At 54.9% G+C, this 115,343-nt stretch carries 102 protein-coding genes and 1 tRNA gene (2 of these 103 cut by a window edge); 29 read left to right on the top strand and 74 right to left on the bottom strand.

Annotated features, from left to right (window positions below; translation table 11 throughout):
• From IPN28_00295 to IPN28_00320, 6 genes are all read right to left on the bottom strand, one after another.
• Positions 1-852: the 5' portion of a hypothetical protein gene (locus tag IPN28_00295; protein ID QQS57295.1), read on the bottom strand. 390 nt of this gene lie to the left of the window's left edge; 852 of the gene's 1,242 nt are visible here — the first part of the coding sequence; it begins with the start codon at positions 850-852; its stop codon lies beyond the left edge, outside the window.
• Between the two features lie 164 nt (positions 853-1,016).
• Entirely contained in the window at positions 1,017-2,546 is a 1,530-nt protein-coding gene (locus IPN28_00300) for a YifB family Mg chelatase-like AAA ATPase (GenBank protein ID QQS57296.1), read from the bottom strand.
• Entirely contained in the window at positions 2,547-3,059 is a 513-nt protein-coding gene (locus IPN28_00305; protein ID QQS57297.1) for a hypothetical protein, read from the bottom strand.
• A gap of 101 nt (positions 3,060-3,160) precedes the next feature.
• The gene (locus tag IPN28_00310; GenBank protein QQS57298.1) at positions 3,161-3,811 is read right to left on the bottom strand and encodes a hypothetical protein; all 651 of its coding nucleotides are present in this window, start codon (positions 3,809-3,811) and stop codon (positions 3,161-3,163) included.
• 10 nt (positions 3,812-3,821) lie between these two features.
• A complete protein-coding gene (locus IPN28_00315) occupies positions 3,822-4,097 on the bottom strand; it encodes a hypothetical protein (protein QQS57299.1) in 276 nt (91 codons plus the stop codon).
• Positions 4,098-4,109: 12 nt separating this feature from the next.
• Positions 4,110-4,559, bottom strand: a complete 450-nt coding sequence (locus tag IPN28_00320; protein ID QQS57300.1) for a GNAT family N-acetyltransferase — start codon at positions 4,557-4,559, stop codon at positions 4,110-4,112.
• A gap of 261 nt (positions 4,560-4,820) precedes the next feature.
• Here IPN28_00320 and IPN28_00325 point away from each other — a divergent pair, with 261 nt between their 5' ends.
• Positions 4,821-5,444, top strand: coding sequence for a hypothetical protein (locus IPN28_00325; GenBank protein QQS57301.1), 624 nt, complete (start codon positions 4,821-4,823; stop codon positions 5,442-5,444).
• 93 nt (positions 5,445-5,537) lie between these two features.
• On the top strand, positions 5,538-6,134 hold the full coding sequence (locus IPN28_00330; protein QQS57302.1) for a hypothetical protein: 597 nt from the start codon (positions 5,538-5,540) through the stop codon (positions 6,132-6,134).
• Between the two features lie 135 nt (positions 6,135-6,269).
• Here the strand turns inward: IPN28_00330 and IPN28_00335 are convergent, their stop codons facing one another.
• Positions 6,270-6,641 carry a histidine triad nucleotide-binding protein gene (locus IPN28_00335; protein ID QQS57303.1) on the bottom strand — a complete coding sequence of 124 codons (372 nt, stop codon included), beginning with the start codon at positions 6,639-6,641 and terminating at the stop codon, positions 6,270-6,272.
• 81 nt (positions 6,642-6,722) lie between these two features.
• On the opposite strand from IPN28_00335, the gene IPN28_00340 reads away from it, so the two are divergent.
• Entirely contained in the window at positions 6,723-7,088 is a 366-nt protein-coding gene (locus tag IPN28_00340) for an aspartate 1-decarboxylase (protein QQS58498.1), read from the top strand.
• An 11-nt stretch (positions 7,089-7,099) separates the two neighbouring features.
• On the opposite strand, the gene IPN28_00345 is transcribed toward IPN28_00340, so the two are convergent.
• Positions 7,100-8,830: a type I secretion C-terminal target domain-containing protein gene (locus IPN28_00345; protein QQS57304.1), complete on the bottom strand. Its 1,731-nt coding sequence runs from the start codon at positions 8,828-8,830 to the stop codon at positions 7,100-7,102.
• A gap of 154 nt (positions 8,831-8,984) precedes the next feature.
• A complete protein-coding gene (locus IPN28_00350; protein ID QQS57305.1) occupies positions 8,985-9,959 on the bottom strand; it encodes a D-alanyl-D-alanine carboxypeptidase in 975 nt (324 codons plus the stop codon).
• A 185-nt stretch (positions 9,960-10,144) separates the two neighbouring features.
• Between IPN28_00350 and trxA the strand changes: the two genes are divergently transcribed.
• Positions 10,145-10,465 (top strand): thioredoxin, encoded by a 321-nt coding sequence (trxA, locus tag IPN28_00355; protein QQS57306.1) that lies wholly within the window; start codon positions 10,145-10,147, stop codon positions 10,463-10,465.
• 70 nt (positions 10,466-10,535) lie between these two features.
• On the opposite strand, the gene addA is transcribed toward trxA, so the two are convergent.
• From addA to tsaE, 4 genes are read right to left on the bottom strand one after another with little or no spacing between them, the layout of a single operon-like run.
• Positions 10,536-14,159 carry a double-strand break repair helicase AddA gene (gene addA / locus IPN28_00360; GenBank protein ID QQS57307.1) on the bottom strand — a complete coding sequence of 1,208 codons (3,624 nt, stop codon included), beginning with the start codon at positions 14,157-14,159 and terminating at the stop codon, positions 10,536-10,538.
• Positions 14,156-17,167: a double-strand break repair protein AddB gene (gene addB / locus IPN28_00365; protein ID QQS57308.1), complete on the bottom strand. Its 3,012-nt coding sequence runs from the start codon at positions 17,165-17,167 to the stop codon at positions 14,156-14,158. Before addB ends, addA begins: the two co-directional genes overlap by 4 nt.
• A complete protein-coding gene (locus IPN28_00370) occupies positions 17,164-17,928 on the bottom strand; it encodes a nucleotidyltransferase family protein (protein QQS57309.1) in 765 nt (254 codons plus the stop codon). The genes addB and IPN28_00370 overlap by 4 nt, the downstream gene beginning before the upstream one ends.
• Positions 17,921-18,373: a tRNA (adenosine(37)-N6)-threonylcarbamoyltransferase complex ATPase subunit type 1 TsaE gene (gene tsaE, locus IPN28_00375; protein ID QQS57310.1), complete on the bottom strand. Its 453-nt coding sequence runs from the start codon at positions 18,371-18,373 to the stop codon at positions 17,921-17,923. The genes IPN28_00370 and tsaE overlap by 8 nt, the downstream gene beginning before the upstream one ends.
• A gap of 46 nt (positions 18,374-18,419) precedes the next feature.
• Between tsaE and IPN28_00380 the strand changes: the two genes are divergently transcribed.
• Complete coding sequence (locus IPN28_00380) at positions 18,420-18,845, top strand: hypothetical protein (GenBank protein ID QQS57311.1); 426 nt, start codon at positions 18,420-18,422, stop codon at positions 18,843-18,845.
• Between the two features lie 7 nt (positions 18,846-18,852).
• Here IPN28_00380 and IPN28_00385 read toward each other — a convergent pair whose 3' ends face one another.
• Complete coding sequence (locus IPN28_00385; GenBank protein QQS57312.1) at positions 18,853-21,177, bottom strand: PAS-domain containing protein; 2,325 nt, start codon at positions 21,175-21,177, stop codon at positions 18,853-18,855.
• Positions 21,178-21,321: 144 nt separating this feature from the next.
• Positions 21,322-22,632 (bottom strand): adenosylhomocysteinase, encoded by a 1,311-nt coding sequence (locus IPN28_00390; GenBank protein QQS57313.1) that lies wholly within the window; start codon positions 22,630-22,632, stop codon positions 21,322-21,324.
• Positions 22,633-22,746: 114 nt separating this feature from the next.
• On the opposite strand from IPN28_00390, the gene IPN28_00395 reads away from it, so the two are divergent.
• Entirely contained in the window at positions 22,747-23,142 is a 396-nt protein-coding gene (locus IPN28_00395) for a hypothetical protein (GenBank protein QQS57314.1), read from the top strand.
• A 249-nt stretch (positions 23,143-23,391) separates the two neighbouring features.
• Entirely contained in the window at positions 23,392-23,538 is a 147-nt protein-coding gene (locus IPN28_00400; protein ID QQS57315.1) for a hypothetical protein, read from the top strand.
• A gap of 86 nt (positions 23,539-23,624) precedes the next feature.
• Here IPN28_00400 and IPN28_00405 read toward each other — a convergent pair whose 3' ends face one another.
• The 15 genes from IPN28_00405 to IPN28_00475 form a co-directional block, all read right to left on the bottom strand.
• A complete protein-coding gene (locus IPN28_00405; protein QQS57316.1) occupies positions 23,625-25,610 on the bottom strand; it encodes a hypothetical protein in 1,986 nt (661 codons plus the stop codon).
• Between the two features lie 109 nt (positions 25,611-25,719).
• On the bottom strand, positions 25,720-26,568 hold the full coding sequence (gene rapZ / locus IPN28_00410; protein ID QQS57317.1) for an RNase adapter RapZ: 849 nt from the start codon (positions 26,566-26,568) through the stop codon (positions 25,720-25,722).
• Positions 26,565-28,316 (bottom strand): stimulus-sensing domain-containing protein, encoded by a 1,752-nt coding sequence (locus IPN28_00415; GenBank protein ID QQS57318.1) that lies wholly within the window; start codon positions 28,314-28,316, stop codon positions 26,565-26,567. The genes rapZ and IPN28_00415 overlap by 4 nt, the downstream gene beginning before the upstream one ends.
• Entirely contained in the window at positions 28,264-28,956 is a 693-nt protein-coding gene (locus IPN28_00420; protein ID QQS57319.1) for a response regulator transcription factor, read from the bottom strand. The genes IPN28_00415 and IPN28_00420 overlap by 53 nt, the downstream gene beginning before the upstream one ends.
• A gap of 51 nt (positions 28,957-29,007) precedes the next feature.
• Positions 29,008-30,375, bottom strand: a complete 1,368-nt coding sequence (locus IPN28_00425) for a bifunctional folylpolyglutamate synthase/dihydrofolate synthase (protein QQS57320.1) — start codon at positions 30,373-30,375, stop codon at positions 29,008-29,010.
• A gap of 20 nt (positions 30,376-30,395) precedes the next feature.
• Positions 30,396-31,538, bottom strand: a complete 1,143-nt coding sequence (locus IPN28_00430) for an acetyl-CoA carboxylase carboxyltransferase subunit beta (protein ID QQS57321.1) — start codon at positions 31,536-31,538, stop codon at positions 30,396-30,398.
• 77 nt (positions 31,539-31,615) lie between these two features.
• On the bottom strand, positions 31,616-32,443 hold the full coding sequence (locus IPN28_00435; GenBank protein QQS57322.1) for a tryptophan synthase subunit alpha: 828 nt from the start codon (positions 32,441-32,443) through the stop codon (positions 31,616-31,618).
• Complete coding sequence (locus IPN28_00440; GenBank protein ID QQS57323.1) at positions 32,440-32,946, bottom strand: effector binding domain-containing protein; 507 nt, start codon at positions 32,944-32,946, stop codon at positions 32,440-32,442. The genes IPN28_00435 and IPN28_00440 overlap by 4 nt, the downstream gene beginning before the upstream one ends.
• The gene (trpB, locus tag IPN28_00445) at positions 32,943-34,166 is read right to left on the bottom strand and encodes a tryptophan synthase subunit beta (protein QQS57324.1); all 1,224 of its coding nucleotides are present in this window, start codon (positions 34,164-34,166) and stop codon (positions 32,943-32,945) included. Before trpB ends, IPN28_00440 begins: the two co-directional genes overlap by 4 nt.
• 90 nt (positions 34,167-34,256) lie before the next feature.
• A complete protein-coding gene (locus IPN28_00450; GenBank protein ID QQS57325.1) occupies positions 34,257-34,919 on the bottom strand; it encodes a phosphoribosylanthranilate isomerase in 663 nt (220 codons plus the stop codon).
• The gene (gene pyrF, locus IPN28_00455; GenBank protein ID QQS57326.1) at positions 34,916-35,626 is read right to left on the bottom strand and encodes an orotidine-5'-phosphate decarboxylase; all 711 of its coding nucleotides are present in this window, start codon (positions 35,624-35,626) and stop codon (positions 34,916-34,918) included. The genes IPN28_00450 and pyrF overlap by 4 nt, the downstream gene beginning before the upstream one ends.
• 29 nt (positions 35,627-35,655) lie before the next feature.
• Complete coding sequence (locus IPN28_00460; GenBank protein ID QQS57327.1) at positions 35,656-36,000, bottom strand: LapA family protein; 345 nt, start codon at positions 35,998-36,000, stop codon at positions 35,656-35,658.
• Between the two features lies 1 nt (position 36,001).
• A complete protein-coding gene (gene ihfB / locus IPN28_00465) occupies positions 36,002-36,283 on the bottom strand; it encodes an integration host factor subunit beta (protein ID QQS57328.1) in 282 nt (93 codons plus the stop codon).
• Positions 36,284-36,505: 222 nt separating this feature from the next.
• A complete protein-coding gene (rpsA, locus tag IPN28_00470; protein ID QQS57329.1) occupies positions 36,506-38,311 on the bottom strand; it encodes a 30S ribosomal protein S1 in 1,806 nt (601 codons plus the stop codon).
• Positions 38,312-38,430: 119 nt separating this feature from the next.
• The gene (locus tag IPN28_00475; protein ID QQS58499.1) at positions 38,431-39,102 is read right to left on the bottom strand and encodes a (d)CMP kinase; all 672 of its coding nucleotides are present in this window, start codon (positions 39,100-39,102) and stop codon (positions 38,431-38,433) included.
• A 91-nt stretch (positions 39,103-39,193) separates the two neighbouring features.
• On the opposite strand from IPN28_00475, the gene IPN28_00480 reads away from it, so the two are divergent.
• Positions 39,194-39,823, top strand: coding sequence for a hypothetical protein (locus tag IPN28_00480; protein QQS57330.1), 630 nt, complete (start codon positions 39,194-39,196; stop codon positions 39,821-39,823).
• Here IPN28_00480 and aroA read toward each other — a convergent pair.
• The 5 genes from aroA to folE all read right to left on the bottom strand — a co-directional run bounded on the left by aroA (position 39,768) and on the right by folE (position 46,800).
• On the bottom strand, positions 39,768-41,123 hold the full coding sequence (gene aroA / locus IPN28_00485; protein ID QQS57331.1) for a 3-phosphoshikimate 1-carboxyvinyltransferase: 1,356 nt from the start codon (positions 41,121-41,123) through the stop codon (positions 39,768-39,770). The genes IPN28_00480 and aroA overlap by 56 nt on opposite strands.
• A 62-nt stretch (positions 41,124-41,185) precedes the next feature.
• Positions 41,186-43,369 (bottom strand): EAL domain-containing protein, encoded by a 2,184-nt coding sequence (locus tag IPN28_00490; protein QQS57332.1) that lies wholly within the window; start codon positions 43,367-43,369, stop codon positions 41,186-41,188.
• A 193-nt stretch (positions 43,370-43,562) separates the two neighbouring features.
• Positions 43,563-44,771 (bottom strand): RsmD family RNA methyltransferase, encoded by a 1,209-nt coding sequence (locus IPN28_00495; protein ID QQS57333.1) that lies wholly within the window; start codon positions 44,769-44,771, stop codon positions 43,563-43,565.
• A gap of 1 nt (position 44,772) precedes the next feature.
• On the bottom strand, positions 44,773-46,116 hold the full coding sequence (locus IPN28_00500) for a dihydroorotase (GenBank protein ID QQS57334.1): 1,344 nt from the start codon (positions 46,114-46,116) through the stop codon (positions 44,773-44,775).
• Between the two features lie 72 nt (positions 46,117-46,188).
• Positions 46,189-46,800, bottom strand: coding sequence for a GTP cyclohydrolase I FolE (folE, locus tag IPN28_00505; protein QQS57335.1), 612 nt, complete (start codon positions 46,798-46,800; stop codon positions 46,189-46,191).
• A gap of 85 nt (positions 46,801-46,885) precedes the next feature.
• Between folE and IPN28_00510 the strand changes: the two genes are divergently transcribed.
• The 4 genes from IPN28_00510 to IPN28_00525 all read left to right on the top strand — a co-directional run bounded on the left by IPN28_00510 (position 46,886) and on the right by IPN28_00525 (position 49,394).
• The gene (locus tag IPN28_00510; protein ID QQS57336.1) at positions 46,886-48,271 is read left to right on the top strand and encodes a cysteine--tRNA ligase; all 1,386 of its coding nucleotides are present in this window, start codon (positions 46,886-46,888) and stop codon (positions 48,269-48,271) included.
• A gap of 57 nt (positions 48,272-48,328) precedes the next feature.
• Complete coding sequence (locus IPN28_00515; GenBank protein QQS57337.1) at positions 48,329-48,511, top strand: zinc-finger domain-containing protein; 183 nt, start codon at positions 48,329-48,331, stop codon at positions 48,509-48,511.
• Between the two features lie 159 nt (positions 48,512-48,670).
• The gene (locus IPN28_00520; protein ID QQS57338.1) at positions 48,671-49,138 is read left to right on the top strand and encodes an Hsp20 family protein; all 468 of its coding nucleotides are present in this window, start codon (positions 48,671-48,673) and stop codon (positions 49,136-49,138) included.
• Positions 49,139-49,157: 19 nt separating this feature from the next.
• Positions 49,158-49,394: a DUF1150 family protein gene (locus IPN28_00525; protein QQS57339.1), complete on the top strand. Its 237-nt coding sequence runs from the start codon at positions 49,158-49,160 to the stop codon at positions 49,392-49,394.
• 10 nt (positions 49,395-49,404) lie between these two features.
• Here the strand turns inward: IPN28_00525 and IPN28_00530 are convergent, their stop codons facing one another.
• From IPN28_00530 to IPN28_00580, 11 genes are all read right to left on the bottom strand, one after another.
• The gene (locus IPN28_00530; GenBank protein QQS57340.1) at positions 49,405-49,911 is read right to left on the bottom strand and encodes a PTS sugar transporter subunit IIA; all 507 of its coding nucleotides are present in this window, start codon (positions 49,909-49,911) and stop codon (positions 49,405-49,407) included.
• 199 nt (positions 49,912-50,110) lie between these two features.
• Positions 50,111-50,725, bottom strand: a complete 615-nt coding sequence (raiA, locus tag IPN28_00535) for a ribosome-associated translation inhibitor RaiA (protein ID QQS57341.1) — start codon at positions 50,723-50,725, stop codon at positions 50,111-50,113.
• A gap of 205 nt (positions 50,726-50,930) precedes the next feature.
• Positions 50,931-52,409, bottom strand: coding sequence for an RNA polymerase factor sigma-54 (rpoN, locus tag IPN28_00540; protein QQS57342.1), 1,479 nt, complete (start codon positions 52,407-52,409; stop codon positions 50,931-50,933).
• Between the two features lie 184 nt (positions 52,410-52,593).
• A complete protein-coding gene (locus tag IPN28_00545) occupies positions 52,594-53,349 on the bottom strand; it encodes a hypothetical protein (protein QQS57343.1) in 756 nt (251 codons plus the stop codon).
• 115 nt (positions 53,350-53,464) lie between these two features.
• Complete coding sequence (gene lptB / locus IPN28_00550) at positions 53,465-54,235, bottom strand: LPS export ABC transporter ATP-binding protein (protein ID QQS57344.1); 771 nt, start codon at positions 54,233-54,235, stop codon at positions 53,465-53,467.
• 21 nt (positions 54,236-54,256) lie between these two features.
• A complete protein-coding gene (locus IPN28_00555; GenBank protein ID QQS57345.1) occupies positions 54,257-54,901 on the bottom strand; it encodes a LysE family translocator in 645 nt (214 codons plus the stop codon).
• A 45-nt stretch (positions 54,902-54,946) separates the two neighbouring features.
• Entirely contained in the window at positions 54,947-55,741 is a 795-nt protein-coding gene (locus IPN28_00560) for an ostA-like family protein (GenBank protein ID QQS57346.1), read from the bottom strand.
• Positions 55,738-56,436, bottom strand: a complete 699-nt coding sequence (lptC, locus tag IPN28_00565; protein ID QQS57347.1) for an LPS export ABC transporter periplasmic protein LptC — start codon at positions 56,434-56,436, stop codon at positions 55,738-55,740. Before lptC ends, IPN28_00560 begins: the two co-directional genes overlap by 4 nt.
• Before the next feature lie 10 nt (positions 56,437-56,446).
• The gene (locus IPN28_00570) at positions 56,447-57,439 is read right to left on the bottom strand and encodes a KpsF/GutQ family sugar-phosphate isomerase (protein ID QQS57348.1); all 993 of its coding nucleotides are present in this window, start codon (positions 57,437-57,439) and stop codon (positions 56,447-56,449) included.
• Position 57,440: 1 nt separating this feature from the next.
• Positions 57,441-58,052, bottom strand: a complete 612-nt coding sequence (locus IPN28_00575) for a ribonuclease D (protein QQS57349.1) — start codon at positions 58,050-58,052, stop codon at positions 57,441-57,443.
• Positions 58,053-58,084: 32 nt separating this feature from the next.
• A tRNA-Leu gene (locus IPN28_00580) sits at positions 58,085-58,170 on the bottom strand.
• Between the two features lie 216 nt (positions 58,171-58,386).
• On the opposite strand from IPN28_00580, the gene IPN28_00585 reads away from it, so the two are divergent.
• The 4 genes from IPN28_00585 to IPN28_00600 all read left to right on the top strand — a co-directional run bounded on the left by IPN28_00585 (position 58,387) and on the right by IPN28_00600 (position 60,959).
• Complete coding sequence (locus tag IPN28_00585; GenBank protein ID QQS57350.1) at positions 58,387-59,214, top strand: response regulator; 828 nt, start codon at positions 58,387-58,389, stop codon at positions 59,212-59,214.
• 65 nt (positions 59,215-59,279) lie between these two features.
• Positions 59,280-59,738: a hypothetical protein gene (locus IPN28_00590; GenBank protein ID QQS57351.1), complete on the top strand. Its 459-nt coding sequence runs from the start codon at positions 59,280-59,282 to the stop codon at positions 59,736-59,738.
• 4 nt (positions 59,739-59,742) lie between these two features.
• A complete protein-coding gene (locus tag IPN28_00595) occupies positions 59,743-60,756 on the top strand; it encodes a hypothetical protein (protein QQS57352.1) in 1,014 nt (337 codons plus the stop codon).
• A 65-nt stretch (positions 60,757-60,821) separates the two neighbouring features.
• Positions 60,822-60,959, top strand: a complete 138-nt coding sequence (locus tag IPN28_00600; protein QQS57353.1) for a hypothetical protein — start codon at positions 60,822-60,824, stop codon at positions 60,957-60,959.
• Positions 60,960-61,322: 363 nt separating this feature from the next.
• Here the strand turns inward: IPN28_00600 and IPN28_00605 are convergent, their stop codons facing one another.
• Positions 61,323-62,255 carry an IS1595 family transposase gene (locus IPN28_00605; protein QQS57354.1) on the bottom strand — a complete coding sequence of 311 codons (933 nt, stop codon included), beginning with the start codon at positions 62,253-62,255 and terminating at the stop codon, positions 61,323-61,325.
• A 267-nt stretch (positions 62,256-62,522) separates the two neighbouring features.
• On the opposite strand from IPN28_00605, the gene IPN28_00610 reads away from it, so the two are divergent.
• Positions 62,523-62,783, top strand: a complete 261-nt coding sequence (locus tag IPN28_00610; GenBank protein ID QQS58500.1) for a hypothetical protein — start codon at positions 62,523-62,525, stop codon at positions 62,781-62,783.
• Positions 62,784-63,191: 408 nt separating this feature from the next.
• Here the strand turns inward: IPN28_00610 and recR are convergent, their stop codons facing one another.
• Both recR and IPN28_00620 read right to left on the bottom strand, forming a co-directional pair.
• Positions 63,192-63,833, bottom strand: coding sequence for a recombination protein RecR (gene recR / locus IPN28_00615; protein ID QQS57355.1), 642 nt, complete (start codon positions 63,831-63,833; stop codon positions 63,192-63,194).
• A gap of 17 nt (positions 63,834-63,850) precedes the next feature.
• Positions 63,851-64,474 carry an outer membrane lipoprotein carrier protein LolA gene (locus tag IPN28_00620; GenBank protein QQS57356.1) on the bottom strand — a complete coding sequence of 208 codons (624 nt, stop codon included), beginning with the start codon at positions 64,472-64,474 and terminating at the stop codon, positions 63,851-63,853.
• Between the two features lie 685 nt (positions 64,475-65,159).
• Here IPN28_00620 and IPN28_00625 point away from each other — a divergent pair.
• On the top strand, positions 65,160-66,704 hold the full coding sequence (locus tag IPN28_00625) for a hypothetical protein (GenBank protein QQS57357.1): 1,545 nt from the start codon (positions 65,160-65,162) through the stop codon (positions 66,702-66,704).
• Between the two features lie 230 nt (positions 66,705-66,934).
• Here IPN28_00625 and IPN28_00630 read toward each other — a convergent pair whose 3' ends face one another.
• Entirely contained in the window at positions 66,935-67,426 is a 492-nt protein-coding gene (locus IPN28_00630) for a hypothetical protein (GenBank protein ID QQS57358.1), read from the bottom strand.
• Between the two features lie 137 nt (positions 67,427-67,563).
• Entirely contained in the window at positions 67,564-70,122 is a 2,559-nt protein-coding gene (locus tag IPN28_00635) for a DNA translocase FtsK 4TM domain-containing protein (GenBank protein ID QQS57359.1), read from the bottom strand.
• A 247-nt stretch (positions 70,123-70,369) separates the two neighbouring features.
• Between IPN28_00635 and IPN28_00640 the strand changes: the two genes are divergently transcribed.
• Positions 70,370-70,732, top strand: a complete 363-nt coding sequence (locus tag IPN28_00640; protein ID QQS57360.1) for a hypothetical protein — start codon at positions 70,370-70,372, stop codon at positions 70,730-70,732.
• Positions 70,733-70,739: 7 nt separating this feature from the next.
• On the opposite strand, the gene IPN28_00645 is transcribed toward IPN28_00640, so the two are convergent.
• Both IPN28_00645 and IPN28_00650 read right to left on the bottom strand, forming a co-directional pair.
• Entirely contained in the window at positions 70,740-70,937 is a 198-nt protein-coding gene (locus IPN28_00645) for a hypothetical protein (GenBank protein ID QQS58501.1), read from the bottom strand.
• 251 nt (positions 70,938-71,188) lie between these two features.
• The gene (locus tag IPN28_00650; GenBank protein ID QQS58502.1) at positions 71,189-72,055 is read right to left on the bottom strand and encodes a prephenate dehydratase; all 867 of its coding nucleotides are present in this window, start codon (positions 72,053-72,055) and stop codon (positions 71,189-71,191) included.
• A 192-nt stretch (positions 72,056-72,247) separates the two neighbouring features.
• Between IPN28_00650 and IPN28_00655 the strand changes: the two genes are divergently transcribed.
• A complete protein-coding gene (locus IPN28_00655) occupies positions 72,248-72,991 on the top strand; it encodes a cytochrome c family protein (GenBank protein QQS57361.1) in 744 nt (247 codons plus the stop codon).
• A gap of 45 nt (positions 72,992-73,036) precedes the next feature.
• On the opposite strand, the gene IPN28_00660 is transcribed toward IPN28_00655, so the two are convergent.
• From IPN28_00660 to IPN28_00670, 3 genes are read right to left on the bottom strand one after another with little or no spacing between them, the layout of a single operon-like run.
• Positions 73,037-73,486 (bottom strand): DNA polymerase III subunit chi, encoded by a 450-nt coding sequence (locus IPN28_00660; protein QQS57362.1) that lies wholly within the window; start codon positions 73,484-73,486, stop codon positions 73,037-73,039.
• On the bottom strand, positions 73,479-74,555 hold the full coding sequence (locus IPN28_00665; GenBank protein ID QQS57363.1) for a lysine-2,3-aminomutase-like protein: 1,077 nt from the start codon (positions 74,553-74,555) through the stop codon (positions 73,479-73,481). The genes IPN28_00660 and IPN28_00665 overlap by 8 nt, the downstream gene beginning before the upstream one ends.
• 5 nt (positions 74,556-74,560) lie before the next feature.
• Complete coding sequence (locus IPN28_00670; GenBank protein QQS57364.1) at positions 74,561-76,066, bottom strand: leucyl aminopeptidase; 1,506 nt, start codon at positions 76,064-76,066, stop codon at positions 74,561-74,563.
• 101 nt (positions 76,067-76,167) lie between these two features.
• On the opposite strand from IPN28_00670, the gene lptF reads away from it, so the two are divergent.
• From lptF to IPN28_00690, 4 genes are all read left to right on the top strand, one after another.
• Entirely contained in the window at positions 76,168-77,313 is a 1,146-nt protein-coding gene (lptF, locus tag IPN28_00675) for an LPS export ABC transporter permease LptF (GenBank protein QQS57365.1), read from the top strand.
• On the top strand, positions 77,310-78,461 hold the full coding sequence (lptG, locus tag IPN28_00680) for an LPS export ABC transporter permease LptG (GenBank protein ID QQS57366.1): 1,152 nt from the start codon (positions 77,310-77,312) through the stop codon (positions 78,459-78,461). Before lptF ends, lptG begins: the two co-directional genes overlap by 4 nt.
• A gap of 205 nt (positions 78,462-78,666) precedes the next feature.
• On the top strand, positions 78,667-79,464 hold the full coding sequence (locus tag IPN28_00685; protein QQS58503.1) for a VacJ family lipoprotein: 798 nt from the start codon (positions 78,667-78,669) through the stop codon (positions 79,462-79,464).
• A gap of 108 nt (positions 79,465-79,572) precedes the next feature.
• On the top strand, positions 79,573-80,244 hold the full coding sequence (locus IPN28_00690) for an ABC transporter substrate-binding protein (GenBank protein ID QQS57367.1): 672 nt from the start codon (positions 79,573-79,575) through the stop codon (positions 80,242-80,244).
• Between the two features lie 139 nt (positions 80,245-80,383).
• Here the strand turns inward: IPN28_00690 and IPN28_00695 are convergent, their stop codons facing one another.
• The 6 genes from IPN28_00695 to IPN28_00720 all read right to left on the bottom strand — a co-directional run bounded on the left by IPN28_00695 (position 80,384) and on the right by IPN28_00720 (position 93,724).
• Entirely contained in the window at positions 80,384-83,656 is a 3,273-nt protein-coding gene (locus IPN28_00695) for a DotA/TraY family protein (GenBank protein QQS57368.1), read from the bottom strand.
• Between the two features lie 36 nt (positions 83,657-83,692).
• Positions 83,693-86,533: a DotA/TraY family protein gene (locus IPN28_00700; GenBank protein ID QQS57369.1), complete on the bottom strand. Its 2,841-nt coding sequence runs from the start codon at positions 86,531-86,533 to the stop codon at positions 83,693-83,695.
• 66 nt (positions 86,534-86,599) lie between these two features.
• A complete protein-coding gene (locus tag IPN28_00705; GenBank protein ID QQS57370.1) occupies positions 86,600-89,581 on the bottom strand; it encodes a DotA/TraY family protein in 2,982 nt (993 codons plus the stop codon).
• 199 nt (positions 89,582-89,780) lie between these two features.
• A complete protein-coding gene (gene ettA / locus IPN28_00710) occupies positions 89,781-91,460 on the bottom strand; it encodes an energy-dependent translational throttle protein EttA (GenBank protein ID QQS57371.1) in 1,680 nt (559 codons plus the stop codon).
• A 47-nt stretch (positions 91,461-91,507) separates the two neighbouring features.
• A complete protein-coding gene (locus IPN28_00715) occupies positions 91,508-92,236 on the bottom strand; it encodes a DUF3137 domain-containing protein (protein QQS57372.1) in 729 nt (242 codons plus the stop codon).
• 423 nt (positions 92,237-92,659) lie between these two features.
• Positions 92,660-93,724 carry a DUF3137 domain-containing protein gene (locus IPN28_00720; protein QQS57373.1) on the bottom strand — a complete coding sequence of 355 codons (1,065 nt, stop codon included), beginning with the start codon at positions 93,722-93,724 and terminating at the stop codon, positions 92,660-92,662.
• Between the two features lie 51 nt (positions 93,725-93,775).
• Between IPN28_00720 and IPN28_00725 the strand changes: the two genes are divergently transcribed.
• Positions 93,776-94,372, top strand: coding sequence for a DNA-3-methyladenine glycosylase I (locus IPN28_00725; protein ID QQS57374.1), 597 nt, complete (start codon positions 93,776-93,778; stop codon positions 94,370-94,372).
• 40 nt (positions 94,373-94,412) lie between these two features.
• Here the strand turns inward: IPN28_00725 and IPN28_00730 are convergent, their stop codons facing one another.
• From IPN28_00730 to IPN28_00745, 4 genes are all read right to left on the bottom strand, one after another.
• Positions 94,413-99,860: a hypothetical protein gene (locus IPN28_00730; protein ID QQS57375.1), complete on the bottom strand. Its 5,448-nt coding sequence runs from the start codon at positions 99,858-99,860 to the stop codon at positions 94,413-94,415.
• A gap of 198 nt (positions 99,861-100,058) precedes the next feature.
• Positions 100,059-100,421 (bottom strand): hypothetical protein, encoded by a 363-nt coding sequence (locus tag IPN28_00735; protein QQS57376.1) that lies wholly within the window; start codon positions 100,419-100,421, stop codon positions 100,059-100,061.
• Positions 100,422-100,470: 49 nt separating this feature from the next.
• Positions 100,471-101,535, bottom strand: a complete 1,065-nt coding sequence (locus IPN28_00740) for a glycosyltransferase (GenBank protein QQS57377.1) — start codon at positions 101,533-101,535, stop codon at positions 100,471-100,473.
• 48 nt (positions 101,536-101,583) lie between these two features.
• Positions 101,584-102,246 carry a hypothetical protein gene (locus tag IPN28_00745; GenBank protein QQS57378.1) on the bottom strand — a complete coding sequence of 221 codons (663 nt, stop codon included), beginning with the start codon at positions 102,244-102,246 and terminating at the stop codon, positions 101,584-101,586.
• 711 nt (positions 102,247-102,957) lie between these two features.
• Here IPN28_00745 and IPN28_00750 point away from each other — a divergent pair.
• Both IPN28_00750 and IPN28_00755 read left to right on the top strand, forming a co-directional pair.
• Positions 102,958-104,133, top strand: a complete 1,176-nt coding sequence (locus IPN28_00750) for an aminotransferase class I/II-fold pyridoxal phosphate-dependent enzyme (GenBank protein ID QQS57379.1) — start codon at positions 102,958-102,960, stop codon at positions 104,131-104,133.
• Between the two features lie 81 nt (positions 104,134-104,214).
• Positions 104,215-105,774 carry a TerC family protein gene (locus IPN28_00755; GenBank protein ID QQS57380.1) on the top strand — a complete coding sequence of 520 codons (1,560 nt, stop codon included), beginning with the start codon at positions 104,215-104,217 and terminating at the stop codon, positions 105,772-105,774.
• A 7-nt stretch (positions 105,775-105,781) separates the two neighbouring features.
• Here IPN28_00755 and IPN28_00760 read toward each other — a convergent pair whose 3' ends face one another.
• The 7 genes from IPN28_00760 to IPN28_00790 all read right to left on the bottom strand — a co-directional run bounded on the left by IPN28_00760 (position 105,782) and on the right by IPN28_00790 (position 113,877).
• Positions 105,782-108,445: an Rne/Rng family ribonuclease gene (locus tag IPN28_00760; GenBank protein QQS57381.1), complete on the bottom strand. Its 2,664-nt coding sequence runs from the start codon at positions 108,443-108,445 to the stop codon at positions 105,782-105,784.
• Between the two features lie 306 nt (positions 108,446-108,751).
• Complete coding sequence (locus IPN28_00765; GenBank protein ID QQS57382.1) at positions 108,752-110,317, bottom strand: peptidoglycan DD-metalloendopeptidase family protein; 1,566 nt, start codon at positions 110,315-110,317, stop codon at positions 108,752-108,754.
• Positions 110,318-110,521: 204 nt separating this feature from the next.
• Positions 110,522-111,043: a hypothetical protein gene (locus IPN28_00770; GenBank protein ID QQS57383.1), complete on the bottom strand. Its 522-nt coding sequence runs from the start codon at positions 111,041-111,043 to the stop codon at positions 110,522-110,524.
• Positions 111,044-111,269: 226 nt separating this feature from the next.
• On the bottom strand, positions 111,270-111,980 hold the full coding sequence (locus tag IPN28_00775; GenBank protein QQS57384.1) for an SURF1 family protein: 711 nt from the start codon (positions 111,978-111,980) through the stop codon (positions 111,270-111,272).
• Positions 111,977-112,330, bottom strand: coding sequence for a DUF983 domain-containing protein (locus tag IPN28_00780; GenBank protein QQS57385.1), 354 nt, complete (start codon positions 112,328-112,330; stop codon positions 111,977-111,979). The genes IPN28_00775 and IPN28_00780 overlap by 4 nt, the downstream gene beginning before the upstream one ends.
• A gap of 11 nt (positions 112,331-112,341) precedes the next feature.
• Complete coding sequence (locus tag IPN28_00785) at positions 112,342-113,223, bottom strand: cytochrome c oxidase subunit 3 (GenBank protein ID QQS57386.1); 882 nt, start codon at positions 113,221-113,223, stop codon at positions 112,342-112,344.
• Positions 113,224-113,259: 36 nt separating this feature from the next.
• Positions 113,260-113,877: a cytochrome c oxidase assembly protein gene (locus tag IPN28_00790; protein QQS57387.1), complete on the bottom strand. Its 618-nt coding sequence runs from the start codon at positions 113,875-113,877 to the stop codon at positions 113,260-113,262.
• Positions 113,878-113,922: 45 nt separating this feature from the next.
• On the opposite strand from IPN28_00790, the gene IPN28_00795 reads away from it, so the two are divergent.
• Positions 113,923-114,666: a hypothetical protein gene (locus IPN28_00795; protein QQS57388.1), complete on the top strand. Its 744-nt coding sequence runs from the start codon at positions 113,923-113,925 to the stop codon at positions 114,664-114,666.
• Here IPN28_00795 and IPN28_00800 read toward each other — a convergent pair.
• Complete coding sequence (locus tag IPN28_00800) at positions 114,635-114,883, bottom strand: hypothetical protein (protein QQS57389.1); 249 nt, start codon at positions 114,881-114,883, stop codon at positions 114,635-114,637. The two genes, IPN28_00795 and IPN28_00800, sit on opposite strands and share 32 nt — an antisense overlap.
• A 237-nt stretch (positions 114,884-115,120) precedes the next feature.
• Here IPN28_00800 and IPN28_00805 point away from each other — a divergent pair, with 237 nt between their 5' ends.
• Positions 115,121-115,343, top strand: partial view of a hypothetical protein gene (locus IPN28_00805; GenBank protein QQS57390.1) — the 5' end (the start) only. Its footprint extends 290 nt past the window's final position; 223 of the gene's 513 nt are visible here — the first part of the coding sequence; its start codon is at positions 115,121-115,123; its stop codon lies beyond the right edge, outside the window.

The raw sequence follows: 115,343 nt of genomic DNA on the forward strand, positions 1-115,343 counted from the left end.
AAAATCATCTTCCTGATGTGGATCGGCAGCGATAAACTCCGCCAGATCGTCCATCTCGAAATTATTCCAGTGATTCTCACTTTGGTCGTCGGCGCTGACCGCCGGAGCCGACCCGCCGCTGGCCGAAGCACTGGCACGAGTATCCTGCGGCGCGTTCGATTGCAAACGTCTAAGCGACTCTTCAAGTAATGCTTCCTGCTCGGCACGGCTGAGTTTTTTACGCTCATCGCCCATTTCATTGGCGACAAACGAAGCCTTGCCCATCGTCGCCAAGGTTCCAGCCCCGAAAGCCGCCTCTCCTGCGACATAAGCCATAGCCGTACCCTTGGTCGCGGCATTGTCGGGAATCAGAGTATCCATTGCAACGACAGGATCAAGCCCCTGATCGATAGCGGTCGCCTTGATCACATCCAGCGCCTCGGTCTTGGCCTGATTCCAGTCATTCATGAAATTGCCGATTTTCTCTTTCACATCGGCAAGCCCTTCATGGGCCTTCTGCGAAATCTGCGCCGCATCCGTAATCGGCTTGGTCACATCGCGCTGCAAACTCTTGGTATCGATCTTGTCGGCACGGTATTTTCCGGCGGCCGAATCCTCGGGACGGAGCATCTCCATGAAGGTCTGCTCACGCACATTCCCCTTGATCAGCGATTCGGTAAAGGTCATCTGCTGATTGTGCTGCATCCCGCCCATCTGGACGCGAAACTGTTGCCAGTAGACCGGATCGTCGGAGCTGTAGGCCGCTTCATAACCCGCACGATCCATAATATCACGCGAATGACTCGAAACCCCGTCAGGGCTGCGTCCGTAACCGACTTCATCGATATCGAAATTTACACCAGCGATTGTCATTCTTTCACCGACTTTTCTATCGCCCCACCCCACCCGATAAAAACAGGCGCCCGCAGGACAGGCAAGATTATACATATGAATTATATGCCGCCCGCCCGGAAGAATACAAACAATTTTCTTCGATAAGACCTTATTTTTGCCTTAATCTGCAAAACCATCGGATTCTATAGTGAATTCAGGAAGATACGCCGGTAGCTCAGCGCCTCGGCCACCGCCGCCCGCCCCAAAATATCCCCGCCGCCCGCCAGATCGGCAATCGTCCGTGCTACCCTTAAAATCCGGTAATAAGCCCGCGCCGAGAGTTTTCCCCGCTCAACTGCCTGATTCATAAGGGCTTTAGCATCCTCGGCCAGTGGCGCAACGCTTTCCAGCACCTTCCCGCTCGCAACTGCATTGATCTCCCCCGGAATCTCCGCAGAAAAACCCTCATACCGCGCCTTCTGGATCGCCCGTGCCGCCAAAACCCGCCCCGCGACAACCGCCGATTCCTCCCCGCTCCCCGGCGCCTGCAGATCCAGCGCACTGACCGCGGCCACATCGACATGAAGATCGATCCGGTCCAGTAAGGGGCCGGACAACCGCCCCTGATAATCCGACCCGCAGCGCGGCGCCTTCGTGCATTCCTGGGAGGGGTCACCCAGATACCCGCAGCGGCACGGATTCATCGCGCCGATAAGCTGAAACCGCGCCGGATAGCGGATATGCGCGTTCGCCCGCGCCACCAGCGCATCGCCCGTTTCCATCGGCTGCCGCAAAGCCTCCAAAGTCCCCCGCGCAAATTCCGGCAATTCATCCAGAAAAAGAACCCCGTGATGCGCCAGCGAAATCTCCCCCGGCTTCACCTTATGCCCCCCGCCGATCAGCGCGGGCTGAGAGGCCGAATGATGCGGGTTGCGAAAGGGCCGATGCTGCAGCAATCCCCCGGCGGGCAAGGCTCCGGCCAACGAATGGATCATCGAAACCTCCAGCGCCTCTCGCGGCGAAAGCTTCGGCAATATCCCCGGAAGACAGCTCGCCAGCATGGATTTGCCGGATCCCGGCGGCCCGATCATCAGGAGATTATGCCCCCCGGCTGCAGCAATTTCCACCGCCCGCTTGGCCGTCTCCTGCCCCCGCACCTCCGACAGGTCCGGCGCGCGGAAAGCGGCCTCATCCCGCAGCTTCGCCTCCGGCTTGCTCATGACCTGCGTGCCCTTGATATGATTCACCAGCTGCAGCAAATTCGCGGGCGCAAGGATGTCAATCGTCCCCGCCCACGCCGCCTCCCCGCCGCATTCCTGCGGACAGATCAGGTTCCGGTCGTTCTCGTTCGCGTGCATCGCGGCGGGCAGAACGCCCGATACGCGCCGGATTCCGGCATCCAGCGACAACTCGCCCAGCACAACAAAACCCTCAAGCTCGTCCTTCGGAATGACCCCCATGGCGGCAAGCAGGCCAAGCGCAATCGGCAGGTCGAAATGACTCCCTTCCTTCATCAGGTCCGCAGGCGCAAGATTGACGGTCAGGCGTTTCGGCGGCAGGGACAAACCCAAGGCATGGAGTGCTGCACGCACCCGCTCCCGCGATTCCGCCACCGCTTTATCGGGAAGCCCGACGATGGTAAAAGCCGGCAGCCCGTTGGAAATCTGCACCTGCACATCCACGGGCTTGACCTCAATCCCCTGAAACGACACCGTGTGCACCCGCGCGACCATCTAATAACCTGTTTCTTCGTCTTCGCCCTGGTACGCAGACAAACGACGATTGATTTTATAAACCAGAAAAAGAAAGTATAAAACGATAGCCAAAAATAGAAAGCGGTTAAAAAACCAAGCTGGGCCAAACCAGAACCGAATCTGACAATCAACTGTATGACAGTTTTCCAGATAAAAAACAAAATTCCATATCAAACAGCCGAGAAGAAAAAAACCTAATCCGTAAAGAAAGACTACGATAACGCGATCCTTTTTTTGAGTTAATTCTTCGTCCAAGACAGGCTTTGGAAAATCAAAATAGCGCTTGAGGGTATAAGAAACGACAGGAAGACTGAAAATGAAAGGAAAGAAAAAAATTACAGCAGGTTGGTAAATCATACTTTCAGCGTTGCTGCAGCTATAGGGCGGACAAATCACCAAAGCATAGAGAAGGAAAAAAATATACCCAATAAAAAATAGGCAAAATAACAACTGAAGAAGAAAAGCAACAACCTGCACAGCTTTGACAAACATTGTCTTTGGCCCTTTTTTATACCTTACGCCCGACCACAACCCGCAACGAAAGCATCCCCACCGCGCACAATTCAGTCTCAGGCCAGAAGCTCCTAAACTTGCTACAGAGTCCCACCTTCGCCACCATCCACCGCCCCTCTAAACCGCGTCGGAATCGAAACCGCCAGCAATCCCGCCGCATAATGCCACAGCGGCACATCGCACATCACCATACGCTGCACATATTCGTTCATCCCCGCCCCCAGCCCGAAAAGACCGCCCCCGCCCGAAGGCGGCGAGGTCGCAACAAAAAGCCGCACCGCGCCCATAATAACAACACACACCGCCAGCGCCGCGCCGCCCCGCCTCACCCATCCGGCATCGGCTGCGCCCAGCGTGGCGAGAACCCCGCCCCGGCTGATGAAAAACACCAGCAGCGCGTAGACAGGAGCCAGCAGGACCGTATAGGGAATATCCTCTTGCCACAAACTGAACGGCCACGAAGCTGCCAGCGCCAGAGCCCCCCACGGCGCTGCAATAAAAAACGCCAAGCGCCCGATAGTCTTTCGCCAAAAGAGCCCCGCCGCCGCCACCCCGAGCACGAGCGCGATCACGACCGACGCCTCCGGCATCTCCACCGCGTTGCCGACATCGTATTCCCCTTCGCCGGAGAACAAAATGCCGCCCAGAATACCGAGGCACAAAAACGCGCAATAACCCCCAGCAACCCAAAGCCACCGCGCTTGCGGAGGCACCCCGTCATTCTGATCCATAAACATCTCCTTAAAATCCAACGCTCATAAAAATATCGGTCAGAACCGCCGCAAGGCAAAAAAACAGCAAGATACATCCGATAACCGCCAGCCGCCGCACGGCGGAAGCCTTCTCCTTCCGCACAAACCGCTCGGGATGGAAAAGAACCGCAAAGGTGGGCGTCCTGAATCCGTAAGGCGGAATATCCTCGCGCCACGCCAGCCGCGCAATCAGATTCGCATAAAGCAAAAACACGTTGCCCGCGACCAGAAACGAAAAGTAAAGCGCAAGAAGAAGATCATGCATTTCTAATACCTCTCAGACCAGCAACTTCCACATCTTGAGATGCGGAATCCCGTCCTCGTCAAACAGCTCTCCGTCCCCGACATACCAGTTTTTCTCGTAAAACGGCACCGCCGAGTCCCGCGCATGGACGTAAATTGTTTTCGCCTCATGCTCCCGCGCCACCCGCTCACAGTATGTCATCAGTGCCCGCCCGATCCCGCGCCCCCGCAGCTCCGGCGGCACCGCCACGCGCTGCATTTTCATCGCTTTGCCCTCGGGCACCAGCACAGCGGTCGCACAGACCGTTTCCCCCTCTAGCCCGACGAGATGAAGATGATCCTTCTCGGCCTCTAGCTCCTCCGGCGTGAACGTCAGCCCCAACGGCGCCCGCAGCACCGCCTCCCGCAGCCGCACCGCCTCCCGATAAGCTGCGCTTGCATACGGAATCACCTCGAACACTATATTTCTGCTACCGACAATCATTTTTCCACCCTACCACACCCTCCTCCAAAAACATCCCCGCGCACACGGGGATCCAGAGCGATTCGCCTCCCCAAAACGCCCCCGCGAATCAATGCATAAATTTTTAAGATTTTACGCCTTCCCCCATACGAAGGCACAAAAATCCATAAAAATAATAACAGCAATATCAATAACTTATAAGATTTTAACCGATCTTAAGCACTTCTTAACCATTACCCCTTAAATGAAAGGATAAGAGACTACACATAGGAGACTTTAAATATGAACGACGATGGCAGTAGAAGCAGAAGCAACAAATACCCCGCTCTCTTCCGCGCTGAGTACCTTCTTCCCACGATTATGAAAGGCATCTTGACCAAACACATCCCCCTCAACCCCGAAGCCGAACGCTCCCTCCACACGGTCATCAGCGAGATGGAGCCGGATATCGCCCTGCTCTGCTGCGCGAATATCGCCCGCGAGATTTACATTTATGAAAAAAACCGCGAACTGGACCTCGCCCTGCTGGGCGTCCTGAGCGAGAAAATCATCAAGGAGTTCCGCCCGGTCTGCAAACTGGCCGAAACCAACCCCGCTGCCCGTGAGGCAAAGCTGCAGGCTCTGCTGCCCCGCCTCTCCGAGCGCATGGAAAAGCTGATGGACAACCTCGCCCTCACCAAAGTCGCTTTGGAAATCTATGACGCCAACGCCGCCGAAATTCTCGACATCCTCCTGATCCAGCTCCAGGGCCAGTTTCTGATCGTGGACCAGTTGATCGAACTGCGGACCGACGCCCTCCTCTACGAAGACGCCCTGGTCGATGACGGAAATATGCTGCCCGCCATGGCCGGAATTCAGGTGGAGGCGCAGGAAACCAACATCATCCCCTTCCGCCCGAAAGGCTAGAAGTTTCATCGCTCCTCAAGTGAAGAAAATCTATACCTTCTCCCCGGCCCTTAAAGCCGGGGATTTTTTTGCGAAAAAATGCTACTATCCCCCATGCCTTGGCACGCTGAAAATTATGAACGATTCAAAGCAAAAATGCAGGCGGCTAAGGCCAAACCTGAAAACATGAATGAGAACGGCATCATCACAATTTCAGGTTCTGAAATACTCGATCCCTCCTTCTGGGCGCACGTCGATATTTCACGGGAGGGATTTGCAAAAAACCTTGATATATCGGCCCGCCTCGCACGGGATTTCACCCGCAAGTTTGTAACGAACACGCTGCCGGACGCGATGACCTACATTGTATCCTTGAATTGCTCCTATGACAAAAACCTGCGGGAAGGGGAAAAAACCTTCCCCGAAGATTTGGAAAATCCGGTCAGGTACTTCGATAATCAGGAAGATATCGTTAACCTTCTCTGGCGCGACGGTCTGGTCCCTGAATGGATCGACTTACATGTATTCAAAGCGGATGAAAATTTCACTCATATAAATTTAGCGTGTTGCGGCCGATTTACATCCAACAAACAGCTTATTTACCATATGTACGAATACGCGCCCTTTATCGAAAAGGGCCCGGCCCTTCCAACCGGATACAAGGAAGGCGTTAAATTCGATCTGCACTGGCGGCAGAATAAACAGACCTAGGCTCGTAACCCACCGCTTTTATAAAGTCAGCGAAAACACGGGTTTTCGAGAACCGCATCGCAGAATACTTGGAGGTATTTGAGAAGCGGAAGCGGAGAAAACCCGTGTTTGCAGGTCTTTAGAAAAGCGGTGAAACTAAGCCGCGAGCTTCGTCAGCATCGGCCCCAACCGCCGCCCACCGAGAATATGCAGATGAAAGTGCGGCACTTCCTGCCCGCCATTCGCCCCTGTGTTGGTAATCGTGCGGAACCCGTCCTCTGAAAGCCCCTGCTCCGCCGCAATCTTGGACACAGCATCGAAAAACGCCTTGATCTCCGCCGCGCTCGCCTTCGCCCCGAAATCGGAGATCGAAACATACGCCCCCTTCGGGATCACGAGGATATGCACCGGCGCTTGCGGATTAATATCCTTGAACGCCAGTACATGATCGTCTTCATAAACCTTGCCGCAGGGAATCTCCCCGCGCAGGATCTTGGCGAAGACGTTATTCGAATCATAGCGGCTCATGGCGTTTTTCCTTGCTTTTTGAGGTCAGGAAGACCAGATTACACAGCGTTTGCAAGGAAAGTAAAGACCATGATCCTGACAATGCTCAAGGCCAAGCTGCACCGCGCCACAATCACCCGCGCCGATCTGGATTACGAGGGGTCGATCACCATCGACGCGAATCTTCTGGAAAAATCCGGCATCCTCCCGCACGAGCAGGTGGACGTACTGGACATCACGAACGGCGCCCGCCTGACGACCTACGCCATCCCCGGCCCCCGAAACTCCGGCGAGATCGGCATCAACGGCGCCGCCGCGCACCTCGTCAAACCCGGCGATCTCGTGATTATCTGCGCCTACGCGCAGATGGACGCACAGGAAGCCAAAAACTTCCACCCCGCAATTCTCCTGCTTGATGAAAAAAACCGGATCAAACACACCGCCCTCAAAAGCGGCCACGCCGCCTGAGGGCAGGATATTTACAGGATAATCAAGTCTCCGTTATCAATCAGCTCTTGAGCATCTGTCCAATCGCCTCCTGTGAGTTCTATACGGATAACGTTTGCGACTGAGGCATACTGTGAATTTTTCCCATCGATATCAATATCAAGGTAAGTGTGAGTAGTCGTATGCAAGGATATAAAATCAAGTATTGTGTCATTTAGAGGATCATAACCGTCGAGTACATGATCTAGAATGATTTTATCGCCTTCATCATGAGAAAAATCAACAATACGGTCCATCTGGCTGTCGACGATTTCCGGGCCGAAGAATATGAACATATCTGCTCCTTGATGGCCCTCAAGACGGTTTTTACCGTCTCCAGCAAATAAGGAATCGTCCCCTTCGTACCCTCTCAGAATATCATCACCCAAACCACCATGAAGAACGTCATTTCCTTTATCACCACGCAAATTATCATGGCCGCGACCACCAAACAAAAAATCGTCCCCATCCTTACCGTAAAGACGATCATCCCCATCGCCGCCGATAATTGTATCGTTCCGATGATAGCTTCCATTAATTATTTCCCCAGAATCTGAGGCAAAAACCCAGTCCAAGATCGTCGTAAAATCAGCAGATGAACCGTCGGTAAAAACCAAGGACTCAATCGCATAGTGGCCCGAAAAATCTGTTTGGTTTTCAATATGAATTTGATTGGCGCCGTCAATAATAATTTGATCGTTTGTATCGACTGCATCTCGCTGGAATCTTAAATCGTAAATAGATGTCTGCTCTCCAAAAATCAGGCGGTCAAAACCGCCGATATCGTATATGTAATCCTGTCCCGCAGAAGCCCGGTAGGTATCGTCCCCAAGACCTCCCCGCAAATCATCGTCCCCGTTTCCCCCATCAAGAAGATCGTTGCCGACAATTATTCCTTCCTTATCATCCCCGTAAAGCTTATCGTTGCCGTTTCCGCCATAGAGCTTGTCATCACCTTCATCGCCTCTGACATTGATATCATCGCCATCATCACAGTAAATCAGGTCATTCCCCGTACCTCCGTACAAACGGTCAGAGTTTTCCCCTCCATAAATACGGTCTTCGCCAGCGTCACCGCGGATATAATCCTTGTCCTGACCGCCTTCGAGAAGATCATCTCCCCCAAAACCTCGTATAGTGTCTTGACCGTCGAGGCCACGGATAATATTTACAGAATCATCGCCAATTAACTCGTCAAAATAATTCGTGCCTATAAAACCTTCGATATTTTGCAAGCTACGGGTAACATTTTCTCCGTAATAATCATCGTGGAGTAAATCAAGAAACACAGCACTCGCAAAGCCGCTGTAATCCACGATATCGATGCCATTTCCGCCATCGACTATATCAGAACGATCAAGACCGGAAATTAGATCATCCCCGTCCAGACCGTTGATAAAATCAGTTCCTGAAGACCCAATGATTTGATCGTTATTGTCAGTGCCGAACAAAAGGTTAAGGCGTCTTTCCGTACCGAAAAAGCTCGAGAATATAAGAGTCTCAAACCGGAAAATATCATTCACAAAATGGTTTTCGATTGTGATCGTTCCACCAGCCGTTCCGCCTGACCGAGTGACAATCACGAGGTCGTTACCTAATTTCTGGTAAGTAAACTCACTAGAATTAAAACTCAGGGGATAGCCGCTTAGAAAATTGAGTTCATCCTCAAGACCTTCTCCGGTAGTCGTAATATCCCCATCGGCGCTCGTATAATTAATAGTCAAAGCAACTCTCTCCAGTTAATTACATAAAAAAGTTTTTACAGAATACAGGTGGTTACGTCCTTTCGTTTACCATATTATAACCCTTGGCGCAAAGCCTTAATTTGTTATGTTCAATACGAAAAATAGGAGTCGCACAAATACGGGGGTAACAAATCTAACGCACACACTCCAACCCGTCCGGCGCCTCGGCGGGACAGGGAATCTCTTCCGGTTCCCGGAGATCCGCCTGATGAATCCGCGCCTCCCCCTCCGGCTTTTTCGGGATTGGCACCGCGAACGCCTGATCCAGAATCGCCACAAACGCCTTCTCCCGCTCCTTGGCGTCTTTCCCCCCGACATAGGACGCGATCACCCGCCGCTCCCCCTGCTGCACATGGGCGGTCAGCGCATACCCCGCATCGCACGTATAGCCCGTCTTGCCGAAGATATTCTGGTACGCAAGGGAGACATTGTGCAAAAGCGTATTGGTGTTCTTGAGGCTCTGCCCGCGCACCTTCGCCTCCCCGGTCCCCAGCAATTCGGCCAACGCCGGATGATGATCGGAGATATGCTTCAAAAGAATCGCCAGATCGCGGGTCGTCGATCCGCCCGCCTGCACCCGGACGAGCCGCCTCGGCAATCCGCTGGCATTGTAAAACTGCGTATCCCCCATCCCCAGCTCCTGCGCCCGCCGATTCATCAACGTGACGAACTCGATTTCCGTCCGCCCCGCTTTAAAGGCCTTGGCCGTGTATTCCGCAATCGTCGCGGCCAGATCGTTAAAGGAACTGATCGCCGCGCCTTTCATCGCATCGCCCAGCCGGACCGAACCGCGCCAGCCCGAAAGCCGCTCCATATCCGCCCGCAAGCTCGTATTGCTGGCAATCACCAGCCGGTCATCGACCGACATGAGTCCCTTGTCGATGGCCTCCTGCGCCAGCAGCAGAGTCATCAGCTTGGCCATCGACGCCGGCTGCACCCGGATCCCCGCATCTTTCTCCAGCAGAACCTCTCCGGTACGGGCATCCATCACGAAATAGGATTCGCGCTCGGGCACACACTGCGCCTCCGCGCTTTCCGCCCCAAGCAGGGTAATAAACGCGAGAGTCGCGGCCCGGAAGGAATGTTCGATGGAACGGAAAACAGCCATATTTCTTTATACATAATTCAAGGAAGATGGAAAGTCTTTCATGTTGCAGAAAGAGAGGCCGTAACTTTTCCCCTTAAAATTTCGAACATTTAACAGAATAAAGAGGATAAACCCGCAGGATGCCTTGACCGAAAGCCCGTTTGAGCCATAGTGAGAGGATATTGCGTAGAGTTAAGGAGAAGATCATGAGCTTGCAATCCGTCACCGACAAGGACTTCGCGAAAGAAGTCGTGGAATCCGAACAGCCCGTTCTCGTGGATTTCTGGGCGGAATGGTGCGCCCCGTGCCAGAAACTCCTGCCCATCGTTGAGGAAGTCGCCGGCGAAATGGCCGGAAAGCTCAAAATCGTCAAGGTGAACATCGAGGAAGCGCCCGAAGCACCGACCAAATACGGCGTCCGCGGCATCCCCGCCCTAATGCTCTTCAAGGGCGGAAAGCTGGTTGATACCCGCATGGGCGGAATGCCCAAATCGCAACTGATGGCATGGCTGGAAAACCACGTCTGACTCAGCCGATTTACAATTAACCATCTGTGGATAAAGGCCTTTATCGGCCAAAAATGACCCTTAAATCGGCCTAGATGACCTTGTCCAATTCCGGGTCAGGCAGAATCATCAGCCGCGGCCCATCCGTCCACAGCAGGGCGGAGATAACCGTTTTTGCCGGATAAATGGCTCGCACCGCATCCCTGTACGCCCGCATCTGCTTGAGATAAATCCGCGGCACCCCGGAAACCTCCTGCGGCGGCGGTCGGTTCGTCTTGTAATCCAGAATCCACACGCTCTCCTCACGCACGACGAGCCGGTCAATCTGCCCGCTGAGAATACGGTTGCCCTCCAGAAGCGCCGTCAGCGGCACTTCAGCAAGCCCGCCCGCCAGGAAAAACGGCGCCGTGACCGGATCGGTCATGAGCATCAAAACCTCGGAAACCACGCTGGCACGCTGCTCTTCTGACAAATTCGCCCCGTACGTCTCAACATAGCGCCGCGCGGCAGTCTCCCGCCGCTTCGGCGCAAAGGACGGCAAAAACTGCAACAGCTTGTGCGTAAGATTACCCCGCAGGAAACGCAGACCCTGCCCGGCCTCCAGCGGCGAAAGCACAGGAAAATGATCCTCCTCCTGATTCGCCCGCGACGGCACGAGCGGCCGCGGCGGCTCGGGCTCTCCCGGCGCCGCTTGATAAACCCATGTCGGCGGGTCGCTATGATCCGTAGAACCGATCATCTGGCCTTTAATCTTATCGCCTGTTTTTGCCGTCTGATGACGCGCATAACGAAGCCACCCATCCCCAAGAATCTCAACGCCCTCAAGTCGTTGAAGCCCCATCCTCACCTTATCGTGCCAGGACTCCCGCTTTGCGGTCCGGCTTCCCTTAAAGCCGCAGACGTACAGCCGATCCGCAGCCCGCGTCATGGCGACATAAAGCAATCGGTTGTTTTCAGCATCCAGCGCACTCTCCAGAATCTGGCGCTTCTCTTTGTATTGTTGAGGAGCATCGTCGTCACGGGGCGCCCAAAGCGGAAAATTCAATCCGGTTTTGTCGGGCCAGAGCAGCATAGGAACTTTCTGGCTGTTGGGAGACGGCACCGTATCGGGCAAAATGACAATCGGAGCCTGCAACCCCTTCGCCCCGTGTACCGTCATGATTCTCACCTGCCCCCCTGCTTCCTCCATCTCGCGTTTGATTTCTGTATGAAGAGATTCGAAATGGGCCACAAAGAGCTCAAGGGAATCTTTATGGTTTTTCCCGAAATTAAGCGCGGCGTTTAAAAACTCCTCGATCGGATCGCGGGCATCCTCCCCCAGACGCGACAGGATAGCCTTCATCCCACTCATCTGATCCGCCGGACAGACAGAAGTTAGAACCCGCATAAAAAAACGGTAGACACCGACATTCATGGCATCGTATCGCAGTTGCGATAAATATTGGCGGACGCATTCGGCATTCTCCGGGGTGATGCCCTTCGGGTCGTCAAGAAGCCTGTGATACGTACGCGATCCGAAATGAACCAATTCTGACCATAAATTACCAGTTCGGTCAGTAGCTAGGCTGAACAGCTCCGAATCGCTCCATCCGATCAGGGGCGATTTGAGAAGACAGGCCAGATTAAGATCGTCGGAGGGCAAAAGACAAAATTTCGCGGTGGCCAGCAAATCCTGCACGACCAGCTGCGCCCCCAGATCCATCCGGTCCGCGCCGCTGACCGGAATCCCGTGCTGTTTCAGGGCGCGGATCATCTCATCAGCCAAAGCAATACGCGTACGGAACAAGATGAGGATATCCCCGGGCTGCACGGCTCGGCCATAAGACTCCAGAACCTCTCCATGCGTGAGCCATCCATGAATGTGATCGGCGACTTTCTGGGCAAGGCGGGTGGACGCCCGCTCACCTGGATAAACATCCTCGGGAGGATCCCAGAAATTCAGCTTTTGGCTCCTCTCCTGCTCAAGAATAGGCCACAATTCAACAAGTCCAGCCTGTCCCGTGCGAGTAGAGACGTGATGAACCGTATCTCCACCGAGCGCCTCGCAAAGATCCTGACGGGCAAAAACGGAATCGACGACATCCAGTATCGGCTGTGTGGACCGGAAAGAAAATTGCAGGGGCAGTTCCAGCATTGTTTGGCCGAAATCATGAATTTTCTGACGAAAAATATCCCGCATACCGCTAAAAGCCTCCGGCGCGGCTCTTTGAAATGAATAGATCGATTGTTTCATATCGCCGACGGTAAAAGACGTACGGCTGATGTCCTGTGCGCCTTTACCAGAAAAAAAATCATCGCTGAGAGCTGAAATGACCTGCCATTGCTCGGGATTCGTATCCTGCGCCTCATCGACCAGAATATGGTCGATCCCCTGATCGAGCTTGTACATGATCCAGGGTGTAACCTCGAGAGCCTCTTGAGAATTTTCTTCGCGCAAATCCTTGAACTGTAAGGTTTGTCCGCTTAAAAGATCGCAGGTTTTAAGGATCAGGTCGTCATAATCAAGAGACCCGCGGGCCTGTTTAAGGGCTTCATAACGATCCACGATGGCTTGCCCGAGCGTAAATAAATCACGCGAAAGTGCCGCGCATTTTATTTTTTTGAGCGACTCAAAAAATATGAGAGCCCGCTCAGCCTCAGCCCTCAAAATATCCTCGGCCTCGGGAAATCGCTTTTTTGTGTCGTTAGAAGGAAAACCGCCGATAGCGATCGTACCCTTCTGGGTCAAAAACACGCTGAAGTAGTCCTGCGACGATTCCATCCTCTCATTCTGACGTTTTGATAACCAGGATAAAAGCTGCTGGCCCTTCCGGCGCTCTGTATCTTTCCCTTTGACAAGCACCGCCGCTACGCTCTTCAGTTGCACTTCGCGATCGGCGCTAAAAACCAGGGACTGCGAAAGATAATCTTGTGCGCTCTGCCCGGGAACCACACCATAAAAACGGCAGATTTCAGCATACACAGCCTCGGCATCCTGTCGGCCCCCAAGAGTTTTCGAAAGTTGAAATCGCTCTGAGCTGACCGCGCTGACCAATGAAATAAACTGGTCTTCACTGAGTTCGGCGCTCAGGGCGATCATGGCGTTCTGTAAGGGCGATCCGGCATAATCGCTGCTCGCGGCAAGCTGAAAGATATCTGTTTGAGCCTGGGCGATCAACTCAAGTGACTGCTCGGGTTCAAGAACGTCAAAATTCGGGCGAAGATCGGCTTCAAGGGGAAAGCGCGAGAGAACAGACTGACAGAATCCATGGATGGTCATGATCTTGATGCCAAGAGCCGCATCCAGGATTTTTGCAAAAAGCCGTCGGGCCGACCGCACCTGATCCTGCGTGGGTGGTTCCCCGGTCAGTCGCTCCAGAACATCCGTCAAATTCTCTACCGCCGGGTCTGATAAGGCTCGCTCAGGCATAACAGCCCACCGAGAAAGCGTATCAAAAAGACGAAGTGTCATCTCATTTGCCGCAGCCTTGGTAAAAGTCAGACACAAAATCTTATGAGGTTCCGTTCCGGGTATCCCGTCCGGCCGGGGCAGCATGAGACGAAGAAGCCGATCGGTCAGAACTTTCGTTTTTCCGGTCCCGGCTGAGGCACTAACCCATACGGATTCCGTGGGATTTGAAGAGATTCTCTGCACAGCGCTTGGATCATCCGGTAAGGTCTCGGAAGAGGCTCCAGAGTTCACATTTATTTTATTACGATCCGCAGCGGATTTCATAAAATTACCTCCTCGGCATCCGAATCCGCAACCGACCATTCCCTGACGCGGGCGAGATGAAGGTAATCGTTATAGCGTGGCATCCGCCTTGGATCGGGGAGATTGACATAAGCCACTTTCTCGTTACGGTAATGCACAACAAGCCCTTTGAGTCCGTCTTCAACAAGCGTAATCAGCGCCGTCAAATCGCCCTCAACAGCGGCGGTAAACTCCTCCTTGCGTCCCGCATTGACCATCCAGTAACCCAGATAGGATGACCGCCCGCGGAAGGTTTCTGAACCCTGTAGGCCCGGGTCAGAACGTCTGAAGCTGCCCCGCTCAAGAATAAGCGCTTCAAGGGGAAGTTGCGGAAGACCGCCGTTTTGAAGTTTCTGTGAACTGAAACTTCCCCCGGATTTATAATCGATCAGCGCATAACCGTCTGATCTGCGGTCGATCCGGTCGGCCCGCCCGTAAAGTGTAAACGGCTGACCGCCGACATCCAGAATCAAAGACCCAAACGCCTCTGTCGCCAGAAACTTTGAAGTTTCGCGCCATATCCGCTCATGGGCCATAATGCGGCGAACGGGATCATCCATGCGAGTGATCCAGAATTGAAGCGTTTCTGTTTCATGAAGCAGGGCAGCAGCCGCCTTCTGAAGATGGCCAAGAAAAAGACCATCGGCGTCCGGCGGCAAAATCTCGGGATAAGCGCCCAGAAACGTCTCAAAAGCCCTGTGCAGAATTTGCCCGCGCAGCGCATGATCGCTCTCGACCCTTAAGGGCGGCAGTTTTTTGAGACCCAGCCCGTACCGTGCGTAATGCCCGTACGGGTCACTCAGCCATCCGTCCACACGCGTAACCGAAACCCGCGAGGGACGTAAAAAGACTGGAGGCCGCGGGCAAGGCCGGGAGACAGGACGTACGTCCACCGCATCGTCCATGATCCGCGCCCAGCGCAGATGCGACCCGCCCGATAGAACGGAATGATCGGCGCCGCAGGCCTGCAACACGGCCCCCATTTTCTGAAGCCAGCGCGAGGGAACGGTCGGCGCTCCATCAACTTTGCGTGACCGGGTGAGAACGACCTCGGTCCCCCAGAAAGCCTGTGCGAAATCATGCGCGGCCTGCCCGGCGAACCGTTCCGGCCCCGGCAACCCAAGACTCTTACGCATCGGCAGGGACAGCCAGGGGTCGTGGCGCAAAGCCGTCGGCCAGGTTCCCTCGTTCAGCCCGCCCAGTATCACGAGATCGGCATCGACCAGCCGCGCTTCAAGCTGCCCGAGGATCGACAGCCGCGGATGCAGGCCATAACGGGGTCGCACGGTAACCCGCTGCGCCAGAACAAAAAGCAGAGAAACATAATCCGCAAAACTTAAGGGGTCGATTTGTTCAGATTCGCCCAGCAATTCAGACAGAAAATGGGCCGCTGCTTCCCCCGCTTCCCCTGACCAGAGACGCAAGTCTCCGGGCAGATCAGGAAGATCGGAGAGTCGTTCCGCCGCTCGAATATGTGCTTCATAAATTTTTGCGAAATCATAAGATTGGCCATCACTGAACGCAGTCAACGGCGCAAAAATATCGCTCAGAATCTGCGCGATCCGCGCAACATCCTTATACGAAGACTTAGAGGTTATATTCGCCAGATCATGAAGAGCATGTGGCCGATGCTCTTCATCGCGAAAAAAGAACCGTTCCAGAGACCCAACCGCCCTTTCCATCTCCGCCCGCTCAGTTCCCAGACCGCAAAGAGGATGTTTGAGCAGCGCAAGGAGCGCCGCCGGATCAAACCGCCTGTGCGCCGCTTCAAGCACGAGGAATAAAAAAATTCCTACACTCGTCGCGCTCAGGCTCTCCCCCGCAGAATCGTTGACCGCGATTCCCCAGCGAAGGCAATGCGCCGCCACGCGCCGTGCAAGCCCGCGGTCGGGGGTGATCAGGCACACGGTCTTCCCGTCCGCCTCCAGAGCCTCGCGCATGAGCAGGGCAACAACTTGTGCCTCCTCCTGCGGCGTATCGCAAGTGTAAAGACGCAGTCCATCAAGAAGGCTAGCCGCCGTCCCCAGCCGCCGGACGCTGTCCCCGAAATGAATCCATTGGCCGCTCGTCGCGGCCGGACGCATGATTTCCCGGATGAGATCGTTTCGCCCGGTACCGGCCGTTTCGGGAATTTGACCGATCACACCCACCGCCTCCCTCGAAACGTCCAAAGTCATAAGCAAAACCTTCATGAGATATTGCGGGTGCGACTCATCCAGACTCTCCCAGCTCTCCGCATCAAGGTCAAAATCAAGCCCCGGCAAAATCAGTCGCCCCTGCGGCAGTTCGGAAATCACCCGCAAAAGCTGCGCGGTCGCAGGGATCGATCCGGTCGTTCCGGCGGCGATGACGGGTCCGTCCGGCGGAAACGCCCGCCAGTAATCCGCCAGAGCCCGCAACAAAAGATTCCGCCGATGAACGGCGTCGATCATGCCGCTCTCCTCGATAATCTTCGGCCAATGAACGCTAAGGATTTCAAGAAACCTCAGGGAAATCTGCCAGTGTGCAGAAAATTCCTCGGGAACGAGACGGGAGAGCGCACTGAAATCCTTTCCGCCGATAATCATCTCGTCAAGAAAGGTGCCGAGAGAATCAGCCAGCCGCAACGCCTGCTCACGTCCTTCCGCAAAAACGCCCCCCGCCTGCAGCATTTTCGCCAACAGGAGTTGCCGCCGCAGCGCGGGCATGGCCGGAGGAATATTAAGAAACCGCCCGTCCGCCCCGAACATCTGCAAGGAGAGATCGCCCTCATCCACATCGCCGATGGGAAGCAGCGCAGGAAGAAGGATCGGCGCCCCGCCGGAAAGCCGCAAAAAACTCTCCCGCACCGTCCGGCAGGCCCGCCGGGTCGGCAGCAGGACTTTGTACCGCGCCAGTGTTTCGGGATCGCCCGCCGTCTCGTCGAGCAAAAGCTGCGCTAGACTTTTGGCAAAGGGCGCACCCGGCGCAAAGGTAAAAACGGACCGTTGTCTGTCCGTACCCCCGCTCATGCCTTGGTCTTTTTCGATTCGGGTGGTTCGAAGGCCCGGCGCACACTCTCCAGATCGGCAGGCCGGCTGATATGATGCCAGTCGCCTTCATGTTCAAGCGCAAAGAACCGCCCCTCCGCCTCCGCACGGTCCATGAGATCAAGGAAGGAAAACGCACCCTCGGGAGCATCTTGAAAAATCCGCGGATGATTGAGCCGGATATTCGTCCACATAAAGGCGCCGCTCTTGTTTTTGCTGCGCCGGACCCGCCCGTTGGGCAGCAAATCGTAATCCCCGGCGCCTTCGGTCAAAACCATGCGCGACAAAGGCTGCATCAGCGTCAGGATATCCATGGCCTGCCCGTCCCACAGCCGCGCCAGCCGCGCCAGGGCACTCTCAAGCGGCGGATCGGTCCACAGCGCGTCCCCGGCGATGACATAAAATGGATCGTCCCCAAACACCCGCAACATTTTTTTGATCCCGCCGCCCGTATCCAGCAACGCCTCCTCATGCGAAAAAAGCAGGTGCAACCCATGCCCGCCAGGTTGGTTCAGACAATACTCCTCCAGATGCTCGCGCAGCATATCCGCCTTGTAATGCAGATTGACGACGACCGTGTCCACATAATCGGCGCGCAGCTTGTCAAGAATCCGCCAGATCAAACTCCGCCCCGCGACCTCAACCATCGGCTTCGGACACTGATCCGTATAGGGGCGCAACCGCTCGCCGCGTCCGGCGGCGAGAATGAAAGCCTTGCTGGGGCGGAAGATGATTTTACTCATGACGCTCGATCCTGATCTGCCTGTGATTCGCCCCTCCGGGAACGGCCTCAAGTGTGACATCCGTCCGGCGAGATGGCAACAACGCGCCCAGCCGCTCCGGCCACTCGATCAGCACGAGCGCCTGCCCCAGCGCCTCCTCCCAGCCGATTTCATAAATCTCTTCCGGGGAAGTCAGGCGGTAAAGATCGAAATGCCAGATCGGAAACCTCTGCCCCGGATGCCCCTCATAGATCTGTGCCAGTGTAAAGGTCGGACTGGGAACTTCAAGATCGGGAAGTCCGCAAAGGCAGCGGATCAGGGCGCGGCAGAACACGCTTTTTCCGGCGCCCAGTGTCCCCCGCAGGCAGACGACATCTCCAGCCCCAAGCGCACGGCCGAACGAGCGGGCAAAGGCCTCGGTTTCCGCCTCGTTCGTCGAAATTTGTTCTAAAGCCGCGGGAATCATGAACTTCACGCTTGGTTGCAGGCCTCCAACAATGCTAAAATGGAGTATGAAAATCCAGCATTACTTTTTGCTTGTGCTTCTATGCTGCACCTTCGGACAGGAAGCGCAGGCGCAGGAAATCCTCAACGAACCAATCTGCTTCACCGTCCGCAACACGGCCCCGCATAAGGTCTACGGCAATTTCGTCACCGACTATTACACCGCCGAAGACGGAACGCAGGCCCGCCACCGTTCCAACTTCCGCCTCGACGAGGCGGGCGCGAAGGATCCCGAAAAGGGCTTCCCTCTCGATGCCGCGGAATTTTGCTCCTACGGTCCCTTCTTCCCCGAACGCAAGCTCGAGCTGGTGATTCGTACCCTGATCCCTGTCTTCTCCTGCAAGACCAGTGTCCAAAAAGGCGAAATCCTGATCAAGAGCGAACGCCTGCCCGACGACAGCGGCAATAAAATCTGGGCCGAATGTTTCGAATGAAAAAGCCTCAGGGACTCTGAGACAAAGGAACCCGCAGCGTCACGGTCGTTCCCCTCTCCGGCGCACTCTCGAGTCTGAAATCCCCGCCGTGCAGCGTCACGATATTCTGCACCAGCGTCAGTCCCAGCCCGACTCCCCGCCCCGCCTGCTGGCTCTCGATCCGCTCGAACGGCTGCAAAATCCGCGACTGCTCCGCCGCCGGAATCCCCACGCCGTTATCCTGAACGGTGAGGACAAGAGTCTTTTGATCCGCTTGCGCGTTGATAGTGATGTGCCCACCGCTGCGCGTATGCGCCAGCGCGTTCTGCACGACATTGAGAACCGCCTGCTTCATGCGCGTTTCATCAATCTCCGCGCTTCCGATCCCCTCCGGGCAGTTAAGCACAAGCGTGATCTCCTGCTTGCGCACCCAATCCTCGACAAGATCGACGATGGCCTGCAGCATCCCGCGGATATCGACCCGGCTGATCTGCAACTCCATATATCCCGCCTCGAAAGAGGAAAGATCGAGAATATCGTTGACCAGCGCCAGCAGCCGCTCGCTCGATTCGCGGATATCCCGCGTATATTCCTTCTGCTTGGGGTTAAGCCCCCCGAAAAACTCCTGATCCAGAATCTCGTTAAACCCCATGATGGCATTCAGCGGCGTGCGGAGCTGATACGAAACATTGGCCAGAAAATCCAGCTTCAGCTTTTCCGCCGCCTCCAGCGCAGCATTTTTCTCCCGCAGCGCGTTCTCCACCCGCACGGAATCGGTCACGTCAGTAAAAGTGACCAAAACCCCGCCGTCCGGCAAGGGCACGGTAATAAAATCCAGCAGCGAATCATCCACCCGCTTCTGCCGCCCCTCATGCATCGTGCGCTCAAGAGCAAGCCCGATCAGCGCATCCCGCGTCGATTCCCATTGCGAAGCATCGAAGAATCCCTTCATCTTCTCCACGATCCGCGTGATATGTGGCTCCCCTTCCAGATCCTCGGGATGCAACCCCCACAGCCGCGCAAACGAAGGATTCCACAGCTTCAGCCGCCCGTCCCCGCCGAACACCGCCACACCTTCCGCAAGGTTATCAAGCGTCTCTTTCTGCACCGCAATCAGCGTATTATAGGACGATTCCAGTTCCAGTCGGCTGGTGACGTCCTCGAAATTCATCATCAGCCCGCCCGCCTTCTGCGGCACCATGAGCATACGAATCGCGCTGCCGTTCGGCAGGTAAAGCATATCCTCATAAGGCTCGATCAGGTCGGTGAATTTATCCAGCCACGTCTTCTTGTATTTCTTGAAATCCGCCTGCTCCGGAAGGCGACGCATCTCGCGCAGCTTCTCAAGAATATCGCCCAGCTTCGGCTTGGTATTCAGCCACCCCTCCTCCAAAGTCCAGAGCTGGGCGAACGGCGTGTTATAAAACTCCAGCGTCTGCTCCGGCCCGTAAAACGCCACCGCCGAGCGCAGCTGCCCGAGCAGCCCCCTCTGCGCCTCCTGAAAATTTTTCAGCTCCGTCTCCAGCGCCTCCTCCGGCGAGAGATCCTCAAGCACGCCCATCGTCAACTTCTGCGCTTTAAGCGGCGTCTCCGTCACCCGCACCAGAAGCCGATTCCCGCCGATAACGACGTGCGCTTTGGTCGCCTGCGTAACGCCGCTCTCAAGCGCTTGCTTCGCAAGCTCAGACCCAAGCAATCCTTCCTTGGCTCCGGGCTTCTTCTTGCGCGGTTGCTGCGCGATTTCCTTTTGCTGCGAGAGGATTTCACTCGGCCGCGCCCCGGTCTTCTTGGCATAAGCCACGTTGACCCACAAAATCTCCTGCTGCGCGTTACGGATCCATACCGGAAACGGCAACCCGTCGAGAGAGTCCTGCAACCGTTCGATTTCCTCGAACTGCGCCTTTTGCTCCTCGGCGAACGTCACGCTCGCCTCGTACTGCTCCGTAACATCTTCAAGCCACAGGATATTGAAATAATCCTGATCCTCCGTATCCACGCCCCGCACACCCGCAATCTTGAGCGTCCGCCTGCCGGGATGGTCCTGCACGTTCAGTGTAAAGGAAATCGCATCCTCCGCCAGCCGCGTGTAAAGCCCCTCCAGCGCCGCCGCATCGCTGGGTGTGAGCTGGTTCTGGATATCTGTGAGGTTCATGACCCGCTCCAGCCCCAGAAGAACGCAGAATCCCTTGCTGTAAACGATGCTCCCATCCCGCGAGATGCCGCAATACTCGCCTGGCACCGCGGCCAGAAACGCCTCCAGCCGCGCTTTCTCGGCCTGCAGCTTCTTGCTGCCGCTCAGCGCACCGAACAGGCCTTGAAAGGCCGTGGATTTAGGGTCGGTATGTGTGCTCACGATACGCGGATTTTATGGAGCCGGACACGGCCCTGACAAGCGAAAAGCCCAAAACATCAACCCGCGCCTGTGGGTTATTCCACCCCCAGAAAAAAACGGACGCCCGCAAGGGCGCCCGCCAAATCTTTTGAAACGCTAAACCGATCAGTAACGGTACTCGTCCTTCTTGAACGGCCCCTTCACATCGACGCCGATATAATCGGCCTGTTCTTTGGAAAGCTTCGTCAGCTTCGCGCCAACCTTCTCGAGGTGCAGCGCCGCGACCTTCTCGTCCAGATGCTTGGGCAGGACATAGACCTTGTTTGCATACTTGCCGGGATTGGTGTACAGCTCAATCTGCGCCAGCGTCTGATTCGTAAACGACGCGGACATGACGAACGACGGATGGCCCGTGGCGCATCCGAGATTCACCAGCCGCCCTTCGGCCAGCAGGATAATCCGGTTCCCGCCCGGAAACTCGATCTCGTCCACCTGCGGCTTGATGTTGGTCCACTTCATGTTCCGCAGACCCTCGACCTGGATCTCGTTGTCGAAATGCCCGATATTGCACACGATCGCACGGTCCTTCATCGCCCGCATATGATCCACGGTGATGATGTCCTTGTTGCCCGTGGCGGTCACGAAGATATCGGCGCGTTTGATAGAATCTTCCATCGTCGCAACTTCATAACCTTCCATCGCCGCCTGCAGAGCGCAGATCGGATCGATCTCGGAAACGATGACCCTCGCCCCGGCCTGACGCAGGGATTCGGCCGAGCCTTTGCCCACATCGCCAAATCCGCACACCATGGCGACTTTTCCGGCCATCATGACGTCGGTGGCGCGGCGGATGGCATCCACGAGGCTCTCGCGGCAACCATACTTATTGTCAAACTTCGACTTCGTAACCGAATCGTTGACGTTAATGGCCGGAACGGTCAGCTTGCCCTTCTTCTCCATCTCGTAAAGACGCAGGACGCCGGTGGTTGTTTCTTCCGAAATACCCTTGATGTCCTTCATCAGATTCGGGAATTTCTCGATGATCCGCAGCGTCAGATCACCGCCATCGTCCAGAATCATGTTCGGAACCCATCCGCCCGGTCCTTCGATCGTCTTGTCGATCGCCCACCAGAATTCTTCCTCGTTCATGCCCTTCCAGGCAAACACCGGAACGCCCGTAGCGGCAATCGCCGCCGCCGCATGATCCTGCGTCGAGAAAATATTGCACGAACTCCAGCGCACTTCCGCACCCAGAGCGGTCAAAGTCTCGATCAGCACCGCCGTCTGGATCGTCATGTGCAAGCATCCGGCGATTCGCGCACCCTTCAGGGGCTGCTTCTTGCCGAATTCCTCACGGGTGGCCATCAGGCCGGGCATCTCGCTCTCGGCGATATTGATCTCCTTGCGGCCCCATTCGGCCAGCTTGATATCGGCGACTTTATAGTCATTTTGAACGGTCTTGGGCTGTGTAGCCATAACGAGGGTTCTCCTTATAAGGGCCGCAGGATTTTGGGGCGGCCAAGCGGTTTCTTTAGAATCACAGGAAAATAAGCGTTTTTTTAAAGAAAAACCAGTGTTAATATGCACCCCATGGAAATTGATTTTAACAAACAGCTTGAGCGCCCGCGCTTCATCTATAAGCCCAACCCGATGATGAAGCGGGCCTACCAGATCTTTGAGCTGATGCCCAAGAACAACGCCTACGTCCCCGTTGGCGAATACATCCTCCTGAACCATGAGGAAGACCCCGAACTCACCGAACTCAAGATGGGCAACCTCGTCCTCCTCCTCAACGGCAAGAAGGACGTCAAGGATCTCTCGAAGATGAGCAGCACCCGCGTCCTCTTCACCGTCATGCCGGAGGATCAGTCCGCCGACCAGACCAAGATCATCTTCAAGGACTATAAGGGCAAGGGCGTCTCCGTCGATAATGCCGTCTTCACAATTCGCCGCGGCGTCCTCCACGACAAGCGCAAGTTTATCTGATCGCCCCCAAAAGATGCTGATTCCCTAAATAGTTGCGTCTAAAGGCAATTTTCTTACCATAACCTGACCTCCTGAAAGAAAAATTTTATCCTTAGGGAGGAAAGAATGTTTGACAAGCCCGCCCCTTTTCAATTACTCTGAGTGTAGAAATAAGGCTGGGCGACCAGAAACAGTTGATCCGCTAAGGATCGCACGTTTAGCCTGTTTCCAACAAACAACGGACGTTTTAAACCAGAAAGGGTGTCAAACATGATAACAGGACTTTTCGGACAAGCAGCAGAGCCCCTGACCGCACAGGGAATCGGTGGCCGCTTCGCAGCATCTGCAAGCACAGGCGCAAACCTCGATGCAGGTCTGAACCTGACTACCGATATCGGCATGCACAAAGACATGTAAGTCTTTGCATAAAGAATACAAAAAGGAGCCTCCAAGGCTCCTTTTTTTTATGTCCGATCCTTCAAAAAAACGTGAGGACGCACCCCTCACGCAGGCGCACCCGGCTCACGATCCGGCAATGCGGAACTAGGCGCAAAATCCCGCCTTGTATGTTCTGACCAGTCCATATCAAGCTTCCCTTCAGGCGACAATCCTAGGCGCGTGGCATTAAAATGATCAAGGATTCTCTCGCGGTCCGCACGGCGATCGGTATCCTTCAGCAACTGAAAAAGCGTTCGGGCCTCATTCACGTCGATGCGGCTGGCAATCTCCTTGGTCACCGGGGCGCTGTTAAGGGCGCAGGAGAGATTCATGATCCCCGCTCCGATCACCAGCGGCACATACCGGGCCTCCGAAGCCATATCGCCGCACAGACTGATCGGAATATCTTTCTCCTTGCCAAAAACGGCTGCTTTCTCAAGAGCCATCAGGACTGACGGATCCGTAGGATCATAGAACGAGGCCGTTCCGGCGCTGTAACGGTCGGCTTCCAGAATAAAATGAATCAAATCGTTCGACCCGATCGACATGAAAGCGACATCCAGCTTGTCGAGTTTATCGAAAAGCGCAGGAACCTCACCCATACACCCCAGCTTGATCGTCGGCACGTTGCGTTCGGCCGCAATCTCATCCATCATCTGCTGATATTCGCTCATCTCGTCGGGGCTGGCGATCATGGGAATCATGATCTTGATTTTTCCGGGATGTCCCTCTTGCTCCAGCTTATGATTAAGCCGCGCCAGTGAACCCATCTGGGTTCGCGTGACTTTTAACTCATAAGCCGCCTTTTCCTCGTTGGATTTTCCAGCAAACTTTCCGGCCTTGTCTCCAGCAATATCAAGAGTTCGTATAGTGGCGCGAACATAACCATCCCCGCCCGCGCATTCCCTAAGATTATGCTCAATAATTTTCATCCACTGATCTTCGTCGATTTCCGGAGCTGAATCTGTCCGCAGATTAAGGGCCATCTCGATCCTTAATAAACCGATTTCCTCTACGCGGGCTTTTCTATAAGAAGGCACTTCCGGCGAAGCTCCGAAATTGCCGAAGACATGAACGGGCGTACCGTCAAGGGTCCGCAATTGCCGCGAAGAATCATGGCGCTGCGCCAGCGCCTCGGCATTCTGGGCCAGAATATCTCTTTGCCGTGTAAATTCGTTCAGAACCGCAGCACTGGGATGCAAGATCAGGGCGCCGCTGGCCGAAGACCCATCGATAACCGCGTCATAGCCGAACTTCATGGTAGGCATATGCTCTGGATTGACGAAGGCAACCGGAACGCCGAGAGACTTGGCCATCAGCCCGGTATGCCCCTTCGGATTGGCCTCGGTCAGAACGGCCCCGGCAAGGCGCAACCCGCCCGTCTGTCTGTCCACAAAACTGAACATTTCGGCGGGCGGAATCGTTTTAGCGACGACCACGGCACCATCCGGCGCGTCACGCAGGGATGTATATTCCTTCGTCGGGTGCAAATGGTGCTGGAGAACGATGAGGTGATCCCGGAGCAACTCGGCCTTTGGTTTTATGGCTGCGTATTCCTCCGTATCCGGCAAGGCCAGAAGACGGTTCATTTTGGGCCTATAAACAGCCTCCGCAGCCGCTTCTGCGGATTTACCTTTGTGAATTTCACCGATAATCTCTCTCATGGTCCCCTCATCCTGGCAAACCAGGACATCCATCTGAGCAACGAAATCGGCGTCGCCCTCCTGCTCCACATACATATTCTCGCAGACATAATGATGATACTTTTCATAGGTGGAAATCTGCAGCTTGCGGGCTTCAAGATAAACCGCAGTCTGCTCCGCAACGAAGGCCATCTGGACCGCCTCCTGCATCGGCTTTTCCATTTTGGCGAATTCAAAGGCGTCACAACCAAAAAGCTTGTGACCGTCTGTGACGGGGATGAGATCGGCCTCGAAGAGATAGGTTTTGCCCACACCTACGGTCTTGAGATTGACCCGCGCCGGAATATGAACGGCAGGATCGTTGCTCGCGGCAAACTTCCCCTTGATATGGCCATCTTGTTCGGTCATCGAATCACCCGCGAAAGTACGAATTATATCATTTTCATAAGCAAAATAGCACAGATTAGGGAGAAAAGAAAAGCCAATTCTTCCCCGATCCTACAATATCTGAAAACCGCTAACCCTCTGTTAAATCCCTGTTTTCGATAAAAACCTGCATCTTCTGCGCTTTAAGCCACGCGGCCAGTTCCTGAACCACAAAAACGGACCGATGCCGCCCCCCGGTGCAACCCACGGCCACCGTCAGGTAATACTTCCCTTCCCGCGCATACCGGGGCAAAAGCGTTTCCAGCAATCCTTTGAATTTACTGACAAATTCCTCATAATCCGTGTCCATACGGATATACTCCCCCACCGCCGCATCCAGCCCGCTCATCGGTTTCAGCCCCTCATCCCAGTGCGGATTTTTTAGAAAACGCACATCCATGACGATATCCGCCTCTCGCGGCACCCCGTGCCGGAACCCGAACGACATCAGGGTGACGGTCATCTTTTCCGCGCTGTGGTCGCGGAAATGCCCCTCCAGCAGATGCCGCAGATCATGGACCGACAATTCGCTCGAATCGATCAGGATATCGGCGTTTGTCTTCAACCCGGCTAGAAGCTTCTTCTCAAGTTCGATCCCGTATTTCACCGGCCGGTCCTTGGCCAGCGGATGCCGCCGCCGTGTCTCGTTGAACCGCTTCTGCAGAACCGCCTCATCGCAGGTCACAAACAAAAGCCGCCCCTGCGAACGCTTGACCAGATCCAGAACCGCCGAAGCCGAAAAACCCCATGTGCGCGTGTCGATCCCGATGGCGATCCGCAAGGGCGGGCGGTTATTCTGCCCCGCCTGTTCAAGAAGCGAATCCACAAGAGCCAGTGGAAAATTGTCAAACACTTCGAAATGAAAATCCTCAAGCGTTTTCAAAACCGAACTCATGCCGGCCCCGGAAAATCCGGTCACGATCAGCGGATTCGCGCTCATTCGCCCTCCGCAACATTAAGAACCACGGTGAACCGCGCTCCTGAGATTTTTCCCTGCCGGTTCTTGATATTCTCGGCAAAAATCAACCCGTTATGCGCCTCGATGACCTGCTTGCAGATCGAAAGACCGAGTCCGGAATGTTTCCCATACTGCTCCCGCGGCCGTTCAGAATAAAAACGGTCGAAAACCGTCTTGAGCTTGTTATCGGGAATCCCCGGCCCCTCATCTTCAAAAGCGATGCTCACCCGGTTCTTTTTCTTCTCCACCTTGATCTTGAGGATGCTCTTGACCGGAGTAAAAGTCAGCGCATTGGAAATGATGTTGCTGAACACCTGCCCCAGCCGCCCCTCGCTGCCCGAAACGAACGTATCCTCCTCATAGGGGTAATCCAGCATGATCATGACCCCGTCTTTGATCGCCGTATCGGGATCGGCGCGGTTTTTGCTGCGGTCGAGCGGGTTCTTGTAAAGATCCAGCAACCGCCGCAGCAAGGCGCGGATTTCAACCTTCTCGAAAGACTCTCGGGAAAGTTCCGCCTCAAGCCGGGATGCGGCGGAAATGTCAGAAATCAGACGGTCCAGACGTTCGATATCGTGCAAAATAATCGCCAGCAGTTTGTCCTGATCCTCCTTCTTCTTGACGACCGCAGCAGATTCGACCGCGCTCTTAAGCGACGAGAGCGGATTCTTGATTTCGTGCGCGACATCGGACGCAAAGCTTTCCATGGCGTCCATTTTCTCGATCAGCGCATGGGTCATATCGCCAAGGGCAATGGAAAGCTCGCCGATTTCATCCTTGCGCCCACTCATGTCGGGAATCTGGTCGCCCCTGATTTTTCCCTTGCGGACCTTATCAGCAGCATCCGCCAACCGCCGCAAAGGCCGGGCGATAACACCGGAAAGATAGATCGAAAGCAAAACGGTAAAAACCAGGGTCGCAAGAAAAACCTTGAGAATATCGAACCAGGCATCGCCCAGCGCTTTGCGGATATCCTTGCCTTCGCTCACCAGATAAACGGCCCCGACAACCTTATTGTTTGACTTGATGGGCATCGCGGCGGACAGGAGAATGGAGCCTTCCGCATTTCGCCAAGCGGAAAGGCTCATTTTACTGTGGAAAGACTCCATGACATTTTCGTAATTTTCTGCGCTATTGGACTCGTCGTCACGATAGAGCGGAAGAGGATTGTATTCCGGTAAAAGCGAGACAAGAAACGCTCCAACTCTTTTGAGCATTTCAATACTTTGCCATACTTCCTCCTCCTCCCTCTCAACTTTGATAATCGGCTCCACGCCCCCCTCGGCAAGAAGGATTTTGGAATCGGCGATAAGTTCTCCGGCAGCATCAAACACCCGGATACGCTTACCAAGAGTCGCTCCGAAAACAGCCACAATTCTCTTGACATTATCCTTAAGAACAACCGGCTCGGAAAGTCCCTCTCTTTGTAAGCTCCCCTCTGAAACCGCCGCCGTAATAAGAAAAATCTCGGTCTCGAAAATTTCCAGCTTGGATTGAATCAAGCGGTTTTGATATTCGCCAAGATAAAGAACACCCAGCATCAGACTAAGCAAAGCAATCGCATTGACGGCGATAATTCGAAGGGTCAGTCCGGTGATCCGGCCTTCCGTCCCGCCCCAGTAAAAATCCAGAAGCTGCTCAATTTCACCGTCGCGCTGGCCGATCCTGACCCACCGGCTAGGCTTCTTTGATTCGGTATCCGACTCCGTAGAGGGTTTCGATTTGGTCAAAGCTGTCGTCTACTTTTTTGAATTTGTTCCGGATACGTTTGATATGGGAATCGACCGTCCGGTCATCGACATAGATATTCTCACCATATGCCATATCAATCAACTGGTCTCTCGTCCGCACATGCCCGGGCCGCGTCACAAGCGACTTGACCAGAAGAAACTCCGTGACCGTAAGGTTGACGGGCCTTTTCTTCCAGGTGCACAGGTGCCGGGCCTCATCCAGTTCTATGTCCCCATAAACAATATGATTGTTCTCACTCCCGTCGGATTTTTTAAGATCCTGCCGCCGCAGCAAAACCCGAATCCGCTCGATCAGTAACCGCTGCGAAAACGGTTTGGTGATGTAGTCATCCGCCCCCATTCGTAAACCCAGCAACTGGTCAATCTCGTCATCCTTGGAGGTCAGGAAAATCACCGGAACTTCGGAAAACTCGCGGATTTTCTTGAGGACTTCCATCCCGTCCATCCGCGGCATCTTGATATCCAGAACAACAAGATCGGTCCCCTTGCGCGTCACCGCGTCAAGACCGGATTCCCCGTCGCTGTAACTCTCGACGTTAAACCCCTCGGACTCCAGCACCATGGCAACGGAGGCGGTGATATTCAGATCATCGTCGATCAGCGTAACTTTATGGACCATAAACGTTCCCACACGTTAAGAACTCAAGTCTAGCATGGTTTGATCGTCCTTTTAAACCCCGCTTGTAGACACGGGGTTCCGTTGTACAAAATCAAGGACGCCTCCGGCCAGATAGACCGACCCGGCAATCAGCACACGGCTCCTCCCGTCGATCTCTGTACGAAGGGCACAAAACGCCGCGGAAAGATCATCGAACGAACGCACCGGCACGGAGGAAACAAGGTCGCCCGCCTTATTCTGAAAACCCTGCAGGGTCAGGATATTTTTCTCCCCGGTAATCCTGACCAGTGTGAGACTCTCGATTTGGTCGGCAAAGGGCGCCAGAAACCCGCGTACATCCTTATGCCCCAGCATCCCCAGAACCAGATGCAGCGGCTTCGGGTCATCGGCGGCCCATTTTCGAATCTGCTGCGCCAAAACCTCGCCCGCACTGTCATTATGACCGCAATCCAGCCACACTTCGCAATCTTCGGGCAGCCCCAAAGACACCGGGGAAAGCCTCTGCATCCGCCCCGGCCAGACGACGCGACGCAACCCCTGGGCTTTGGCCTCCTCCGAAACCGGAAGTGCATCGCCCACCACCCGCAAAGCCATAAGCGCGGCCCCCGCATTCAGAATCTGGTGCGCCCCCGCCAGACCGGGCGAGGGATAAACATTCCGCTCGCCCCATGCCTCGAACACCATCTGTCCGCCGGACTCAAAACTGCGCCAGTCGCGCCCATAAACGAAAAGCGGCGAAGACTTTTCTCCCGCGAGCGTCTCCAGAACACCAAGAACGCCTCTCGTATCGTCCTCCGGCCCCTGCGCCCCGACCACGCACGGCCGCCCCGCTTTGAGGATACCCCCTTTCTCGGCGGCGATATCCGCCAGAGTGCCGCCCAGAAACTCGGTATGGTCGTATGAAATCCGGCTGATCACACTGACCAGAGGGACTTCGATCACGTTCGTGCAATCCAGCCGCCCGCCCATCCCGACTTCCAGCAGTAAAACATCGGCCGGAACCGCGGAAAAGGCGCGAAACGCCAGAGCGGTCGTTATTTCAAAAAAGGAAAGCCCCGCAAGGGAATGCTGCGCGTAAACCTCATCGATCATCCGCTCAAGCAAATTATCGGTAATGTCCTCTCCGGCCAGCCGGATTCGTTCATTCACCCGCAGCAAATGCGGCGAGGTATAAGCATGGACGCGGTATCCCTGCGCCTCCAGCATGGCCCGCAAAAAAGCGACGATGGAGCCTTTTCCGTTGGTTCCGGCGACATGGATAACGGGCGGAAGTTTTTTGTGCGGCTCGCCCATATCGCGCAGCAAAGTGCGGTAAGCCGTGGCATCCCAGTTGACCTTGGACCCCGTGCGGAGTTGATAAAGAGCCAGAAGCTTTTTCTGAAGGCTGGGCCGGGGATGCCGGAGATCCGCTTGATGCATGGCCGATATACGCAAAAAAATTACTGTTCCGCAGCCTTCTTTTCACTCTCGGGCGCAGGCGGCGAAGCGGCAGCCTGCCCTTGAACGGTCCCCTGTACCTTTTCCGTGACCGAACGCCCGAGCTTCTTGACGGCGGCACTGGCCGCCCGCACCTGCTGCAAGGCCTGCGAAGCCGTCACGCCTTCATTATCATTCGCCCGCGCCTTGGTCACTGGCTCCTTGGATGCTCCCTTTTCACCAGGGCTGCCTCCGCCCCTGGCGTCCATCTCGCCGCCGTCCTTTTTACCGTTCTTCTTCGGATCCTTTGTGTAGTCTTTCCGCATCAGAATCCCGATGAGAGTCGCCAGCGTATTCTTCATCTCCTTGCGCGGCACGATCATATCGACCATCCCATGCGCCAGAAGATACTCGGCGGTTTGAAACCCTTCGGGCAGCTTCTCCCGAACCGTCTCCTTGATGACATTCGGTCCGGCAAACCCGATCTGCGCCCCCGGTTCGGCGATATGAATATCCCCGACCATGGCAAAGGACGCGCTCACACCCCCGGTCGTCGGATCGGTGAGGATCACGATATACGGAAGCTTTGCCTCCTTAACCATTTCCACGGCAACCATCGTGCGCGGCATCTGGATCAGGGACAACATCCCCTCCTGCATCCGCGCCCCGCCGGACGCGGGGATCACGATGAACGCACACTTCGAGCGCACCGCTTCCTCGGCAGCCTTGACGATCGCCTCGCCCACAGCCATGCCCATCGAACCGCCCATAAAACTGAAATTGAACGCCGCAATCACAACGTCCAGCCCGCCGATGGTTCCCTTGGAGAGCGTAATCGCGTCACGCAGACCCGTTTTGGCCTGCGAACGCTTCATCCGGTCGATATACCGCTCCTTATCCTTGAACTTCAGAGGGTCGAGTTCTACCTTCGGAGTCTCAATCACCGCGTACTTGCCCCCATCGTACAGCATCGCCAGCCGGTCCTTGACTGGCAACCGCAGATGATGGTTGCAATAATGACAGACGTTGTAATTGGCGCCGAGATCGGTATGAAACAGCATCTTCTCGCACGACGGACACTTCGCCCAGAAATTATCCGGCACTTCCTTCTGCTCACCGACGATGGAGCGGATGCGCGGGGGAATAATGTTGGTCAGCCAGTTCATAGGATATCAAACCTTCAAAGCGGATGAAAGACACGCGCACTGGATCGGATTTACGCAATTCCACATCATCGTCAAGCTCACGCAGGGGACTTAAGAGCGGCGGAAAGGGCGCGGACATGATCCAGAACCGCCTTCATCTCGGGACCATCGGATGTGATTTTACCTGATTTTTCGCTCAGGAGGGCAACTTTTTCAACAATAGAAGAACCCACGACCACCGCATCCCCCAGCGCCGACATTTCCTGCGCGTCCTGGGGTGTCTTGATCCCGAACCCGATCGCCAAAGGCAGGTTGGTCTGGGAACGGACGTTCTCCAGATGCCCGCGCACGGCCTCCAGATCAGCTTTCGCCGCTCCGGTAATCCCGGTAATCGACACGTAATAAAGAAACCCGGTCGCCCCGTCCGTGATTTTTTCAAGACGCTGCGAATCGCTTGTCGGAGCGATCAAACGGATCATATCGACGAACTGGTTCCCCACGGCTTCGCGCACCTGTTGATCTTCCTCCGGGGGCAGATCGACGATGATCACGCCGTCCACGCCGGAATCCGCGCAGTCCAGCGCAAACTTATCGACGCCGTATCGGTAAATAGGGTTTGCATATCCCATCAGCACCAGCGGAGTTTTTGCATTCTCTTTTCGAAACGAACGGACCAGTTCAAAAATTTTCGGCAACGTGGTTCCGGCGGCCAGAGCGCGTTGCCCCGATTTTTGAATCACGGGTCCGTCCGCCATCGGGTCGGAGAACGGCATCCCGATTTCGAGTATGTCCGCCCCGCATCCGGGCAAGGCCTTAAGGATCGCAAGACTGGTGTCCGGGTCGGGATCGCCGCCCATAACAAAGGTAATCAACCCCTTGCGCTTTTCCGCCTTCAGCGTGTCGAATGTTTGCGCCAGACGCCTCATGAATCCTGCCCGTTCAATCCGATATAAACCAGAACCTCATGGATTCCATCCTCAAAAAACCGCGGCCCGTAAAGCTCGAAATCGGTGCGGAACGCCCGCTCCAGATCGCTGGCCCACACCGCCTGCCACGTCTCGATCAGATTCTGCGGCTGCGCCCCCCGCGAACACAAAGAGGCATAATCCCCGCGCTCCACCTGCACTGTGTAAAGCCCGCCATGGGCGGAACCCGCAGCCTCATCGACCGCATAACCAAGCGTCAGGCGGTAGGGTTGCGTATGATCCCCCGCATAATCCGAATAAACCGCGTAAATCACATCGCTGGCCCGCTCGGGAATACGCTGTCCCAGCTGCCCGGTAAAGAAATCCTGCCACAGCGCATTGATATCATCCGCAGCCCGCCCCTGCGCGTTGCTGATCACGGCGCTGATTCCGCGCACCGTAAACGCCGGAAGATGTTCCAGTCCGGCTTTAAGCTCATAGCGCATCGCCTTCTCGGAACTCATATTTTGACCCCGAGTTTTTCGGCAACCGTAAAAATATCCTTATCGCCCCGCCCGCACAGATTCATGATGATATGCTGGTCGCTCGGAAGTGTTCCGGCGATTTTCGCAACGTGCGCGAACGCGTGGGCAGGCTCAAGAGCGGGAATAATTCCCTCCAGCTTCGCGCACAGTTGGAACGCCTCCAAGGCCTCCTGATCGGTCACCGAAACATATTCAACACGCTTATGATCGAAAAGCCAGGCGTGCTCCGGCCCGATTCCCGGATAATCAAGGCCCGCCGAAATCGAGTGCGCGTCCGTGATCTGCCCGTCCGTATCCTGCAGGAAATAACTGCTCATCCCGTGCAGGATGCCGGGCAGTCCGCCGCTCAGGCTGGCTGCGTGTTCGCCGCTCTCAATCCCGTGTCCGCCCGCCTCGACGCCGATCATCTTCACGCCGGAATCGTCAAGGAACGGATAGAAAAGTCCCAGCGCGTTCGAACCTCCGCCGATACACGCCACCAGAATATCCGGCAATCCGCCATAGCGGTCCTGGAATTGCTCACGCACCTCCTTGCCGATGATCGACTGGAAATCCCGCACCATCATGGGGTACGGGTGCGGCCCCGCCACCGTACCGATCAGGTAATAAGTCTCCTGCACATTCGAGACCCAGTCACGCAGCGCCTCGTTCATCGCATCCTTGAGCGTCCCCGTACCCGACGAAACCGAACGCACCTCCGCGCCCAGCAGTTTCATACGGAACACATTCGGCGCCTGACGCTGAATATCCGTCTCGCCCATGAAAATCGTGCAGGGTAGATCGAACAGAGCGCACACGGTCGCCGTCGCTACCCCATGCTGCCCCGCCCCGGTCTCGGCGATAATGCGCTTCTTGCCCATGCGCTGCGCCAGCAGTATCTGCCCGACGCAGTGATTGATCTTGTGCGCCCCGGTATGATTCAACTCGTCGCGCTTGAAGTAAATCTGCGCTCCGCCGAAATGCTTCGTGGCCTTTTCCGCATGATAGAGCGGCGAAGGCCGCCCGATATAATGCTTGGCGTATTTATCGAACTCGACCCAGAACTTGATATCGTCCCGCGCCTCCAGGTAGGCCTTCTCGACCTCAAGGATCAGCGGCATCAGCGTCTCGGCGACAAAGCGCCCGCCATAAGGCCCGAAATGCCCCCGCTCATCAGGAGCGCGGCGGAATGAGGCGGGGCGTTTGAGTTCGCTGGTCATGACGGCGGTTATAGCCTGTTTTAAAGGGCAAGGAAAATCTATTTTTCAGCAAGACGGAGGGTTTCGAAAAGAGAAATACGGGGTCACAGACTAATACAAGGATTTGATTTTATTGATAAATTCTTTGATTTTTACGGCATCCTTCACCCCGCGCACCGACTCGACACCCGACGAAACATCCACCGCATCGGGACGCAGAACGCCAAGCGCCTCCGAAATATTATCCACGTTAAGACCGCCCGAAAGCATCCACGGCTTGGAAAAACGCCGCCCCTCAAGCAACCGCCAATCGAAGGTTTTCCCTGTCCCGCCCGGCAAATTCGAATCGACGGGTTTCGCATCGAACAACAACCAGTCCGACACCGCCTCATAAGCGGCAACAAGGTTAAAATCGAGCGCAGGCGTCACAGGTAAAGCCTTGATAACAGGAAGATTGTAGATTTCGCCCACAACCCGCACCCGCTCCGGCGTCTCGGAACCGTGCAACTGAATCATATCAAGCGCAACACGCCCCAAAACCTCCTCAAGAGTCTGATCGGAAGGATCGACGAACAGCCCGACCGTCGAAACCTTTTTCGATACGCGATAACCTTTAACGATTGCGGCTAAATTTTTCGCCGCACCGGCATCGACATGGCGTGGCGAAGGCGGATAAAACACCAGCCCGATAAAATCCGCCCCGGCCTCCAAAGCCGCAGACAGCGTCTCCTCCTCACGCAGCCCGCAGATCTTGACGAGAGGCGCAGAACTCATCGCAAGCTGTTGAGGATATCGCGGGCCGCCTGATCGGGCCGCTCCGCGCCGGTGATCGGTCGGCCGATCGCCAGGTGACTCGCCCCGGCCTTGACGGCTTGATCGGGAGTCATGACCCGTTTCTGATCCCCCGCCGCCGCGCCTTCCGGCCGTATACCCGGCACCATAAGGATGAAGTCCGGCCCGCAAAGGGAACGCAGCCGCTTGATCTCATGCGCCGAACAGACGACCCCGTCCAGCCCCGCCTCCCGCGCCAGAAGCGCCAGCTGCTCCACCCGGTCGCTCAGCCCCGGCTTCAAACCGATCTGCGCGATATTATCCTCCTCAAGACTGGTCAGAACCGTCACGCCCAGAAGCTTGGTCTCCGGCGCGCAAACCGCCTTCGCCGCCCGCATCATCTCGATCCCGCCGCTGGCATGGACATTAAGATAAGCGGGCCGCACCCGCAGACACGCCGCCCGCACCGCCCCCGCAACGGTATTCGGAATATCATGATACTTGAGATCGAGGAACAACTGCGCCCCGCCGGATTCCTGCATGACGCGCAAAACCCCCTCCAGCCCGTTCGCGTTGAAAAACTCAAGCCCCAGCTTGATTCCCCCGGTGACAGGGCCGACCATGCGCGAAAGCGCGATGGCATGAGGCAGATCGGCGGTATCGAGGGCACAAAAAATCTCTGGTTTGCGAAGGTCCGGGGTGCGGGCCATGAAAATCTCCATAATTAAGGTGAAAAGCGCTAGGTCGCTCGGGTGGATAAAACCGGCAAAAGCTCATGCGTGGGCGAAACAGGTGCAGAAGCGGTCCTTGCCTCGGACACCTCCACCTTCTTTTTCAGGGTTTTGAGTTCCTTCCTCTGCTTTCGCCGCTCAGACCGCAAGCGCCCCATATTGAGCCACACGACGAACCCGCCGACAACAAATCCCGCAGCCATAAACCCCAAAGCGACGAGATAAACCGGAAGCGTAACCGAATCATCTCCGATAGGATTCCAATACACCGTAAGGTCATGACGGTTCAGAACGGCGAAAACCGCCGCCGTAAAGGTCACAGCAAACCCGAGGATCCAGCGGACGATAAACATATCAGCTCCCGTTGAGCTTTTCGCGCAGGGCTTTTCCCGTCTTGAAGAACGGCAGGCGCTTGGCATCCACCTCGACCGTCTCCCCGGTGCGCGGGTTGCGCCCGGTACGCGAGGCGCGTTCCTTGACCGAAAACGCCCCGAAACCACGCAGTTCCACGCGGTCGCCGCGGGCCAGCGCGTCGGTGATCTCGTTAAAAACCGTATCCACGATCTTCTCGATATCGCGCAGATACAGATGGGGGTTCATATCCGCCAGACGCTGAATGAGTTCAGATTTAGTCATAATCAAAAACCTCTGTCGCCAGCCGAAAAAAGCTGAGACTATTCTTTCTTCAATCACCGATAGATTGCCCCAAGAATCGGGGGGGCGTCAAGCAAAACCCATTGATAGAAAAGAGATTTTTATTCCTTCCTTGGCGCTAAGTGAAAAACGCAGGGATAAGCAAAATAAAAAAAAGCCGCAGAGCTGCGGCTTTTCTTGGATTCCTCAAAGACCCGAAGTGACTCACTCTTCTTCAGGGGTATCGGAAAATTTCTTGGCGGACGTCCGCGTCTTCTTCGGCTTGTCCTCGCCATCTTTGTCCTTGGCGGCTTTTTTCGAGGCCTTGCTGTCCTTCTCCTGAAGAGCCGCGCCCAGAATATCGCCCAGAGAAGCACCGCTTTCGGTCGAACCGTAATCCTTCATCGCCTGCTTGTCTTCGTCGATTTCGCGGGCTTTGATGGACAGAGTGACTTTACGGGCCTTGCCTTCGATGCTGATGACCTTGGCGTCAACCTTCTCGCCGACGGCGAAACGGTCGGGACGCTGCTCGGAACGCTCGCGGGACAGATCGGATTTCTTGATCGTTCCCGACATACCGTTGCCCAGAGTAACCTCGATCCCCTTGTCGTTGATCTCGGAAACCGTACAGGTAACAACGGACCCCTTCGCCAGACCTGTAACGGTCCCTTCGTAAGGATCGGCGGTCAGCTGCTTGATGCCAAGAGCCACGCGTTCCCGGTCGGGTTCCAGCTCAAGGATCTTCGCCTTGACCATATCGCCCTTCTTGTACGCCTTGAGCGCCTCGGCAGTGTTGTCTTCCCACGAAACGTCGGAAAGATGGACCATGCCGTCGATTTCGCTGGTCAGGCCGACAAACAGGCCGAATTCCGTTGTATTGCGGATTTCGCCCTCGATAATGTCCCCAACCTTGCTTTCGGCAGCATACTTCGTCCATGGATTCTCCTGGCACTGCTTGAGGCCAAGCGAAATCCGGCGCTTCTCGGGATCGACGTCCAGAACCGCGACTTCCACTTCCTGAGAGGTCGCAACGATTTTTCCGGGATGGATGTTTTTCTTCGTCCACGACATTTCCGAGACGTGAACAAGCCCTTCGATCCCCTCTTCCAGCTCGACGAACGCGCCGTAATCGGTGATGTTGCTGATCCGTCCCTTGAACCGAGCACCGACGGCGTACTTGTCCTTGACGCCTTGCCACGGATCGGATTCGAGTTGCTTGATCCCAAGCGAAATCCGCTGCGTTTCCTGATTGTAACGGATGACCTGCACCTTGACCGTCTGACCCAGTTGCAGAACCTCCGACGGGTGGTTCACGCGCTTCCAGGAAATGTCGGTAACGTGCAGAAGCCCGTCCACACCGCCCAGATCGACGAACGCGCCGTAATCGGTGATGTTCTTGACCACACCTTCCAGAATTTGTCCCTCGCTCAGGCTCTCCAGCAGATCGCTGCGGGCCGATTCGCGGGATTCCTCAAGAATGGCGCGGCGCGAAACCACGATATTCCCGCGGGCGCGGTCCATTTTAAGAATACGGAACGGCTGCGGCGTGTTCATCAGCGGGCTGACATCGCGCACGGGGCGGATATCCACTTGCGAACCGGGCAGGAACGCAACCGCGCCGCCCAGATCGACGATAAACCCGCCTTTAACGCGGCCATTGATAACGCCGGTAACGCGCTCGGCCTTCTCGCAGGCCTTCTCCAGCTCGATCCAGACTTCCTCGCGCCGGGCTTTTTCACGCGACAGGCTGGTCTGACCCTCATGCCCTTCGATACGCTCGACGAACACCTCGACGGTGTCCCCGACTTTGATTTCCGGGTCTTCGCCCGGACGGGCAAATTCCCGCAGGCTGACGCGGCCTTCGGATTTCAGGCCGACGTCAATAACGGCAACCCCATCCTCGACGGCGACGATCGTCCCGTTGACGACGCATCCTTCGAATTTAGTCTGTCCTCTCAGCGATTCAGTCAGAAGCGCTGCGAACTCCATGGATTCTTCATTGTCTTTAAGATTTGCGGCTTTATGCGCCATAGTTTTAGTCCTTTCAGATGTAAAGTCCCCGTCCTACGGCCCTGAATCTATGCCAGCGGCTCGTGAACGGAAGATTCTAGCGCAATATTATCGCTGTAACGGGGAAAAGCGGTCCGGCTTCAAAGACAGGAGCGGTTGAGAGTTTCCTCGACAACCTGCAGGGCTGTTTCCAGAACCGCCGCCGCCGAAAGTCCCGTCGTGTCAAGCACCACGGCATCGTCGGCAGGGCGGAGAGGGGCAGCCTTGCGCCCGGAATCACGCTCGTCGCGGTTACGCATATCCGCTAAAACGGCTTCATATTTAGCCTCTATGCCCTTGGATTGCAACTCTTTCCTGCGCCTTTCGGCCCGGATTTCGGTTTGGGCCGTAACGAACAGCTTCACATCCGCCTGCGGACAGATCACCGTGCCGATATCCCGCCCGTCCAGAACCGCGCCGCGAAAGCCTTTTCCGGGCTTTTCCGCGAACCCGCGCTGTATCGAAACCAGCGCCTCCCGCACCGAAGGAAACGCCGCCACAACCGAAGCCCCCTCGGCCACCGCCTCGCTCCGCAACAGGGGATTACTAAGAACACCAAGCCCCTGCGGCCCGCGCAACTCTTCCTGCAACCGCTCGCAACCGATCAGAGCCTCCAATTCCAGAGCGCAATCCCCGCCCGCCTGCAAAACCGCGAAGGCGACAGCCCGGTAGAGCGCCCCCGTATCCATATAGGCATAGTCCAGACGCTCGGCCAAAGCGCGGGCCAGCGTCCCCTTCCCGCTGGCCGCAGGACCGTCGATGGCAATCACGATATTTTTCCGGCCCCGTTTCATGGTGTGACAGATTACCAGCCTCCCCTATTTTTACAATTGCCAAGCCGCAACACTTGCGAAAGGATAGGGTATGAAAAAAATCTCCGCCCTTCTGCCGCTCCTCCTCCTCTGTGCCTGCGAACGCGGACAGGGCATCAGCCTCAAACCCTATGAGGAAACCTTTGGCACACCGCAGCAATTTCAGGTCTGCCACGGCTTTGGCTGTACGGAACGCACCAACATCACCCTCTCGGCCCCGGAATGGAATGCCGTGCTGCAACCCTTTTCTGTCCCTGCGAAAAATGCGGAGCAGGAACGCACGCAAATCGCGCAAACCATCGGCCGCATGGAAAAAATCGTGCAGCATAAAACCGGGATGAATACCGACGGGCCGGAGGCCACGACCTTCGAGCGCGATCAGGACCAGATGGACTGCATCGACGAGGCCGTGAACACCACCCGCACTCTGAAATTCATTGAAAGCACGGGCCTGCTGCAATGGAATCAGGTCGTGGACCCCGTGCACCGCGGCTATTTTGTCGATGCCATGTGGCCGCACAACAGCGGTGCTGTTAAGGACAAAGCCACGGGACAGAAATACGTCATCGACAGCTATTATTCCCCAACCGGACATCCAGCGCACATCATCCCGCTGGAAACATGGATCAATAACTGGAGTCCGAAGAGATCTGGGCGCCCAGATCGCTCATCAGATCAATAAAATTCGGAAAACTGGTGCGGATCGGCGCACAATCGTCAATGGCGACAGGGTCGGGCGTCACACACCCAAGAACAAGAAAACTCATCGCGATCCGGTGATCGAGCGCCGTCTCGACCGTCGCGCCCCCCCGAGGCGGTTTCCCCGTGCCGTGAATGGTCAGGCTGTCTTCGCCCATCTCCAGCTTGACCCCGCAAGCGTCCAAACCTTTGGCGATCATCAGCAAGCGGTCGCTCTCCTTGACTCTCAATTCCGCAAGCCCGGTCATCGTTGTTGTTCCCTCGGCGCAGGCCGCAGCAACCGCCAGAACCGGAAACTCATCGATCATGGAGGGCACCCGCGCCGCCGGAACGCTCACGCCCTTTAGCCTGTTTTTCCCTGTGGCGACGATGGTGGCAACACTCTCCCCCGACGCGGTCCGCACATGGTCGAACCTTATATCCGCGCCCATCTCCCGCAAGGTATCATAAAGCCCGGTCCGCCGGGGATTAACCAGCACATTGGAAAGACTGATCTCCGATCCCTCGGTAATCACCGCGGCCACGACCGGAAACGCCGCCGAACTCGGATCGCCCGGAACATCGACCGCGCAGGGCTTGAGCATCGCAATCCCGTCCACATGAATCGCCTGACTTCCTCCCTCCAGAATCTCGACCTTCACCGGAACCCCGAAATGCCGCAGCATATTCTCCGTATGATCCCGCGTCGGCTCCTTCTCGATCACAGTCGTCCGCCCCAGAGCGTTGAGTCCCGCCAGCAGGATCGCCGACTTGACCTGCGCCGAAGGCACCGGCAGCATATAGCTGATCGCCGCCGGACTCGCTGCGCCCCGAACGGTCAAAGGCAAACGGTCCCCCGTCCGCGCCAGGAATTTCGCGCCGATCTCCTCCAGAGGCGCCATCACCCTTCGCATCGGCCGCTTGACCAGCGAGGCATCGCCCGTAAATGTCGCAGCAAAATTATGTCCGGCCACCACACCCATCAGCAACCGCGTGGACGTTCCGCTATTGCCCATATCCAGAACGGCGGAAGGCTCGGACAAATTCCCCGGCCCGACGCCGTAAACCCGCCACAGCCCGTCCGTACCGTTGACGATCTTGACGCCCATATGCTGCAGGGCTTCGGCGGTATTGAGAACGTCCTCCCCTTCCAGCAATCCGCTGATGAGGGTCTCACCCTTGGCCATCGCTCCGAATATCAGAGAACGGTGGGAAATCGACTTATCCCCCGGCACACGCGCAGCCCCGCGAAGCGGGCCGGAGGTTTGGGAGGTGCAGCTGCGGGGAAATTCGGTTTTAGCCATGAAACGCGTCCGTCTTGAAAAGATGCGGGAAAAATAGCGCGTTACAAGCGCAGGAGCAATCTCTATTCGCCGAAACTCTCGAGTTTGCCGTTATAGGCTTTGATGAAATCGACCAGCTTGTCCTTGGGAACGGGGCGGCAGTAGCGGTAACCCTGCACCTCGTCGCACCCCTGCTTGATCAGGAACTCCTCGTGCGACTTCGTCTCCACCCCTTCCGCAATCACTTTCAGGTTCAGCGAATGCCCCAGATTGATGATCGTGCGGGTGATAGAGGCATTCTCAGCATCGTTCAGCGCATTGCGGATGAACGACTGGTCGATCTTCAAACGGTCGATCGGGAACTGCGAAAGATAGGAAAGCGAGGAATACCCCGTGCCAAAATCGTCAATAGCCAGCTCGACGCCCAGCGCGTGCAGGCTCTGCAACACCTGAACCGTATGCCTTATATCGTGCATGAACACGCTTTCCGTGACCTCAAGCTCCAGATTTTGCGGGCTGAACGCCGACTCCTCCAGCAAACGGCTCACAAACCCGACCAGATCAGACTGCGTAAACTGGTTCCCCGAAACGTTGACCGCGAACCGGATCTCCATCCCGTGATCCTTCTTAAGACTCTTGGCCACATCGATCGTATGCCGCATCACCCACTCGCCGATCGGGACGATCAGGCCGGACTGCTCGGCCACAGGAATAAAGCTGGCGGGAGAAATGAACGCACCGCCCTCCTTGCTGCCATCCGGCTTCCACCAGCGCAGCAGAGCTTCCGCCCCGATGATCTTTCCGGTCTTGAGGTCAAGCTGCGGCTGATAATAAAGCTGCAACTGCTCGTGTTCCAAAGCATCCCGCAAATCGCGCAACAACTGGAACCGTTCCTGCACCGCCTTGTCGAAATCCTCGGAATATTCTTTCGCCCGGTCGCGCCCCTCCTCCTTGGAACGGTTGAGCGCAATATCCGCGTTCTTCAGGACGACATCCGGCTCGACGCCGTCATCGGGATAGGTCGCCACACCGACCGAGGCCCGCACCTGGAACTCCTCGTTGAAAACCTTGAACGGCTCGCTGCGGATCACGCCGATAATCCGCTCCGCCATCTCCTTGGATGTGGCCGAACCGTGGCGCAAGGGCAGCATCAGCGCGAACTCATCCTCTCCGGTCCGTGAAACCATCGCCGACTCCGGCAAAGAGGACCGCAGCCTTTTGCCCACGGACCGCAAAATCGCGTCGCCGACATTATGCCCCATCGAATCGTTGATATCCTTGAAATGGTCCAGATCGACCGTGATGACCGCGAACCGCTCCACCTCATCGTCATAGGTGACGCGGGCGTGTTCCGCCAGCTTCTGGATGAACAACGCCCGGTTGGGCAATCCTGTGAGACTGTCATAATAAGCCAGCTTATGGATTTTATCCTCGGCCGTGCTCTTGATATGAACGATATTTTCGGCGTTCTGATGAATCAGCTTCTGCGTCAGCTCAATCGTTGCACCGATTTCGTCAACGGTGCCATAGGGCGATTGTTGGATATCGGGCGACTCGGGATTCTTAAACGCCGCCACCAGATTGGCCCGCATGAACAGGATCGGCTCGATCAGCCATTTCCCCAAAGCCACCATCAGGATCACCGTCACCAGAAGCGACAACAGAACCATAAACCCGATATTCTGCAGGATAAATAAAAGAACCTCTTCCTTCACCAGCGAGGCATCCAGCTTCGCCACAATAATATAGGCGCTCTGCAGGTCGGTGCCCTTGAAGATCATCTCGTAGATCACCCCGTCGGGGCTTCTGTAGACTTTATCCAGATCGCCGAAAGTCGCCACCAGACTCGGTTTGCTTCCGTATGAGGCGATAAACTCATAATTATAGGAATAGACATCCAGCCCCAGAACAGGGGAGGTTTTCAAAAGCCGCTCGACGTGCTTGGCCTCGAACGGGGCATTGGATGCATCGCGGTGTTCGGAATTGATGATCGAGGCTACCGCCGTCTGGACTTGGCGGGAGAGGACATCCAGCCTCTCTTTTTCATAAGAGCCAATAACCCCGAGATTGAGAACGGTGGTCTGCACGAACAGGATCGCCATGAACACGGTCGCCGCAATCCGCCAGCTCACCCGGCTGCTCCAGATTTTAGCCGACGAAAACGACCGCAGACCCGCACCCGGATGCACAGAAACAGGCCGATCGGAAGCAATCATTTGCTCCCGTTTCAAAGCGCGTTTGGCAAGTGTCTCAGCGATGGAAGGCATACCCTGTCCAGTAAGTTGAAATATTCAGCAAAACCCTCACAAAAAAAGGGCTAAAACGCAGAACCCCTGATGTACAGCGTATTGTATCCGCCCAATACTTAAGAAGAGGTTGAAAAAAGCCAAAATTTCAGCACCCGCTGATAAAAAAGTCAGGAAATGAAACGGTTTTACGGAAACAGGTTGTTGGAAATCCTTAAATTTCAGGGATTTTTTTCGTGAGGATCAGCTTTTTTGTCCCGTCGATAATCGTGCAGGCAAAAATCCGGTGCTCTTGCCCCTCGGCAAGCTTGAGCTTTTTTCGAAGCGCCTCCACTGTCCCCGGAAAATTCCGCAGGACCAGTTCCGCCGACAAGACCACACCCGTTCCTGCCCCTACGCTCCGAACCTCAAGAATTTCATAAACCTTGCCCGGAAAATCCGGTCTCAGCGTATCGGACGTATAAAGATGTGTATGGACATGAAGTTTTCTCAGCCCGAACCGCACAGACAGCAACCCGAACGCCCCGCTTTTGAGGAAAGCCGGGCCGGGTTCGTACACGTACCGTTCCGGCATCCCGAAAGAGGGCGCAGCCTCTCGCTCCTCCGCGGCAAGAAATGAAAAATCCCTGACAACTTGCCCCGCATCGCCGATCTCAACCGCATGAATCTGCGGGTTAACCCCGCCCCGCTCTGTCTCCAATAGATAAAGCACCTCCTTGCACTCGCCGTCCGACTCCACGATATGCACGGCGGCAACGCATCCCAAGTCCTGAACCGCCCGCCCGATATCCAGAACCGGTGAGCTTTTCAGAAAAACAGGCGAAGTTTCCCGTTTCAAGAAGGGCAGCAGCCTCAAAACATCCGGCGAACAATCCTCGAACCGGTAAAGCCCCTTCTTCCCGCCCGCCCGCCGCTGCGGATCGAGGAAAACCGCGTCAAAAGAGCGCATCTCCCGCGCATGATCCGCCGCATCGGCGCAAATAACCCGGAAATCGGCCCGCAAAAGCCCTTTCTCCTTCAAAATTGCGAAATTGTGAGCAAGGATTTCAGCCGTCTGCGGGTCGTTCTCGACGCAAACAACCTCCTGAAAACACGACGAAAAGGCGAAAGCATCGATTCCCGCCCCGGCGGTCAGATCAACCATCCGCCCCCTGCCCACCAAAGAAGCCTTATAAAGCGCGCACGGCCAGGACGACGCCTGCTCCATCAGGTCGGCCGACGGGAAAACGATCCCCCCAATCGGCAGCCACTGCGGGATTTTCCGCGCCGCCTTCTGCCGCGCCTTGATTTGATCGAGAATGAGCCGCATCAGCCAGTCGGCCTGCGGCGGTTTCTTGAGAGCCAGGGCCGTGACGTCATCCTGCTGATGGGAAACGATAAAATCCCGGACCTCCGGCTCCAGCAACGCCCGCCAGCCGCCCATATCATCCTGCGAAGGTCAGCGTTTCACGGAACCGCACGGGCCGTCCGGCGGTCTGTATAAGCTCATCCTCGCACATCACCACCTGCCCGTGAATGAGGGTCAGGATCGGCCAGCCCGTGACCTTCATCCCGTCATAGGGGGTCCAGCCGCAGCGCGTCTGCTGCTGCGCGTTCGTAATCACCATTTTTTTCTTGAGATCGACGATCGTGAAATCCGCATCGTACCCCTTGGCAATCCGCCCTTTCCCGGCAATCTGGTGCACCCGCTGCGGCCCATAGCAGACCAGATCGACGAACCGCTCCAGCGAAAGACTGCCCTTATGGACGTGATCGAGCATGATCGGCACCAGCGTCTGCACCCCCGGCGTCCCGCTCGGGCTGGCCGGATAAACCTTGCCTTTCTCCTCCAGCGTATGCGGCGCATGGTCGGAGCCCAGAATATCCACAGTCCCGTCGCGGATTCCCTGCCACAGGGCGCGGCGGTGATGAGCCTCCCGGATCGGCGGGTTTTGCTGCGCCTGGGTGCCAAGCTGCAGATAGCAGTCCGGCGCGGCGAATGTGAGATGATTGGGCAAAACTTCAACGGTGGCGATATCCCGGTGCTGCGCCAGAATCGCCATCTCCTCCGCCGTGCTGACGTGCAGGATATGCACCCGCCGCCCCGTCTTCCGCGCCAGCCGCAACAACCGCGTCGTCGCCAAAACACAGGACTCCACCGAGCGCCAGATAGGGTGCATCGCCGGATCGGTGCTGTTACCGAGAATATTTTTCTTGTTCTCGATCATCATCGCCTCATCCTCGGCATGGACGGCCACAACCCGCCGCCCGTTCCGCAGAACGGCCTCGACCTCTTCGTCCGTAGCGGCCAGAAGGTCGCCCGTGGACGACCCCATGAAGATTTTAACCCCGCACACCCCCGGCAAATTCTCCCATTCCGGCAGATTTTGTGAATTCGCCGCCGTTCCGCCGAAATAAAACGCGTAATTTGTCCACGGCGTCCGCCCAGCGCTCTCCATCTTCCCGGCAAGCGCCTCCGGCGTGGTCGTCAGCGGATTCGTATTCGGCATCTCGAAAATAGAGGTCACACCCCCCATCGCCGCCGCTTTCATGCCCGTTTCCAGATTTTCCTTATGCTCGGCCCCGGGTTCGCGGAAATGCACCTGCGTGTCAATCACCCCGGGCAGAATATGCAGCCCCCCGCAATCGATGATTTTATCCGCTGACGAAGGAGTAAATGTCCCGATATCGGCGATTTTTCCATCCCGGATCAGCACATCGGCCGGATGCGTGCCCTCGGGAAGAACGACAGTGCCATTGATGAGCAGAAGATCGGCGTGTTCGGTCATGATTCCGGCTCCTTCGGAGAAAGCGATAAATCAATACGATCCGGCTGGAAAAGAGGAAAAAAGCCGGAAAATTTAATCTTTGAGCAAGTCAAGGAAGCGCCGCTGAACCAGCTCATCCGTCTTGAAGATTCCCGAAAACATCGTCGTCACCGTCGTCGAATGGGCCTTGTTGACCCCCCGGATCGACATGCATTGATGGTTCGCCCGGATCATGACCGCTGCCCCCTTGGGCTTGAGCGTCCGGTCGATGACCTCGACAATATTCCGTGTCATGTTTTCCTGCGAGATCAGCCGTTTGGCATAAACATCCACAATCCGCGCCAGCTTGCTGATCCCCACCACCTTCTCGGTCGGCCAGTAGGCGACATGCGCCTCGCCGATGATCGGCACCATATGATGCTCGCAATGAGAGGTGAAATTGATATCCCGAACGATCACGAGATCGTCAAACCCCTGAATATCCTCGAAAGTCTTGGAAAGCTCCGCCGCCGCATCCTTGGCATAACCGCAGAAAAACTCCTGATAGGCCTCGACCACGCGCAACGGCGTCTCGCGCAGCCCTTCCCGGGCCGGATCGTCCCCCGCCCAGCGGATCAGGGTCTCGACGGCGCGCATCGCCTCGTCTTTGGTAGGCTTCTTATCCTGCGCCATTTTTCGCTTCCGGCTGATATTTTCGACGCTCATTTTCGGGCCTTCTAAAAAATTAGGTTGGTCTTACAGTATCTTTGGCGTATTTTCCACTAAAAAAGAACGAAGGACCGCGATTTTCATGCCCGCTTTAAAGCTTTACAATTCCCTGACCCGCGAAAAGCAGGATTTCAAGCCCCTGAACCCGGATCATGTGCGGCTTTATGCCTGCGGCCCCACGGTCTACAACTTCGCCCATATCGGCAATGCCCGCATGGCCGTGGTCTTCGACCTGCTCACAAACCTGCTCCGCACCCTCTACCCGAAGGTCACCTACGCCTCCAATATCACCGATATCGACGACAAAATCATCGCCGCCGCAAAGGAGTCCGGCCAACCCTGCGAGGAAATCACCTGCAAATACGCCGATATCTACAACCGCGATATGGCTGCTTTGGGCGTAAAAGCCCCGGATATTCAGCCCCGCGCCACGCAGCACATCCCGCAGATGATCGCCTTGATCGAAACCCTGATCGCCAAGGGCCACGCCTACGAGGGGCAGGGCCATGTGCTGTTCAACGTCCCCTCCTTCCCCGCTTACGGCGGCCTTTCGGGCCGCAGCCGTGACGACCAGATCGCCGGAGCGCGGGTGGAAATCGCCCCCTACAAAAAAGACCCCGCCGACTTCGTGCTCTGGAAGCCCAGCACCCCCGACCAGCCCGGCTGGGACTCACCCTGGGGCAGGGGCCGCCCCGGCTGGCATATCGAATGCTCGGCAATGGCGCAGGAGCATCTCGGCCTGCCCTTCGACATCCACGGCGGCGGCGCGGACCTGAAATTCCCCCACCACGAAAACGAAATCGCCCAGAGCTGCTGCGCGGAAGGGCAATTAACCGACCTCTCCGCCTTTGCCAAATTTTGGGTGCACAACGGATTCGTAACCGTGAACACCCAAAAAATGGCGAAATCCGAAGGCAACACAAGACTGGTAAACGATTTGCTGCAACTTTACGACGGCGAAACCCTGCGCCTCGCCCTGCTCTCCGCGCAATACAGCCAGCCTTTGGACTGGACGGAAAATTTGCTGCAGCAAACACAGGCCGTTCTCACCCGCCTCTACCAGTCCCTGCGCGAACTCTCCGATATAACGCCCGAAAAAGACTCCGACCAGCACGATAATCCCGTCCTCGAAGCCCTCTGCGACGATCTCAACACGCCCAAGGCCATCGCCAGCCTCAATCACCTCGCCCGCAAGGCCGCCCAAACCAAGGCGCCCTTTGATAAAACCGCCTTGCTCTTCGCGGCAAACCTTCTGGGAATTCTGCAAGAGGATGCGGACGCCTGGCTCGGCTACGGTCAGAAATCATCAGGCATCGACGCCGCAAAAATCGAAGATTTGCTGCAGCAAAGACAAGACGCGCGCAAAACGAAAAACTTCGCCCGCGCCGATGAAATCCGTGCGGAACTGACCGAAATGGGCATCGCCATCGAGGATACCCCCGCCGGCACCGTCTGGAAAAAAATATAGCCCTTGGCAGTTGAAAAAACCGCCGCGCCGCATAAGATAAAACAGGAGAACAAAAACATGGCCCGACAACCCAAAGCCCCGCCCCCGGAAACCATCTTCGTCCCGTCCGATACCGATGGAATCTCCTGCGATGGCGGCGGCGGCCCCCTCGGCCACCCGAAAGTCTGGTATACCTTCGAACAGGGCAACGAGGCCGAATGCGGCTACTGCGACCGCCTCTTCATCCGCAAATCTGCCTGAAAAGCTACTCTTTGATCGGCATCCCCGCGAAAGCGGGGATCCATAAATCTCCATCTGCATTTCCTTGTATGTCGGCCCCCCTTTCCTGTATGATGACATTGGCAGATGCTGCGGTAGTGGATTTGCCAAAGACTCGCTCATTGGAGGAGATAACTTGAAATGACACGCCTGACCCTCTTCGACAGCCCCCTCTTCCTCGGCTTCGACCAGTTCGAAAAGACCGTCGATCGCCTGAGAAAGGCCGGAGCGGACGGCTATCCCCCTTATAACATTGAACAAATCGGCGAAAACGGCCTGCGGATTACCCTCGCGGTCGCCGGATTCTCCATCGACGACCTCGATGTCGAGATCGAAAACAACCAATTGACGATTCGCGGCCAGAAACCCGAAGACGAATCAAGGGTTTACCTTTATCGCGGCATCGCCGCCCGCCGCTTCCAGCGCAGCTTCGTCCTCGCCGACGGCATAGAGGTCCACGACGCCGATCTCGACAACGGCCTGCTCCACATCAATCTGGTGCGAATCCAGCCCGAACCGACCGCTCAGAAAGTTCCCATCAAGGGCGCAAAAAAGTCTGGCCGAAAGGTGAAAGCCATAGACCTCGACGCCACAGATATGGAAGAATAAGGAAAGCGGGAGAAAGCAAATGATCGACAACACCACGGACAATCCGGTCGCCACGCTGCTGAAGAATATGTCATCGCAGGATTTCCGCGACCTTGGCCTCCAGCACATCGCCTATATCCGGCCATTCGAGGAGCAGCAGGGCACCCTCTATGCCGTGTGCGCCGCCGATGGCCGACGCCTCTCGGTGATGAAATCCTTCGAGGAGGCGGTGATGGTCTCCCTCTCCAACAAACTGGAACCCGTGACCGTTCACTGAAGACGGGACGTCACGCCGCCGAAAGCCTCTGCTCCGGCCGCATCAGCAACAGCCGCACCGCGTCCGGGTCTTTTGCCATACGCAACGATTCACAAAGAATGTCATCGCGCAGCAAACGCGACACGCCGGAAATTTTCTGCAGATGCACCGGCCCGTCCTTGAGCGGCGACAAAAGGGCGGCAACCAGATCGACCCCCCGCCCGTCCGGCGCCCGGAAATCCACGGAATGATCGAGCACGGCCAGCGCAAGCAGCGGCCGGACCACGCGGATGGACTGCAGGTCAACAATCGCCACCCCGCGCCCGATCGCCGAACGTTGCCGCTTCTCCTTGTAGATGAAAAGCCGCGCCAGCACGGCCGGATCGAGGCCGGAAACCCCCGCCAGCGATCCGGCGATTTCACGCAGCGATTTCCTCTGCGTTTGCGCTTTAAGATCGGTCAGGACAAGATCGAACGTCAGGTCTTTAAGCATCACGGAGCCTTTCATCGCGCCTTCAAGTCGCGTTCTGATTACCACGCCGCAAAGGCAAAAGGCCAGAAAAATAAGCGCAGGAAGACAACATAATTGCATATAAAAAAACACGCCATAACAATTATTTATATACTTTTCATATTTCTAGTCGCCGCGTATTGTTTTATGGAATTTTATGTTCTTGTTTGTGCACAAAAAAATCCCCGCGCCTGACGGGGATTTCAAAAAACCAGAAAGCCTGCTTCTACTGCGGATCGACCCAGCCCACATTCCCGTCATTCCGCAGATAGACCATATTCAGCCGGTTGCTGCTGGCATTGCGGAACAAGAGCGCGTTGCGGTCCGCCAGCTCCATCCGCATCACGGCATCGGAAACCGACAACGTCTCGATATCGGTGGAAATCTCCGCAACGACGACCGGATCGTCGCCTTGCGGTACGCCGTCATCCGGTGTCTCTTCATTGTCCTGCTCGGGCGTTTCCAACCCGCCATTCACAGCCAGCGTATAATACCGCGCCTTCATCATTTCCTCTTCCGGCGTTTTGTTGCGCCGCGCATGGTGGTCGCGCAACTGCCGCTTGTAGCGCCGCAAACGTTTGGCAGCCTTTTCCGAGGCCGAATCAAACGCCAGATAAGGGTCGTTTTCCGTAGCTTCTGTGATCACCATGATATTCTTGGAAACACGCATCGAGATATGCACCCGGAAAAGCCCGCTCCCGTGCCCCTCGCGGGAAAACGTCACGGTCGCGTCGGTCGCATGGTTGAAATACTTCTGGTCGATATCCGCCAGCTTGTCGGTAACATGCGTACGCAGCGCATCGCCGATATCAATTTGTTTGCCTTGAACGGTCATTTCCATGGGGAGTTACCTCGCTCGTTGGGGTGTGGAGAGGGTTTTTAGCAGCACGGCCCCGCACACATCAAGGCGGTTTCGTGTCTGCCGGGGAAAAATTCTTCTGGACGCACGAACCGGAAAAGCCTCTGAAAGACCGCACGGTTCGAAGACGTCATCGGGAATGAACATACTTTAAAAATAGCACAAACCACAGCGTTGATAAAAATATTTATTCGTGTTTATGGGCCATTCGGGCCTTTTTGACCCGCCGGCGCTGCACCGATGACCCGATTCCCATCGCCTCACGGTATTTGGCGACCGTCCGCCGCGCCAGATCGATCCCTTCTTTCTTCAAAAGGGCGACGACCGCATCGTCCGACAACACATCCTCCGCCAGTTCCTGGTCAATCATCGTCTTGATCCGCGCCTTCACCGCCTCGGCGGAATGCACACTGCCATCCTCGGAGGTCAAAGCCGTGGTAAAGAAATATTTCAGTTCGAACAGCCCCCGCGGCGTACCGATATATTTATTCGTCGTCACCCGCGAAACAGTGCTCTCGTGCATACTGATCTTCTCGGCCACGTCGCGCAGCGTCAGAGGCCGCAAAAACTCGATCCCGTAATTGAAAAACGCGTCCTGCTCCTCGACGATCACGCTGGCCACCTTCAAAATCGTCTGCGCCCGCTGGTCCAGCGCCCGCACCAGCCAGTTCGCCGAAGCCATCTGGTTGCTCAGATACTCCTTGTCCTTCTTGCTGCCCGCCGCCTGCGAAACCTGAGCGTAGTACTCCTGATTGATCAGCACCCGCGGCAAGGTCTCATGGTTCAGCTCCACGCGCCATCCGCCCCCAATGTGTTTAGGCAACCGCCGCATCAGCACATCGGGAATCGCCGTCTGCACCACCAGATTCTCGAACAATGAGGCCGGCTTGGGGTTCAGCGCCTTGACCTCCTCCACCATATCCATCAGATAGGCCGAATTCACCCCGCAGATTTTGCCCAGCGCCGCCATGTCGTGATTGGCCAGCAGATGCAGATTCTCCAGAAGCACCTGCATCGGCGCATCCATCTTCCCCTGTTCCTCAAGCTGCAGCGCAAGACACTCCTGAAGATCGGCGGCGAAAACCCCCGTCGGGTCAAACTGTTTCATCTGCGTCAGAAGCCGCTCGACCCGCTCCAGCGAACAACCCAGCCGCTCCGCAAGCTCCGCATGGCCCTCGCGCAGATACCCGCTTTCATCGATGCGGTCGATCAAAAGCGCCCCGATCATCCGGTCGCGGTTATCCCCGAACGTGACGTGCAACTGGTCCGACAGATGCTCACGCAGACTCTTCTGGACCGACATCCGGTCCTCGAAACTGTAATCCGTATCCTCGAACTTGGTGTTGCCCCCGGCCCCCGCCATGCTCAGCCCCGACCCCGGATCATACTCCATCGCCGCGGATTCTTCATATCCGGTATACCCGTCGGACTCCTCGGAGGGTTCCGCCTTCGCCTCCGGCCCTTGATAGGCTTCATCCTCTACGGTCGGTGTTTCCGGCGCACTCTCCGCCATCTCCAGCAGCGGATTCTTCTCCATCTCCTGCTCAAGAAATTCGTTGAGTTCAATATTATTCAACTGCAACAGCTTGATCGCCTGCTGCAACTGCGGCGTCATCACAAGCTGTTGGGAATGCCGGAGATCAAGCTTCTGGGATAACGAAGTCATAAGCCCATTTTACCACATTAATAAATTAGCAGAAGAAACTAATTGCTCCCCCTTCAAAAGTTAATGCAAGTTCGATGCCGGAAAAAGTGCCCCCTAATATAAGAGTCAAAACAACAGCTTAGGATCAAGACACAGGCCGTATAAAGCCTGTATTTTCAGGCCTTTGGAAAGTTGTGGGCCGACCCTAGAAATACCATTCATATTCCAGAATGGCCTTGACGGTGCCGTCCGGTGCATCGTCGGACACGCCGACCAGATACCCGACATCATACTTGAAATATCCTATTTTTCCATAAGCAACCGGACCGATTCGGTGATCCTGCTCATCGAACCCCTCGCCCTCGCCGATTCCCCCGAAATTGCTGTGAATCTCGATCCCCGGCTCGAAAGACTCATGGTAGCGGTAGCGGCTGCTCCATGCCAGACCCAGCTCCGTCTCATCGCCCGAATCCTCGCCGACCTCCCGCTCAAGGATGATATTGGCCAGATGACTCAGTTTGCCCGTGTCCTTGGCCAGCAGCAGCTTGCCCTCCACCTTGTCCGCCCCGCCCTGCAGGTTCTTCTCGAATTCCAGAAACACCCCCGCATCGGCCCAGTATTCGCCCTGTTCGGTGAGCTGGATTTTGGTCTCCAGAGCCAGCGCGGTGAATTCGGCATCATCCGAATCCCCGTCCTTCTCCACCTCGCCCTCAATCTCAACTTGCACCCATTCCGTGACGCCATAAGCCACGGCGGCCTTCTGCTGCCATGCCCCGTCCTGCCCCTCGTCATCGTCGTCATGCGTCACCCCGCCCTTCCACTCGACCTCAAGCTCCCCCTGCGTGACATAGGGGTTTCGGACTTTCTTGGTCGCATGAGCCGAACCCGCCCCGGCCAGAGCCGTGACACTGCAAAGAACCGCAAAAAGGGAAGCCTGAGAGAAAGAAAAAGGACGCAACATGAAGCGAAGACTCCTAATTAATAATGATAACGATTCTCACTTGAGAATGACTATCACTTAACCAAAGAATCGCCCGCCGTCAACACTGCATTTGAAAAAAAATTCACAGCCAGAGCTACAAACTAAACCCCTCGCCCAGATAAACCCGCCGCACATCCTCATTGCCGACAATATCGTCCGGCGTGCCTTCCATCAAAACCCGCCCGTCATGCAGGATATAGGCGCGGTCCACGATCCCCAGGCAATCCCGCACATTATGGTCGGTAATCAGAACGCCGATCCCCCGCGTTTTTAGCTGCGAAATCAGGTTACGGATTTCCCCGACCGCGATCGGGTCGATCCCGGCCAGCGGCTCGTCCAGAAGAATAAAATTCGGTCGCGCCGCCAGCGCCCGCGCAATCTCCACCCGCCGCCGCTCCCCGCCTGAAAGCGCCAGCGCCGGGGTGCGCCGCAAATGCTCCACCCCGAACTCGGCGAGCAAATCCTCCAGCAGCAACTCCTGATCCTCGGCCGACAGGGGCTGCGATTCCACCACCACCCGGATATTATCCTCAACGCTCAAACCGCGGAATATCGAGGATTCCTGCGGCAGGTACCCGACGCCGAGCCGCGCCCGGCGGTACATCGGCAAATTCGTGATCGCCTGCCCGTCCAGCAAGATCGCCCCGCCGTTCGGCTGGATCAGCCCGGTGATAATATGAAAACACGTTGTCTTCCCCGCCCCGTTCGGGCCGAGCAGCGCCACCGCCTCCCCCCGCTCAATCGACAGGCTGACATCCCGCAAGACAGGCCGCTTCTTGTACGATTTCGACAAATGCTGCGCCATCAGGCCGCGCGGAACGGCCTGCAGCTTGGGCTTTCTTTTGATCGTCGCTGTGTTTGTCATAACGATATTCTTATATCCATTCTACCGCGAAAACGCCAGTTTTACACCTAATCCGATCATCAGCCCGCCGCACGTCCGCTCGACCCAATGCACGATCCCTAGAAACCGCTCCTTGATCCGCCGGTCCGTCAGAACCACCGCAACCCCGGAAAACCACGCAATTTCAATAACAACCGAGGTTAACCCGTAAAGCGCCATGACCGAAAGCGGCGTCCCCGGCCCGATGAATTGGGTGAACACGGCGGTAAAGAACACCACCGCCTTGGGATTGAGAAGGTTCGTCAAAAACCCGACGGACAGCGCCTTGCGGCCGGAGATCATTTCCCTGGCCTGCGGAACGTCGGGAATCGCATCGCCGGATGCCTCCCTGTCCCTGCGCTTGGTCAATAAAATCGCCTTGCCCCCGATAGTAATCAGGTAAGCCGCCCCCGCATAGCGGATGACATCGAACACAAACGTATAATGCTGCAGCAAAACCGCCAGACCGCACAAAACCACCAGCACATGCACAGCAACCCCCAGACCCAGCCCGAACGCGGTAAAAATCCCCGTCCGGCGGTCATAGGCCATGGCGTTGCGGACCGCCACGACAAAGGCCGGACCCGGCGAAATCGTAGCTGCACCCTGCACCGACGCCATCAACAGCCATTTCAGAAAAAATTCCATAAAGAATGAGTCCCGTAAAAAACCAAACTATCACAACGCCCGCAACTATTCAGGCTTTTTCTCCGAGCCGGGGAAAAACACCGCCTTCACCCGGCCCGTCCCCTCGCCCCCGAACATCGAACTGACATTCGTGTTCAGATCCACCTGCGCCCGGTCGCCCTCCAGCGTGTTCGGCCCGCGCACGATCTTGACGTTGCCTTTGACCTCCGCCGTATTTGTCTCGGCCTTGTAGATCCCGTAATCCCCGGTCAGCACTTCCGTCGGCGTCGTGATTTTCACATTCCCCTGAGCTTCCAACGTCTTGAGAACCCGCTTTCCTTCTTTATTTTGCACAAAAACCGCCGAAAGCGTATCCGCCTCGATCCGGTCCTCGCCCTGCACGGCTACGGCCCGCCCGATGGCCTTGAGCCGCCCCTCATTCGCCCAGTATTCGAAACGCTCCCGCGCCGTAACGGTATGCTGCGCGGTGACCAGCTTCAGCCCCTTCCCCGTCATCGTCGCCAGCCCTTTATTGAGGTCATAGACCGCCCGCTCACCGTAAGCCTTGCTCTGCGCGGATTCGATAACGACCCCGCCCTCGGCCTCAATCTGCTGAATGCTCATATCCTCGTCTTTGGTTTCCGTATAATGCGCCGTCAGCAACGCGGAAGTGAGAACCGTCGCCCCCTGCTGCGCCCGCACATTCTTCTTGGCGCGGAAGAATTTCTCGTTGCGGTGCCATTCAAGGCTCCCGTCGGCGGTGATCTCCAGCTTCTCGCCCTTCTTGACGGGATTTTGCTGCGCGTAGACAGCAGGCGCACAAAAAAGCATCAACAAAAAAGCAAACCGCACAATCCTCATTCAAGCCCCTCCAGCCCCTGATCGAGCGTCAGCGTAGCTGGTCCCGTAAACAACAGCGTCCCCTTCTCGTTATCCGCCCTCAATCCCTTGGCAGAGATCGAAACATCCGGCCCCGTGGCCGTCACATCCACATCCGACCACGCCAGCTTGGCCTTGAGGTCGAAATGCGTCTCCTCGCTTTTCAATGTATAACCCCGATCATGCGTGATATCGACCGCCCCGTTCAGGTAAAACCGTTCCGTATCCCGCCGATAAGCGCCCGTCCGCGAAGTCACGCGCACCTTCGCCCCGTTCTCCATCCGCATCTCCCCGACCGGCTGTTCCATCATGATCAGGTTTTCGTTCTTCTCCCCCATCACCGCACGCAAAGCACTGATTTTATAGGGATTGTTCTTTTTATCCGCGCTTTCGAAATGCGGATTCGTCAACTCATTCTTGGCAACATTCTGCCCCTTGAGCATCTCCTTGTCCTGCTTGACGGGAATGATCGCCTCCTCATCACCCGCAGGCCACAGGAACAAAACCATCACGATCCCCGCCGCCAGCAACGGCAGAACCAGCCGCAGCGTCCGCACGAACTTCGTATAGCTTTCACTATAAACCTCCGCGGAGACCTCCCGGCGGCTCAGACGCTCGCGCCGTTGTGCGTCGCTCTGGGGAGAAAAATTTGCCGGCCTGTCGATGTCCCCTGTCACGGCACGAGCCTCACGCGATCCCGGCCTGCAGACAATCCTGCAAACGGATAATACCGCATAAACGCTCGCCATCCATCACCACAAGGGTCGTCAGATACCGCCCCTTCTTCTTGGTCATGAGATCGAGCGCCTCTACAGCCAGCGCATCCGGGGAAATGGATTTGGGATTTTTCGTCATAATCTCCGTGACGGACCTCTGCAGCAGGTCCGGTGCCATATGCCGCTTCAGATCCCCGTCCGTAACAAGACCAAGAAGCCCGCCCGCATCGTTCACGACCAGCGCCACGCCGAGATTTTTCTCCGTCAGCACGATCAGCGTCCGGTCCATCAGGCTCTCCGGCGGCACCAGCGGCAGATCGGCCCCCGAAACCATCAACTCCGAAACCTTCATCAGCCTCTGCCCCAGCTTTCCGCCCGGATGAAAGACTTTATATTGTTCGGGCGTCAGCCCCATCCGCTCCAAAAGCGCGACAGCCAAGGCATCGCCCAGCGCGATCATCATGGTCGTAGAGGTCGTGGGCGCCAGCCCGTTCGGGCACGCTTCGGGCACTTTCGGGTAAATCAGCTTGATATCCGCATACTTCGCCAGCGTACTGTCGGGGTTGCCCGTCAGGGCAATCAGCGTAATATCGAAACGTTTCGAATAATGGATAAGGTCGCTCAGCTCAACATTCTCCCCGGAATTGGAGAGCATCAAAACCACATCCTTGGGCGTAATCATCCCCATATCGCCGTGACTCGCCTCGCCCGGATGAACGTAATAGGCGGGCGTCCCGGTCGAAGCCAGAGTGGCCGCAATCTTCCGCGCCACATGGCCGCTCTTGCCGATCCCCGCGACGATCAGACGCCCCGAACCGCGCGCGGCAGTTTTCATGGCATGAATGGCGGAAACCGCATCGGCAAAATTCTGATCGATACTGCGCGCAAGCTGCGCCAAAGCGTCCGACTCAGCGGTCAGGACACGAACCGCATGGCTGATATCTGTTTCGCTCTGTGGCTTCAAGTTAGTGCTCGAAAATATCGGTTTGCGCCCATCCGGCCAGATCAAGCGCCGCCCGTGCAGGCAGGAAGTCAAAGCACTTCCGCGCCAGTTCCGCCCGCCCCTCGCGTTTGAGCTTGATCTCCAGCTGCGCCCGCAGCTTGTGCAGATAATAAACATCGCTGGCCGCATAGCTGAGTTGTTCGCTCGTCAGCTCCGCCGCCCCCCAGTCCGAGGATTGCTGCTGCTTGCTGATCTCGACGCCCAGCAGATCGCGGCAAACCCCGCGCAGACTGTGATCGTCCGTATAGGTCCGCGCCAGCTTCGAGGCGATTTTGGTGCAATACAAACTCGCGCAATCCACGCCCAGATGATGCCTGAGTGTCGCAATATCAAACCGCGCAAAATGAAAAATCTTCACAACTTTAGGATTGGCCATGAGGGCCGACAAATTCGGCGCGTTGTAACTCTTCCCCGAAAACTGCACCAGATGCGCCGTCCCGTCCCCGGCCGAAAGCTGAACCAGGCACAAACGGTCGCGCAGGGGGTTTAGCCCCATCGTCTCGGTGTCCACGGCCACAGCTTCGCCGAAACTCAGCCCGCTGGGAAGATCCTCTTTATGCAATGTGATGCTCAAATCCGGCTCATTGGTTTTATGTTAATAAAAAGTGGTGCCCAGGAGAGGACTCGAACCTCCACAACCTCGCGGTCACCAGTACCTGAAACTGGCGCGTCTACCATTTCGCCACCTGGGCTCTGCGCCGTTCCTGTTTGTCACAGGTCCAAGACAGATGAAATTCTCTATCCCAGACGCCGCCGAAAGTCAAACCATGCCGGAGCAAAGTCTTAACGAAAACAAAAAACTCCCGTTAACATTTCCATAGGGATTTTCTGCCATCATCGGAAGGCATTTGCACTGCCCTCTGCGTTATGACACATTAAAAAGACAAAGATTTCAAAGGCATATCGTTATGAAAATTCTTATCGTGGACCGGGAAGGCATAACCGCCCAGCTGATGAAAGCGCGTCTTGAACCGCTCGGTCATCAGATCAAGGAAGAGACCTCAAAGAACAACGCCGTCGAGCTTCTCGCCAACGAACGCTTCGATATGATCTTCATTGACCCTATGCCGCTGACCAGCGCCCGCCCGGTGATCCTCAACATCCGCCGCGCCAGCTCGAATTATCCCTACGTGCTTCATATGGCCACCGAAGGCACCCAGATCGAGGCCATCCAGTCCGGCGCCAATGATTTCATCGCCAAGCCGATCGACCCCGAAAGCCTCGACAAAAAAGTCGAAAGCGCCAAGCGCCTCACCGCTCTGATCAAGCGCATCGGCGACGACAAGGAGGATTTCCCGAGCGCCGGAGGCATCATCGCCAAATCCGCCTTCAACCAGCTTTTTCTCTCCGCCATAGACCGCGCCGACCGCTACGGCGAGCGCACCTACATCGTTTTCATCCGTCTTTCGAACTATCAGGACATCGCCGAGCGCGAAGGCCCGTATGCCGCCGATTACGCCGTGGCCAAACTCTCCCAGTACCTCGTGCGCCTGCGCCGTCAATCCGACATCATCGCCCAGACCGAGCGCTTCGAATACGCGCTTTTGCTCCAGCGCCCCCTCTACGAAACCGAACCGGAAGAGGCCGCCAACCGCTTCGCCGAAGCCGTCGCGGGCTTCAAGGATTTCTTCGCCGCCGGCGAAGTCGCCCCCGAAGTCACGGTCAAGCTGGTCGATCTCCCCGTCGGCTCTCAGATCGTCGAGCATTACCTGACCAAGGACAGCGCCAAACGCTAATCCGCCGTTGATCAGGGCTTGATAAACGCGAAAACCTGTTTTTTCTCCCAAACCCATACGCTATCATGACCGCAGGTCTGGCCACCTGCGGACAATATCCCCGCCCGCAGACCCGCACGGGACGTCACATGATACGCATCAACAGGCACAGAATCAGAAGTGTTCTGCTCGGAACCGGCACGGTTCTGACTCTTCTCTTTACCTTTTTGGGAATCCTGTTGATCCTGCGGGCTGATCCGCGGGACGCCTCCAATGCCCATCTGCAAAAGGCGCAAAGCCTGCAAGAGCAAGCCGCGCAGGAAACGGTAGGCCGGACTCTGCAAAACGATCTTCTCCAGGCCGCCTTCCAGGAATATCTGCAGGCCTTGAAATCCGATCCCTACAATCCGCAGATATGGCAAGCCCTGCCCGATCACGCCGGAAATCTTCCTCGCGCCCTGTTGCCGCGGATGATGGCCCTGCGCCGCCAGATTCTCGCCCTTGATCCGCCGCTGTCCGAAAAACAAAGCGAAGACGGAGGGTAAGCGCATGAGACGTCTCCTCTCCGGCGCCGAGTTCGATCTTGTGATCTATGTGCTCTTGCTCGGCGCGACCACACTGGCCTTCGCCTTTGTCCCTGTTTCAAATGAGCGTCTGGGCCTTCTGGCCGTGCTGTGGGGCGTAGCGTTGATAGCACGGCTGAAAAACCTGCGCGATTTCTCGGCGCGGCTGGCAAAGGCGGGACATTACGATTATTCCGAATACAACCCCGCCCTGACACTGCCTCAAAAAATTCTCAACCAGCTCAGCCACGAACAATATATGCAGCGGGGGATGATGGCCCTGCGGGCGCTCCGGCTTCCCGGAATCTTCTGGATCGCCTGTGCCCTCGCCTTCGCCGCCTGGGGCGTGGCCATGACGCTCTTCCCCGCGATGCCGGCCCCCGTCCCCGCTTTCAAAAACAATCTCGATGCCGTTGTGCGCGAAATCACCGGCGAGAACCTGAAATCCTACACCATGAGCCTCCTCATCGCGGCGCGCAGACTGAGCATACTCTTTATCATCGGCGCCGCCTTCTGGCTGGGGCAGAGCTACGCCTACCGCACCCCTGCCCGCCCCCTGCGGTTCCTCTGCGCCGTGCTTCTGCTTGTGGCCTTTCTGGTCAACTTCGCCAACGAAAGCTTCACGACTCTCCTGCTGATTGACCTGACGAAGATCGGCCCTTACGGTTTCGGCTGGGAAAGCCTGGAATTGCTGCAATCCATGAAACTCGCCCCGCACCCGCTGACCCCGGTCTCGCAGCGCGCCCTCGAACTCGGCTGGCTCGGCCTCTTCCTGTTTTACACGCCTTGGTGTCTGTGCGCCCTTTCGTTGCTGAAAGCCTCATGGAGGGAATACGAACGCGCCGCCTATGCGGTCCGCGGCCTTCTGGTTCTCTCCATCCTGCTCTTTTCCGATCTTTTTCTCGCGGCGGGGGATCAGATGATCGCCCTCTGGGTCTCCGGCTGGGCCGCCTTCGCCCCCTACTGGGTCCGCGCCCACCGCCACATTAAAAAGAAATAGGAATATTTTCCTAATTATATACTTGACTGCTGGTTTTTACCGCGCCTAAATCTATAATCCCACTCATGAGCAACGAAGATGAAAAGCGCCGCGATGCGGTTTTAAAGACCATGCTGAACACCCCGCCAAAGCCTTTAAAGTCTAAGGCGGACAAAAAATCTCTGGAAGCCAAGGAAACCTTGGAATCTGACGATGCGGGCTAAGAATATTTTTTGATTTTTTCGGATTAAATTTTTATCTTTATTATTATTACCACTTCGTGCATAATTTAATTCGTCGTTGACTATTTATAGGCAATGACGGAACAGAACAGGCCGCTCGGCGTCCAAACCAAAGCGACCTGTCTGTGCGGATGTTAGTCCCGCTCCATTTCTCCGTAAGGAGAAACTTAATAAGGTGGACGCGAAGGGAATTGCACCCTCTGGGGGTTGAATGGGAGTTCCTCCCCAGCACTGAGCCGCGCCCTAGCGGCGAATTGTAACTAAAGTTTAAGGCGGAGTCTAGCGGCTCTGCCTTTTCTTTTCACTGGTTAGTGTTTTTGATTGGGGCCAAGGTTGCGTGTTGCTTTAAGCCCCGCGGTAAGTCAGTCTTTTACCCTCAGCACCTTTGAGGCAAAGCAACGCCCTGTCAGAGTCAGTAATATCGCGGCTGTTGTACCGGAAATCAAACTCGTTCAAATAGCGCTGCAAGTGTTTTTCTTTGCAGTGCTGGTAAACACCCCTCATGCCGCGCTTGAAGATGGAAAAATAGTTTTCGCAGCTATTCACATGAACGCCTTTATTAACATATTGGCCCGCAGTGTGCTTGACTGTTTTATGATCGCCGTATTCTTGGCCGACCTTCTTGTAAAGATTGCTTTCATCTGTGTGCAGGGCGGTTTCCTGCTTTACGTTCTTGGCTAGAATTTCGCGGATCGTAGCCACATTCGCCGTATCGACATGGAAAGTGCGGGATTTGCCCTTGCTAACCAGCGTGACCACAGACATTTTGCTGCTATGGCTCGGCTTGCCGCGAATCGTGCGCTTGGTAACAACCTCTTTCTTGCCGAAGTAGGTTTCATCAATCTGAACGCTCTCACCTTCGCCGCCCATAGGTTCGCCAAAAGTTTCCATCATGGCCTCACGAATCCTGTGCGCCATAAACCAAGCGGATTTGTATGTCAGTCCTAACATTCTGTGCAACTGGTGGGCGCTCATGCCTTTTTTAGAAGAGCAAAGAAGATGCGTGGCCAAGACCCACTTATGCAAGGGGATGTGTGATCTTTCATAAATCATGCCCGTTCTGACTGTGAACCTGTCGCAGCAATCGCCGCAATGGTAGTAACCCCTAACTTCTTTGGGTACAGGGTTGGCTTTAGTGGCCTTGTTTTTCATCTTAGACGGCTTGATCTTATCAGTACCGCCGCAGATCGGACAAATTACGCCGTTAGGCCACCTTATAGCCTCCAAATGGATGCGGGCGGCGTCTTCATCGTTGTAAATTTTGTCAGTCAAATTCATAGCTTAGCTCCTAATATAACTAAATTATGACCATCTTTTTATTTGCAGTCAAGTATATAATTAGGAATATTTTCTTGACAAAAATCGGCCTCTGATCAATACTCAAACCATCAACACCCGAAATCCGCCCGCCCCTCGGCGGGTTTTTCATTTTCAGGACTCATTTTCTATATTGAAGGAGATAACCCCATGCCCACTTTGATGCCCACCGACGCCAACGACCGCGCCATCCCCGCCCTGCGCCTGAAGCCATCCGGCGCCCACCAGATCGCCGCCACCGCATCCTCGGCCAGAAACACAACGGCTTTCGCGGCGGACACCAAAATCGTCAGCCTTTACGCCACCGTGCCCGTGTTCGTGAAATTCGGCGACTCCACCGTCACAGCGGCTTCAACCGACCATTACTTCCCCGCAGGCCTGTATTATGACATCGCCATCGGCGGCGATCAGGCCGGCCATTACACCCACCTCGCCGTCCTCCGCTCCGGCACGACCAGCGGCGACGTCTATCTGTCTGAAAAAGAATAGAAAGTTTACCTCTTTAGCATCCCCGCGCAAGCGGGGATCCAGAAAACAAAAAACAGAGAGCGCAGCGAAAGATAGAGATTTCCGCGCCCCGTTCCCTCTCCCCGTTTGCGGGGAGAGGGATCAAGGGAGAGGGGTGAAAACCATTAATCAGCTTCCCGCTTTCGCAGGAATGACAATTAAGGCGCAGAAATAAAGACAGGCACTGCCCGCTTCGCGTCTTCGCGATTCAAATGAACTCATCGCGCTTGCAGCAATGAATCGCAAAGCCGCCAAGACATAAAGCGTTCCGCGCTCTGTCTTCCTCTGCCTATCTCTGTAGTTTTTATAATGGGTTCCGGCCTTCGCCGGAATGACGGAAGGAAGCGCAGGCCTCGTTGTGATCGTTGTGCGCGTCGTGTTTAAAAATCTTCAAGCGGCACTGCGTGAATTGAGCGCCGTCACGATCGTTCCGTCATCCAGATAATCCAGCTCCCCGCCCACCGGAACGCCGTGCGCCAATCGCGTAACGCGCAACGAAAAATGCTGCAACCGGTCGGAGATATAATGCGCGGTCGATTGCCCGTCCACCGTGGCCGAAAGCGCCAGAATAACTTCCTCGACCCCCGGACCCTTCCCGTTGAGAGGCCCATCGTTTGCTGCAACCTGCGGAGAGTCCTTCAGGCGCGACAAAAGCGAATCGATCCGCAAATCCCCCGGCCCGATCCCGTCCAGAGCGGATAAAAGACCGCCGAGAACGTGATACCGCCCCTTGTAAGCGCCCGTGCGCTCGACCGCCCACACATCGCTGACATGCGCCACGATACAGATTTTTGCGGCATCCCGATGCGGATCGCAGCAAATCCGGCACGGCGAAACCGAGTCGAGATTCCCGCACACCGCGCAATCCTTGATCTCCGTGGCCACCCGCTCCAGCCCCCGCGCCAGCGGCAGCATCAGCGCCTCCCGGCGCTCGATCAGATGCAGCGCAATCCGCCGCGCCGAGCGATTGCCCAGCCCCGGCAAACCCGCCAGCATTCGGATCAGATGGTCAAGCGGCCCGCCTTCGCTCATACGCCCCCCGATACGCGTCAGTCATTGAACGACGGCTTCCGGCCCTCGTCCTTGAATTTCGGATCGACATACCCGAACAGCTTTTTATCCAGCTCGACCCCGGTCTTCAGATAAAACAACTCGACTTCCGTGATCGCCCCCTGCCCGTCCACCACGCGCCATTTCTTGAGCGCGAACGGGCTTTCCGTAAACGCGAAGGTCAGCGTCCCTTCGGCCGGGTCCGCCGTTTGCGTCACCTCGACCTGCAGAAATCCGGCCATCGTCCGCGTCTCCTTGACCGTCAGATCGCCTTTCAGCGAAAACTCCTTCCGCAAAAAGAAATCCGCCAGAGTCGTGCCGATCGGCGCATTGGTCTGCTCATCCAGCTCCCCGTCATAAAAATAGATGAACGTCCCGTCCGCCACCACGAAATCCTTGTTCGGCGGGTCGTACTCGAACCGCAGCTTGCCCGGACGGCTCAGATAGAACGTCCCCGTCACCTGCTGCCCGTTATGCGTGGTCTGCACGAACCGCGCCTGCGCGGTTTTCAGCTTCTGGAAATAGGCCTCGGCCTTGGCCACATCCCCGGCATCGACCGCCGCAAACGCCGCCCCGGCGCCAAAGAGACACAACACGGAGAGAATCAGGGAAAAACGCTTCATACTGAAAGCCATAATATAAAAGCCCCGCGCTTGAAAGTTAAAAACAACCCCCACAGCCAATAATACGCCGCGAATGATCGCACCATTCTCTGCACCAAAGCATCCCCACCCTTTCCCTCTCCCCGCCTGCGGGGAGAGGGATCAAGGGAGAGGGGTAAAACCATAAAAAAACCAGTTCCCGCTTACGCCGGAAAGGCGACAGAAGCGCCGCCCGCTTCGCGTCTTTGCGATTCAAAGGACAGAATCTTTGAGCGCCGATTTCGTCGCCACAGCACCAAGACACCATGCGCTTGCGCCATCTCCCTCTCCCCGCCTGCGGGGAGAGGGACCAAGGGAGAGGGGCAAAGCCTCAAAAGAACCAAAGCATCCCCGCAAACGCACCTGAAGAAAATTTACAAAGTTTTTACATAAAAAACTTAGACTTCAGGCAAAATATTTCGCATAATCATGCGTGAACCTTAACGTCGATCCGGTTCTTTGAAAAAAATATAGAAAGCTGATGATGCGATTTGCCCTGACAATATATCTGTTTTTTGCACTGACAACTTCACCTTGTCTGGCCGCAGCACAGGAAAATACACAAGATCAGAACACCCCGACAACGGAAGAACCAAACCCGGAAACCGTTCCCATCCCTCTGGCATTACGCCAGCATCTGCGCCCGAATGTGACAAAAGAAGATTTCATGTCTCAGGTGATGCAGTTTTTAAGGCGCGAAGGCTTTGAAAGAAAAAAACTGACGGCCTCCGATATTGAACGCAAAAAAACCCAAGCTCTCCAAAACGCGAGAAGAGCTCAAATACAGAATCTTATGTTCTACGACACGAATTTCGACGCACAGGTCACACTCACGGAAGCAAGAAACTACTTGATCGAGGTGCACTCGAAAAGAGTGAACGGTGAACCGTCCGCAACCGACAACGAAAGAATTCTAAGCGATGTCGAAAACCAGCTTAAGCTTCTAAAAGAACTGGACACGAACAAGGATGAAATCTTGACCTATCAGGAAATGTCGGAACTCGGCGAAGAAACGAAGACGCATATTAATGAAAATTACACATCTAGGGACCAGAGCTATCTGAACCTTGACCCTGACAAAAACGGCGAACTGACCGACCTTGAACTCGAAGCGCTGGCGCTAAAGGCCTTCAACAATGTCGATAAGGACCGCGACGGGATCATAGCGGAGGAGGAGTTTAAATCTCTCGATGAATTCCATAAAACAAACGCGACAGACGCGCAGGAAAGCAAACTCTGTGAAATCAAAACAAAACCCGGAGACTTGAAGATCGTAAGCATCGGCGCTTACGAGGGGCAAGCGCTCTCCACAGTGACCGCCGTGGGTCAGGACAAGGAGACCTTGGCAGCCACGATTAAAATAAAAGATGACCAGCTGGAGACATACCTCATTTTAACCAGCTATGAAGCCATAATCTGGAAAATTGAGGGCAATACTCAAGCGATAAAACAGGTCGTTGTCGCAAGCTTTGAGACGAATAAAAAGAAAAAGTCAGGAAGCGGAGTTGTCGGTATCGAAAAGGACCGCGTAACGTTTCTGGGCCAAAAATGCATTCCGTATTACTACGACGCGCAAGGCGTCGAGATTCTCTCCGCCAAATCGGCGATAAAATACCTCACCGGGCGCTTTCCAGACGAAATGGGCGGTTCGTACGGCGCCAACGAAATAGTTCTATCTGAGGGCAAAGTCTCCTTCCCGCTTCAGGATTCGGAGAAAAAGAACAAGGGAAACAGTGTTTATTTTGAAGGCGGTGAAGGAAATGACGTCATAATATTCACCGGACCGCCCCGCACAGTGCAAATCATCCCAAAGGAAAAGGATGGAGACCGCAAAGACAGGGACGGGAAACCCCTGCCCCCCGGATTTAACGACGAACTCTGGCGAGAACTTTTAAGGTACCACCCCGCCGGAATAGCGGATTTTGATCCATCCGCAGTTGTCTCTGACTTGCCCGCCGAACGTTATGAGGTCATGCCGCAATGGGCCGGAATAGCGCAGCTTGTGAACGAAGGCGCGATAGAAATACTGCATTCGGGCGATTTTCGGATTATTAAGGATATCCCGCGCCTCCCCTCGGGTTTCTATGGGATATCGAGCGTAAAATTTGTTATCGCCCCCGGCCTGAAAGTATTAAATGGGATCGGCAACCATTCGTGCGTCATACGCGAGGATGCTGTGCCGCCCAGACCCAACGGCGCCCTGTGCAGATAAAACTTGGCTCACGCGGCCCATAACACGCCGCAATCCCGCTTCTTTCCCTCTCCCCGCCAGCGGGGAGAGGGATCAAGGGAGAGGGGGAAAAAAACAAAAAACTGGGTTCCCGCTTTCGCGGGAATGACAGAAGGAAGCGCGGGCTGCGTTGTGATCGTTGTGGTCTTTGTGTTTAAAAAACTCTGCGCTCTCTGCGCCTCTGCGGTAAAAACAGAGCAAGCATCCCTCGGCTATTCCTGATCTTCTGGAAGTTTACCGATAAATTCTAAATACTCTTTAACACCCTCAACTCCCGCTTCAAGCGCCCTTTGAATATATTCAAGCCCCTGCAGGACATTCTTCTGAAAACCAAAAGAACCGTAAAGCAGGTCTTTCCCGTAACAGAACATGGCTTCGGAGTGCCCCATTTCCGCTGCTTCCTTTATAAGCCGCGCACCCTTCTCTTGATTAACCTCTGCATAAAAATCACCGAACATATGATCACACCCCAAAGCAAACTTGGCCTCTCGAACACCACGATCGGCAGCAATCTGAAGATGTTTCAAGCTTCTTCTTTCAAACTCTTCGTGACTCTCATTCCACTCACGGAGGCTAAACCGCGAATAAAAATAATGGGCATACGGATCGTCTTTTTCCAGAAAAGGCTGAATAAACTCAAAAAGTGCGGACGCATCCCCTTCTTCATGAAGCTCAAATGCTTTTTTCCTGCTTTCCTCATCCATGCGGTGCCCCCTAAGAACTGAGTCCACAGTAACGCAATTTGTGGAAGATCAACACCTTAACCGACAAAAACCGGACCCGCTGGACCTAGTCCTGACCACTCCACTTAGTCCGGTCAATTTTGAGCCGCAGATTGAACCTAAACGTCGCTGAAATCGCGCACGAGAATTTCCCGCTTGCCCGTCGCATTCGCCGGGGAGATGATCCCCTGCTTCTCCATCTCCTCCACGATCCGCGCCGCGCGGTTATACCCGATCTGCAGGTGCCGCTGCACAAAACTGGTCGAAACCTTGCCCTCCCGCGCCACGATGGCCACAGCGCGGTCATAAAGCTCGTCCACATCGTTGGAGGATCCCTCTTTCCCGCCGCCGAACATCGCGGACATGATCTCGCTGTCCCCGTAATCCCCGTCATCGGTGAGGTTGTCGATATAATCCGGCGACGCCTGACTCTTGAGGAAGGAGACGGATTTCTCCACATCCTCGTCCGAAACGAACGGCCCATGCACCCGCGTCACGCGCCCGCCCGGCGCCATATAAAGCATATCCCCCATGCCCAGGAGCTGCTCCGCCCCGGAATCGCCCAATATAGTGCGCGAATCGATCTTGGAGGTGACCTGAAAACTGATCCGCGTCGGGAAGTTCGCTTTAATAACGCCCGTAATAACGTCTACGGACGGCCGCTGCGTCGCCATGATCAGGTGAATCCCCGCCGCCCGCGCCATCTGCGCCAGCCGCTGGATTGCGTTCTCAACATCTTTCCCGGCCACCAGCATCAGGTCGGCGAATTCGTCCACCACCACCACGATATAGGGCAGCTCCTTAAGCTCCAGCGAAACATCCTCGAACTCCGCCTCGCCTGTGTCGCGGTCGATTCCGGTCTGCACCTTCTGGACGATTTCCTCGCCCTTCTTGATCGCTTCCCGGATCCGCAAATTATAGCCTTCGATATTCCGCACGCCGAGCTTGGACATATTGCGGTAACGGTTTTCCATCTCCCGCACCGCCCATTTCAGCGCCACGATCGCCTTCCCCGGCTCCGTGACGACAGGCGAGAGCAGGTGCGGAATATTGTCGTAAACCGACAGTTCCAGCATCTTCGGGTCGATCATGATAAATCGGCATTGCTGCGGCGACAGTCGGAACAGCAAGGACATAATCATCGTGTTGACGGCCACCGACTTCCCCGACCCCGTCGTCCCCGCCACAAGTAAATGCGGCATCTTCGCAAGGTCGGCCAGAACCGCCTGCCCGCCGATATCCTTGCCCAGAATCAGCGGCAGCTTCGCATTGGTCTTCTCATAAAGCCGCGATTCCAGCATCTCCCGCATATAAACCGTCTGCCGCTCCTTGTTGGGCAGTTCAATCCCGATCACGTTGCGCCCCGGTACGACCGCGCAGCGAACGGAAATCGCCGACATCGACCGCGCGATATCGTCGCTCAGGGATATAACGCGGGACGTTTTCGTCCCCGGCGCCGGCTCAAGCTCGTAAAGCGTCACGACCGGCCCCGGATGGATCGAGCTGATATCGCCGTGAATATTGAAATCCGCCAGAACATTCCGCAGCAATTCGGCATTCTTACGGAGCGATTCCTCATTGGGTTTGCGGCTGACAACGTCCTTGGGAACCTCTTGAATCAAGGACACATCCGGCAACTGCCAATCCTCGACATCCGAAAGCGCAAGGCTTTGCTGCTGCCCCCCGGATTTCTTTTTTGCAGCCGCAGGTTTTTTCGCAGCCGTGGGAGTCACAACAGGAATCTGGCTTTTGGGTTTTCGGGCCGCAAGGGGCGCAGCCTCTTCCTCACCATCTTCAGAATCGGAATCCTCACTCTCGATTTCACCCTCTTCTGCCTCTTCGTCATCATCGGACTCTTCATCCTCTTCATCCCTGGCCGCGCGCCGCGCCGCCCGCTCCTCGCGCCACGCCCTGACCTTCTCCAGAAAACCAAACGAAGGAGAATCAACCTCATAATCAGGATCGTTGTAATGCTGCACCCAGTTCAAAAACCCGCGCACCGAAGCAATGCACGTTCCAATCACCGTATAGACGCCGACCTTGGCGGCAAAGGCGGCCCCCGCAACCTCCTCACGGGAAAAAGCCGCAGCAAAAATAAAAACCGGAACCGCCAGCAACGCGCACAACAGGGAAAATATCCCCGGCCCGTAGCCAAACCCGTAAGCCTGCGAAAAAACGGAAAACTGATTGAGCATCAGCGTACCCACGCTGCTCCCCAGATAGGGATGGGCAATCCAGTGTCCCGAGGGAATCTGCGCCAAAGCGATCGAGGCCAGAATACTCAGAACCAGCGTCGCCGCCAGCCTCAGACTTACAGGCCGGATCGTCTGCCGCCGGAACAGCCGCCACGCCCAGAACCCCAAAACAATCGCCAGCGTAAAGGCGCCCGCGCCTAAGGTCTGCAGCAGAACATCCGCCGTCCACGCCCCCGGCAGTGCGCCGAGATTGGCCACATCCGCCTCTGTAACCTCGGAACTCGCGGTATTCCAGGACGGATCGACCGGGCTGTAACTGGCCAGCGCGGCAATAATAAAAAGCGCCCCCGCCAGAAGACTCAGCGCGAAAGCGTCCAGAAACCGCCGCGCCGTGAAAGCCTGCAGCGATTCCGGCACGAACGGAATCGTGGGCTGCTTGTTTTTTCCCTTGCGTTTGCGTTTGATCGTGCGGGTCCGGGCCATGATTCAATTCAGAAGGTTGAACGGGAGAAGGAGTGTGTCAGAGAAAGTTTAACAAAGCATGAGTCCGATAAGGACACCCCAAGATAACAAATTTCACCCCTAAACCGCAACGGCCCAAGCGCAAAAGGTTAAAGGCGGGGAATAAAACAGCGTTAACGCTTTATTAACGATTAGAGTCTACAATCCAAAAGGTTAATGATTATTTAAGCCATTTTCAATAATTAGATTTTTTAGAGTATTTAAGACTATGACAACCCGATCTGAAATGAAAAACCGGAACGCGCCGCAAAACGTGGAGTATAGCGTCTATATCCACCACCCGGCCAACGATGACCGCCGCACATCCCATTGGGAACGTGCCGCGACCACGGATTGCCCCGAAACGGCCCTCAAGAAGGCGGAAATCCTCTACCTGACCTGTAAATATCCCAAGGTGGAGATCAAACGCAAAGTCTTCGACCGCCTCGCCAACCGCCATATCGGGGAAACCTTCAGGATTTTTGGGGAAGAAGGCGACGAAATCCTGACCGAACACCTGCTCTTCCGGGCGCTTTATATCGCCCTGAGCCTGTTTACGCTGATCCTGATTGTAGTGGGTTTCTACGTCTGAAAAACAATTAATCGAGAATACCGAGAGGATTCTGCATCACCAGATCGGCCATCTGATCGTAGACATTCGCGTTTTCGTTCATCTGGTCCTGAATCGGCTTGTTCTGTTCGCCCAGCTTGCGGAAAAACCCGGCGGCATCCTTCAGAAGGCGCCCCGCCAGCACCGCATGGGGCGTATCGTCGAGCTTTCCATAGGGCTGCTGCACCACGAGAACCGAAATCTTCTCGAACACGTTGGCGTTATCCGTCATCTGCTTTTCGATATTCCGGTTCTGGCTGGCCAGTGTACGGAAAAAAGTTGCGGCATCGGTCAAAAGCTTGCTGGCCAGTTCGGCATGGGTCGGCATAAGACGGGTTTCCTTCTAAAGTCTTTTATAACAGGCCTCTAGGCACTCTAACACACGTGAGGTTAACACGATTTGAATAAAAAGCCACGGGCCTTTCCGCTAAAAATTGGTTAAAGCTCCGTCAAATCCTTGCCGAAGCGCCGCCGGAACGGATGCGCGGGATAAGTCCCCAGAAACCGCACATCCTTCGCATAAAAACCGAGTTCCTCGACCGCCAACTGAAACGCATGGCTTTCATAATGCCCCTCAATATCGCAATAAAAGGTCGCGGCCTGAAACGTCTCATCCACATAGGATTCCAGCTTGGTCAGGCTCAGCCCCGCCGTGGCGAACCCTCCCAAGGCCTTATACAGCGCCGCCGGAATGTTGCGGACCTCGAAAAACAGGCTGGTGACCACATCCCCGCCCTCGGCAAGCTCGGGGATATGCGGCTCGGGCGCCAGAATCAGAAAACGCGTGGTATTATGCTGGCGGTCCTCGATATCCCGCTCCAGGATATCCAGCCCGTAAATCTCCGCAGCAAGCGCCGAAGCGATGGCCCCGTGCTGCTTGTCGTTCATTTCGGATATTTCCTTGGCCGCTCCCGCCGTATCCGCATGGATGCGCGGCGTAATCCCGAGTTTTTGAATGAACTTCCGGCACTGCGGGATCGCATGGACATGGCTGTGGACATACTTCAGGTCAGCGATTTTCGTACCTTTGACCCCCAGCAGCATCATGTTGACCGGCTGGAAATGCTCCCCGATGATGAACAGATCCCCCGCAGGCATCAGGTGATGCACATCCGCCACCCGCCCCGCAATCGTATTGTCGATCGGAATCATGGCCAGATCGGTGCGCCCCTCGCTCACGGCCGCGAAAGCCTCGTTGAAAGAATCGCAGGCCACCGTTTTCACCCCGGGAAAAACGGCGCGGCACGACATATCCGAAAAGGCGCCGGGAGCGCCCTGAAAGGCGATGGATTGGGGGTTTTTCATATTCGGCACAGTATCCTTGTATGCAGGACTAAATTTGACAAAAGTCATATCACTTTTCGGTTGAACGACTATAAGCAAAGCGTATAACGGTGTCGACAAAGGCTTTCAAGATGCTATCCTCTTAAAAAGCCTGCGGGCGACACCCGCGTTCACTCAAAACCACCGGATTTAGGAAAACGAGTTTAGGAAAAAATGTCCAGCTTTGAATTCAATAAAATCTTCGCCGCTGTCCTTGTGGCCGGAATTGTCGCCATGCTCTCCGGCTTCATCGCCAGGCAGGCCGTCCACCCCGAAGCCCTGATAAAGGAAGCCGTCGCCATAGAGGGCGCCGCCGAAGACGGCGACCACGGCGGAACCCCGGCCGCAGACAAGCCGCCCGAGCCGATTCTGGCCCTGTTGGCCTCCGCCGATATCGAAAAGGGCGCCAAGCTCTCCAAGGCCTGCGCCGCCTGTCACTCCTTTGAAAAGGGCGGCCCCGCCAAGCAGGGACCAAGCCTCTGGGATGTCGTCAACCGCGACAAGGGCAGCGCGGCTGGGTTCGAATACTCTCCGACCTGCAAGGATATGCCCGGCAACTGGGACTATGCGTCTTTGAACCAGTTCCTCGCCAAGCCCAAGAAATATATGCCTGGTACGAAAATGAATTATGTCGGCCTGAAGAAGGTCGAGGACCGCGCCGCGATCATCGCCTGGCTCAGAACTCTGGCCGATAGCCCCGCCGCCCTGCCGAACGAAGCGGAAATCGCCACCGAACAGGCCGCCAGCGCCCCTCCGGCAGAAGCCGCCACAGCCCCGGAAGCCACACCGCCCGCCGATGGTGCAACACCCCCGGAAACAGCGCCTCCGGCAGAGCAACCCGCCGAAACGCCTGCGGAAAATCCGGCGGAAAAAACCGAAGCCGCACCGGAACCCGTGCAAAAAGCCACCGCGCATTGATCATCAGGAAAATCTGAAGTTTAAGGGGGCTGAAACCGCAGGGCTTCAGCCCTTTTTCTCCCACCCACCGCGCTCATTCTGCTGCCAGTAGGTGACGGTATGACCGGCTTCTTTATAGGCTTTCCAGCGCGCCCGCGCTGCACCAACTGCCTCATCATCGCCCCCGTCCAGCATTTCGCAGGCCACGGAGATCTCATCTCCAAACGAAGCCTCCGCCCCTTGCCCGACGATCAGAACGGTTGCCTGATTGGGATTATCGTTAAGATGCGTCAGCCACACAGGCTGAAGCGCGGCGTTCCCGTCCTTCGCGCTGCCGTGCGGAATGAAACTCTCCGGCCGGAAGGTCCAGAGATGCTCGTTGATCCGCGCCACCTGCGCCTCATCCCTGAGCCGCACCACCAGCCGATGCCCACCCTCCAGCGCCTTGGAGATCAGGGAGGGCAGGGCATCCTCCTGCCGCTGGCTCTGCAGATGATAGAACCGCACCTCAGCCACGCTTCTCCTCCGTCACCGGAGGATAGAGATGAGAATTTCCATCAATATCCTCAATCACATAACGCCCGTCATCCTGCAAGACCGCATAGTTATGTTCGACCGGAACCTTGCCGTACCCGCCGGGAATATCCAGAACATAGCGTGGCAGGCAGATGCCCGAGAGCCGCCCTTGCAACGCCTTCATGATTTCGCGCCCCCGCTCGATGCTGACCCGAAAATGCCCGGTCCCCTTCGCCAGATCGGGATGATGCAGGTAATAGGGTTTGACGTGCAACCCGATCAGCCGTCGGAACAACTGCTCCAGAACAACAGGGTCATCATTTACGCCTTTCAGAAAAACGGATTGTGACAGCAGACTGCACCCCGCCGCCCGCAGCCGCGCCAGAGCCAATTCGACCTCCGGCGTAATCTCCTGCGCGTGATTGATATGCACGACCAGATAGAGTGGCTTGAGGGAATTTTTCAAAACGCCGCACACCGTATCGGTGAGTCTTTCGGGATCGGCAATCGGCACACGCGAATGAATCCGCACCACTTGAACATGGCTGATCCGGTTCAGACGAGTCAAAACCTCCTCCAGCCGCCGCGCCGAAAGAACCAGCGGATCCCCCCCGGTCAGGATGACTTCCCAGATCGCCGGAGTGGATTCAATGTAGGCCAGCGCCGCCTCAAGATCGTCATCCGTAAACGCTTCCTGCCCCGGCCCCACCATTTCCCGCCGGAAACAATAACGGCAGTAAACCGCGCAGAGTTTGGAAATCTTGAGCAGAACCCGGTCCGGGTAACGATGCACGATTCCCTTGACCGGACTGTGAACCGCATCCCCCGTCGGATCGGCCAGTTCTTCGGCGGAAATCTCAAGTTCCGCAGCGGACGGAAGATACTGCCGCCCCACCGGATCGTGCGCCGGATGAGCGGTATTCTGGATCGTCGCCACGACCTGAGCCGTCACCCCGACCGCATAGTGACCGGACAATTCGGCATAGACATGGGAATCGCAGGCCGGAATCAATCCGGCCTCTGTCAAATCGGCAGCAGTCCTATAACGCGTTTTCTTGGTAACGATCATAGTGATTATTCATAATGATCCGCGATCCACCTGTCCAGCAGGCGCACACCGAATCCGGTGCCGAATTTGGGCGTCGTTTCGCGGTCCTTCTTGATCCAGGCGGTTCCGGCAATATCCAGATGCGCCCACGGCGTATCCCCCTCGATGAAGTGCCACAGGAACCCCGCCGCGGTGCAGGAACCGGCATCGCGCCCCGACTTGCCGATATTCTGCAAATCCGCCGTATCGCTTTCCATCTCTTTTTTGAAGACTTCATCCAGCGGCATCCGCCACAGCTTGTCGCCCACCGCCTTGGCCGAGGAATCCAGTTCCGCCCAAAGCGTGTCGTTATTGACGAACGTGCCGCAATATTCATGCCCCAGTGCCACGATCATCGCCCCGGTCAAGGTCGCCAGATCGACGATGACCTGCGGCTTGTAGAGCTTCTGCACATAGGAAAGGATGTCCGCCAGCACCAGCCGCCCCTCGGCGTCCGTATTCAAAACCTCGATCGTCTTGCCCGAATAGGAGGTCAGGATATCCGCCGGACGGTACGCCCGGTCGGAGGGCATATTTTCAACCACCCCGATAATCCCCACCGCATTGACCTTGGCTTTCCGCAGCGCCAGCGACTTGATCGTGCCGACCACCGCCGCCGATCCGCCCATATCCATCTTCATCTCATCCATGCCAAGGCCGGGCTTGAGCGAAATCCCGCCCGTATCGAACGTCACGCCCTTCCCGACCAGCGCGACCGGCTTGGCCTTGCTCTCCTTGCCCAGCCCCATCCAGCGCATCACAACAACGCAGGGCGGATTGATCGACCCCTGCCCCACCGCCAGCAACGCCCCGAACCCGTGCTTCTTGAGTTTCTTATCGTCCAGAATCTCGATCTCGATGCCGTGCGGCTTGAGTTCCTCGTAGATCCGGTTGGCATAGGCGTAGGGGTAAATCACGTTCGGCGGCTCGTTCACCACATCGCGGGCAAAAAACACGCCCTTGATCGTCTGGCTCTCGCGCTTGAAGATTTTCTCGGCCTCGCGCTCTGCACCCGTGACGATGTAAAGCCGCTCGGGCTTGGGCGTCTTTTCATCGTCTGCCTTCTCCGACTTGTAAACCTCGAAACGGTAGGAACGCAATTTGGCCCCGGCCCCGAGATGCGCCGCAGCAATCGCCTCATCCGCAACCCCGCCGACAATCAACTCAGCACCTTTGATCCCCGCCCCGTCCAGCGCGGCGTAAAGCTTGCCCCCGGCCTTCTCTGCCTCCTGCGCGTTGAATTTTTCCGCCTCCCCTACACCCAGAAGAATCAACCGATCATAAGACGCCTTCGCGGGAAGCAGACTCACCAGCGTTTGCCCCGCCTTGCCCTTGAAAGAGGGGCTTTTCTCCAGCGCCCGCTCCGCAAAGCTGCGCGTTTCCTTATCGAGAGTCTCTCCGCCGACAGCCAGAGCCTTGGCAGCACCAACGCAAAGAACGAGAGCCTCCGCTTTTTTCTTGGAGGTCTTGGAAAATGTGATATCAAACGTCATGAATGTGCCCCGGCGCATGGAAGATGCTGTTAGAGTTCCACGAAAAATCAGGCTACTATAAGCATTTCCGCAGCATGGGCCAATGCCAATAAACGGATGTCATGAAGATTTTTGAACGCTATATTTTCCGCAACCTGCTCATCGGCACCGCGTTCGTGGCGGTCACGCTGACCTTCATCATCTTCCTGACCCAGTCGCTCCGCTTTCTGGAAATCATTCTGGAATCCAATACCTCGGGCGGTTCGCTCTGGCTCCTGACCCTTCTGGCCCTGCCGCGTTTCTTCGAGGTCATCCTGCCCCTCTCCCTGATGACCGCGACCTTGTTTATCTACAACAAGATGACTTTGGATTCAGAACTGGTCGCCATTCGCGCTGTTGGCCATTCGCCGATGAGCCTCTCGAAACCCGCCTTGCTTCTGGCAGGCTTGATTACGATCTTCCTCTGGATCAACGCCCTGTGGATTGCCCCCGCCTCCTTGAACCGGATGCAGCTGATGCGCCTCAGCCTCACCACCGAACTCTCTAATTATATGTTCCGCGAGGGCGTCTTCAATCAGGTCGGCAAGGGACTGACCGTTTACATCCATAAGAGAAACAGTCTCGGCGATCTCGCGGGCCTGATGATCTACGATACGCGGGACAGCAAAAAAGGCCCGTCCACCATCCTCGCCAAACGCGGCCAGATCGTCGCTTCTGAGGACGGTCAGCAGGTCGTGGTATACGAGGGCTCCCGCCAGGAATTCGATCTCAAGACTTCGATTCTGCAACGTCTCGATTTCGAAAAATACACGATTGATGTCCCCACCGGCACGGCCACCCGCACCCGCTGGCAGGAACCCGATGAACGCACGATCAACGAACTCCTTAACCCCGATCCGGCGAACGAACGTGACCGCAAAAGCGCCCGTGAATTTATCATTGAACTTCACCGCCGGGTCACAGCGCCTCTTCTGGCCATCTCTTTTGTTCTGATCGCCCTGAACTGCCTGCTGCTGGGCGAAACCGAAAGACGCGGCCAGAGCCGCAGAATTATTCTGGCTGTAGGGCTGATCGTCCTGCTGCAGACCCTCTCCATGGCCGCTGACAATATGACAAAAGACACCTTGTCTGGGATCCCCCTGCGCTACCTGATTGCACTCGCCCCGATAGCGTTGGGCCTTCTGATGCTGAGCCCGAAGGGCGAAGCCCTGAGGCGAAAATTCCTGATCCCCGGAAAAGCCGGACTGGCGGGCGGGAAGCTGGCATGAAACTGACCCCGACCCTCAGCCGCTATCTGGCGAAATATTACGTCCTGAACCTGCTGGTGCTGATCGCCGCGCTAATGGCCCTTATTTACCTCTTTGACACGATCGAGCTTCTGCGCCGCGCCGCCGACAAGCCGGATGTCTCTTTGGGAGTGATTCTGAAAATGAGCTTTTTCAAGCTCCCCGAAGTCAGCCAGCTCATGCTCCCCTTCGCGGTCCTGTTCAGCGCCATGTTCACCTTCTGGCAACTCACCCGCCGCTATGAATTGATTGTGGTCCGCGCCTCAGGCTTCTCCGTCTGGCAGTTCCTGACCCCCGTCATCGGCACCGCCGTTCTGTTCGGCCTTCTCCAGATGACAGTCATCAACCCCGTCGGCTCGGTTTTCGTCCAGAAATACGACCAGCTCCAAAACAGCCTGCTAAGCAATCAAAAGGACGAAATTGCGGTCTTTCAGGAGGGTCTCTGGCTCCGGCAGGCCGTGTATCTGCAGAACGAGGGGGAACAGAGCAGCGCAGCGGCGCCTCCCTCCGAACTCGTCCCCGGATACGTCATTTTCCATGCCCGCAAGATCAAACTGCCGGAATGGACGCTGCAGAACATCACGGTCCTTTATTTTACTGAACAGAATGACTTCCTCAAGCGCGTCCACGCGCAGGAAGCGGTTCTGGCCGAAGGCTACTGGCATCTGAAAAGCACCCGGATTTATGACAGGGGAACGGTTCTGCCCGTCAGTCAGGATGAATTCGATTTACCCACCGGCCTGACCCGTGAGGATATCGAGGAAAGCTTTTCTTCCCCGGCCAGCATGTCCTTCTGGAAACTCCCTAGCTATATCAGCACATTGGAGGAAACAGGCTTCGATGCCGCCCCCCTGCGCGTTTATTACCATAACCTTCTATCCCAGCCCCTGATGTACGCCGCCATGATCCTTCTGGCGGCCGCAGTCTCGATGCGCCCGCCCCGCATGAAGGGGGGGTTTCTGTTGATCGTTCTCGGTGTTTTCATCGGCTTTCTGGTGTTTTTTCTCTCCAATTTCCTGCAGGCCTTGGGCACCTCCCGTCAAATCCCGGCCCTTCTGGCCGCATGGTCCCCGGCGCTCATCTGCTTCCTGCTGGGCCTCAGCGCCATGCTGAACAAGGAAGACGGCTGAAACAGCGAAAGCATGGCAAAAATACGACACTTATTTGGAATAATATGCGGCGCCCGTAATGTTAGACCTTGTCTGGCGGTAAAGAATCACTAAACTTTTCCCTTAAAGAATAATCCGCTTTTCCTGATTCTGCGTTAACGCATTAATAATCCATGGCTGTTATAAAGATTAAGAGTTCAAAAATCTCTTCACGATGAGCATGATAATGTCGAATAATTCCAAAGCAGGGGCGGGCGCCTCGCCCTTCAAAAAACTCTCGTTAATCCTCCTCTCGGGCCTGGCGCTGGTCTCATGCGCCTCCACCGAAAAGGCAACGATCATCGAGGACGACCTCGAAATCTATGACCCCTATGAGGGCTATAACCGCTTCATGTTCAATTTTAACCAGCATTTTGATGATGTAATCGTCAATCCGGTTGTTAAAGGCTACCGTTTTGTGACCCCTCGCCTGGCCCGCAAGGGCGTCAGGAACGTCCTTCGGAACCTCAAATCCCCGGTGATTCTGGCCAACCAGCTTTTACAGGGCGATCTTGAGGGCGCGAAAAACTGCGCCCTGCGCGCCGCGATTAATACAACCGTGGGAATCGGCGGTCTCGTCGATCTGGCCAGCTATAACGGCATCGAATACGAAGGCGAGGATTTCGGGCAGACTCTGGCCGTCTGGGGCATCGATCACGGCCCCTACATGGTGGTCCCCATGCTCGGCCCCTCCTCCCTGCGCGACTATTCAGGTTATTTCGTAGACGGAATGGCCGACCCGGTCCGCTGGCATCTGTTTAACATCGACCACGAAGATTTGTACTACGCAAAGCTGGGAACGGAATATCTGGATATCCGCGAATCTCTCTACGATACCTTGAAAGACATCCGCGAGAACTCCCTCGATCCCTACGCGGCCACGCGTAGCATCTACTACCAGAGCCGTGAGGCTTTGGTAAAGGATCAGGGCTTGGGCGAAGGCTACACCACCCCGGCCATTCCTGATTATGCTGAGGAAGATTAGGCAAAAACACCCATTTTTTTATTATTCAGGCGGCCTTTTTGGTTTATAGAAGGAACGATGCTCGAATATACGAATAATAGTTAAGGGTTTTTTGTAAGGAGTTGGCTGGTGCTGAATAAATCTATTCCTGTTTTGGGTTTTCTCGCAATCGCGCTTTTAAGCGGAACATCTGCACAGGCCGTAACAGGCAATATGCCCCTTCAGGACACGAGCCTGCCCTCTGTAATCGCCATAAAGGCCGAACCCGACGACGCGCTGAGCCTTGGCTCCAAAACCCTCATCGATGAAATCGCCAAACGCGGTATCGGGTTCCTGTCCGACAAATCCCTGACCCAGACCAAGCGGGAGAGTGAGTTCCGCAAGCTTCTGAACGATAACTTCGATATGGAGACAATCGGCCGCTTTGCCCTCGGCCGCCATTGGAAGACGGCCACCGACGCCCAGAAAAAGGAATATCAGAAACTGTTCAATGAAATGATCGTGCGCGTCTATACCGCCCGCTTCAAGGAATATGACGGCCAGACGCTGGAGGTCAAGAAAGCCCGCAAGGACGGCACGAACACTGATTCAATCGTCAACACCGTTCTGGTCCCCAAGGCCGGAGAACAGGCCATCATCATCGACTGGCGCGTCCGCCAGAAGAACGGCAAGTTCAAGGTGGTGGACATCATCGTCGAGGGTGTCAGCATGGCCCTGACCCAGCGCTCGGACTTTGCCTCCGTCATCCAGCGCGGCGGCGGCGATCTGGAATCGCTTCTGGCGATGCTGCGGAAAAAATAGCGGCTTTCTTTTTGACGACTCTGGCGAGGAAGACCGCGTACCTCGCATTTTTTCTCATGGCAATATCTAAAACACAAAAAAAACCACAGGCCACGCCTGTAGTAGCGAATAAAATCATTCAGATATCCTGAAAAAAATATTAACGAGGCTTAGGACCTGAGCTCGCGCCTCCAAGAGCGATATCCGTTTCCGCAACCGTCATTCCGCGCCAGCCACGAAGGCTTCCGACCATCTCCATAAGTTGGGCGCGCGTAATTTCACCTGCACGGTAAACTTTTCCTGTCAACTCTCCTGCAGGATCGCCAGCTCTCTCCTGGAACGTGCTGACCGTAGCCCCAATCCATCGCAAAATATGGTTCGGCACCTGATCGATCATTTTAAAGCTGGCCAAGGCAAGCATATACACAATAATGGCATACATGACCGTAAACATGAACTCATCAAGCGGCCCACGGATATAATCGATCGTGTTCTCAACGCCCGTAGGATTAGAATTCGGCAACTGTGCAGTCTGCATGTAAAGGTTAGCCTCGATGTCATAACCCGTGGCGTTAAGCACCACCAGATGAAAGGTATCGTTAAGACCGTTAACAAGCGCGGTGAAAAGGATAATACTGGCGATCAGCCCGAAAATCATAAGGGTCGGTCTAAGAAAAATTTCGAATAAAAGAAAATATCCGTTAGTCGCCCAAGGCCCAGGAAGCCCCTCACCATCAATCTTTATATGGGCCAAAGCCCAAAGAGGCATAGCGACCATAGCTTCGAAGATGCTTTTGACCCACCCGCTGAAACCGAAGAAAAAGTAGATAAACGGCAGCAAAGGCAGGACATAATAGAGAACAAATCCGATAGAAACACCGATCAAGGCAAAACGACCGGCGATATCACCGATAAGCTTGCCTGCAGGACCAATAATGTCGTCTCCGAAAATTTCTCCGATCCCTTGCCCGACAAGGCCGATCATGAGATTGCGCAGAGAAGCATCAAGGATGCCCTTGCCCATGGAACTAAGAGCGGCAAGAGGATGGACATTAAGGGTACGCCCATCTGGGGCATCACCAATCTGCATACCTTCAAGAAGATTATAAAGACCTTCCGTGCCGAAAATCATATTGACGACATCCATAAAACTGTTTCCGGTTTGCCGTGTATGCGTACTTGTCTGAACGGAATCCCTGCCCCACATCATGAAACCAGAATAGAGAGCGGCAGCGATATACTGGTCCCCGGGCCGAGGTAAAGTGGCAAGACGTCCATTTTGCAAAAGCGGGTTAAAACGATTCTTGAAGGAAGGGTTCGTATCGACCATTTTATGCTGGTTGGCTATTTCTTCCATAATCAACGGGTATTTAGTCGGCTTCGGAAGGTTCTGGACCGCCGACATGAACTGCCCGTTGACGTTGGCGATCTCGTTATACCAAAGAGCGGCCCCTGCCCACCCCAAACGGTCAATAGCCGGAGGGAGATTAAACTCATACTTCAGGCGCATCTGGGTGACAAAGTTATTGAATGTCGGCGGTATATTCGGAATATTAAGCCCGGCCAAAACACCGGCAGGCCCGTCTGCGCCAGTCCAGACGCCACGAGGGAGGTAAGCACCACTGGAACTGGGGATAAGGAAAAAATCTTCACCCGCTGGCTCGTTGGGTTGCATCCAAAGACCAGTCATCACAGCTTTAATACTGTTATTGTAAAAGTTCATATTTTTCTTGACGACATTCTCGTTAGACCATCGAGACTCAGGAAAAGGCGCATTAGGATCCGTTGAATGGCGCGTAAACCGGATATCAACACAACTCGAATCGTGATCATAAGGAAGAATGGACTTAAGCATACAGGTGGCCAACTCATCAAAGAACGGGTCTTGAACCATATATTGCTCTAAAAATTCGTAATAAAACTCCGTAATACCCATAACCCTGTTACCGGCCATACCACCGCCGATATTGTAACTATGGGGATCGATCTCAAGACCGGGAGCGCCAGCACCCGTAGAAATACCAGTGGTGGATATATCAGTGCTGACCTGATTTCCTTTTGGCGAAGTCGGGGCAAGAGTGAGCTCTCCACAAACGGGCTTGACGTATCCGGTTTCTGCATCATAAGCGTCCGGCGGATCGTCAGGATCCCCCGCCACACCGCCCGGAGGGTTGAAATGGCCGAAACGGATAATAATAGTCCTGTAACGAGAAAAACCAACAATATCCTCGAAAGTATTGCCGTTCATGTACTGCATAGTATTCCCACCGGCAAGCACGCCGGCAAACGGACCTCCGAAAGGAACATCCGAGAGACCCGGACGATTCTCCCGGACAATATACATACCAAAATTCGCATTGGTCCTATTATACATAAGCTCCTCCGCCAACATACAAAGACGGGCGACGAAGAAAAACTGCGTAAGAGTCCCCAACTCCGGGGCGTTAGGAATGGCGATCAAAGTCTCAGTTCGAGATCCCGACAATGAATTGACAAAAGAATCATTATTCAAGGCAACAGGAACAAAAACACCGTTCCACGCATTTGTAGCCATATTGGAACCAAAGTAGGCAGCCCCAAGAGTAATATACTGTGCGGCATTGATACCGACGTTATTGCCCCCTGGCCCCATGTTCATCGGAGCAATAAGCGCAAAAAAGGCAATAAGGCGGGGAATAAACCACCCCTTATTAAACCGCTGACCGAAAGGACGCCCGGTCACGATGCTCTCACCCACAATCGCGACAATGAAATAAATAATAACGATAAGGGATAAGAAGGCTATCCCAAGAGTATAAAAGCCAAAAAACTGATGAAGAGCCCTGTGAAAAGGCTCAGGAAAAGCAACGGAGTCCGCAGCTGGAAATTCATTCATGTCCTCGCAGACAACAGCCGTTGAGTAACACGAACCGAAAAACCCCCCCACACCGTTAAAATCCATGATGCCGAAAACACGATCAAGGACAATAAAAGCCAAATCCTGATCAGGTCCGTATCTGGGATGGGGGTTTATAAAAATAGTGTTCCAATCGAAAGGAGTGCCAAACAAAGCGCCGTAAGGCGGCCACGGTTCGGTTCCGGGTGGCGGCAAAGCAAACACGGAAAAGGACACCACGGATAATAAAGCCAGACAAACCTGAATAACCAGCATAACCATGCCGGATATAATGATGAGATGAATAACAAGCTGGTCTAGGTGCTTACGGTCAAGGACAAGATTATTAGAAGCCTCCGCGATAACATGGCGAATGCCGAATCTCCCAAAATTATCATACTTAAGGTAAGGGTGTCCCGCAGGCAAGAGACCGGAATTGCCGTAAATGACAGCGATAAGAGAGGCGACATAACTAAACCCTGATGAGAACAGCTCAGAGACCCTGGGAATCAACCCCGGGAGCAAAAAAAACCCTAAAGCTCTCCTCTTTCTTATCATTCCCAAATCACCAAATAACAGCAAACATATTGCAAACTACCTGCCAGCAGGGCTACCCAGCTTCGCAAAACCGCCAAGAGCGCCTCCAAGCTTTCCGGTAACCTGTTGTGCACCGAAAGCAGCTTTGCCGACCAGACCAGCCGCAGCATCTTCCCGCAGATCACCAAACGTGGCGACGGTCTGCCCCATCCAGCGAAGAATATTATTGGGTATAGTATCAATCAGTTTAAAAGAAGACATACCCATCATATAAACCAGAATGGCATAAATGACCGTAAGGAAAAACTCATCAATCGGACCGCGCATCCAGTCGATAAAATTATTAGGCGGCGCAGCCGCAACTTCAGCAGCAACGTTAAAACCACCAAGGTTGGCGACAGCCAATTCAAAGGTAATGTTAAGGGCATCGACCAGAGCCGCATAGATGGATATAGCTGCAAGAAGGCCAAAAACGCACAAGATAGGCCTAAGGAAAATTTCAAATATAAGGAAATACCCGTTAAGGGCGGCATTGCCTGATAATCCCTGTGCGTCAATACGAATATGCGCCAAGGCCCAGAGTGGTGCCCCAACCATGGCTTCAAAGATACCTTTGATCCAACCCCCTACAGCGAAAAAGAAATAAATAAAGGGAAGGAATGGCACAATATAAGCCAGCACAAACCCCGCAGTCATACCAAGCATCGCAACAGTAAACATAAACTGAGCAGCGACAGAAGCGAGCTTTCCAAACTTCGCGCCAGCCACAGTTCCAGTCAAATTGGCGCCGATACCGGCAACAGAAGTAAGAAGACCATAGCCGATAGTGCGAACGGAACTCTCGACCAGAGAGCGGCCCACACTAGACAGCTGAGCCAGAGGATGTGTCGTTGGATTCCTCCTAAGATCGTACAATCCGTTAGTACCGAGAATGCTGACGATCACATCAATAAACGGATTACCGGTGGCCTTGGTTCTTGTCGTTCCCAAAGCAGCGGCCCACGTCTGGAACCCCTCATTGATGACAGCCGCAATCTCCTGTCCGTCTTCTGCAGCCAACAAAGTCTGCCCATCGTCCACCCCCGCAAGATTGGGCTTCATGATTTCAAGGGACGATGTGGAATTGTTGTACTGGCCCTTCCTGTCTATGAGTTGCTCAATAAGCTCAGGATAAAGAGACATGGCTGGAAGTGCGCGAACGGAGATCGTGATGGGGTGGTTCATCTCGGCGATACGGTTGTACCAGATACCGGCAGCCGCCCAGCCCTTTCTGTACAACGGACCAACACCAGTCCAAGACCCCACCCAGCGTCCAGAGGCAATCTGTGCAGTAACGGCGTTTTGCGCTTCAACCAGCATCCAATCGTGAATATTCTGAGTGACCTCGGCGACATACTGGATATCAGGCAAGGGACCAGGAGGTGGGCCGGTTCTGTTAAAGCGAGTCCAAGCCAAGGCATCCGCTCGATCACCTGCACCGGTCACAGCGCCGTTCTGGAAGGCATCAAGATTGGCCGCACCGCTATGAAGCCACATATTCTTGACAACATTAAAGAAGTACTCTTGAACAATCGCCGGACCCGGCTCTGGCGGAATGGCATCCGAGCGCCTGCGGGGGTCGGCCAGGGTCAGCTGGATTTCTCCGCAAAATGGTTTGACATGACCGGCTTCGCTGGCGTATTCGACGACATCCCTCTCACCGAAACGAAACGTCAACGTCGTGGCTAGATCCTGGGCGTTATCTTGTGCAGTGTCATAAGTGTAGGCAGCATCAACTTCATACGCATTGTTGCCCGGAGTACCCTGGGCAAGGATATGATACATACGGATGTCAGGAGCGCCTGAAGTCGACCTCGAAGTCGGAACTACAGAGCCTGTGGGAGCCCCACGGGCATACTCATATGCAAAACGGCAGGTACGCGCAACAAAGAGCATATGGCCGATGCTGCCCAGTTCCGGCAAGGCGGGAAGAGCGACAAGATCCCTTGCGCCACCCAGATAATTAACAGTCAGCGTATCGTTAAAATACTTCCATCCGTTGGTAGCAAAAGCAGACCCGTATTTTGCGGCAAAAAGAACCATATACTGGGAAGAGTTTATGCCAACATTAAGAGGGATCAGAAGGCCGAAGGCCATCACGATGCGGATCGGCGCCCACATCTTGTTAAAGCGGCGTCCGAAAGGAGTCCCGCTCTGGGCAGTTTCAGCCAGAATGGTTGCAATGAAGTACCCGGCAATAAAGACGGCGATAACCAGCAACCCCATACTGTAGACCGCAAAGAGACGATGCAGACCCATATGAATAGGAAAGGGGAAGATTCCCAGAGGATTGGTGGTTAAAGGATCCATACTGGCCTCAACCCCGGCTGCGGGGGTGGCAGCAAGATTTGTGTCAGGGATGGGAGTCCCAAAATTATCTTCGCAGATATCCGGAGTACCTATACAAGACTCAAAAAATCCCTCAACTCCTCCGCCAGCTCCCGGCTGAGGTACACCAAAAACCATATCAAGCATAATGAAGGCCAGATCCTGACGACGATCCGCGATAGGATTCACAACGAAGAACCCATTCCAGTTTACAGGAAAGGCAAGGACCGAAGGAAACACGATGGCAACAATAAGAAGAACAACTTGGAGAAACAAAAGACCCAACCCCAAGGCAACAAGAACGAAAAGCATAATCTTGTCGATATTTTTCATATCAAAAACAAGATTATTTGCAGCCTCAGCAACAACATGGCGAATACCAAAACGCCCGATATTCGCAGGGTTTACATAGGGGTGATTGGCAGGCAAGAGCCAAACGGTCTGATAAACAAGCGCAATAAAGAAAGGAATGTAATGGAAACCGCCCATAACGAGCAAGTTAATCCGCGAAACAAGTTCGGGCATTAACATATATCGAAATGAGCCTTTGGGTAGAGCACTGAAAAACATATCTAGACCATCCAACCTTTTAAAAACTTAGCTCGAAGCCGCACCCTTCTCAGACTTAACCATTTGTGCAAGAGAAGAACCAAGGCCTGAAGAAGCCCCCCTGACGGCACCGATCGCCTGGGAACCAACAGTCATCCCTCCAGTCGCGACATAACGGTTAAGACTTTCGACGTGATCTTGGTCGATATCTCCGAAAGAAGAAACCCCGGATCCTGCCCAACGCAAAATGTTATCAGGGATCTTGTCGATCAGCTTGAAGCTCGAAACCGCCAGCATATAACAGACGATCGTATAGATGATCGTGTAGAAAAACTGATCCAGCGGCGTCCCCTTGAACATCACATCATTTCCGATCAAAGTGGCAAAAATGTCGGAGTCAGAAAAACCGGCGACATTCGCCGTAACCATATCCCAGATCAAATTCAGCACCCGGACTTGAGTTGAGAAAATAGAAATGGCCGCAACAAGCCCAACAACAGACAGTATAGGCCTGATAAAAATCTCTAGAATAAGAAAATAGCCATTAGACGCAGCGTCACCAGGAAGACCATCCCCATCAATTCTAAGATGCGCCAGAGCCCAAAGAGGCACGGCCACCATAGCCTCAAAGATGGCCTTCACCCAGGAACCCACGGCAAAAAAGAAGTAAACAAAGGGCAAAAACGGCAGAACGTAATAAAGAACAAACCCGGCAGTGATACCGACAAAAGCCGTAATTTCCAAAAGCGAACTGACAACCTCAAACGCACCGCCCAAAGCCTTTATTTCCCTATCCTCGGTGACACTTAAAAAACCCCCCATGAAGGCTGTGGCCGTCGAGGCAAGAAGATGGCCAACGGCATTATCAATAAGACCTTTACCTACCGCAACGAGTTGGGCCAAGGGATGAATATGGGCATTCGCCCCTCTGATGTTGACAAGACCGGAAGTACCTAAAATCATATTTATGGCCTTAACCATAATATTCGACACGTCCTGAGTTTCCTCATGGTCAATGGTCTGCTTGTCCTCCTGCCAGTATGACCATAAATTCTGAAGCGGGACGCCAATCTGATCAAGTTCAGCATCTCCCCTGTCTATTTTTAGCTTGGCCGGATCAGTCCCGGACGCCGCCTTGATGGTAGGATCAAACATATCCTTGGGACCAAAGGCACCGGAGTCAAGCTTCTGCTTCTCACTTCGGATTTGTTCCATAACCAAAGGAAAAGCAGACAGCTGAGGAATAGCGCGAACACTATTGATAAAAGTTCCATTGACCTCGGCGATGCGATTATACCATATGCCAGCCCCGGCCCATCCTCTGTCAAAAATCTGCGCCGTCATCTGCCGACTGACAGTATTCATAGTATAAAGACCCCAAGCCTGAATTGCGGCGTTATTGGCCAAAGTCTGGTATCCCCCCGGAGCAGGAGGCAGCACACCCATTTTTACGGACTTAAACTGGCTGAAAGGAGGGTTTTCTTCACAAGGAGTTCCGCAAGCCTGAAAACCGGGCGTACCGCAACCCGATAAGCCCGCGTAGGCACCAGCATTAGAGCAAAAGTTCACAGCTTCCGCGTGACGAGCGCTCACCGTAACCATGGTTCGGGCAAACTGAAGCATCTGCGGATCGTTAAACCACATATTCAAAACAAGAGTATAATAAAATTCCAGCATATAATCTGGACCGCCGTTGGCTGCACCGTTCCCTACATCACTCAGATCTACAATCGGAATACGGATATCACCACAAAGTGGCGCCACATAACCCTCGTCATCCTTATAGACCGGCGCACCAGAGGGATAGGTAATATACTCCCCGAAACGGATAACAATATCACCGCCGTAATAAAAGCCGATCGCATCAGTATAGGTCGGCGTTGTTGCATTTGTGACCGGCTCCCGTATAGCAGGATTAGGGGGCGTCGCCGCAGGCAGATTTGCCGCAGCTGTAGTCCAAGGGCTCAATCTCTTGACAAGCCAAGGCTTGATCATAAAGTTCGTAGCAGGAGCAGTATAATCGTCCGTAATATTGTAAGGTGTCGCGGGCTCTCCTGGGGGTCTTCCTGTAAGAAGCATATAGGCAAAGGCGCAGGAATGGACGATCGTCATAGCCTGAAAGACTGGAGTGACATCAACTTCCTGAGGCATCGCAACAAGAGAATACCTCTCGCCGGTCGGGTTCCCCGTAAGAGGCCCGCCACCTCCGAAATGCATATGGGCAGCAATCGCCGTATTAAAGTCAATCCAGCCCTGCGTAGCCATATTAGATCCATATTTGGCCGCATACAGGACAATATACTGAGCGGAGTTCATCCCGAAATTCTGAGGTATAAGCAGCCCGACAGCAACGATAAGGCGGATAGGAACCCACACGTGCTGAAAACGCTGACCAAACGGTATGCCGGTAACAGCCGTTTCAAGAACAAGCACAAAAACAAAATACAGGAAAACCAGAGTTCCGATCAGAAGCAGAGCCGTGGAATAAAACCTGAAAAGCTCATGAAGGGCCGCATGAAAAGGAAAAGGAGCAACAGGAGGATTATTAGCCGGACAGTTACCTGGAAAATAAGAGGAGCAAAACATATTATTGATGCCGAAGACATCGTTCAAAATATTAAAAGCCAGATCATTCAGGGGCGTAGGATTATCAAACCAGGAAAAAGCATGAGCTGGATTAATAAACGGACCGATAGCAATTCCATATAGCAAGAAAAGAAGCTGTAAAATCACGATAATAATCGCAGCAAGCAACGCAAAGAAAACAAAAACCTGATCAACATTTTTCTTGGAGAATTTTAGCTGACCCGCCGCTTCCGCAACAACGTGATACATCCCAAAACGACCAATATTAGACGGCTGTAGGTACGGGTGCTGGGAGGGAAGCAAACGCACCATACCGTAAATCTGCGCCATCAGGAAAGCGACATAACCAAATCCCGAAAAGAACACGGACCTGATTCGCGGCACGATCCGCGGAAAAAAAGCGTAGGAAACAACATCTTTGGTTTTGAAGCTTAGGCTCTGCACGATCGTCTCACCACTCTATACAATATATAAGACAAGCCAAGTTACACCGAATACCGTTACCGCTTCCTTACCACGCCCACAGACTTACCCGCATTTTATGCGATTTTTAAGTTATCATAACATTAACGAGGGCCGCAATGCGAGTTTTTATGTCATTTTCTTGTCATTTTTTTAGTAAAAACGCATATGCCATAACACTTTAGCTGGCTCGGCGCAGCGGTTTATAACGGATTCTGTGGGGTGTATCGGCATCCTGCCCTCGCCGCCTTTTGTAGTCCGCTTCATAGTCCGCATAGTTCCCCTCGAACCAGACAACCTGCGAATCACCCTCGAACGCCAGAATATGGGTCGCCAGACGGTCCAGAAACCAGCGATCGTGGGAAATAATGACCGCGCAACCCGCAAACGCCTCCAGAGCCTCCTCCAGCGTCGCCAGGGTTTCCGTATCCAGATCGTTGGTCGGCTCGTCGAGAAGGATCACATTCGCCTCTTTTTTCAACATTTTAGCCAGATGCACCCGGTTCCGCTCCCCCCCGGACAGGTCGCCGACCTTCTTCTGCTGGTCCGGCCCCCGGAAGTTAAAGCCCGAAACATAAGCCCGGCTGGCCATCTCGACCTTCCCGAGCTTGATATTGTCGTTCCCGTCCGAAATCTCCTCCCAGACGTTCTTGTTGGCATCCAGACTGTCCCGGCTCTGATCCACATACCCCAGAACCACGGTGTCCCCGACCTTGAATGACCCTTCGTCGGGCTTCTCCGATCCGGTAATCATGCGGAAAAGGGTTGTCTTCCCCGCCCCGTTCGGACCGATCACCCCCACGATGCCCCCCGGCGGCAGGCTGAAGCTGAGATCCTCGATCAGCATCCGGTCGCCATATCCCTTGCGGATATGCTTGGCCTCGATGACGAGGCTGCCCAGCCGCGGCGGAGGCGGAAAGGCAATCTGGGCCTTTCTTTGATGGGTATCCTGCGATTCGGCCAGCATCTGCTCATAGGCGCTGATCCGCGCCTTGGATTTGGAGCGCCGCGCAGACGGTGACTGGCCGATCCACTCCAACTCGCGGCTCAAAGTCCGCTGACGTGCGTCTTCCTCGCGCTGCTCCTGCTCCATACGCTTGCGCTTGGCCTGAAGATAGGTGGAATAATTCCCCTCATAGGGTATCGCCTGCCCCCGGTCGATTTCCAAAATCCATCCGGTGACATTATCGAGGAAATAGCGGTCGTGGGTCACCATGACCAACGTGCCCTTATATTCGGACAGGAACCGCTGCATCCATGCGACGCTCTCCGCGTCAAGATGGTTCGTCGGCTCATCGAGGAGGAGCAGGTCAGGTTTTTCCAACAAAAGACGACATAACGCTACGCGTCGTTTCTCGCCGCCGGAGAGCTTAGAAATATCCGCATCCCCCGGAGGGCAACGCAAAGCATCCATAGCGATTTCGATCGTCCGGTCCAGTTCCCACCCGTCCACCGTATCGATTTTCTCCTGTAACTCGCCCATTTCCGCCATTAAGGCGTCCATATCGGCATCGGGATCGGCCATCAGCCCGCCGATCTCGTTAAAACGGTCCACCATCGCCTTGATGTCGGAAAGCGCAATCATAACATTCTCATGCACACTTTTGCTCGGGTCGAGCTGCGGCTCCTGCTCCAGATACCCGACGCGCGCCCCTTTGGCGGCCCACGCCTCCCCGGTAAAATCCTTATCCCGCCCGGCCATCAGCTTGAGAAGCGTGGATTTTCCGGCCCCGTTCGGCCCCAGCACGCCGATCTTCGCACCGGGAAGAAAACTGAGCGTCACGTTTTCAAGAATTTTCTTGCCGTTCGGAAAGACTTTTTTCAGCCCGTTCATCACGTAAACATACTGGTAGGACGCCATGGTTTTTCTTGTCTCCAAAGGTTCAGATGGTGGTCACATGACCCGAGTCACACAGGCGCATTTTCGAATCGCGCCCCTCTTTGTGGATCATAAAGCTTGAGCCTGTCAATCAGGGACAAAACATTTTCAAATTCCTTTTTGACGCGCAGGATCGAATGGTGGCATCCCGCCGGCGTAAAAAGTCCATCCGGCTCGAACGGATTATACGAAGTCGAAATCAGGATCATGACTTTGTTTTTATAAAAGGCGACCGCCATCCCCTGCCCTGAAAACTCGTTATAGATAGCGATAAGACGCTCCATCATGGCCGGATCGAGAAGATACCGCGCCTCCACCTGATCCGTGCCGTAGGCGTCGAACACCCGCTCAAACTCCGGCGCCGGAACCTTGACCCGCTTTAAACCCGCAAGTTGTTGATGGGAGGAATCCAGAAATGAGGTCTTATTATGAACAACGGCTGTATGTCCAGTAAAGGATGTCTTTCCCAAATCAAGCCCAATCAACAAGCCTCGAAAAACTGTGACGGCACCGCCCTTTTGCTGGGAATAGGAACGCAACGTAATATCAGCTAAAAAAAGCCTGACGCCCTTGCAAGTGCCCTCGAAAACATCATCGGCATGATAAACCCGGTGCCCCGGAACGATTTTGGACTCAAGCAGCGAGGCTTTGCGCGGATTATCTTCAGGCTTTCGGAAAAAATAGTAATAAAGGCTGCCGAGAAACCCCCCGCCCCCGTAGCGCTCGTCTTGTGAATATTTAAAATCTTCAAAAAACAAGAAAGCAACCTTTGGAAGAAACGCCTTTTTGTATTCTTTAACATATTGTCGTTTGGGGGACGTCAACCAAGGCATCAGAAAAACGATCATAAAAGCAGAAAACGCGAGTGTCGTAAAAAGAGCCTCCTCAATAAGCTTATAAAGCTCGGGTCTACCATAAAGAAAGTAAACAAAAACTGCAGGAGGGAGAAAAATCAGAACAAAAAATATCGTAGGAGCAACCCGTTTGCGAAAACGATAGGAGCTATAATATTGCTGCCTGAGCAACTCCAATTCACGAAAAAGCCTCCTGTTATCTTCTAAAAAAGCCTCTTCCGTTTCGTCAGAAAAAAACCATCCTCCACGTTCAGATACTTCCTTTCCGAAAACTTCAGTAAGAAACATAAAAAGAATGGAGAGAAGCGCTTCCAGAATGACGTTCATTTAGGCGCTCTTCCGAGCCTCCTCCACCTTGCGCGGATCGTAAAGGTCGAGTTGGTCGATGATCGACAACACCTCCCCGATCTCCTTTTTCATATTCAAAACCGACTCCGGATCCGTCGCCGGAACGGAAATATCCGCCGGCTCGAAATGATTATGCTTGCTGGAAATCAGGATCAGCATCTTGCTTTCATAAAACGCCGCCACCATCTTCTCCCCGTCATATTCCTCATAAAGCGCCTTGAGCTTCTCGATCATCACGGGGTCGATCAGATACCGCGCCTCCACCTGGTCGTTCGTATAGGCATCGAACAGCTTCTCGAACTCCGGGTCCACCATATTGGCCTTCTTCAGCCCGTGCGAACGGGAGGCAAACCACTCGGAAACCTTCCCCCGGTCCTTGTCCAGAATCGTATGCCCGTAAAACCGCTTCTTGCTCATATCGAGCAGTATCGCCAACCCCTTGAAAATACTGACGTAATAGGTGCGGTTTTTGCTCCGCCGCCGCTGCTGAAGGTTGATCTCGCAAAACTGGATGCCGACCTCCTTGTACTTCCCGATGAAGTGATCCTCGGACTCATACTTGTCGTGCGCGGGCAGAATTTTAGAAGGCTGCATCTGCTCAACGGGAATCTGCCCCCCCGGCGTATAGGAAAAATTCCCGAACAGATTGGCCAGCTTGGGCAGGATTTCAACCTTGTAGGCGCTGGCATATTGCCGCTTGGGCTGCGTCACCCACGCGTAAAGCGCCCCCATAAAAAGAACACTCAGCCCCGCCGCGCCGTCGTCATTCGAGCTTTGGAGCCACAACAGCCAGTAATCGACATACCCCAGAATCGGCCCCAAAATGGCCCCGGCCGGCCACGCGATCATCTTGCGCCTTTTATAGACGGCGTATTTCTCCTGCCGCAAAACCTCCAGCGCCTCAAGTTGCTCCTTGCTGTGACGCAGGAACTCCTGATCGCTCATCCCGCGCAGATCCTCGACCTCCTTGGGTTCCGGCGGCGGGCCGCTGGGCGTGAATATTTTGCTGAAAGGGGAATTGCCGGAAAGGAAAGCTTGAAGCATCGACGCACCTGTGTAATCTGATCGGGCTGAGAACATTTTACGGGAAATTCGATGCCGGACAAAGGCCTGATCTGCGGAACCGATGGAAAAATGCGCTGCTGGTGGTGCGGCGATGATGCCGAATATATCCGCTACCACGACGAGGAATGGGGCAAGCCCGTGCGCGACGACCGCCGGATGTTCGAGAAAATCTGCCTCGAAGGCTTCCAGTCCGGTCTGAGCTGGCTGACGATCCTGCGAAAACGCGAAAACTTCAGAAAGGCCTTTCACGATTTCGATGATGAAAGAATATCGCTCTACACCGAAAAAGATATCGAACGCTTGTTACAGGATGCCGGAATCGTAAGGCACAGAGGTAAAATCGAGGCCGTCATCAACAACGCCGCCCGTGCCATCGAATTGAAAAAGGAAACAGGCTCATTGGCGGAGTTTTTCTGGTCCTTCGAGCCCGACCCCAAATCCCGCCCGAAGAAAATGGATTACAAAACCCTGACCTCCATGCCGACATCGGAGGCCTCCTTGGCGCTTTCCAAAGCCCTCAAGAAACGTGGCTGGAAATTCGTCGGCCCCACCACCTGCTACGCCTTCATGCAATCCATGGGCATCGTCAACGACCATCTGGACGGCTGCCACACGCGCCACAAATGAAAAGACCCCCGCGAGGGGGTCTGATTGAAGAAATCTGACTTTAGCGGGGAAGATCAACAACACCCGGGGTACGGTCCATACTCGAACCAGGTTGATAGCCCCCACGCTCATAGTAATGAACAGGATCAACGGTCGAACGCGTGCGGCAATCCCTCATATTCTCAAGAATTTGTTGATCTCCGTTCATTGCCGCATCCAACAACTGACGGTTCCCATCGCCGATATTACCGGTAAAAACACGCCCCACAAGCTTCACCAAAGGCGAACCTGGTCCGCGATAGTGTTCATATTCATAATCCCTGCGGAGGCGGCGCCCGCTACGGTCATTAAATTCCTCGCAGCTGCCATGATCATGCTCTCCACCAACATTCCCGGAAACATAGCCCCCGCGATATAGAGTGCTGTTGGAAATACGCTCCTGTGTATCGTCACGCCCTCTGTACATCTGGCGGGTCATATACCCTTGCTCTCCACGCCCGCCATTCTCACCGCCTTCATACTCACGCTGCAAATAATAGTAACGCTGGTTATCAATGCGGCCACTAGAACCAGGCATAAACAACTGACGCAGAGCATCGTCAACCACATGGGAATGATCTCTCTTATAGCCCTCAGAAATATTATCACCCTTAGCGCTTGTACTGACCGTCATTGCCATATCGTCATACTTAGTGCCCAGAAAATCATCAAGCCTACGGATCGTCGCACCACGACTGTAATTTTCGGTCAAACCGCCAATTTTGATCTTATGATCCTCAAAATTCACCAGACGGTGCTCAAGCTCCTTCGTACGGGTATTACGTACGGAAATAATCATATCGCCGCCCAGACGCTCTCTATCTTCAGGGTTAAGGCGGGTCAACAGCGGTCCACCCTCACGAATCTCGCGGGTTGCAACAGCCCGGTCGTAAAGAAACTTCAATTCACGGGCGTTGAGACACCCCTTATCAAGTCCCTCCAGTACATCGTTTCTCACACGAGGCAATTCCCAGTAATTCCTTGGGACAGGAGTTGTTCCAGCGGTGCTGCTTCTGAACTGATCACGCACAGGCGGAACGGGAGAGGCAGGAGCAGGAGCAGGAGCAGCGGCGGCAGGAGCAGGTTGCGGCTGAGCAGCAGCAGGAGCCACAGCAGGCGCCTTCGGCTCCAGACACAGCTGATTGTCAATATAGGCAACGATCCCGGCCTTGGTCGGATTATGCCACTTGTAGTTATCCCTGAGGACGGCAAAATCGCTGTCATTAAGCGTTTGTCTCCGGCTGCCTTCGCCGGGAGGTTCAAGATACCCATCCAGTTCAATAACCTTGAAAGTGTTGCTATCCTTAAGCACAACACCCGCGTAGGCACGGCCCTCATGCTGGAGAATGAGCGGACCCTGATTGGGGCAGTCTGGGTTGCTGTTATGTTGCTTATAACGCTCAAAGAGTTGCTCAACGGTCATACCCGGCGGCAACTCGTTCTCCGGCGACATTCTGATACCCGGATAACGGTCAACAGGAGCCGAAGGCGCAGCAGTCGGAGCAACGGCAGGAGCAGGAGCCAAGGCGCGGACGCTGACCTGATTACGGATATAGCTCTGATCCCAGACGCTGTGCTGCTGGACAGGACCGGCGCTTCTGTCGCGGGGATTAGTAGACTTCATATCAGCTTCAAGATCGCGGACCGTGCGGACGAACTTTTCGATGTCCTGCTGGTTCATCCCCTTCCCGCGCATATAATCGGTCACGGCGGAAATCGTCGATTCGTTATAACGGTGAGACAAGGCGGAGAGTTCCACACCCTTGGCCAGTTGTGCACGCACAGCCAGCTCCTCAAGTGCCATACAGGTCGACCTGGTCATAGTATCGGTACCCCGCCCGCCCGCAGCCCGCATATAAGCTTCAGGTTTTGTGGACAATTCAAGAGCCCTGGAATTCTGGCTGAGGATATTCTGAAGCTCAACGACACGACCGTAGGAATAACGCGTCGGACCGGGCGTATATTGAGCTGTATCAGGAGTGAGAATGATTTCAAATCTCTTGTCACCGGTCTGAACAACCGAGCCGTCAGCGGAAGGCGCAGCAGAAGCAGAAACGGCTTGCGCCGGGGTCACTTGCGGAGCGCCGAGATTCATGGCGCCCGATTTCTGGATATCGACGAAAGCCTTGGCCAGATTGCTCGCCTGCGCGGCGTTTTCGATGCCGAATTTCGTTTTGAGATGATCGCGGAACCCGGCTTCCGTTGCAGTATCGGAGGTAAAGAATGCCCGACGTTCTTCAGCCAGACGCTGGGTAACCTTTGCACCGATATCGTCATACGAACCTGCATAACGGTTGGACGCCGCGTTAATGCCCAGCTTGGTGAGAACAGAAGATGTCTGGGCGTGAATTTGCTCGATCGCGGTCTTCGCACCCTCGCGGGTCAGGCCGATCGCCGGAACAGTCATTCCGGCCAAGGTCATCGCCTGAGAAACGGTGCGGAGCTGAGCATCGGTATAATTCGGAACACCGTTGGAAGCAGGCGCAGCCGTAGCCGCTGCCGCCTGAGCCGGATTGATTTGAGGAGTGCCGGGCTGAGGCTGAGGTGCAGGGGTAACTCCGGGTTGAGGCGCAGGGGTTGCACCGGGCTGCGGCGCAGGAGCGGCAGCACCCGGCTGTGGTGCAGGCGCTGCCCCGGCAGCGGGAACGCCCGGCATACTGCTGACTTCCTGCTGATAGGCATCGCGGACCTGCTGCAGATAATTGGCACGCTCGGCAGGAGAAAGCGCCTTGTATCGTTCACCCTCTTTAACCATTTCATCGGCAAAAATTTCGGCAGCCCTGTTCGGATCACCCTGACTGCCGTCCCTGGCAGCATCAAGAGCCCGGGTAACCGCTGCGCGAACGTGACCACGCTCAGCCCCATGGAACAGCAGACGCTCAACGGCCTTGAAAGCCACAGACTCATCCATCTTGGTGAGAATTCTCTCTTTAAGCTTGGCATGGTCGAAATTTACCGCCTGAAGCTCGTTATAGTAGCCATCGCGCACGGTCTGGCGAACCTGCTGGCCGCCCGGTGCCTGACCGCCCCAGAGCCTCTGGACCGGGAAGCCGAACATATTGAGGAATCCGGCAAGCATCTGACCGATTTTGTCGTTCTCGAAGAAATTCTTGAGCCAGCCTTTCATGCTCTCGGGCAGGAATTGCCCGATCTTGTCCATGACCGTCCCCATGAAAGTGACGCCCTTGGCTTTTTCGTTATTGAGCTTATTGGCACGCTCTAGCGTGTTAAGGCTGCGGATAAGCTCGTTAAAGGCCTCAAGTTTCTCCCTTTTATCTTTATTCTCTTCTCCGGCCAGCTTTTCCTGAATATAGGCCTCAGGGTTTCTCACGAACTTCTGAGCATCCTCTGTAGACATGGTCTCAAGGCCAAGCTGCTGACGGACAACTTCGTAGTTCTCCTTGACCAGGATATCGTGCATGAGCTTCTGCCCGATAGCCGCCGTGTATGTCCCATCGGCGTTCTTATCTCCGCCCAGTTTCTTAAGTCCCATCAGGACCATATGCAGGGCATTTTGAGACTGTTCATCAAAAACGCCATCGGCCTGCGTGGGAGGGCTAAAGCCCGCAAGACCGGCGATACTTCCCCCAAAACCGCCACCGATCTGAGAAACAGCACCGCCAAGCTTGATAAGAGCAGATTCTACGACCGTGCTGGCATGACGGATCTCCGCATCAGTCGGAGGGCCGGAAGGCCTTGGTGCAGCTCCAGATCCGGAAGCACCGAACAGCCCCTGATGGACCTCATTAACAGCAGCGACTTGCTCTGCGGTAAATGTGGGTGGATTGGGGCTCTGCATTGCAGTGATAACGCCCGCCTGACCCAAACGACCAGCCGCAGCAACAATCTTATTCAGCCTGTCGATGGTAAGATTCTGAACACCCGTTATATTGCGGAGATTCTGAATGTACTGCTCTTGTGTGGCGGTCCCATTCTGAGTAAAGAAATTCGTTCTGTGATTTGTGAGAGCTGTCTGAAGATTTTGCGCGAGCTGGGGCAGAGCCTCAGCAGTAACAGGAACACCGAGAACGCTTGCAAGCCCCATGATCTCTTGTTGAATCTGGGCCGCTTTCTGCAGGGCATCAGCACCGCCAGCCGCTGCACCTGAATCGGCGCCGCCACCAGTAGCAGGAGCGGCAGGAGCAGGAGCCGCAGGCTGACCGCTTCCGGCAGGGGCAGGCTGGACCTGTGCAGGAACAACCTGAGGGTTAAGGATATTGCTCGCATAGACCTGATTCATATCGGCGAAAATCTGATTCCGGTTGTCAAGAAGAGCGAAAAGAATAGACGGATTATCTTTGACGGCCTGCGGCAGACGGTCGTACATCTCCCGGTTTTCGGCCTGGACCAACACACGGAACGCCGAACTGGCACCCATGGGAAGACTGGCGGCATCGCGTAAAGCCCCGATCTTGGGATGGGTCGCAAGCTCGTTAAGCTTCTGCGTAATCTGAGTCCGGACTTGCGGGCTGTTGGGATCGCCTTGAATCTGGAACAGGTTAGCCAGCATCTGCGAGGCCTGACCGAAATCACGACCGAAAGCAGCAACATCGGTTCCTCTGGGGCGGATATCCAACGCCGGAAAGACCTGGGTCCGTATAGCATCCATCGCCTGCATCGTCCGTGCATCGGGGGTCACCTCCTGCGGCGCAGGAGCAGGAGCCGCCGGAGCGGCTGGTGCCGGAGCAGCACTGAAGGCTCCCGAAACGGCAACGGTCTTCATGCCCTGGATAACCTTTGAAGCGTTGGACAACTCGAATCCATAGGTGTTTTTGAAATGCGCGTTGATCTGGGCCTGAGTGACGGCAGAAGGATCTCTCTGGCTACCGACAAAAGCTGTGGTAAGCTCTTTCAGTTTGGTTTCGAGAGCCTGACCGAGCTGGGCATTACCGATCTGATTGACATTCATCCGCAAGGCTGTGCCAATCGCACGGGCCGTATTGGTTAAATTGCCAAGATTGGCATGAGCGGTGCTATTGTTCAGTTCCGCTGGAACAGAATCCTTTGAAACAATATCCATGGCCGAACGGATAGCTTGCCTCTGGGCTGGCGTGTAATTCGGCACACCGGACGCAGCAGTAGATACGGCGGCAGGAGCAGGAGCAGCGCCCTGGCTGGCCTGATAAAAACGGTCCAGATAATCCACATGAGCATCAAGCTGCAAAAAAGTTGCCATGAAGGCGCTTTTGGCCTGTGGGTTGGAATCGAGCTGACTTTTAAGCTCGGCAGGAATGCGTGGAGAAATGCGGCGGTAAAGCTCTGCGGTCCGGTACTCAGGTTGCAAAATCAATGGAACGGACTTCAAAAGCGCCTCATGAGCCCTTTTGGTCTCGGCACCGATTTGCGGCGTATACTCGCTGATTTCTGGAAGACCGAGAAGCCGCCGTATCCCGGCGAACGCGCCGCCATGGGCCTCATAATTGGCAAAAATCTGCTGCTCTGTGGTCAGTCCTGTAGGAGAATTTCCCATTGTTCACCCCTAAAAGTGACGTGAAGCTTTTTTATCTTCACTTAATTATCACCGCTCAATACGCTCAGCCCTTTTTATTTAGTCTTCTGCTGAATCGTAACATACTTTAAAAACTTAGGCCCATTCTGGCATATCGGAAACAAATTTACAAATTTTTATTTCCTTAACCACTACTAAAGGCACCCCCCTAAAAACCTATTACCCGAAATGCAGGGCATTAACCTGGGCAACCAGCAGGTCTGCGTGCTCAAAGAGGCTCATAAAAGCCGCCCGCGCCCTGGGGTTTTGATAAAGCTGGACCCTCTTCTCATAGGGTATATTCTCCGAAAAACGCTCAAAAAGGTACTCCTGCCGCTCTTCAGGGCTGAGATCATCCGGTGAACTCCTTATTTCACGGTCGATTGTATCCAGAACCTCCTGCCCCATTTCACGGGTATAGACCGGAAAATCGTTGCTAAGCCCCAATGAAGCGCGAACATAAGCCAAAGATTCTTGTAAATCAAAGACATAGTCAGATATCTCATCAGAGAAAATACTATAATTTGGAGGAGCGTCAGCCATAATGTAGCATCGTATCAAAAAAAAATGAAAAATACGTGTTTTTTGCGTCCTAAGCCCTCTTATGCAATAAGGAACCAGAAATCAGGGAATCCTCAATAAATTTGTAATACTCAAGATAGGCCGCAATAGCTTTATCCTTGGAAAACTCCTCTGTAAATCTTCGGTAACCTCTCTCTGCAATCCTTTTAGCCAGATCCCGGTCGGAAATAAGCCTCTGAATGGCGGTTTTCAATGCCTCCACGTCATCAATCGGAGTCAAAAGCACGTCCTCCTCATGCCGAACGAATTGTTTGGGTCCGGTAGAATCCGTAGTGATGAGGGGTATTTTCTGCGCCCAGGCTTGTGCAAAAACATTACCAAACGCCTCATATCGGGAGGGAAAAACACAGAGATCGGCCGCTCGGAACAACGGTCCGCGATCATCCCGCCACCCCAAAAGCCTGACCCTTTTCCCCAGACCAAGAGAAGCAATCAAAGCCTCAAGCGTCGAACGCTCCGGCCCCTCCCCGGCAATCCAGAGGTAAGCTTCGGGCACTTCTGCAACAGCCTTAATCAGCGTATCGAAGGCCTTACTGGGATGAAGCCGCCCCAGAGCCAGCAGAAGCGGGGCATTTGGGGGCGTTTGAAATTCAGAACGATTCACCGTTCCAGGAGAATCATCAAATTCGGCAAAATTATTGATATTCCGGACCCGCTCTGGACTAACCCCCTTTTCAATTAGATACTGCCGGATATCCGGTGTGTTCGCCAAAAAGAAATCGGCGTGTTTGTAATACTTCAGATTGTAGTAACCACCCAAACGCCCCATAATTGCATATCGCGAAACATTTGATGAAGCAGACCACGGAGGCGTCTTTTCCGTCGCACGAGACATCCACGTCTGCACGATAATCGGATGAAAGGATCGGATAATGGCCCTCAACCTGTGAGAAGTCCAGAAATCCAGAGTTCCCCCGAAAGGCAGTGTATGAACCCGTATTCCAGCCTGCTCAAGACTGACCCTGCGGACTTCATGCGGACGGATCACAGCTTCAAGAGCGATGCCCGCTTTGGATAAGGCAAGGCAGGTATCGACAAAGGCGACCTCAGCACCGCCTTGCAAAGCACCAGCCATAACCTGAAGAACTCTCATAAGAGCTTAAGATATCAAAAAAAACTCAAATTATTCCTGCGTCTTTTCCCGCGCCGAGGGATAGCTCACGAGAGTGGCCTTCAGCATTCCGACCATATGTTCCTGAGTCTCGTCCATCTTACTAAGCATGAATTCGCAGGCTTCTGGAGTCGTAACCGGGGTCTTTTCAAAACGGCTGGAATTATACCTCCGCACGTCTTCGATCAGCCCGAAAAGATTCGAAAACTCAGTCTGCGAAAGGTAATCCTGAGCGAGAACCATATTGTTGACGTTGGCCTCCGCCTCGGCCATCGGGGCTGCAACAGCCTCTTTCCATTTGACAAACCTTTGCTTAACCGTCTCAGCAATCTCAGAATTATTCTCAGCGCAACCATTAACGGCACCTTGAACATCCTCCCCGACAGCCTTAACCGTACTTATGAGATTGTAATTAACAATCACAACAGCAAAATGCTGGACCTCTCGGGTATCCAGTGTCGCCATAACCGATGCATACTTCTGATGCAGGGCTTCGTTTTTTGCTTGCCCAACCGGATCTGTAATTTTTTCATCGGAAGAACCAGTATTAGTCTCGGATTTCTGCTGCGCAGCCCTCTCTACCCCGGCCCCCTTCTCCTCCGCAGCAAAAGCGTCGCAAACAGGAGCAACAGTAAGGACAAAAAGGGCAAACAGGCCAAGGCATGAACGTTTCATTATAGAACCCTGCGAATAAGTCGGTCGAACCAGAACACCCTATACTAGCCTTTACAAAAGGCCAGTGCAAAAAAAAACCGCCGAGAACGGCGGTTTAAAGTTATGCTTACTTGTTCCATTACGGAAAATATATTCATACGGGGCAACACAAAGGAACAAACAAGCCCTGCACATGACAAAGAGATAAAACGACGATTAACCCAACCTCCCGCCTGAAAAACAGGCTCCCCAACACACGAAAAAAACAAACGGCCTACGGGTTTATTTGCTTTTTGAGTCCCCAAGCAGAGCCTTCCCCGGCCCTTTTGAACCCATCTCCGTTCCTGATTTTTTTTTCCCCCTCCCCCTCTTCCGCTGGTCCAAACTTATGGAGCGAGAAAAAACCGACCAGAAAACAGGCCAAACTGAACAATATTGCAATCCATCCAACCATCATCACAAAGCACCCCCCAATATGTTTAACATAACACATAACAAGTAAATACAAAGTAAATAAAATTAAAAGCAAATTTTTTTTGTATTTTTGGTGGTTATTATTAAATAAAAAACAAATAAAATAAGTATAAAAGTTATATAAAATTTTATATAAATTAAATTTATTTCAAAGATATTGTTTCTCAAGGACTTAAATCGCTCTGAAAGAAAATTTTCCGGTTGTTTTTAAGGGCCGTTTATGTCTTTTTTATCAAACCAAGGGTAAGGAGCCAGACAATGGCCAAGGAAAAAACGCAGAAAAATTCTTTAAAAGTTTCAAACCGCTCGGACATTCCGATGTTCCGGGCGCTCGATATCTTAAGGGAAGTCAATGAGCGGGCCACCAAGGGCACAGATATCCGCCGCATGGGGGCAGGCCAGCCCAACGTCGGCGCACCGCCCGAAGCCCTGGAATACGCCATCTCCAAAATCCGCTCCGACCCGCGGCAGGGCTATACCGAAGCCGTGGGGATGCCGAGCCTGTGCGAAAGGATCGCCGCCTACTACAAGGACTATTATCGGGCAGACGTCAATCCGCGGAACGTGGTCATTACGACCGGCTCTTCGGGGGGCTTCATCCTCGCCTTTCTGGCCGCCTTCGACGCCGGAGACCGCGTCGCCATCACCACCCCGACCTACCCGGCCTATAAAAACATCCTGACCGCCCTCAACATTCAGGCGGTGGAAATCGAAACGTCACCACAGACCAACTACCAGCCGACAGCCGAACTCCTCGAACGCTCGGCAAAATCCTTTGACGGCCTGATCATCAACAGCCCCTCTAATCCGACGGGAACCATGCTGCCGGCGGGTGAAATGGAAAAAATCGCCAACTGGTGCGAAAACAGGGGTGTTCGCCTGGTTTCCGACGAGGCCTATCATGGCATCACCTACAACCGTAAAGCGGAAACGGCGGCAAACTATTCAAAAAGCGCCATTGTCCTCAACACCTTTTCAAAATATTTCGCCATGACGGGCTGGCGTCTAGGCTGGCTGGTGTTGCCCGATGACCTGACAGACCGCGTCAAAAAACTCTCCGAGAATCTGTTCGTCTCGCCCCCGACCATTTCACAGCATCTGGCCTTCAAGATTTTCGATCACCTGGACGCTTTGAACGCCTACGTGGAAACCTACCGCGAAAACCGCGGCATCCTCCTGCGCGAACTCCCGAAGGCCGGGTTCACGAGCATCTCCAACGCCGATGGCGCCTTTTATGTTTATGCGGACGTACACCACCTGACCAACGACAGCGAAGCCTATTGCCGTCGGATGCTCGACGAAGCCCGCGTATCGACAACTCCCGGCATGGATTTTGACGTCGCACGGGGACACGGAACGATCCGTATCTGTTATGCCGACAAGACGGAAGACATAATAGAGGCTTGTGAGCGTTTGAAAAAATGGCAATCTTGATAATTACAGCCAATGGCATCGGTTCCTCTTCGATGAGCATGAAATTGTGATACACTCTCCGCAAATGCATAAGAAACTCTGATGGAAATTCTCTTCGATCCGACAATATGGGCGGGCCTGGTCACACTGGTCGTTCTCGAAATAGTACTCGGGATCGACAACCTGATCTTTATCGCCATCCTCTCCGACAAGCTCCCCCCGGAGCAGCGGCAGAAGGCCCGGATAATCGGACTGACCTTGGCTCTGCTTATGCGGCTTGTGCTTCTGGCCAGCATTACGTGGCTCGCCACGCTGACAACCCCTTTATTCAACCTCATGGGAAGCGAAATATCGGCACGTGATCTGATCATGCTGGTTGGCGGCACCTTCCTGCTCTTCAAAGCGACGATGGAACTCCATGAGAAGCTGGAGGGAAGCCACAGGGAAAAGGACGACGAGTTGTCCTACGCCAGTTTCTGGCCCGTCATCCTCCAGATCGTCATTCTGGATGCCGTGTTCTCCATCGACGCTGTCATCACCGCCATGGGCATGACCGAACACCTGCCCGTCATGATGATCTCGGTCATCATCGCTATGATCCTGATGATGATTGCCAGTAACCCGCTGATGAATTTCGTCAGCACGCGCCCGACGGTGGTGATCCTCTGCCTGGGGTTCCTGCTGATGATCGGTTTCAGCCTGATCGTCGAGGGATTCGATTACCATATCCCCAAAGGTTATCTCTACGCCGCGATTGGTTTCTCTGTCATCATCGAGGCCTTCAACCAGCTCGCCCAGCAAAACCGCAGGAAAACGGTCAAAAAAATGGATGCCCGCACGCGGGTATCCGAGGCAGTGATTAGCCTTCTAGGCATGAAGTCCGCGCAACCCGGTCTGGTTTCGGAGTTATCGGTTCTGGCCCCCAGCGAAAAGGAAATGAACGTCTTCAAACCCGAGGAGCGCCTGATGATCGGGCGGGTCTTGCAACTCGCGCAGCAGCCCGTCTCGGCGATCATGACCCCGCGCAACGATCTCTACTGGATCGATCTGGAGGACTCCCGCGAGACTCTTCAACGTGAAATTCAGGACTGTCCCTATTCCTGTCTGGTCATCGCCGGTCAGGGTTCGATCGACGAACCCTCGGGAATGATCCAGAAAAAGGATCTGGCGGACCATTTTATATCGGGAAAGACTTTGGACACTCTGCACAAGCTGGTCCTCCAGCCCGTCGCCCTGCCGGAAAATCTGACAGTTCTACAGACGATGGACTCGTTTCGTAAAAACCGGATACACGTCGGTTTTGTGATCGATGAATACGGCTCACTTCTGGGTTTGGTGACGCTGACCGACGTGATTGAAGCCATCGCGGGCGATATGCCCGAAGACCACGAGGAAGACGACTTCCAGCAGGAACGCAAAAACGATGGCTCGTTTGTCGTCAACGGCAACCTCACCCTTCAGGAACTGCAGGAAATCATGGGCCCGGACATCGACTGGCCGAATAAGGGGAACTACACCACGGCGGCAGGCGTCGCCCTCAATATGCTTCGAAAACTGCCGCAAAAGGGGGACACCTTCGAGCTGTCCGGCTGGAGCATAAAGATCGAAAAAATGAACGGCCGCCGGGTCAGCCGGATGCGGCTGACCAAAAACGACTCCTGACCAAGCTTCACTCGATCAGCTTGTTCCACCAGCCTTTTTTCTTGCTCTTGGGCGCTTCGCTGACCACCTCGTAAGACGCTGACGAAGACGGAGTGCGCTCCTTGCGCTCAGGCCGCGCTTCCACCACAACATCCCGTTGGGGAGGGTTTGGTTCGAACGGCGCTGCGGGTTCGGAAGTCCGTAATTCAGACACGACCACAGGCTCGGAAGAGTTGTTGTCCTGCTCACGGGGCTCTTTCGGGAAAGACTCATCGCGTTCAGGACGGTTTCCGCGACCCGGACGGGGCTCACGCGCACCGCCTTCACGAAATTCTCCACGCCCTTCGCGGTTCTTGTCGCGCCGTCCGCGGCCACCGCGCCGGCCTCTGCGCCGTCCGCCTTCACGCGGACCTCCACCGCCGCCGCCACGATGCTCGTCCCGGCGGTTGCCCGTGCCTTCATCGGAATCGTCTTCGGAAACCCTCTGGTTACCGACCGGATCGTCCGCCTCTTCGTCTTCATAAGACTCATCGCTGTCGGAGTCGGGCGTCGAATCACCCTGCCAGGCCGCAGGCTTGGGAGCCTCACGAGCGGGAGGCTTACCGACATCGCGCTCAGCCGCCGCTTTATCGGAAGGCCGGGACACTTCAATCCGGTGTTCGGACGCACCGATCTCGTCATCCACGCGGATCAGAACCTGCAGGGAATAGCGTTTCTCGATATCCGCCAGATTGGCGCGCTTGTAATTGAGAATATAAAGCGCCACGCGGGAAGTGATATTGACAACGAGTTGCGCCGCACGTCCGCGGATTCCCTCCTCCTCAATCGCCCGCAGAACCACGATGGACATGGCGTCCTCCGTGCGGACAAGACCGGAGCCTTTGCAGTTATGACAGGTCTCGTACTGCGCCTCGGTGAGGCTGGGATTCAGCCTCTGGCGCGAAAGCTCCATAAGCCCGAAGGAAGAAATACGTCCGACCTGAACACGCGCACGGTCTCTGGACAGCGCATCGCGTACGCGTCGCTCGACGCGGGCGTTATTGCGGCGATCTTCCATGTCGATGAAGTCGATCACAACCAGCCCGCCCAGATCGCGCAATTTCAGCTGCCGCGCAATTTCATCGGCGGCTTCGAGGTTGGTGTTAAGGGCAGTTTCCTCGATATGCCGCTCCTTCGTGGCCTTGCCGGAGTTCACGTCAATCGAGACCAGCGCCTCGGTCGGATTGATAACAAGATAGCCTCCAGAGCGCAAACGCACCTGATTCTGCCCGATCTCGCTGATCTGCGATTCGACCTGATAACGGGTAAAGAGCGGCAGATGCTCCTCCTCGTACGGCAGGACTTTCTTGACGTGCGAAGGCACCAGCATCTTCATGAAATCGCGGGCGTTCTTGAATCCGTCAGCGCCGGCCACATGAATTTCCTCGATATCGCGGTCGTACAGATCGCGGATCGAACGCTTAATCAGGTCGGCTTCCTCATAGACAAGGGCCGGAGCGGTCGATTGCAGCGTCAAATCGCGGATCGTGTCCCACAGCCGCAGCAGATAATCAAGATCGCGCTTGATCTCCACCTTCGTGCGCGAGACCCCGGCCGTGCGGAGAATCACGGACATCCCCATCGGAACTTCGAGATCCTTCATGATCTCGCGCATCCGGGAACGGTCATTATGATTGGCGATTTTCCGGCTGACGCCGCCGCCGCGGGGGCTGTTGGGCATCAGGACGCAATACCGGCCGGCAAGCGAAAGATAGGTCGTAACCGCTGCGCCCTTGTTTCCGCGCTCTTCCTTGGAAACCTGCACCAGCATGATCTGCCCGCGCTTGATGACTTCTTGAATCTTGTATTTACGCCGCAGGTTGAAACGGAATCCGGCACCGGAATGGCCGCCCTCATCGGCATCCTCGCCCCCGACAACCTCGACATTCGGGTTGCGGTAGGCACTGCGCTTGCGCCCGCGTCCGCCGCGGAAACGGCGACCGCGACTGCGTCCTCTGTTGCGGCCTTCTCCCTGGGAATCACCGTGGCGCGGTTCCTGCTGGGCGTCTGCTCCCGCTTCTGAAGGACTATCTTCATCATCACTAACAGGTTCATTCCCGCGCTGGCCGTCATCATGTCCTTGCGCGATAGGCTCACCGGCGGCATCTGCGGCATAACCATCATCGTCATCATATAACCCTGAGACCGGATCCTCGGAACGGCTACCCGAACCTGATGGCTGGCCACCCTCATCGTCATCCTCGGAAACCGAAGGAACCATGCCCCCGACTTCTTCAACGGCGGGAAGATCACCCTCCCCGGCTTCGAAATTCTCATCGTCAGGACTCTCGGAGGAACCCTCAGCGCCCCCGGACTGTTCGGCCAGTTCTTCCTCGCGCTGCTCCTGCTCATCATGAGCCTTGAGGAACGCCTCCTGCTCGGCCATAAGCGCCTCGCGGTCCTCGATCGGAATCCGGAAATAATCGGGGTGAATCTCGGAAAAAGGCAGGAAACCATGGCGGTTGCCGCCGAAATTCACGAACGCCGCTTGCAGGGAAGGTTCAACACGCGTCACCTTCGCCAGAAAAATACTGCCTTTAAGGGGTTTACGGTTCTTGCTTTCGTAGTCGTATTCGACCAGCCTGTTCCCGTCACAAATCGCAACCCGTGTTTCCTCAACATGGGTTGCGTCAATAAGCATACGCTTTGTCATTTTATTCTCCATCCTGAGCGCAAGCCTGCAGCCCTGCAATAGCAGCGATGCGCCAGCCCGACGCCTTTATTTACAACATTGATTTGATGCTTGCAGCTCGGCGGAACCTTTTACGTAACAACAAACGCAAAGCCGCAAACATATAAACTGGGGGTCACTGTACACCCTTGTTAAGAAATGCTCAATGCCAAAAAACCTGAAATCCGAAAATTCTGGAAAGTTACGAAGATGACGACATTAAAATACCGAAAACGCCCCAACTTCGCCACGATCCGGCGCGTATCAGAAAAATCACGGAACGGGAACTTAAGGTTTCGGCTCGTACTGTGCGTATTTCAGGCCTTCGGTCAGCGAAGCGTATTGCTGCTTGACGCTGGAGACATGGGCCTTGAATCTCTTCATTTCATTTTTTGCCAGCTTCTGTCCGGTCGGCAGCTTGACGCTGTTCGGATTGACAGGTTTGTTCTTAAGGAGAACTTCGTAATGGAGGTGCGGTCCTGTCGAGCGACCCGTTGTGCCGACATAACCGATAATCTGCCCCTGCTTGACCTTCTGCCCCGGCGTAATGCCCTTGGCGATTTTCTGCATATGGGCGTAGGCGGTTTTCATCTCGTTGTTATGGCGGATGCGGACATAATTTCCATACGCACCCTTCCGTCCCGAAATCTCGACCGTCCCGTCGCCCGCGGCATAGATGGGCGTTCCCATCGCCACAGCGAAATCAATCCCCTTGTGCATCTTTGTATAACCGCTGATCGGGTGACGGCGCATTCCGAACCCGGAAGACATCCGCGCCCCGTCAACAGGCGTCCGCATCAGGGTCTTCTTGAAGGTCATCCCGTCTTCACCGTAATAATCCACCTGCCCGTCCTTGTTCTCGTAGCGGTAAACGGGAATCTTCTTCCCGTCGATCGCCAGATTGGCATAGAGAATATCGCCGTAACGGGCAAAATCCCCATCCTCGGTTTTATAGGTTTCATAAAGGATTTCGAACTTGTCGCCTTCCTTGATGTCGCGCTGGAAGTCCACCTGATACGAATAAATGCGGATCATCTCGGAAACCACGGAAGCGGGGATGCCCGCATGAGCCGCCGAACCGTAAAGGGAATTATCGATCTTGGCATTCACGGCATCGACATGGACATAAACCGGACGCTCGACGATCTTGGCCCGGAAATCGTTCTCGGCCTTCTTGCTGACCACGACTTCCTTGATCGGGTCGATTTTCATCTTGAGGGATTCAAACTCCATCCCCTCATGACCGGGCTCAACACGCACCGACAGGGTTTGGCCCGCACGGACATCACGCGGATCGAAATGCTGACTCATCGCCTTGACGATATTATGGGCGTCAAGACCGCTGACCCCGGCCTCCTGAAGGACACCGGCAACAGTCTCGCCCGAGCCGATGCGGATATTTTCCTCACGCGGACCGACAGGGCGTAAATCCTTTTTGGGGACAGCAACAGGCGTAACCGCAGGCGCAGAAACGGGAGGTGCGACAGGAGCGATATCCAGCCCCTCGCCGGCGGCAGGCTGAAGATTCGCAAGCGCTTTAACCATGTCCCCTTCGGCACTCTCCAGAGAGCCAAAAAGGGCGGAAGCAACATTTTGCAACCCAAGCCCGGAAAGCGACGCACTTTCGACAGGCGTAGTAAAATCTTCTTCGGCGGAATTCCAGGCCACAGAGGCGATGGAGGGCGAAACAAGACCGGTCAGGCTGACAGAACCTAAAACAGCAAGCGCAACACAGCCGGTCACATAACGCAGGCGCGGACGATTGGTCCTGGTCAGGACGTATCTCCGGCGAACGGGCAGCAGGCGGTAAACAGAAATGTGGTGGGCAAGCGTGTTAAACAACCGCAAAAGCATACTCCAATCTTAGTAAAAATCTTTCCTGAACAGGAAAGGGAGAGGAATAAATCCCCTGCACCATAGCATATTCAGAGAAGAGTTTGAATCCTGTTAGCATATCATTAACAATTTTCCAAGTTTTGATCGTCTTTTATTGCCATAAAAACACAAAATTACTCGGGAATATTCTCCTAATATCGCTATTCCCTTGAAAATACTGACTTATACGCGACACTCTTTTGAGATTGCTTTATAGGCCACGCCTGAACCTTTAAGGCTGAACGTGTCGGTGGTCAGGGTACCGCGGGATGAAGTCCCCTCAACGGTCACCTTGGAACCGGAACGGATCAAACCGGAAATCTTTTTGTCCGTTTTAGGATCCTCCGCCCACGCCGTGTCCCCCTGCGTAAAAAGGGTGAACGACTGACCGTCGATCTTCAGCTTGACCGAAGCCCCGGATTTGTAGCTGTAACCGGCAATATAACTAAACACATCCTGCGTATTCTCCGACGGCCTGTGAGTCACCAGCACATAAACCTTCCCGCGGGTGGAATACTTGCCTTCCATTTTCTTGGGCTCACTGACCATGTAACAGACCTTCTGATTATTCTCAGTCAGGACATAGGCCTTCCAGTCGCCGTCCTGAACCAGCAGACGCGGCTTGACGCTCTTCGCCGCCGCAGGAGAACTCACAGCCACCGCCAGAGCAAAAACCAGAAAGGAGCATTTAAATCTTCTCAGCATCTCACGCGTCTCTCAATGTTAACTGGCTTCATATCATAACCAATACCGACAACCAGCACGGGGTCTCATGCTTGAATCGGTGCCAGTCTACAAAATCGGGGCACGAAGGCAAACCGGAAAATTCCGAAAAGAAAATTTTCATCCACACGCTGTGAGTATTATGGAAGATGGCGCCGCTGAGAAAAGCGAACATCTCGAAAACGCCGGAAAACTCTAAAGGAAGGCCTCACGGTTTCCGGCTACTATTATTATGAAATCTCAAGTAATAAAAAAGGATTAACAGCCCCCCCATCGTGAACCAGAAAACCGCATAAGCGGCATGATTATTGCTGAGCGAAGGCCGCAAACTCAGGGCGACCGGCGAAGGATTTTCGGAAAGCGCCTGTTCGCTAAACCTCTCGGAGTCAAGATAAAAAACGAAGGGCAGGACGCCTTCAACCTTTCGGCTCAACGCAAAGACCTCAAGGTCAATGCGGCTCCAGAGATTTTTTTCCGGCTGGTTGGCGGGGACCGAGAAATTGGCCGCTTCAGGCGTCCGTAGAAGCCCTGCAACCCGCACAGGAACAGGCTTGGACTCAGGCAAGGAATAACCCTTGGGAACCCACCCCCGATTAACGAACAACACCGCCTCTCCGGTTTTCAGCGGAGTCAAAAGGTGAAACCCCGGCACCTTGTCATGCAGCCGCGGCCCGAGCAGAATACTGCGGTCCAGAAGATACGTGCCTTCGATGAAACCGCTCTGATATTCCTGCAACGCATTTAAACTCTGCCCCTCTTTCAATAACGGTTGCGACAGGGATTTAGCAGAAGATGATTTTTCAAGGGATTCGAGTAAGGACGCTTTCCACGCTGATCGCTCAAGCTGCCAGAACCCGAGGCGGAAAAGCAAGGCCGCCCCTAGCACGGTAAAAACCGTCGCCCATAAAGGAAACTTCACGACCAGTCCCCCGGGCGGTGCTTGAATTGCAGCGCGAGGATATAAGCCTTGATCGGCTTCAGCGTCCCCAGCGTCAAAACCAGCGCCACGAAAGTCCACAGCACGCCATGTACCCACAACGGCGGAGTCACGAACGCATCCAGAAGAAGAGCCAGGGGGACAAGAAGAAAACCGAGGATGAAGATCAGAAAGACCGCCGGCCCGTCCGCGCTGTCATTATCCGCCAGCTTGAGGCCGCACACGGCGCAAACATCGTTCAAGGCAAGATTAAACGTATCCTTATAGAGATTCCCCTCCTTGCAGCGCGGGCACTTGCAGCGCAAAGCCAGCCGGACGAGGGAGGTATCCATGACCGTGACCCTTACTGGGGCCGCAGATCCATCCCGACCGTATTGCCCCACCAGTAGATTGCAATAAAGAGGAACAGCCAGACCACGTCAACGAAATGCCAGTACCACGCCGCAGCCTCGAACCCGAAATGGCTCTCGGCGGTGAAATGCCCCTTGAGCGCGCGCAGCCAGCACACGAACAGGAAAATCGCCCCCACGATCACATGGAACCCGTGAAACCCGGTCGCCATGTAAAAGGCGGACGTATAGACGTTTTCGTTAAAGGTGAAATGCGCGTGGGCGTATTCGTAGACCTGAAAACCCATAAAGAAAAACCCGAGAAACGCCGAGAGCGCCAGCCCCATGGCCAGACCCTTTTTATCGCCTTCGAGAATCGCATGGTGCGCCCAGGTCACGCAGCAGCCCGAGAGCAAAAGAATTAGCGTCATCATAAACGGCAGGTCGAACGGCTCGATCACGTGCATCCCCGCCGGCGGCCAGACATAGCCGATAAACTCCGTAGGATAAAAGGCTGAACTGAAGAACGCCCAGAAAAACGCCACGAAGAACATGACCTCCGATGCGATGAACAGCGCCATGCCATAACGGAACCCGACCTTGGCGATCGGCGTATGCGCCTTTTCCGCCACAGCTTCATGAACAACGTCCTTCCACCAGAAGAACATCACCAGCAAAACCGCAACCAGCCCGACAATAATCCCGCTCAGGCCGACATTAAAACCCTCGACCCCGTTCGCCGGATCGGCGAACAGATGCACCTTGTGCATATACATGATCGCCCCGCACGCCAGCAAAAACCCGGCCAGAGAGCCCATCAGTGGCCAGATACTGGGCCGCACCAGATGATAGGGATGCGGCTTTCCGGTGGTGGAGTATTCGATATGATCGGCCATTGGGTGTTCCTGCTTAACGTAAGAAAGGGAAATCCGTCAGAAATCCGTGGTGCTTATAGCACCGCTATCCGAATTGTAAAAGGCTTCCATCGCTTCTTCAAGGGCGGAGGACTCAGTTTTGAAAAATGTATACGAGAGTGTGATCTCCGTAACGTCCTTCAGGTTCGGATCGTCGTCCATCGCCGGATCGATATAAAACAGCACAGGCATATGCGCCTCCTCCCCGGCCTGCAAAACCTGCTCCCCGAAGCAGAAACACTGGATTTTGTTGAAATAGGGTCCGGCCTTGGGCGGGCTGACATTATAAACCGCCGTCCCTGTCTCGGCAGCCCCCGAGTTATTCCGCGCCAGATAGGCAATGACCCCCCGCTCCCCCAGCCGGACCTTCACAGTCTTGAGCTCGGGCTTGAAATCCCAGTCCAGCGTATCGGAAACATTGGAATCGAACCGCACGGTCACGGCGCGGTCAAGAATCCGGTCCGGCAGGGCTTGTGCCACCTGCGGCGTCCCCCCATACCCCGTCACCCGGCAGAACAGCGCATAAAGCGGCACCGAGGCATAGGCGAGCCCGCCCATAAGACACACAACGCCCAGAACCGCCAACCCGACTTTACGGTTTTTGTCCTTCAGCGTTTTTTGTGGGTCAACGGACATAAGGAGAACATTACGCCCCGCAGCAAGAGGCGTAAAGAGGGAGTTGTGAGAATTGAGCGCGGATTCTTCCTCGCGCAGGGCGACCGGCGGGGGTTCGTCGCCGTCGATATCACCGGCGAAGTCTTTTCCCTGAGCAAGCAACTCGGGATCAAGGCCAACGCGTTGGAGAAGCGCCTCGGCAAGCACACGGCGCTACCGACCGTCGAGGAAACGAAGGAGAAGATCGGCGCGGCCGTGCGCGGCCTGTTCGAGAAGTACCGCGCCGAATTGCAGAAAACCCACGAGCAGGAGCTGCGACCGCTCCTGCGGATCAGGAAGGCGATGACCGAGCAGCACCGCAAGGACCGGGCGGCGCAGAAGGCGTATCAGGAGAAACGCTGGAACGAAGAGCAGAACGTCCGGGCCTCACGTATCCGCAAGGGCTTCAAGGGTCTCTGGGACAAGCTCACCTTCAAATACTGGAAGCTCCGAAAGGAGAATGAGAAGGATGCCTGGACGTGCCATGTCCGCGACCGCGAAGAGCGCCAGGACTTGATCGAAGTGCAACTTGATCAGCGCCAGAATCTGCAAGTGAAGTTTGCCGAAATGCGTCAGCGGCACGAACAGGAAATGCAGAAGCTTATGGGCAGCATGGCGAAAATGGCTGCACCAGAACGCGATGCGAAGCCGGAGGCATTTCGCGGCAAGGTCAAAGAAGCCGATCTGGGGATAGAGGTACGGCCACCGCGCTCAGCGCCACTTCGGAAACCCGGACGGGTCAAAGATGCAGGGCATGAACCCGATGCGTAGCAGTGACTGGAACGCCGAGAAGATCATCGACGATCTCGAAACGTTGCTGCTGGAGCTGGCCCTGCATCAGAATTTCAGGCGCCAGCACTTCGTGATACTCCGGCACAATCTGCGTGAAATGATAACCTATGGGCTCGGCCCGAGGATCATCGCGCTCAAAGAGCGATTCGCAGCGATGCCCGAAAATCAACTGTTCGCCGCCTGGGGCGCGCTCCACAATCCGTTTCGTCTGGAAGATCGGAAGAATCGAACGCTGAACTAACATAGTTAAGGACAAATTTCAGCAGATTTTCAGTTTACAGTGCCTCTTGCTTTCAGCTATGAGTTGGTGTGACTTCAAAGATATGGGAATAGCCCTCGATAGAAGTTTGCAGCATCTAAACCATTCAATCGAGGCAGGAATGGGAAGAACATGTTCATTTTCTTATATGTATTTGGCCTAGTTCTACCTGCTATGGCCCTCGATCAGGTCAACTATGCCGCCATGCGCTTCATGCCGAGTAGATATCTCTACTTTCACGGCTTTGAGTATGGACAACCTAGCAAGTACGAATTCGAGTCGGTCACACATATGGGGGAAAGGCCAGTTCCTGAGAATGACGCATTCTGGTTCATCCCGGATTCTGCAAAGGATATTCAAATAGTATTTAGCTTTTACGGTATGGCTGGCATTGCAG

The organism is Alphaproteobacteria bacterium, from assembly GCA_016699735.1.
Lineage (GTDB): Bacteria > Pseudomonadota > Alphaproteobacteria > Micavibrionales > Micavibrionaceae > JAGNKE01.

Bases quoted from the DNA above. Each gene is read 5' to 3' on its own strand.
- pyrF (QQS57326.1), bottom strand. From the start codon at position 35,626: ATGGCCCGCACCCCGGACCTTCGCAAACCAGAGATTTTTTGTGCCCTC.
- tsaE (QQS57310.1), bottom strand. From the start codon at position 18,373: ATGATTCCCGCGGCTTTAGAACAAATTTCGACGAACGAGGCGGAAACC.
- IPN28_00425 (QQS57320.1), bottom strand. From the start codon at position 30,375: ATGCATCAAGCGGATCTCCGGCATCCCCGGCCCAGCCTTCAGAAAAAG.
- IPN28_00300 (QQS57296.1), bottom strand. From the start codon at position 2,546: ATGGTCGCGCGGGTGCACACGGTGTCGTTTCAGGGGATTGAGGTCAAG.
- lptF (QQS57365.1), top strand. From the start codon at position 76,168: ATGAAGATTTTTGAACGCTATATTTTCCGCAACCTGCTCATCGGCACC.
- IPN28_00670 (QQS57364.1), bottom strand. From the start codon at position 76,066: ATGACGTTTGATATCACATTTTCCAAGACCTCCAAGAAAAAAGCGGAG.
- IPN28_00320 (QQS57300.1), bottom strand. From the start codon at position 4,559: ATGATTGTCGGTAGCAGAAATATAGTGTTCGAGGTGATTCCGTATGCA.
- IPN28_00310 (QQS57298.1), bottom strand. From the start codon at position 3,811: ATGGATCAGAATGACGGGGTGCCTCCGCAAGCGCGGTGGCTTTGGGTT.
- IPN28_00755 (QQS57380.1), top strand. From the start codon at position 104,215: ATGGAAATTCTCTTCGATCCGACAATATGGGCGGGCCTGGTCACACTG.
- rpoN (QQS57342.1), bottom strand. From the start codon at position 52,409: ATGACTTCGTTATCCCAGAAGCTTGATCTCCGGCATTCCCAACAGCTT.
- IPN28_00510 (QQS57336.1), top strand. From the start codon at position 46,886: ATGCCCGCTTTAAAGCTTTACAATTCCCTGACCCGCGAAAAGCAGGAT.
- ihfB (QQS57328.1), bottom strand. From the start codon at position 36,283: ATGACTAAATCTGAACTCATTCAGCGTCTGGCGGATATGAACCCCCAT.
- IPN28_00400 (QQS57315.1), top strand. From the start codon at position 23,392: ATGATAACAGGACTTTTCGGACAAGCAGCAGAGCCCCTGACCGCACAG.
- IPN28_00760 (QQS57381.1), bottom strand. From the start codon at position 108,445: ATGACAAAGCGTATGCTTATTGACGCAACCCATGTTGAGGAAACACGG.
- trxA (QQS57306.1), top strand. From the start codon at position 10,145: ATGAGCTTGCAATCCGTCACCGACAAGGACTTCGCGAAAGAAGTCGTG.
- IPN28_00630 (QQS57358.1), bottom strand. From the start codon at position 67,426: ATGGATGAGGAAAGCAGGAAAAAAGCATTTGAGCTTCATGAAGAAGGG.
- lptG (QQS57366.1), top strand. From the start codon at position 77,310: ATGAAACTGACCCCGACCCTCAGCCGCTATCTGGCGAAATATTACGTC.
- IPN28_00745 (QQS57378.1), bottom strand. From the start codon at position 102,246: ATGAAACGTTCATGCCTTGGCCTGTTTGCCCTTTTTGTCCTTACTGTT.
- IPN28_00700 (QQS57369.1), bottom strand. From the start codon at position 86,533: ATGTTAATGCCCGAACTTGTTTCGCGGATTAACTTGCTCGTTATGGGC.
- IPN28_00780 (QQS57385.1), bottom strand. From the start codon at position 112,330: ATGGATACCTCCCTCGTCCGGCTGGCTTTGCGCTGCAAGTGCCCGCGC.
- IPN28_00685 (QQS58503.1), top strand. From the start codon at position 78,667: ATGTCGAATAATTCCAAAGCAGGGGCGGGCGCCTCGCCCTTCAAAAAA.
- IPN28_00600 (QQS57353.1), top strand. From the start codon at position 60,822: ATGAGCAACGAAGATGAAAAGCGCCGCGATGCGGTTTTAAAGACCATG.
- IPN28_00765 (QQS57382.1), bottom strand. From the start codon at position 110,317: ATGCTTTTGCGGTTGTTTAACACGCTTGCCCACCACATTTCTGTTTAC.
- IPN28_00335 (QQS57303.1), bottom strand. From the start codon at position 6,641: ATGAGCCGCTATGATTCGAATAACGTCTTCGCCAAGATCCTGCGCGGG.
- IPN28_00520 (QQS57338.1), top strand. From the start codon at position 48,671: ATGACACGCCTGACCCTCTTCGACAGCCCCCTCTTCCTCGGCTTCGAC.
- addA (QQS57307.1), bottom strand. From the start codon at position 14,159: ATGAAATCCGCTGCGGATCGTAATAAAATAAATGTGAACTCTGGAGCC.
- IPN28_00370 (QQS57309.1), bottom strand. From the start codon at position 17,928: ATGAGTAAAATCATCTTCCGCCCCAGCAAGGCTTTCATTCTCGCCGCC.
- IPN28_00435 (QQS57322.1), bottom strand. From the start codon at position 32,443: ATGAGGCGTCTGGCGCAAACATTCGACACGCTGAAGGCGGAAAAGCGC.
- IPN28_00460 (QQS57327.1), bottom strand. From the start codon at position 36,000: ATGTTTATCGTCCGCTGGATCCTCGGGTTTGCTGTGACCTTTACGGCG.
- IPN28_00525 (QQS57339.1), top strand. From the start codon at position 49,158: ATGATCGACAACACCACGGACAATCCGGTCGCCACGCTGCTGAAGAAT.
- IPN28_00720 (QQS57373.1), bottom strand. From the start codon at position 93,724: ATGCTTCAAGCTTTCCTTTCCGGCAATTCCCCTTTCAGCAAAATATTC.
- IPN28_00740 (QQS57377.1), bottom strand. From the start codon at position 101,535: ATGGCTGGTGCTTTGCAAGGCGGTGCTGAGGTCGCCTTTGTCGATACC.
- IPN28_00730 (QQS57375.1), bottom strand. From the start codon at position 99,860: ATGGGAAATTCTCCTACAGGACTGACCACAGAGCAGCAGATTTTTGCC.
- IPN28_00340 (QQS58498.1), top strand. From the start codon at position 6,723: ATGCTCAAGGCCAAGCTGCACCGCGCCACAATCACCCGCGCCGATCTG.
- IPN28_00490 (QQS57332.1), bottom strand. From the start codon at position 43,369: ATGCCTTCCATCGCTGAGACACTTGCCAAACGCGCTTTGAAACGGGAG.
- IPN28_00605 (QQS57354.1), bottom strand. From the start codon at position 62,255: ATGAATTTGACTGACAAAATTTACAACGATGAAGACGCCGCCCGCATC.
- IPN28_00770 (QQS57383.1), bottom strand. From the start codon at position 111,043: ATGCTGAGAAGATTTAAATGCTCCTTTCTGGTTTTTGCTCTGGCGGTG.
- IPN28_00650 (QQS58502.1), bottom strand. From the start codon at position 72,055: ATGAAAAACCCCCAATCCATCGCCTTTCAGGGCGCTCCCGGCGCCTTT.
- IPN28_00440 (QQS57323.1), bottom strand. From the start codon at position 32,946: ATGAGTTCCGAGAAGGCGATGCGCTATGAGCTTAAAGCCGGACTGGAA.
- IPN28_00585 (QQS57350.1), top strand. From the start codon at position 58,387: ATGAAAATTCTTATCGTGGACCGGGAAGGCATAACCGCCCAGCTGATG.
- IPN28_00625 (QQS57357.1), top strand. From the start codon at position 65,160: ATGTCTCAGGTGATGCAGTTTTTAAGGCGCGAAGGCTTTGAAAGAAAA.
- IPN28_00590 (QQS57351.1), top strand. From the start codon at position 59,280: ATGACCGCAGGTCTGGCCACCTGCGGACAATATCCCCGCCCGCAGACC.
- IPN28_00480 (QQS57330.1), top strand. From the start codon at position 39,194: ATGAAAAAAATCTCCGCCCTTCTGCCGCTCCTCCTCCTCTGTGCCTGC.
- IPN28_00655 (QQS57361.1), top strand. From the start codon at position 72,248: ATGTCCAGCTTTGAATTCAATAAAATCTTCGCCGCTGTCCTTGTGGCC.
- IPN28_00390 (QQS57313.1), bottom strand. From the start codon at position 22,632: ATGGCTACACAGCCCAAGACCGTTCAAAATGACTATAAAGTCGCCGAT.
- lptB (QQS57344.1), bottom strand. From the start codon at position 54,235: ATGACAAACACAGCGACGATCAAAAGAAAGCCCAAGCTGCAGGCCGTT.
- IPN28_00315 (QQS57299.1), bottom strand. From the start codon at position 4,097: ATGCATGATCTTCTTCTTGCGCTTTACTTTTCGTTTCTGGTCGCGGGC.
- IPN28_00785 (QQS57386.1), bottom strand. From the start codon at position 113,223: ATGGCCGATCATATCGAATACTCCACCACCGGAAAGCCGCATCCCTAT.
- addB (QQS57308.1), bottom strand. From the start codon at position 17,167: ATGAGCGGGGGTACGGACAGACAACGGTCCGTTTTTACCTTTGCGCCG.
- IPN28_00405 (QQS57316.1), bottom strand. From the start codon at position 25,610: ATGACCGAACAAGATGGCCATATCAAGGGGAAGTTTGCCGCGAGCAAC.
- IPN28_00640 (QQS57360.1), top strand. From the start codon at position 70,370: ATGACAACCCGATCTGAAATGAAAAACCGGAACGCGCCGCAAAACGTG.
- IPN28_00560 (QQS57346.1), bottom strand. From the start codon at position 55,741: ATGAGGATTGTGCGGTTTGCTTTTTTGTTGATGCTTTTTTGTGCGCCT.
- IPN28_00430 (QQS57321.1), bottom strand. From the start codon at position 31,538: ATGAACTGGCTGACCAACATTATTCCCCCGCGCATCCGCTCCATCGTC.
- IPN28_00735 (QQS57376.1), bottom strand. From the start codon at position 100,421: ATGGCTGACGCTCCTCCAAATTATAGTATTTTCTCTGATGAGATATCT.
- IPN28_00750 (QQS57379.1), top strand. From the start codon at position 102,958: ATGGCCAAGGAAAAAACGCAGAAAAATTCTTTAAAAGTTTCAAACCGC.
- IPN28_00325 (QQS57301.1), top strand. From the start codon at position 4,821: ATGAACGACGATGGCAGTAGAAGCAGAAGCAACAAATACCCCGCTCTC.
- IPN28_00380 (QQS57311.1), top strand. From the start codon at position 18,420: ATGAAAATCCAGCATTACTTTTTGCTTGTGCTTCTATGCTGCACCTTC.
- IPN28_00790 (QQS57387.1), bottom strand. From the start codon at position 113,877: ATGTCCGTTGACCCACAAAAAACGCTGAAGGACAAAAACCGTAAAGTC.
- rapZ (QQS57317.1), bottom strand. From the start codon at position 26,568: ATGAGCGCGAATCCGCTGATCGTGACCGGATTTTCCGGGGCCGGCATG.
- IPN28_00305 (QQS57297.1), bottom strand. From the start codon at position 3,059: ATGTTTGTCAAAGCTGTGCAGGTTGTTGCTTTTCTTCTTCAGTTGTTA.
- folE (QQS57335.1), bottom strand. From the start codon at position 46,800: ATGAGCGTCGAAAATATCAGCCGGAAGCGAAAAATGGCGCAGGATAAG.
- rpsA (QQS57329.1), bottom strand. From the start codon at position 38,311: ATGGCGCATAAAGCCGCAAATCTTAAAGACAATGAAGAATCCATGGAG.
- IPN28_00515 (QQS57337.1), top strand. From the start codon at position 48,329: ATGGCCCGACAACCCAAAGCCCCGCCCCCGGAAACCATCTTCGTCCCG.
- IPN28_00500 (QQS57334.1), bottom strand. From the start codon at position 46,116: ATGACCGAACACGCCGATCTTCTGCTCATCAATGGCACTGTCGTTCTT.
- IPN28_00330 (QQS57302.1), top strand. From the start codon at position 5,538: ATGCCTTGGCACGCTGAAAATTATGAACGATTCAAAGCAAAAATGCAG.
- IPN28_00555 (QQS57345.1), bottom strand. From the start codon at position 54,901: ATGGAATTTTTTCTGAAATGGCTGTTGATGGCGTCGGTGCAGGGTGCA.
- IPN28_00545 (QQS57343.1), bottom strand. From the start codon at position 53,349: ATGTTGCGTCCTTTTTCTTTCTCTCAGGCTTCCCTTTTTGCGGTTCTT.
- ettA (QQS57371.1), bottom strand. From the start codon at position 91,460: ATGGCGTCCTACCAGTATGTTTACGTGATGAACGGGCTGAAAAAAGTC.
- IPN28_00665 (QQS57363.1), bottom strand. From the start codon at position 74,555: ATGATCGTTACCAAGAAAACGCGTTATAGGACTGCTGCCGATTTGACA.
- recR (QQS57355.1), bottom strand. From the start codon at position 63,833: ATGAGCGAAGGCGGGCCGCTTGACCATCTGATCCGAATGCTGGCGGGT.
- IPN28_00595 (QQS57352.1), top strand. From the start codon at position 59,743: ATGAGACGTCTCCTCTCCGGCGCCGAGTTCGATCTTGTGATCTATGTG.
- IPN28_00635 (QQS57359.1), bottom strand. From the start codon at position 70,122: ATGGCCCGGACCCGCACGATCAAACGCAAACGCAAGGGAAAAAACAAG.
- IPN28_00350 (QQS57305.1), bottom strand. From the start codon at position 9,959: ATGGCTGTTTTCCGTTCCATCGAACATTCCTTCCGGGCCGCGACTCTC.
- raiA (QQS57341.1), bottom strand. From the start codon at position 50,725: ATGGAAATGACCGTTCAAGGCAAACAAATTGATATCGGCGATGCGCTG.
- trpB (QQS57324.1), bottom strand. From the start codon at position 34,166: ATGACCAGCGAACTCAAACGCCCCGCCTCATTCCGCCGCGCTCCTGAT.
- IPN28_00395 (QQS57314.1), top strand. From the start codon at position 22,747: ATGGAAATTGATTTTAACAAACAGCTTGAGCGCCCGCGCTTCATCTAT.
- IPN28_00495 (QQS57333.1), bottom strand. From the start codon at position 44,771: ATGGGCGGCTGGCGGGCGTTGCTGGAGCCGGAGGTCCGGGATTTTATC.
- IPN28_00450 (QQS57325.1), bottom strand. From the start codon at position 34,919: ATGAGTTCTGCGCCTCTCGTCAAGATCTGCGGGCTGCGTGAGGAGGAG.
- IPN28_00725 (QQS57374.1), top strand. From the start codon at position 93,776: ATGCCGGACAAAGGCCTGATCTGCGGAACCGATGGAAAAATGCGCTGC.
- aroA (QQS57331.1), bottom strand. From the start codon at position 41,123: ATGGCTAAAACCGAATTTCCCCGCAGCTGCACCTCCCAAACCTCCGGC.
- IPN28_00620 (QQS57356.1), bottom strand. From the start codon at position 64,474: ATGAAGCGTTTTTCCCTGATTCTCTCCGTGTTGTGTCTCTTTGGCGCC.
- IPN28_00420 (QQS57319.1), bottom strand. From the start codon at position 28,956: ATGGTCCATAAAGTTACGCTGATCGACGATGATCTGAATATCACCGCC.
- IPN28_00695 (QQS57368.1), bottom strand. From the start codon at position 83,656: ATGATAAGAAAGAGGAGAGCTTTAGGGTTTTTTTTGCTCCCGGGGTTG.